The following is a 103,119-nucleotide window of genomic DNA, read 5'->3' on the forward strand; positions in this document are numbered from 1 at the left end:
CGTGAGGGGGATATCGCCAATATGGGCTTTGCCGAGGCAGTGGACTGCCCGGTGGTGCTGGTGGCGGATATCGAGCGCGGCGGCGTGTTCGCCCATCTGGTGGGTACGCTCGAATTGCTGTCCGACAGCGAACGCGCGCGGGTGGTGGGGTTGGTGATCAACCGCTTCCGTGGCGACCCGGCGTTATTGCAGTCCGGCGTGGAATGGGTGGAACAGCGTACCGGCAAGCCGGTGCTGGGCGTGCTGCCTTATCTCAATGGCCTGCATATCGAGGCGGAAGACAGCCTGGCGCTGAACCGTCCGCAAGGCGAACATGCCCCGCAGCAAACGCTGCGCGTGGTGGTGCCGGTGCTGCCGCGCATCAGCAACCATACCGATTTCGACCCGCTGCGCCTGCATCCACAGGTGGAGCTGCTGCTGGTCAAACCCGGCCAGCCCTTGCCGCCGGCTGACCTCATCATCCTGCCTGGCAGCAAGAGCGTGCGGGCCGATCTGGCCACGCTGCGCACTGCCGGCTGGGAGGCTGCCATTGCCCGTCACCTGCGTTATGGCGGCAAGCTGATCGGCATTTGTGGCGGCCTGCAGATGCTGGGCCAGCAGCTGCACGACCCGCTGGGACTGGAAGGCGAGGCGGGCAGCAGTGCGGGCCTGGGCTGGCTGGAGATGGAAACCACACTGGCCACGCACAAGCAGCTGACGCGGGTGAACGGCCAGCTGACGCTGGGTGCGGCGGCGGTGAGCGGCTATGAAATCCACATGGGGGTGAGCACTGGTGCGGCACTGGCGCAGCCTGCAGTACGATTGGAAGATGGCCGCTGTGACGGAGCCATCAGCGCCGATGGCCAGATTCTGGCTACCTATCTGCATGGGGTGTTCGATCAGCCGGAAAGTCTGGCGGCCCTGCTGGCATGGGCCGGTCTGGCTAAGCCAGAGCCGCTGGACTATCCGGCCATCCGCGAGGCGCATATCGAGCGGCTGGCCGACATGCTGCAGCAGCATCTGGACCTGACGCCGCTGGCGCCCTGGCTCCCCTGATCAGCCCGCCCTGATCAACTAGTCGTTGCGTCCTGCGGCGGCAGGTGCGGGTGGATTTCCACCAGCAGGGCCTGATGGCAGTCCAGCAACTGGGGCAGAAGTTGCTCCAGTTCGGCTGCGGATTGCTGCTGGGCAGCGGATTCAATGCGGTAACACAAGGCGGCAAACGGTGTCGCGCCAATCGACAGGGCCGCCCCGCGCAGGGCATGGGAGAACATGGCGATGTCGGTCATGCGCTGCTGGCTGATGGCTTGCTGCAGTTTTTCCAGCCGCAACTGGGCATCACGCACAAAGGTTTGCAGCAAAGTGAGCAGGAATTCCTGGTCGCCATCACAGTTTTCCAGGGTTTTCTGGTAGTCCAGCTGGCAGTCGGCAGCCAGCTCGTTCTGGGGGGGCGCATGCTGGGGCAGGCTGCCCTTGCCACTCAGTACCCGTTCGATTTCTTCAAACAGCCGCTGGGCATCCACCGGCTTGCTGACATAGCCATCCATACCGGCTGCCAGGCAGCGTTCCCGGTCGCCGGTCATGGCATTGGCGGTCATGGCGATCACCGGCAGGCGTGGCAGTTGCTGCGCGGCTTCCCGCTGGCGTAGCGCGCGGGTAGCTTCCAGGCCGTCCATCACCGGCATCTGCATGTCCATCAACACCAGGTCGAAGTGGTGGTCTTGCAGCTGCTCCAGTGCCTCGGCACCGTGGCTCGCCACGCTGGCGGTACAGCCGCGACGGTTGAGAATGGCCAGTGCCAGTTTCTGGTTGACTTCGTTGTCTTCCACCAGCAGCACATGCAGCTGCTGTTTGACATCCCGCACGCTGTAGCGGGTGACCAGCCGGGCATTGTTGTCGCCTGGTTCGCCGCGCAACTGGCAGATGGTGGCCAGCAGTTCTTCCTGCGGCACCGGCTTGGTCAGGTAGCCGCCAATGCCCAGTTCCTGGCAGCGGCGGCCATCGCCGCGCTCGCCGGAAGAGGTGAGCATGATGATGTCGGCCGGGCAGCCTTGTTGTTGCAGCTGGCGTGCCACATCGAAGCCGGACATGCCCGGCATGTGGCCATCCAGCAGGATCAGGTCGAAGGACTGTTCTTGCACGATGGCAAGCGCAGCAAAGCCGTCTTCGGCCAGCGTGGCCTGCATGTCCCAGTTTTTCAGCAAGGCGGCCAGCCAACTGCGGTTGGTGGGGTTGTCATCACAAACCAGCACGCGCAAGCCTGCCAGCTTGGCAGGGTTGCTGGCCGCAGCTTGCTCTTCTGCCAGCTCCAGCGGAATGCTGAAGACAAATTCCGAGCCTTGCTCCGGCACGCTGGACACATGGATTTCGCCCCCCAGCAGCCCCACCAGTTTCTGGGTGATGGACAGGCCCAGCCCGGTGCCGCCATAGCGCCGGGTGGTGCTGTTGTCGGCCTGGGCGAAGGCATCAAAGATGACGCGCTGTTTTTCCGGCGCAATGCCAATGCCGGTATCGCGCACTGAGAATGTCATCAGGTAGCGGTTGGCGGTTTCTTGCCGGCCGGTGACGCTGAGGACGATTTCGCCCTGCTTGGTGAACTTCACCGCATTGCCCAGCAGATTGTTCAGCACCTGACGCAGGCGGGACGGGTCGCTGATGACGCGATCGGGCAGGTCGGGGGCGATCTGGCAGATGACTTCCAGCTTGCGCTCTTCTGCTTTCAGGGCGAAGGGGTAGGTGGTCTGGCTGATCAGGCTGCGCAGCGAGAAGGGCAGCGATTCGAGCGCCATTTTGCCGGCATCAATCTTGGAGAAGTCCAGAATGTCGTTGATGATGGTGAGCAAGGCATCGGCCGAGGATTTCACCACTTCCAGATACTCGCGCTGTTCGGCATTCAGTTCGGTATCCAGGGTCAGCTCGGTCATGCCGATGATGCCGTTCATCGGGGTGCGGATTTCATGGCTCATATTGGCCAGAAAGGCCCCTTTGGCCACATTGGCCGCTTCTGCCAGTTCCAGTGCCCGGTCCAGCTTGCGGCTCAGCGCCTCGGCCTGTTCGCGGCGCCGTTCGCTGTGTCTGAGGTTGCGCCAGGCCAGCGCGGCAATCAGCACGGCCACCAGCATCAGCAGCGCAGCGGTAATCGCGACCGTGGTGTTGATGTCCTGCAGGCTCTGGTTGCTCAGGTTTGCCGCATCGGTCAGGCGGGTGTTGGCCCCCACTGTCAGCTCGCGCACATTGTCGGCCACACTCTCCAGCCGTTGCAGCAAGGCGATGGCCTGGGGGCGATCGAAATAGCCATCCCCGGCATTCAGCTGTTGGTCAGTCTGGGCAATCAGCCTGGCCAACGCGCCGATTTGCTGCTGATACCAGCTACTGTTGGGAAACAGCGCGGCGAAACGGTATTCGCGCAGCAGGTTGATGCGGGACACCAGGATGTTGTAGCGCAGTTGCAGCTCGTCCAGGTCGGCGGTCTTGCCGGTAGCCTCGGCCACTTTGGCCGCGCCCAGTGTGCGGTAGTAGTCGATGCCCAGCTGGGAATACACCCACACCACATTGTCCTGGCCTTGTTCGGCAAAGCGCTTCATTTCCGACTGCTGGCGCTGATACAGCATGCCAACCACCAGCAGGGCAGCCACCAGCAGGATGCCCAGCAGCCAGACCTGATTACGAACCGGCGTCTTGCGCGAAAACAAAGTCACAGGCGATGTCCGATACGGGATTTATTCAACGCGGATGCGGTTAACCTGCCACACACAGCGGGAATAGATTTCCTTGGTGCGCAGTTCCGGCTTCTTGTCGAAGGGATACATCACGAACAGCGGGCCCTTGTCGCGTACGGTCAGCACCTTGCCATTGACCTTGCGTGCCAGGATCACGTCGTATTTTTCCAGATCCGCCAGCGGAATTTCAGCAGCGTAATCATTCAGCGCCACTACATACAGCTTGCTGCCCTTGCTGCCCGCTGCCTTGAGCACATCGCGGAACAGCGGCCCTTCAAAAGTCTGTTCTTCTTTATACCACGGTGTGGGCACTGTCATTTTTACCTGTGGCAGCTTGTCCAGCATGGCTGCATCAAATTGCGCATCCGCACCGCTGTTCTTTTCCGAGATCAGGCCGGTAATGGTGACGATGGGATGACCGGCGGTCTTGTCCAGCGCCAAGGCGTGGGTGGATTGCAGCGCCAGCAGGGCGGCCAGCATCAGTACGTAGCGGGTCTTTGCCATGGACATCTTCCTTGGAGTTTAAACAGCTTTAATGAAAAATCACGGGAAAAGGCTGCTTTGATGTTACGCATTCTACAAGCTGCCAATGAAAAATCCATCTTTAATGCCAGGGACATCACATGTCGGGACCGCTGCCCGGTAAAGCACCTTTTCCTTCAATTACTTAGTTCAGGTCTGGTTTGGTGCGGCCTTTCTTGCGTCAAGGTGTCGGACAGGATTTTGCATAAGAAAAAACAATTTAGATTAAAAAATAAACATATTTTCGGTATTTACCGGCCTTCCCTAGACTGCAGTGGTCAGCCAGCGCAGCCCAGCCTTGCCACCGGCTGCCTGGCCTGCCGCATCACGTGGCCATGTAATGCGCCCACTGCGGCACTGCCTGAACAGGCAGGCCCCCAAGCCACCCTCGTTTGCGGTGTTCGGGGGCATTTCACAGGGAAGGGAAGTGACGATGGTGATGGAAAAGACCGATACGCTGGTAATTGGTGCAGGCCAGGCCGGCATCGCCCTGAGCGAACACCTGAGCAAGCTGGATGTGCCGCATCTGGTGCTGGAGCGCCAACGCATTGCCGAGCGCTGGCGCTCGGAACGCTGGGATTCGCTGGTATGTAACGGCCCGGCCTGGCACGACCGTTTTCCCGGCCTGGATTTTGATGATGTCGCGCCGGATGCCTTTGCCGGCAAGGAGCGGGTGGCGGACTATCTGGACGCCTATGCCCGCAAATTCCATGCGCCCATCCGCACCGGCGTGGAAGTACTCAAGGTGGTGCGCAATGACGGACGTCCGGGCTTTACCGTGGAGACTTCGGCCGGTGTCATTGAGGCCAACCGTGTGGTGGCCGCCACCGGCCCCTTCCAGCAGCCTCTGATTCCGCAACTCATCCCGGCTGACAGCCCGGTCAAGCAAATGCACTCAGCTGCATACCGTAACCCGCAGCAATTGCCGCCTGGTGCGGTACTGGTGGTCGGTTCGGGCTCATCCGGGGTGCAGATTGCTGACGAGCTGCAGCGCGCTGGCCGCCAGGTGTATCTGTCGGTCGGCCCGCACGACAGGCCGCCGCGCCGCTACCGCGAACGTGATTTCTGCTGGTGGCTGGGGGTGCTGGGTGAGTGGGATGCCCAGAAAGTAAAGCCGGGACGAGAACACGTCACCATTGCGGTGAGCGGCGCACGCGGCGGACATACCGTGGATTTTCGCCGGCTGGCCGAACAGGGCATCACCTTGCTGGGCATGACCCGCTCTTGCGAAAACGGCGTGATGCAGTTCCAGCCGGATCTGGCGGAAAACATAGCCCGCGGGGACGAAAACTATCTGGGGCTGCTGGATGCGGCCGATGCCTATATTGCGCAGAACGGGCTGGACCTGCCGCCAGAGCCGCAAGCGCGACAATTGCCGCCGGACCCGGCCTGCGTGCGCCAGCCCATCCTGTCGCTGGACCTGGCTGCCAGCGGAGTCAGCACCGTGATCTGGGCTACCGGCTTTGCCGTGGATTACCGCTGGCTGCAAGTGAATGCCTTTGACGAAAAGGGAAAGCCCAGCCATCAGCGTGGTATTTCCAGCGAGCCGGGCGTGTATTTCCTGGGGCTGCCCTGGCTGTCGCGGCGTGGCTCCAGCTTTATCTGGGGGGTATGGCATGACGCCAAGTTCATTGCCGACCACATTGCCACCCAGCGCAAATACCAGGCCTATCACGCCAGTACGCCAACCAGCGCCGTGCCGGTGCGTGAAACGGTCTGTCAGGCTGCTGACTGATTGATTCCGCAGCCTTGCCATCTGTTCCCAGTCCCCCCGCCCTTGCCCTGCCAATCGCAGAAGGGCGCCTCGCTTTCTCTTCAGCAAGCGAGAAGGGATTGTCAATAACCTGTGGTGGCGGCAAGACCGCCACCCCACACACAGCAATGAGGTGAAACATGGTTCACAAACGCATTCGTCCGTTCAACACCCGCGATACCTATCCGGAACAAAAGCTGGACAACGACCTGTGCCAAGCCGTGGTGGCTGGCAATATGGTGTTTTTGCGCGGCCAGATCGGTCAGGACCTGGATACCCGCGAATCGGTCGGTATTGGCGATGTCACCGCCCAGGCCGAGAAAGCGATGGCCAATGTCAAGATGCTACTGGAGGAATCCGGCAGCCATCTGGACCACGTGTGCAAGATCGTCATCTATCTGGTGGATACCCGCTATCGCGAGGCGGTGTACCAGGTGGTGGGACGCTGGCTCAAGGGCGTGTATCCGGTGTCCACCGGGCTGGTGATTTCTGCACTGGCACGGCCTGAATGGCTGGTGGAAATCGACATCACCGCGGTGATACCGGAAGGCTATCAGCCATGACCTTTTCCATTGCCGCACGGTGTCCGGACACCGGCATGCTGGGGGTGGCGGCTGCCTCATCCAGCATTGCCGTGGCCAGCCGCTGCTGTCATGTAGAAGCCGGAGTGGGCGCGGTGATGAGCCAGAATGTCACCAACCCGGCGCTGGGCCCGAAGGCGCTGGCCTTGATGGCAAGAGGGGAGCGTGGCCGGGCCCTGTGCCAGGCGCTGGCACTGGCGGATGGCAATCTGGCCTGGCGTCAGTTGTTGCTGGTACCCGCAGAAGGCGAAATTGCCACCTTCAGCGGCCAGCATGCGCTGGGCGTGTTTGCCACGGCGCAGGGCGAGCACTGCGCTGCCGGTGGCAATATTCTGGCCGATGCCGACTTGCCCGCCCGCATGGTGGCGGCCTTCGAACACAGCAGCGGGCATCTGGCTGACCGCCTGCTGGCGGCCATGCAGGCTGCAGTGATGGCTGGTGGCGAGGTGGGGCCCATCCATGCTGCCGGACTCAAGCTGGTGTCCAGCCAAAGCTGGCCGGTGGTGGACTTGCGGGTGGACTGGAGTTATGGCGAGCCGGTAGCCGAGTTGCAGCAGCTGTGGCAGCGTTATCAGCCGCAAATGCAGGACTACATCACCCGCGCCGAAGCGCCGGATCAGGCCCCCGGCTACGGCGTGCCGGGGGTGTAAGTCACCGCATGGAAGACGGCGCCGTCTTGCTTGTTGCGCAGACGGCGCGCGGTCTTATTTCACCGATACATCAATCCCTTCCCCCAGGAATTTGGCCGCCAGTGCCTTCACCTTGCCGCTGGCTTGCAGGCGGGCGATGGCGACGTCCAGCTTCTTGCGTAGTTCGACGTCCTCCTTGCGCAGACCAAAAGCAATGCCGCTGCCCAGAATCTTGTCGTCATGCACGGCACCGACAAACTGGAAGTCCTTGCCGTCCGGACGGGTGAGGAAGCCCTTCTGACCTGCCGGGGCCATCACCAGCGTGGCATCCAGACGGCCTGTTGCCATGTCGGCATAAACCTGGTTCTGGTCCTGATAGGACACCACGCGCACCCCGGCGGATTCCCAGTGGCTACGGGCATAGGTTTCCTGGATCGAGCCTTGCAACACCCCCATGCTCTTGCCTTGCAGCTTGTCTGCCGTCGGGGTGATGCCGCTGCCTTTACGGGCGATCACCATGCTGGGCACCCGGTAGATGATGCTGGTGAAGGCAATGCTTTTGCGGCGTTGCTCGGTGGCATTCATGGCGGAGTTGATGGCGTCGAATTTCTTGCCCTGCAGGGCCGGAATCAGCCCGTCAAAGGCATTTTCCACCCAACTGCATTTGAGGTGGGCTTCGGCGCAGACGGCCTGGCCCAGCTCCACATCCATGCCTTGCAGCTCGCCGCTGGCGGATTTGTATTCGAATGGCGGATATTGCGCCTCGATGCCATAACGCAGGGTGGTTTCCGCCATGGCCGGCAGGGCGAGGGTGCAGGCTGCCAGGGTGGCAGTCATCATCAGGGTGCTGTGTTTCATCTGTTTTCCTTTGTTTGTTGATTGCATGCAGTCTGTCACTCAGCCCTGTGTCGGGCTGTTGGCGTTGCTGATTGATCCATTCACATTCACAAGCGGCGGTGTTGCAGGGCAGGCAGGCGTGTTCGCCAGCTGTTTTGCTCGGACAGGTCAAGCCTGGCCAGTGCCATGCCTTCGCCTTCCGCGTGGCAGGCCAGCACCTGACCCCAGGGGTCGATAATCATGCTGTGCCCATAGGTTTCCTTGCCGCCGGGGTGGCGGCCGCACTGGGCCGGAGCAATGACGAAGGCCAGGTTCTCCACCGCCCGCGTACGCAGCAACAAGTCCCAGTGCGCCTGGCCGGTGCTACGGGTAAAGGCGGCCGGTGCGCTGATCAGGCCCGGTGCCGGTGGCTGGCGATACAGCTCCGGAAAGCGTAGGTCGTAGCACACCGACAGCCGCAGGCTGCCCCAGGGCGTGTCGGCGCTGACCGGGTGGTCTCCGGCCTGCATGGTGTCGGCTTCGGCGTAGCATTCATCACCATGCCGGAAGCCGAACAGGTGCATCTTGTCATAGCGCGCCACGCAGTGCCCGTCGGGTGAAAACAGCAGGCTGCTGTTGTGGAAATGGACAGCATCGCCACTTTGCAGTGGCAGCGTGCCGGCCAGCAGCCAGATGCCATGCTGCTGCGCCAGTTTGGCCATCTGCGTTTGCAGCGGGCCGTTACCGAAGGCTTCGGCCAGCGGTAGTCGTGCCCGTTCGTCGGCTGGCATCAGATAAAAGTATTCGGGCAGGGCCACCAAGCGGGCTCCGGCTTTGGCGGCATCAGCCACCAGCTGTGCTGCTCGGGCCAGATTGTGTTCCAAATCGTCACCCGAGCACATCTGGATAGCCGCAGCCAACAGGGTGTTTGCCATCATGCTGCTCCGATAGCACACAAGCGGGCTGCACCGGCCAGCAGGGTGTCGTCGTCCTTGGCAAACGACAGCCGGATGACGCGCTGGTCGGTGCCATCACCGTAGAACGCCGACACCGGAATGGTGGCCACGCCGTGGCGGGTGATCAGCCGCTGGACGAAGGCGCTGTCGCTTTCGTCTGACAGGTGGGCAAAGCTCGCCAGCATGAAAAAGCTGCCCTGGCTGGGGAGTAGTTGCAAGGGGCTGTCGGCCAGCGCGGCGCGGAGCAAATCACGCTTGCGCTGGTAAAAGGCGGATAGGCCCAGATAGTGTTCCGGCTCGGCCAGGATGCGGGCCAGCGCGTGCTGCATCGGCGTGTCGGCGGCAAACATCGCGAACTGGTGTACCTTGCGGATTTCTTCCATTAGCGCCTGTGGTGCCAGGCAGCAGCCCACCCGCCAGCCGGTGACGTGGAAGGTCTTGCCGAAGGAGGTGACCACCACAGCGCGGGCAGCCAGCGCCGGATAGCGGCTCATGCTGTGGTGCTGTGCGCCGTCAAATACCACGTGCTCGTATACCTCGTCCGACAGGATGACGATATTGCTGCCCTCGGTCAGTGCTTGCAGCCGTGCGGCATCCGCGGCGGACAGTGTGGTGCCGGTGGGGTTGTGCGGGGTGTTCACGATCAGCATGCGGGTACGCGGGCTGATGCGTGCGGCAAGCTCGTCCCAGGGAATGGCGAAGTGGGGTGCGGCCAGCTTGATCACCACCGGTGTGGCACCTTGCAGCTCTATCATCGGGATATAGCTGTCGAAGGCCGGTTCGAAAACAATCACTTCATCCCCGGCATGCACCAGCGCATTGACAGCGCAAAACAAAGCCTCGCTGGCACTGGCCATGATGGTGACTTCGTGCTCGCTGTCATAACGACAGCCGTACAGGGCTTCGGTCTTGGCGCTGATGGCTGCGCACAAGTCGGGTAGACCGGTCATTGGTGCGTACTGGTTATGCCCGGCCTGCATGGCTTCGCTGGCGTAACGCAGCAATGCCTCGCTGCAAGGGAAGTTGGGAGCGCCCTGTGACAGATTGATGGCCTGATGCTGTGCGGCAAGCTGGCCGATCACGCTGAAAATGGTGGTGCCGACATGCGGCAGGCGCGAGCGCGGGCTGACGGGGGAATGCAGCATGGGGTTTGGCCCTTGATAATGGGAATGACTGTATTCAACGGTTTTGCAGGCCATGACACAAACGATAAATCGGCATGTTATAAATGAGAAAAACTCAGTCATGGAAACCCCGTATGTCCCGAAAGTCCCTGCCACTGTATGCCTTGTCGGTGTTTGAGGTGGCGGCACGCCACCAAAGCTTCACCCGTGCCGCCAATGAGCTGTTCATTACCCAGGGTGCGGTCAGCAAGCAGATTGGCCAACTGGAGGACAGCCTGGGGTATCCCTTGTTTCACCGCTATGCGCGCAGCTTGCGCCTGACGGCCCAGGGCAGCTTGCTGCTGGGCTATGTGCAACGTGGTTTCAAGGTGATTTCCCAGGGGGTGGATGCCGCAGCCAGCCTGGCCGTCCCCTTGTGCATCAAGGCACCCAGCTGTGTGGTGCGCTGGCTGCTGCCGGTGTTGCAGCAGTTTTTCCGTCAGGCACCGGAATGGCCGGTGCAACTGGCTGGTGTGCACGAGCATGCGGTCAGCTTTGCCCGCGAGGATGTTGACCTGGCCATTGTCTACAAACCGCAGAAAGCGATTGCGGGGAACGAGACGCTGCTGCTGGTCGAGCAGCTTACCCCGGTGATTGCCCCGCAATTGCTGGCAAAGACCGGCCAGCCGCTGCAGCAGGTGGCCGACTTGCAGCACTACCCCTTGCTGCACCCCTCGCACGACCGGCGTGACTGGCGGCAGTGGCTGGCCTGCCGTGGTGGCGGAGCGGTGGAGTACCGTGGTGGAACCGTATTCGACACGCTGGATCAGGCGATGAATGCAGCCTTGCAAGGCTGTGGCGTCACCTTGGGTGATGTGAACTTGCTACGGCAGGAACTTGCAGAGGGGCTGCTGCTGGCACCGTACATGCCGCCATGGTTGAGTGGGTATGCCTATGCATTGGCACTGCGGCCGGATGAAAAGCGACCCGGTGTGTTGGCGCTGAACGCTTTCTTGCTGGATCAGATGAGTGCGGGAACCAGAACGGGTGGAATGGCGGATGATCACGGGCAGTAAAAATGCCAGCCCGAAGAATGACTGCCTCTCTTAACAAGATAGATTTACTTTGTTCTTAAAGTGGCTACTCAATACCTGGGCATAGGGTGAATGGTAAATATTTTATGTTTGTTCAATATGCAGTGCTAAAGAAAAAGCACGAAGCGGATGTAAAGCTTCGTGCTTTTATTAGTTATTAATAATAACTCAGTTTACTTCCCTTTGCTCTGGTGTGTATCAGGGATTGGCTGTTCCAGAAATTGAACTGCTATCAACGGTTCCCAGATTCAAACCAATCAGGCCACGAGTGGCTTGGGAGCTGGAACTTGGGTTTTTGACTACCCCGGTAAATTTGGAGTTGGAAATGCTACCACCCTTATCGTTAATCCCAACCAGCCCACCAACCTTGCTGTTAAAGCCAGACGATACGGTAGACTTGGACAGGGAGCTGTCAATAATTCCCTGATTCTTGCCAACCAGACCACCCGCGTTGCTGGAATTGCCACCAAAAACACTAGTATCTGCGGTTACACGTGTCAGCGTTCCACGGTTTGTGCCGATTGCACCGCCAATATTGACATTGTTGTTGGCCATGACTGCAGATTCTCCGTATTGAGGAACGAACCTGGATACTGAGGAATCCTGAATGGTTCCGCCAGCATAGTTATAGCCTACCAAGCCCCCGACACTAGTATTCGAGTTTGCATTAATAATGGTTGCAGCATTTGAATTTTTAATGGTTCCCCAGTTGCTGCCGACCAATCCACCTGTTTCAATACCCGTCGAATTGAGAACCAAACCGGTGGCATTTGCGTTAGAGATCATTCCTAGTTCATTGGACCCAACAAGGCCACCTGCTCTAGTAAGTCTGGTGCCAACAACCATAACATCAGCACTAGAGTTTTCTACGGTGCCATAGGTCATCGTGCCAACCAGGCCTCCTACATTCGTGTATCGATACTGATCATTTCCAACAGCGATCCTGCCACTGCTTGATGAGTTACTTATCTTACCCTCAATGCTTTGGCCAACCAGACCGCCGGTCTGTTGTGATTTGAAAACACTAACGGTTGCCTTTGAGTGAGAATTATCTATGGTCCCGTTCATGTTAACGCCTACTAAACCACCAGCGCCGCTGTCCATATATAGAGCATCTACCATGCTGCCGGTTACTGTAGCCGCATTGCTTGAGTTGGTAATGGTCCCTCCGAGATTAGTACCAGCAACGCCACCAATAGCATGGGAGTTATCATAGCTAGCGATGATGCCGGTATTGTGACTGCGATCAATGACGCCAGTATTGGTCCCTACCAGTCCTCCCATGCTGTTAGTAAATACGCTGGATTTTATTTTGGGGCTCAGCAAAAGCAATTCGCTGCTGTTGCTGCTATTGATCAGCTTGCCACTGTTGTAACCAATAAGGCCGCCGATGGTTGCATCGAATTGTGCTGCCCCCGGTGTCACAGTGCTAGAAGCCAGATTGACATTGCGTATTTCTCCGCTATTTGATGCAAATAGTCCGGCATTTGGGCCAGTCGCCTGGATTTTGACCTTGCTAATGGTATGCCCGAACCCGTCGAATATGCCATTGAATGTCTTGTTGGGGGCAGTTCCATCTGCTATGGACTGGAATTTTCTATTTGCACCGTCAATATCATTGCCCAGTACGTAACGGCCATTCAGATTCGTATTTACCCGTTGAAGTTGATCCAGGTTCTGAATGACTTTGTAAGCGTTACCATTAAGCGAGAAGCTAGCATCATTTCCAGATAAGGTAATTGCCGTCTGATCATGCAGGTAGTAACTACCAGATCCGGTATTGAACGCAAGAGATGCTTTGTCTCCAGCTGCCCATATATCACTCATTACTAGAAGGTTATTTCTTGCATTGAGTTCCAGCTTGTTTGAGCTCGACCATGATGTCGCAGCGTCAAATGTTAAATCACCATTTGTGCTAGTGAGAGATACGTTAGAGTTGTTGAGCGCGTTAGATAATGCTTCAGCTGAAATTGCATTATCTGACATATTTTTATTATAATAGTTTACTGCCAAATCTTCAGCCTTTACGCTAAACTGACCAGTGGCACCATTGTCTGCAGTCGTATCAACTAGAGTGTTTGCATTGATGCGAACATGGTTGCCGCGGATGTCAATCAAACCACCATTGCCTTTGTTATTTCCTTGGGCACTGGAAGTCAATACGCCGCTTACGTCAATATTATCTTTCTCTCCTGCGTCAAGGACAATTTTCCCTTCGCGGAGGTTAAGGGTATTGGCCTCAATGATGCCGGAATTGTTAATAACGGTTTTCATTAAATTGCTGCTATCTTTAGCTGCAAGATAAACTTGGCCACCATTTGCGCTGAGTGTGTTGGTGTTATTCACCAGAGCATCAACAGCGCCAGCGTCAATTTTTACACTGACCAGACCGGCACCATCAGGATTGACAGTGAATGAACTGCCGGCTCCCAGTACGATACTTCCATTTGGCGTGCTGATGGTTCCATTGTTAATGACTTTGTTAGCCAGAAGCACAACATCACCATGCTGGCTGCTAATTGCTCCATCGTTCACCACCCTTGCGGTGGAAGTTCCAGAGAAGCGATTGTTCCCATTGTTGAAGTCATCATTGGATATGTTTTGTGTTGATGCAGTCAAACTGCCAACGTTAACTTTTGATCCTGCTCCAAATACAACTCCATTAGGGTTGATAATAAATACCTTCCCGTTGGAGCTTAGTTGACCGAGAATGACACTGCCGTCATTTCCCAAAATACGGTTTAATGCAGAAGAGCTGCTACTAGGCTGATTGAAGCTCACCTTTTCATCAGCCTTAATGCCAAAGCTATCCCAGTTGACAATCAACTTGTCAGTATTCTGTTTAACGGTGACATGTTTGCCATTGTCAATGGTTTCGATCGTGCCTTCACCTCCTACGATAGCCCCTCCGCTTGGCAGCGCAAATGCTGTAGGTACTGAAATTAAGCTAATTGCAGTAAGCATTCGCAGATTAGAGCGGCTGATGCTGCCTGTTTTTCTGCAAGCTTTTGCTTTTTCACTGCAGGCAACCCAGCAATTTTTTTGTGCATTCCAGATGCGGCTGAAAATGACGTTCATTTTTATTCCTTAACGAGGTGAAAGTTTGTCTGTTATTTCTAATTTTTAAAAATTAAATATGTTTATATTCATCCTCCTTTCACTTGCTTGGTGTATTGTTGGTTGAGTGGTGGTTTTTGATTAATATTAGTTAATTGTGCAGTTTAATATCAATGATGCAAATTGTCTGATTGCTGTCGCAGGCGAATGGGAGCGTGACTTGTGTTACATAAATTATTCTGCTCTATCTGATTGGCTTGCCTGATCCAGGTTGAAGATTTCCTTAAAATGAATAGCTGGTTTGAATCCATACGGAGGGTGCCTTTTTTGCTAATGTCGATCTCCCAGGAGAAATAGGTAATGCTGAAATCAGCTTGATGGAACCATGTTTGCTTGACCATTCCAAAGCTGCACCCATCGCTGCGCGTTGAATAAATGGATTTCCGCCTCCCCAGCCATTTTTATTTAATCGAATTTTCCCATAGTCATAAAATGCCGATATCTGCGTTTGGGGCATCATTGCATGACGTAATTCTATGTTGGTAATGAAGCCGATATCGCCAGAGTCGTCACTGGCGGAGTAAGCCCTTACGCCATATGGGCCACCCAGACCAATTTTCTCTGAAGAATCTAAATTCTTATCTGCCCATTGAGCGTATACCTGTCCAAATATACTTAGCTTGTTAGTAAACCATTTTGTCTGGTTTGCGTTGATAACTAATTTACTGAACACACCCTGGAATCTTCTTGATGTTTGATAAAATGCGTCCCAATCTGGGTTGTGTACCGCAGCGCGTCCAGTACTATAGGTGGCAGAGAAGTTGCTAACCGACCTGTCTGACATAATACCGACTCCACCTCCCGAAAATGTCATTGATAGGACATTGATTTGTTTTTTAATTGTGCTTCCGTAGTAGTCGCCTTTGTCTTTTATTACTCTATCTTCATATTGAATTTGAAGATCTGCATATTTATCTACCTGTGAAATGATAGGCTGCTGTAAAAAAATACTTTGCGAATTAACGTTGCCACTTAAATTCAGATCCTTTGACGCACCACCAACTTTGTATTGTATTGATGAATAAGAGAAGCCAATTTTAGAATCGCCAATATTTGTTGGTAGTTGATAAGCAATACGTTGATATTGATTCTCCAGATTGCTTGCCATGGCTCTCAGATTCAATTGATCACCGATTCCTGATGGATTTCTGAGTACTACACTGCCGGCAACTTTGTAAGTGCCTGTGTCCTTGTTGCCAAAGTTGTCAATGCTTAAATCACCATTTATGGCATTTTCATCTTTTATATCTATAATCAAGTCTGCTTGGCCATTTTCTGCGCCTGGTTGTAGAGTTGATTTGGCATCAATTCCAGGTATTTGATTTAGCCTGATTAGTGTGCTTTCTAGTTTTTTTGACTCAATTATTTCGTTGCTCTTTATTGATCTTATTGAATTCTCTATTACGCTATTCTTCAGTTTTGATTTGTTATTGATGGTGATTTCACCATATTTCCCTTCTGAAATTTCTATTGTCAATGTGCCGTTGTCGATTTCTTGCGGTGGAATGAATGCGTGGACATGTGTGTAATTATTTTTTTGATAAAACTGCTCAATTTTTGATGTAATTTTCTGGAGATCATTCAGTGTGTACTCGTTCTTTATGTCATTCTTGATGACGGAGTTTAGTGTTGCGTCATCAATTGATTTATTTCCTTTGAAAATAAATTTACTAATAGGTATCTTGATATTGTTGATGTCCGACTCTGTTTCCTTCTTTTTTTTCTATTGATATCCAGTTGCAATGGTTGCTGCTGGATGAGGACATCCATTTTCTGTTGTTGTTCAATTTCTCGTATTAATTGCCCACCGCTTGGTGCTGACAGTGTCTTTTCGGAAATTAAGTAAATGCCAATGCAAGCCAATATGGTTAGGTGTGATCTGTTTGTCGTTTTTTTGCATTTATTCTTTGTATATATTGCTTTGTGCATATTGAAATGAATTCTCTTGCGATTGTCCGAAATTATTGTCTGAGTGACTTTGGATATAATAGGAAAATCAGAATTCTTTCAAATAAGAAAAGTCTGGTATGTTGGATGATTTTTCTTCAAGGATTAATTAAATTTAAAATGACCGCTTTTGTCGGTTCTTTGGTTTGTTAAATTTATTGGTCTGATTGATTTAATTAATTAAAGGGGTTAAGATGTTGCGTTGTTTACCCGTATTGCATGGCGTCGGATGCAGGTTTTAATGCTTTTTGGCAAGGTGGATATGTCATCAAGCCGTATTGATTGATGAATTAATTATCAATACGGTTTGCGCAAGAATCTGTACGGTGATGTGCTAGCAGTGTGATTTGCGTAGGCAATGACTTGCTGTCTTGGCTGGGGCCAGCTACAAATCTGTTTGCATATCAAGCGGAGCCAGGTTTTGAAAAGCGTATGCGGTTGCATTGAACACAGGTGGTGGGGGTATTGTGTGTTCGCGCGTTTGCTTAGCGAGTATTGATGAGTATATGAAGCATTTGACGTACTGCGCCGTGGCAGACTGAATTTGAAAGGCTGGGGCAGAATAGCTGTACCACTTCCAATATGTCCTTGCGCATCAACAGTATGAATCGGTATCGATTTGCCAGGATGGTGCTGAAGGTGTGGCCAATGGTACGGGAGGGGGCAAACGGCAGAGCGATGCACTATCCTTGCAAATCAACTTTGTGACCCGAGAATCACGCTCACCGGATATGCTCATGACAGACAATGTAGTCGTAAGGTTGTTGAGTGGTTCTAACTAGCGTTGGTGATGTTGCTCAGGTCTTGCCATGCTGGAGCGTATAGGGGCTTCTAGTCCTGGTGTCCAGTTTGCAAAGCGATGTCAGGTGGTATTAATTGGGGTGGATTAAGTAGCAGCTTGACAGCCGGATACGCAAGAAAAAAGCCAAGTTAGTTTAGTAACTTGGCTTTTTGCATGGGCAACATTTCTTTAGTCAGGACTTAAAATGGGATGTCATCATCCATGTCGTCCAGCTTCGGTGCCGGCTTGGCTTCCATGCGGCGCGGGGCGGCCGGAGCGGCTGCCGGGCGGGATTGGGCTGCCGGTTCGCCGTAAGCATAGTTGTCGTCCATGGACGAGCCGCCTTCACGCTTGCCGCCTTGCAGGCTCAGCTCGTTCACGCGGACATCCGGCGACAGTTGTTTCTGGCCTTCCTTGTTCTGCCATTCGCGCAGGGTGAGCTGGCCGTACACGGTGACTTGCTGGCCCTTGCTCAGGAAGTTTTTCAGCGATTCGCCGCGCTTGCCCCATACCTGGCAGCTGAACCAGTTGGTGGTCTTGCGTTCGCCAAAGCCTATGTCACTGGCCACGCGGAAGCTCAGCACCGGTTCGCCGCTCGGGGTGTAGCGCAGTTCGGCGTCTGCCGCCAGGCGTCCGTCAAAAGTGATGCTGTTCATGTGGATCTCCGATTCGATTCGATAATGCTGCGCCGGTCTTGGCCGACGCATGATTGCAGGGTGAGGTGCGTGCTGGCAAGTGCCGCACCGTCAGGAATAAGTGTTGGCGATCAGCTGCTTGACGGCATCCTCGTCCCAGCCTTGCTGGGCTACCTTGAGGTAGGCCACCCGGTCTTCCAGCACCACCACAGCCTCACTAACGCCGGTGAGGGCAGAAAGCTGCTGTGACAATTGCTGCGGGTTGCCTTGCCAGTCCTCGCCGATGTGGAACATCACCGAGCGCACGGCCTGTGGTGCCTGCATGCTGAACGATGCCAGCAGCCAGCTGGCCATCAGCACGCTGGTAAAGCCGAACACACCAGCCGGACCGTAATGGGTGTACAGCCAGCCACCGGCCGCGGCACCCATGAACAGGCCGAAAGACTGGGCCGTATTATACACACCGATGGCCGTCCCTTTGGCATCGGCCGGGGCAATTTTTGAAATCAGTGAGGGCAGGGTGGCTTCCAGAATATTGAAGGCAATGAAATACAGGCCCAGCCACATCACGATTTGCCAGAAGCTGTCCAGCGCCAGTGCCATGCCCAGCTGGGCGGCGGTCATGATGGCAATGGCGCCGATGAATACTTGCTTCAGCTTGGCCTTTTTTTCGCCATAGATAATGGCAGGCACCATCAGGATGAAGCCGATCACCGTGACCGGCAGGTACACCTCCCAGTGGTGTGCCTTGTCCAGGCCTGCGGTCTTGATCAGGGCAAACGGGATGGTGACAAACATGGCCATCTGCGCGGCATGCAGGGCAAAGATGCCGTAGTTCAGCCGCAGCAGCTGCGGGTTTTTCAGTACTGCTGGCAGGCGCTTGGTATTGGCTTCGGTATCCGAATGAAAGCGCGAGATGGCCGGGTCGGGGATGATCAGCCACACGCCTACCAGCGCGGCCAGTGACAGCGCGCCGGTCAGGGCAAAAATGCCGTTGACGCCAATGTACTGCGCCAGCACCGGTCCCAGCACCAGGCTGACGGCAAAAGTGGTACCTATGCTCATGCCTATCATGGCCATGGCGCGGGTGCGGTTCTCTTCACGGGTGAGGTCGGCCAAGAGGGCGGTGATGGCGGCGGAGATGGCACCGGAGCCCTGAATCACGCGGCCGATGGTGAGGGTGACAATGTCGTGCGCACCTGCGGCCACGAAGCTGCCGATGGCAAACAGCAGCAGCCCGCCGTAAATCACCTTCTTGCGGCCGATGCGGTCGGACAGCATGCCCAGCGGCAGTTGCAGCAGGGCCTGGGTAAGGCCGTAGCTGCCCAGTGCCAGGCCAATCAGGGTGTGGTTGTCGGCTCCGTGCAGGGTTTGCGCGTAAATGGCAAACACCGGCAGGATCAGGAACATGCCCAGCATGCGCAGGGCGTAAATACCGGCCAGCCCCAGGCTGGCGCGCAATTCAAGCGAATTCATGTGCGTTGTCGTTATCGATTCAGGAGTCAGGCTATCAACGTCGCCGACGGCCAGCGGTTTACCTTGCGGGCCATTGTCCTGCGCCACCTTTTTTGCTGCAGCGCATACTTTGGTGGAGCGGCGGTCGCCAAGTCGGGTATATTATCAGGTTCCCCGACCGACTGAGTAACGCTCTCACACATGGACACCATCCGCATTCGTGGCGCTCGGACGCACAATCTGAAAAACGTCAATCTGGATTTGCCGCGCAACCAGTTGATCGTCATCACCGGCCTGTCCGGTTCCGGCAAGTCCTCGCTGGCTTTTGACACCCTGTATGCCGAGGGCCAGCGCCGCTATGTAGAGAGCCTGTCGGCCTATGCGCGGCAGTTTCTGCAATTGATGGAAAAGCCGGATGTCGACCTGATCGAAGGCCTGTCGCCGGCCATTTCCATCGAACAAAAAGCCACCAGCCATAACCCGCGCTCCACCGTGGGCACGGTCACGGAAATCCACGACTACCTGCGTCTGTTGTTTGCCCGCGTAGGCGAGCCGCATTGCCCGGAACACGGCGTGCCGCTGGCTTCACAAACCGTCAGCCAGATGGTGGACCATGTGCTGGCGCTGCCGGAAGAAACCCGGGTGATGATCCTGGCCCCGGTGATTGTGGGCCGCAAGGGTGAAAACCTCGACCTGTTCGACGACTTGCGCGCCCAGGGCTTCATTCGCGTGCGGGTGGATGGCGAGGTGTACGAAATCGACAGCCTGCCCAAGCTGGACAAAAACAAGAAGCATACTATCGAGGTGGTGATCGACCGCCTGAAAGTGCGCGAGGACATGAAGCAGCGGCTGGCGGAAAGCTTTGAAACCGCCTTGCGCCATGCCGAAGGCCGCGCCATTGCGGTGGAGATGGATAGCGGCCAGGAACACTGGTTCTCGGCCAAGTTTGCCTGCCCGGTGTGCAGCTACAGCCTGCCGGAGCTGGAGCCGCGCCTGTTCTCCTTCAACAACCCCATGGGTGCCTGCCCCAAGTGTGACGGTCTGGGTGAAATCACCTTTTTCGACCCCAAACGCGTGGTGGCCCACCCGGAACTGACGCTGGCGGCCGGTGCCATCAAGGGCTGGGACAAGCGCAACCAGTTTTACTTCCAGATGCTGCTGGCACTGGGCGAGCATTACGGCTTTTCGCCCACCGAGCTGGCGTTTGAAGACCTGCCGGAAAAAGTGCGCCATGTGGTGCTGCATGGTTCCGGCCGCGACAGCATCGAATTTGTCTACATGTCGGAGAAGGGCACCCGCTTTACCCGCGCCCATCCGTTTGAAGGCATCATCCCCAATCTGGAACGCCGCTACCGCGAAACCGACTCCAGCGCAGTGCGCGAGGAGCTGGCCAAGTACCAGAACAACCAGCCCTGCCCGCATTGCTCCGGTTCGCGCCTGCGGCTGGAGGCGCGCCATGTGTTCATTGGCGGCCAGACCTTGCATCAACTCAACCAGCTGCCGCTGAAAGAAACCGCAGCCTTCTTTGCCCAGCTGGAATTCACCGGCCAGAAGCAGGCGGTGGCGGAGAAGATCGTCAAGGAAATCAGCGAGCGGGTGTCCTTCCTCAATAATGTGGGTCTGGACTACCTCAACCTGTCACGTTCCGCCGATACCCTGTCTGGTGGCGAGGCACAGCGTATCCGCCTGGCCAGCCAGATCGGCTCCGGCCTGACCGGGGTGATGTATGTGCTGGACGAGCCGTCCATCGGTTTGCACCAGCGCGATAACGACCGACTGCTGGCCACGCTGATGCGCCTGCGCGACATCGGCAACAGCGTGATTGTGGTGGAGCACGACGAAGACGCCATCCGCGCCGCCGATTACCTGGTAGACATGGGCCCCGGTGCCGGTGAACACGGTGGTGAAGTGCTGGTGGCCGGTACGCCGGCTGATGTGGCAGCGAATGAAAATTCGGTGACCGGGGCCTTCCTGTCCGGCCGCCGCCGCATCAATTGGCCGGGCGAGCGCCGCGCGGTCAACCCGGAACGGGTGCTGAAGCTGCATGGTGCCACCGGCAATAATCTGAAGAATGTGTCGCTGGAACTGCCGCTGGGCATGCTGGCCTGCATTACAGGCGTGTCCGGCTCCGGCAAGTCCACCTTGATCAACGACACCCTGTACAAAATTGCCGCGCGCGATCTGAACGGTGCCAGCGAAGAACCGGCACCGTACGACAGCATCGAAGGGCTGGAGTTGCTGGACAAGGTGATCAACGTCGACCAGAGCCCGATCGGCCGCACGCCGCGTTCCAATCCGGCCACCTATACCGGCCTGTTCACCCCCATCCGTGAACTGTTTGCCGGCGTGCCGCTGTCGCGTGAACGCGGCTACGGGCCGGGTCGCTTCAGCTTCAATGTCAAGGGCGGCCGCTGCGAAGCCTGCCAGGGTGACGGGGTGATCAAGGTGGAAATGCACTTCCTGCCGGACATCTACGTGCCCTGCGACGTGTGCCACGGCAAACGCTACAACCGCGAAACGCTGGAAGTGCAGTACAAGGGCAAGAACGTTTACGAAGTGCTGGACATGACGGTGGAGCAGGCGCTGGAATTCTTCAGCGTGGTACCGGCAGTGGCCCGCAAGCTGAAAACATTGATGGACGTGGGCCTGGGTTATATCCGCCTTGGACAGAGCGCTACCACGCTGTCCGGTGGCGAAGCACAACGGGTGAAACTGGGGCTGGAACTGTCCAAGCGTGACACTGGCCGTACTTTGTATATTCTGGATGAACCCACCACCGGCCTGCATTTCCACGATATCGACCTGCTGCTGCAAGTACTGCATCGTCTGCGTGAAAACGGCAATACCGTCGTGGTGATCGAACACAATCTGGATGTGATCAAGACGGCCGACTGGCTGATCGACCTTGGCCCGGAAGGCGGTGCGGGTGGTGGCCAGATCATTGCCACCGGCACGCCGGAACAGGTGGCGGCCAATCCGGTCAGCCATACCGGACGTTATCTCAAGCCGCTGCTGACGCCGCGAGACTAAGACCATAGAATGGGCGCGCGCCACGCCGTGGCCGCGCCACCCACACCCGATGAGGATGCAATGCTATCGCTTGGCAAGATTGACCATATCCATATCCGTGTCACCGATCTGGCAAAGGCGCAGGGCTGGTATCAGCGTGTGCTGAACCTGGTCCCCGACACGCGTTACAAGCACATGCAAAGCGGCCCGCATGGCGTCGTGATGCTGATGAACAGCAATGGCTCGGTGCGACTGGCATTGGCCCAGGAGGACAAGCCGGTATGCGAACCCGGTTCGGTGGCCTTCCTGGTAAGTGGGCAGGATTTCCTGGAGTGGATAGACCAGCTGGCTGGCGAGCGGGTGATTGACCGCTCCGGACAGGCCGTGGCGCGCGACTCGGTGGTGGATCACCAGTTTTTCTGTTCTATCAGCTTTGTCGACCCGTTCGGCAACCCGTTCGAGATTGTCAGCTACGACCACACCTGGCTGGTGGGCAAGCTCAAGCTGGGCAACAAGCCGGCCTGATTGCCTCAACTGACATCACCAACCCGCTACGGCGGGTTTTTTTATGGCGGCTGTGCTTGAAAAACTTGTCAAATCAAGAGGGTAGCTCAGGTGATATCTGGGTGTCGTCAATCAACGACTCAAAAAGTGCTGTCATTTCAACGGCTTGAGTCGATGCTTGCAATATTAGTCGCTCATTGCCGACAACTGGCATGGTCTGGCTTGGTATTTTTCAATGCAAAGCATTGATTTTAAATAACAATGTGTGGCTGGCATAGTGTTTGCAAAAACAGGCTTGTCTTCCAACCACATTGAAAGAAGCTCATGCATAAGAAATTGCTTGTTGTTGCCATGCTTTCCCTGCCCCCGGCCAGCCTGGGATTGATCAATCTGGTCTTTGCCGCCACGCCCGCGCCGCAAACACAGTCTGAGCAGCCGCAGGCTTCGGCACCACAAGGCAATCTGCCTGATGCAGCACCTGAGCAGGGCAGCAGCATGCCGCAGCCCGCCGGACAACAGCAGTAAAGCTGCCACGCCGGGTTTGACCCAGTGACGTAACAAGGCCCGCCAATGGCGGGCCTTGGTCGTTTCAGCCAGGTAGATCAACGCTGCGGCGGCAGGGCTTACGGGCTGTGCAGCGCTGCCAACTCATCCAGCAACTGGCGCTGCAATTGCAGCATGGCTGCGCAGGGTTGTTGCTGGCGGATGAAGTCCGATAGCAGGTCTGCCACTTCTCGGTGCAGTCTGAGGTGGCCTCGGCGCACTTTGCTCCTGGCGTTCCTGCCAAGCAAAAGGCCCGCAAAATTGCGGGCCTGCGGTGAACAGGCTCAGCCTGTTTCAGATGGCAAAACCATGCCCATTAGCGCGTAGGGCGTTGTAATGGAATGGACATTTCATGTCGGAACAGATTGTGTGGGTCTACCTTGTTTTTAAGGTCGATCAACTGATCAATCAATGTGTCATCCTGATAGTAAAGATGCAGCCAGTTGGGATCAATCTGGCTTGAGCCATCCTGGACATATTTCATGTCCACATCAGGATAATTGATATAGCAACCTTGGTATGCAGGCAGTAGCGGGCGATTACCCGTCGAGGCATGCACAGCATTGTAAATGCGGCGAATCCAGGCTACTTGCACGTCATCCTCTTTCGGGTCAGTCCAGTAGGTCTGATACTGTGCCTTGAGGATGGATTGACGCTGCGGTACGGCAGTATGTCCAGTGCCATTGGCATTGATCTTGCCGCCATAAGAGTCAATCTGCACCAAGGATTGCGTCATTGCCGTGTCGTTAAGGTTGGTCAGGTTTTCAAACAGTGCTTTGCATACCTCATCGCTGAAGTTTTCAATCTGATATTCAGATTTGTATTTGCCACGCTGATTATTGCCAGAGCCATTGATGCTTTGGGTAACATAAATCCAGTCCATTGCCATGAGCGGGTCTGCCTGACTGAGCGTCATGCCGGCATCACGGCGTCCCAACGGGTTGATATTGGGAAGCAGGAAGGCATCATGAACCACACCGGGCTTGCCTGCTGCATCATTCATCTTTTGGATGAAGTCATTCAGTGGCTTGTCGCGGTCGCCGCCAACCAGACCGTCAATGCCAGTGTACTGGATGGCAAGGACAATATTGTCATCGCTCTTGATATGATTCAGTTTGAACAGCGTAAACAAGCCACCATTGCCAATTGCCGGGTCCGGGTTATTGGAATTGGCATCATTGTCATGAAACCATTGCCAATAAGCCTGCAGCAGTTTGGTGAAATTTTCCGGGTGCGCCTGGAACCATTTCCAGTCATATTTAAGCGGATACCAGTAAGCTTGTTGTGGAGCATCAGGCAGTTCGGCATAGTAATAATTGATGATGATGCCAAAGTTGTTGCCACCGGCACCGCAGCAGGCAGTAAACAGCATGCGCTCGGTTTCGTCAGCGCTATCGGGGCGTACGTGCTTGAATTGCAAGCTTTTACCATCAGCTGCTGCAACCAGAATATCTACACCGCTCACCCAGTCTACGGTCAAGCCATGCAGGCGGGATAGCAGGCCGTAACCACCACCACTGACGTGGCCACCCACGCCAACCGAATAGCAAGAACCACCGGGAATGGTTTTTCCTGCTTGTCTGTATAGTGAAATGTATCCATCCCAGTTTTGATTGCCGGTCGCAATACGGAACTGATAGCCGTGACCACCCTTGTCATAAGGTGACTTGACTTTGCCTGCGGCATCATGATCCATGCCTTTCATTTCGCCAACGTCAATGATGGCAAGTTTTTCTGCAGTATCCAGACGGTTGGAAACAAAACCTTCATAGCAATGGCCGCCACTGCGTACAGTAATGCGGAAACCTTCACTCAGGGCTTCATTGGCAGCAGTCTGCACTTCATCTGGCGTACTGCAGATATAAATGCGCTGGGCACCATCTTTGCTGGTAATTGGCCAGCGCAAATTGAAACCCTTTTGAAGGGCTACGTATGTTTTATTGTTGCTTTCAATCTTGTTCATGATGAATCCAATCAGTTGTTGATCAAACAGCAAGGCGGCTCATTGCTGAGAATTTTCTTGCCCTGCGGTATGAATTGTTGAGTCATTGCTCTGAATTGGCAATGAGTTATATTGGATTTTTCTTATTAACTGTACTTTAGTTCAGTACTTGTGGTGTATGTCATGTAAATGAGCGTTTCTATATAAGAGGCCGAAATTGCCGGTAAATAAGTTCGGCAGAGACTGATATTCAATATGTAATGACATGTGAAAATGAATTGAATGGTATCGGCGGAGTTGTGAAAATTATACTCAATGGAACGTATTGCACTAGGTATTCTCTATCGGAATACACACTTGTATTATTTAATATGTTTAGGGAGTATTTCGTGAGATTAAAAGACTTTGCATCAATTGTTGTGATTGCCTCGATGCTGGCTGGCTGTGCCAGTACCAATCTGACTGGCTTTCTGGATGCGTTTCGTCATTCCGGAAGTGGTCAATATACGGATACCGATCAGGCAATTCCGTTTATTTCAATGCTGTTTGATAATGGTGGTGTGGTAAATATTGATGTGGGTGAACTGCCATTTGTTTATGCCAAGCTCAATGAGGATGGGCAACTGGAGTCGGTTCGTCCACTTGAGGGCGGGGTCAGGCTGGATGATGGCCAGCTGTTACAGGGCTACCATTCTGACTCCTATGTCATTCGGCGCAGCTACAGTAAAAAAGGTAGTTCGGGAGCGGTAGTGATGCCGGACAAACCCGATGCCCTGGACGCTTGGTTAAGTCCCGACATGCCTCCAGCCATTCTGTTTCTGTATCAGCAAGATCAGTCTGGTGGCATCAAGCTGGATAATGCAGCGCAGTTTCTGAGTGGGGGAGTCAATATGGCCAGCCACCACAGACAGGCACTCTTGGCCGTGGATCCGTCCATTTATGAACTGGTACCGGGCAGTGACTATCGTCGTTTCTTGCAGCAGATGGCGACGCGTAGCAAGCGTTGCGACAACAAGGGCGACGAACGCAGCCTGGCAACGGTGCCCTGCCTGCCCAATCACCAATTGCCGGTGATTTTTGCCATCAAGGCCAAGCGGGTGATTCACTTGAGTCAGGAAATGCTCAATCATGCCTTCGGTGGCAAGGCTGATTTGCCCCTCATCCCTATAGATGAGAGCAAGACGAGTCTGGAAATTGATGCCAACAGGCAGCGCATTACTGCCTTGTTCACGCATTATGAGGATGCACATGAGCAGGACCTCCCCTTGCAGTGGCGCTGCGATCAGGAGCATCACTGCTATCCAAGCGGAATCGCAGCCGACAACGATGAAACATTGGTGTATGCCGTGTTTGCCACCAGCGCCATGCGTTTTGCCGGTTATCTGGATGCCAAAGTGCCTTTCACGCTGAATAGTAGTCCTGCCTTGCTGACCTCGTCTGTCCCGGCAGCGCTTGCAGCCCAGCAGCGCGGTGACAAGACCCATTCCAATGCTTGAGCCGGTGCTGGGAAATGGGCAGTCCATGATGAGCCATGCCGCAGTACAACGGATACGTCCTTTTCCTGTTGTGCTCCTGGATTGCTGCTGATTTAGTCATGTAGGGCGTCATCCATCGCCATGCACAAGGCCCGCCATTGGCGGGCCTTGTGCATGGTCACTTCCGCCTAAAGCCCGTGCAGGCTGGCCATCTCATCCAGCAACTGGCGCTGTAGCTCCAGCATGACCGCGCAGGGCTGCTGCTGCTTGATGAAGTCCAGCAGCGGGTCGACTACTTCGCTGCTAAGGCCGGATAGTGCTTCGATGGTGGCGAGGCCGCAGAATGGTACATAGGCTTCGGAGTAGCCGCCTTCATGCATCAGCACCAGCTTGCCTGCACAGTGCTGCCCGGCAAAGCTGCGCAGCAGGCTGGTCATCTGGCGGAAGGTGTCGCTGCTAGCCTGCATGCGCGCCAGCGGGTCTACCGCATTGGCGTCATAGCCGCAGGCGACGATGATCAGTTGTGGCTGGTAGCGCTCCAGTGCCGGCAATACCATGCGCTGCATGGCGTACAGATAGGCATCATGGCCGCTGCCGGGCAGTAAGGGGATATTGATATTGGCCCCCAGTCCGGCCCCTTCACCCCGGTCCTCGCTGCCGTTGTAGCCCGGTGGGAAGCAGCCATCCTGATGGATGGAAATGGTCAGTACGTCAGGGCGCTGGTAGTAGATGGCCTGGGTGCCGTTGCCGTGGTGGACGTCCCAGTCCAGTACCGCCACCCGTTCGATACCGTATTTCGCCTTGGCCGCTTCGATGGCGACGGCGATATTGGACAGAAAGCAAAAGCCCATGGCGGCATCCGGCAAGCAGTGGTGGCCCGGCGGGCGGGTCAGTACATAGGCATTGCTCACTTCGCCGCGCCATACCGCATCGACAGCGGCGATGGCAAGGCCGGCAGACAGGCAGGCTATGTCGTAGCTGCCAGGACCGATAGGGGCGTGCGGGCCGAGCTCGCCGCCACCGGCATCGCTGAGGCGTTTGAATTCATCCAGATAGGCTGAGCCATGTACCCGCAGCAGCTCGTCACGGCTGGCCGGTTCGGCCGAGCGTTGCAGCAGCTGGCGGCTGATGCCGGCCACATCCAGCAGGTTTTTCAGGCGACGCTTGGTTTCCGGCGATTCGGCATGACCAGCCGCGGCGGGGGGTTGCACCCACCCACCCACTGGCAGTGTCAGTGCATGCATGCCGGCACTGTGCCACATGCAGAGTTCATCAAAATAAAAGGCGGTACGGGAAGTCATGGCTTCTCCTTGTGTTCAGGCGTGGGCAGGGGTGGTGGGGCGCTGTTGCAAGAGCAGCAACAAGGCCAGCGAGATAGCTGCGACCAGCGTGGCCAGCAATAGCAGGACATGCAGGCTGCCGTGATTGGCGGCGATCAGCTGGCCGGCCAGCGCCGGGCCGATGGCCAGGCCGCCACCGATGACCAGATTGGTGGCATTCATCAGCTTGCCGCTGTGATCGATGTCGGCCAGCGTGGCCAGGATGAAGGGCAGGATGAAGGTCCAGCTGAACTTGAACAGCAGTGCGGCGGTGGCAAAGCGTGCCAGGGCCGGGGCATTCAGCAATAGCAGCATGGCCGCCATCATCATGGTGAAACCGGCCAGCAGCAGCCGGGAGCGTGGCAGGCGGCGGCCGATCAGCGAGGCGCTACCAGCCCCAGCCACGCCCAGTAGGGTGGCGATGGCGAAGATGTTGCCGCTTTGCTGTGGATCGATGCCTGCCTGCTGGGCGATCTGGCCGACAAAGGTCCATACCCCGCTCAGGCTGATATAAAACGCCAGCGTGGCAAGGATGCCCAGCGCGGCATGGCCGCGGCGTCTGCCCGGGGCAGATTGGACGGCTTGTTGAGCTGTTGCTTGCTGGCCCATGGGAAAGCAGCGCACCAGTGGCGTACACAGCGCCATCAGCAAGGCCAGGCCGACATAGCAGGCGGCAATCCCGAAGCGGGCGAATAGCGACGGCATGGCCACCAGCCCCACAGCACCGAGCGCCAGCTGACCCATCACCCACAAGCCATAGGCCCGGTCAGGGTTGGGCAGGGTGGCTGCTGCTGACAGGCACAGAATCATCAGCGATCCCCCGGCCAGCGCACTGACAAAGCGCAGGCCCAGCAACAGCGGGTAGCTGACGGTGGTGGCAGACAGCAGGTTGGCCGCGATGAATACTGCTACCGCCAGCCAGGCGGCGCTGCGCCAGTTGACGCGGGGCAGCCAGAAAAATGCCGGCAGAGTGGCCAGACTCATGGCGCCCAGTTCGGCGGAAAACAGCTTGCCGATATCCACCGGCCCCAGTTGCAGCTGACTGGCCAACTGGCTGGCGACGGCAGGGGCCATCATCAGTACGGCAGGGGCGATGGCGGCGAAACCGACAATGGCGGCCATGGCCGGGCGCGCATGGTGTGTTGGCGCGGCGGGCGTGGTGCTGCTTAGCGTGTTCATGGTTTTTCCTCTGTAGCGGGGGATCCGTCGGGCGGATGTTCTGGTCGGCTTGGTCAGCTCAGAAAACATGTACCAGACGCAGCATGGCCTGGCTGCTGTCAAAGCTGTTGGTGGTGTGGACATTGCGCGCCAGCATCAGCATCAGCTGGTCTTGCTTGCTGAGCCAGTGGCCCAGTTCTACGCCCAGTTGGGTACTGTTCTGCCGCGTGTCGGACAGCTCCTGTCCGTTCAGGCGCAAGGCACCGCCACGGGTGTGGTACAGCCGTAGCGCACCATAGCTATCCGATGTGAAGTCATAGGAGGCAAAGGCCTGTAGGCGGTACAAGGGCTGCTGTTTCAGGCTGCTGCCCAGATAGTTGTCGTTGTTGCCGTAGAACTGGGCTTCCAGTGAGGCCTCCAGCACCCAGTTTTTGCCCACGCCACGGGTGTAGTTGTACAGAAAGGTGGCTCCCCAGCGGTTTGCGCCGCTGGAGACGTCCGGGTGCCGGGCATCGTAGCTGCCTACTGGCAGGGTGATCAGGGTTAGCAGGCCGCTGTACTCGCGCTGGTCCGGCCGGTTGATGAAGAACAGCGTGCCGCCCACTTGCGGGTCGCCAATACCGCGGTCCTGCTGGCTGGTCTGGCTGCCGGGCAGGGTGGCCTTGATGTTGGCGGCAGGGATGATGAACTGTGGTGTGCACAGCGTGCCGCAGACATCGGAAAACCATAGCTGGCGCCAGGCCAGGGCTTCCACGTTCAGCCGGGCATGGTTGTCCTTGCTGCTGGCAGAGTGGAAACTGTCAGCCCAGGTGGCGGGCAGGTACAGCACGCCCAGCGAGGTGCCGACCGGCGCGGTGAAAAAGTCGCGGGCATTGGTGTCGGCAGCATGGCCGGGCAGGCTGGTGAGTAGCAGACTAGCCGCCAGAGCGGTCAAAACAGGGCGAAACGGTGACATGGCATGCTCCTTTGGGTGGGTGGGGCGAAAAATCCTGGACGCAGCTGTCCCTGCCAACCATGGCGGTCCATGGCAGCTTCAGAGACGTAGGGGTGGAATCAGCAGGCTGGAAAGATCAGCCGAATGGCGCTTGCTGGTGCAAGAGATGGGCGATGCCCGCCTTGCCCTTGATGCCCAGCTTGGCGTAGATGGTGCGGATGTGATGGCGCACGGTATGTGGTGACAGGCCCAGCTTGCGCGCGATGTCCTTGTAGGTCAGCCCTTCGCCAAACAGGCGGGCGACATCGGTTTCGCGGCTGGAAAGCTGCTCCATGGCGCAGCGGTAGCGCGCAGTCAGCAGGTAGAGGTCGCTGATGCGCCGTGCTTCGATATTGAGCAGGGCACCGTCATGCCCTTGCGGTGACAGTCCATCAGGCAAGGACGGGCCAGTCCAGTGCGGCCACTCGGTCAGCAGCAGGTCGACAAAGCCGGGTTCGGCGCAATGCAGGGTGCCGTGCTGGTCGCACACTGCCATGGCCAGCCGTGGTCCGCTGATGGTTTCGCGCAGCGCCTGCAAGGTGCGGATCTGGTTGACGGCCACACAGGAGGCCAGGTGCGGCATCAGGCAGGACAGCAGCAGGCAGTCGGCGGTAGTAAAACGTGGTGCGCCGGGGCGACGGTATAGCGCCAGATGGTCGCTCAGCTGGGTGACCGAGTCGATGTGGATCACGCACAGCAATTCGCCAATGTTGTGGCGCTGGCCCAGCCATTGCAATTGCAGCGGGGCATTATCCGCCTGCATATCCACCACCACGGCCTGGCCGGGCAAGGCATGCACGCGCTTCACGGTAACATCGTGCTGGCGGATGGATTTCCAGTCGTCGATGTAGTGGTCCGGCAGGCCAAACAGAAAGGAGCTGTGTTCGTGCGGGCCATCCACCGCCTGGGCGGCGCGGCCCCACCAGGCTTTGTCGAAGGCCAGTTGTGGGCGCAGGCACTCCAGGACGGTGTGATGGAAGCGCTCAAGCGACTCCTCGCGGGCCAGGCGATAGATTTCCAACAGGATGGCGCTGAACACGGCCAGGTCCGGCTGTCGGTCTGATGGCTGCTGCAAGTTGTTCTCCTCTGTATGGGGTGCGGTGGCTGCGTGGCCTGCCGTCTGTCCTTTTATTGTGGAGCCAGTGTCATGCAGTAATTCACGGCTGACCATCCTGCAAATGAGGGATGGGCTGGTGTCCGCGAGAATTCCAGGTCGCCGCCATGAAAAATCGGCCGTTTTTGCCAATTTTGGATAGACAAAATGCAACAGCCTGCCTGCGGGAGGTCAACTGGCCGGGATTTCGTCCCACAAGTGGGTAATGAAACCACCCACCAGCGGCGAGCTGTCGCCCTCACGGGTGGCAATGCCCATGGCCAGATAGGCACCCTCATCAGTCAGCGGGATATAGCGCACTCCCGGCAGCTGCACGCAGTTCAGTGGTGAGGGCAGGATGGCGATGCCAAGGCCTGCTGCCACCAGCCCCACCTGGGTGGTGGCTTCGCCCGCTTCCTGGGTGATGCGCGGCTCGAAGCCCTTGGCCTCGCACAGTTGACGTATCACCGTATGCAGCCCGGTGCCAGCGCTGCGCGGATAGCTGATCATGCCTTCGTCACGCAATTGGGCCAGCGACAGGCTGGCTTCCCCGGCCAGCGGATGGTTGCTGTTGATCACCACCAGCAGCGGGTCGCGCCGCAGCTCCTGCACCACTATCCGGTCTGCCGGGGATAGGCCGTTGAAACGCACGAAGCCGACATCGATATCCTGCTGCTGCAGGCTGGCAAACTGGTCGGTGGTGAACATTTCCCGCAAGGTCAGCCGTACTGCCGGGTAGTGCTGGCGATAAGCATGCAGAGCGGCGGGCAGGATGGGGGTGAGTGGCAGCGAGGAGGTAAAGCCGATGCGCAGCTCGCCCACTTCGCCACGGGCGGCACGTCTGGCCTGTTCGGCGGCCTCTTCGGTATCGGCCAGAATGCGCCTGGCGCGTTGCAGAAATTGCTGGCCGGCAGCGGTCAGTTCCACCTTGCGCTTTTCCCGCAGAAACAAGGTCACGCCCAGCTCGGCTTCCAGTGACTGGATTTGCTGGGACAAGGGCGGTTGGGCGATGTGCAGGCGCTCGGCGGCTCGGGTGAAGTGCAATTCCTCGGCCACAGTGACGAAATAGCGCAGGTGGCGCAGTTCCATATCGATACTTTTAAAGTATTAATAATTGAATAAAGATATATTGGACTACTGTTTTGTCAAGGACTAAGCTCGAATCCTGTATTACTGCTACTGGTTTGAACATGCCTCCCGATTCCGCTTCCTGTGCTGCTACGCTACATGCAGGCCCTGTTGCCGCACAGGAGAACACTATTTCCTCCAGCACCCGCCTGCAAGCCGGTTCCCCGGCTTTCCGTGCTACCGCACGCGCCATGTTTGTCGGCGGCTTCTGCACTTTTTCCATGCTGTACAGCATGCAGCCGCTGATGCCGATGTTTGCGCAAGACTTTGCCCTGAGCCCGGCTGCCGCCAGCAGCGTGCTGTCGGTGCCCACCACCGGCCTCGCGCTGGCGCTGATTCCGGCCAGTTTTCTGGCGGACAAGGTGGGGCGCAAACCGGTGATGAACATCGCGCTGAGCCTGGCGGCGCTGCTGATGCTGCTGGCGGCCTTTGCACCCGGCTTTCAGCAGTTTCTTTATCTGCGTGCCATCTTCGGCGTGGTGCTGGCCGGCCTGCCAGCCGTGGCCATGGCCTATCTGAGCGAAGAAGTGGAACCCTTGTCGCTGGGCCATTCCATCGGCCTGTATATCGCCGGTAATGCGCTGGGCGGCATGAGCGGGCGCTTTCTGGCTGCAGTGATTGCCGACCACTTTGGCTGGCGTGCGGCGGTACTGGCACTGGCGGTGCTGGGTATTGCCGGTGCCATCGAATTCTGGCGCAGCCTGCCGGATTCACGCCACTTCAAACCGGTGCCGCTGAATCTGGCCGAGCTGCGGCGTGATGTGGGCAGTCACTTTGCCGACGGTGGCCTGCCCTGGTTATTCCTGTCCGCCTTCCTGTTCATGGGCTGCTTTGTCAGCCTGTACAACTACCTGGGCTTCCGCCTGCTGGCCGCGCCGTTCAACCTCAGCCATAGCGTGCTGGGCTTTGTGTTCTCGCTGTATATGGTGGGTATCTGGGCCTCGGCCTGGGTGGGACGTATGGCCGACCGCTTTGGCCGCCGCAATATGTTGTGGCTGATGGTGGTGCTGATGGCCGTTGGGCTGCTGTGCACACTGGCGGATTCGCTGTGGCTGATGGTGCCGGGTATTGCCTTGTTCACCTTTGGCTTCTTTGGTGGCCACTCGGTGGCCAGCAGCTGGATAGGCCGCCGTGCGCAACGCGGCAAGGCATTGGCCTCGGCCTTTTACCTGACGGCCTATTATCTGGGTTCCAGCGTGGTGGGTTCCTTCTCTGGCCTGCTGTGGGGCATGGGCAAATGGAATGGCGTGGCGGCGATGATTGCACTGGGCTTGCTGGCGCTGCTGCTGATTGCCCTGCGGCTGCGCAAACTGGAGCCGCTGGCGCTGTAAGTTGTCTGGCTATTAAAAATGAAAACGCCGTGGGCGATGTCCACGGCGTTTTGTGTTTTGTCCCGCAAGTCAAAGGGCTGGTATCAGCACTCCACCACGTTCACCGGCACTTCGATGACATTGATGGCCAGGCCACCACGCGCGGTTTCCTTGTACTTGGTGCTCATGTCACGACCAGTGTCGCGCATGGTTTTGATGACGCGGTCCAGCGACACGCAGTGCTGGCCATCACCACGCAAAGCCATGCGGGCGGCGTTGATGGCCTTGACCGATGCCATGGCGTTGCGCTCGATGCATGGCACTTGCACCAGGCCGCCGACCGGGTCGCAGGTCAGGCCCAGATTGTGTTCCATGCCGATTTCTGCGGCGTTTTCCACTTGTTCCGGCGTGCCGCCCATCACCTCGGCCAGCGCACCGGCCGCCATGGAGCAGGCCGAGCCCACTTCGCCCTGGCAGCCCACTTCGGCACCGGAGATAGAGGCATTGAGCTTGAACAGGATGCCGATGGCACCGGCGGTCAGCAGGTAGCGCACGATGCCGTCTTCGCTGGCACCCGGCACAAAGCGGGCGTAGTAGTGCATTACCGCCGGGATGATGCCGGCTGCACCATTGGTGGGGGCGGTTACCACGCGGCCACCGGCAGCGTTTTCTTCGTTCACGGCAAGTGCGTACAGATTGACCCAGTCCATCACTGTCAGCGGGTCGCGCAGCGCGGCTTCCGGCGCAGCCAGCAGCTTCTGGTACATGTCGGCGGCGCGGCGTTTTACCTTCATGCCACCGGGCAGGGTGCCTTCGCGCTGACAGCCGCGTTTGACGCAGGCTTGCATCACGCCCCAGATGGTGAGCAGGTCGCGGCGCACTTCTTCCTCGCTGCGCCAGGCCAGTTCGTTTTCCAGCATGATCTGGCTGATGCTCTTGCCCTGTTCCTTGCACAGTGCCAGCAGCTCGGCGGCGGTATTGAACTGGTGCTTGAGCTCGGTGACGCCCGGCGGAGCAAAACCGGCCTCGATGGCGGCTTCATCCACTACAAAGCCACCGCCCACCGAATAGTAGGCGCGCTTGGACAGGCTGTTGCCGTCTGCGTCGAAGGCTTCAAAAATCATGCCGTTGGGGTGGTAGGGCAGGGTTTTGCGCTTGTGCAGGATCAGGTCGTCCGGCTCGTTGAAGGCAATGGCGTGCTCGCCCAGCAGCTTCAATTGTTTTTCCCGGCGGATGGTGGCCAGGATGTCCGGCACGGCGTCGGTGTCCACCATGTCCGGCAGTTCGCCCGCCAGGCCCAGCAATACCGCAGTATCCGAGCCGTGGCCCTTGCCGGTGGCACCCAGCGAGCCATACATTTCACTGCGAACGCGACGGGTGGCTGTCAGCAGGCCGTCTTTTTCCAGCCGGGCGACAAACTGGCGCGCGGCACGCATCGGGCCAACCGTGTGGGAGCTGGACGGGCCGATACCAATCTTGAACAGGTCAAAAACACTGATTGCCATGATGCTCTCTTGTCTGATGCAGGCAGCCCGCCGTGCAGGCTGCCGGTGTTGCGGGTGGGGGACTGCCTGGTTGCGTATGCAGGCCCGTGTGTCGTGTGTCAGCGTGTCATGCTTTGTGCAGGCTGACTGTTCTGCTTCCGGCCATCAGGCGTCGTGAAGCGTCAAGTCCGGTAACCGGGTGGGGGGGGCGAGCGGGCGCGGGTCTGTGTATGCCCGGCGGGCACGGCACAGTCTTGGCCCCCTCTGTCCTTTTGCCTGAGAGATTGTGGTCGGCGCGCGACCTTCCTTCGGCGAGGCCGCTGGGCTAAAAAAGCCAGGGCCTTCTCTCCAGAGAGCCAGACGATGGTGCAGTTCTTTTGCCTGAGAGTTTCTGGGGCGATACCCCTTCGGCGTCACCTCCGGGGTGATCTCTCCTGCGCCATCCAGTACGGCTGGCTGGCACTGTAGATAAGCCGGGAATGGCTGTCAACGCCAATATTGGTGCGAGTTTTGATGTGCGGTTGCAGCATGCGCGGGCCAATGAAAAAAGCCGCCTGCAGGAGCAAGGCGGCCAAGGCGGGTAAGGCTGAAAATCAGTGTGCGACGGTAAAGCGCTGGCGGCTATGGCGTGGTGTTTCCACCTCGTCGGCAATGGCGACGGCAAGGTCGGCCACGCTGATGCCGGCGGGCTGCTCGCCATCCATCAGCAGCGCGTCACCTCCCAGACGGTACTGACCGCTGCGCTCGCCCGGAGCCAGCAGGGCCGGTGGGGACAGGAACACCCAGTCCAGCTCGCTTTCCTGTTGCAGGTTTGCCAGTGCCTGGCGGGCACCCTCGGCCCCTTCCTTGTATTCAGCGGGGAAATGCGGGGTGTCGATCAGTTGTACGCCCGGTGCCACGTACAGGCTGCCGGCACCGCCCACTTCCAGAAAACGTTTCACCCCTGCCTGTTTCACCCCGGCAACAATGGCGGCATGGCCCTTGAGGAAGAGGGTGCGGATATCAGCCTTGTCCCAGCCTGGGTTGAAGGTGCTGATCACCACATCGTGGCCGGCAACGGCCTGGGCAATCGCCGCGGCATCATAGGCATCGGCCTTGACGGCTGTCAGTTGCGGGTGCTCGTGCAGACGTTCCGGGCGGCTGACAATGGCGGAAACCTGATGCTGGCGTGCCAGCAGTTCTTGCAGTACGGCAGAGCCGACAAAGCCGGTGGCACCAATCAGCGCGATTTTCATTTTGCATTCCTTTGGGTGGATAGTGAATGAATCGCAGTGTAATGACTTGCCGTCTTGCTGATAATCAGCTGATACTGGTATTGATAACTTAGCTAGACTTAATAATATGGATATCTTGCGCCGTATGGCAGTGTTTGCCACCGTGGTGGAGCAGGGCTCGATGGTGGCGGCGGCACGCACGCTGGGCATGACGCCATCTGCCGTCAGTCAGCATATCAGCAAGCTGGAGTCGGAGCATGGCGTGTCCTTGCTGCATCGAACCACGCGCAGCCTGACCCTGACCGAGGCCGGCAGCCTGTTTTACCAGGGCTGTGCCGACATGCTGGCCGCCGCCCGCCTCGCCGAGCAGCGCTTGAATGAAATGCGTGACGCCCCGGTAGGCGAACTGCGCCTGTCCGCCCCCACCGGTTTTGCCGGGCCCATGCTGACCGAGGCGCTGGCTCCCTTGCTGGCTGCCCATCCGCGCCTGAGCCTGAAGTTGTTTTTTCATGACGAAATGATTGATCTGGTACAGCACCGTATTGATCTGGCCTTGCGTGCTGGCGAACTGAAAGACTCCTCGCTGGTGGCGCGGCATCTGGCGGACTGGGAAAGTGTGCTGTGTGCGGCACCGTCTTATCTGGCGCGCCATCCGGCCATCACCACGCCAGCGCAACTGGAGCAGCACCAATGGGTGATGCTGGACCATGAGCGCAGTCAAACCTGGCTGACCATGGAAAATGCAGCGGGCGAGGTAGAGCGACCAATGGTAGAGCGGCGGGTGAGCAGCAATAACATTCTGGCGGCGCGGCAGTTTGTGCTGGCCGGCATGGGCCTGTCGATTCAACCGGAGCCGGAAGTGCGGCAGGAGCTGGCCGACGGGAGCTTGCTGCGGGTGCTGCCGCAATGGCGCTTGCCCGCCTTGGGGATTTTTGTAGTCACGCCACGGCGTGACGCCCAGCCGGCAAAGGTGCGCTATGCCATCGAGGCCTTGCGCCAGCGCATGCAGCAAAAACCGGGGAGTGCGGCATGAGTGATGCTGCCCTCAAGGTATTGCAGGACAGGCTGGCGCAAAACAATTGCCTGCTGCTGGATGGCGCGCTGGCTACCGAGCTGGAGAATCGCGGTTTTGATCTGGCCGACCCGCTGTGGTCGGCGCGTGTATTGCTGGAAGCACCGCAGGCAATCTACCGGCTGCATCTGGACTATCTGCTGGCTGGGGCTGACATCATCACTACCTCCAGTTATCAGGCCAGTTTTGCGGGATTTGCCCGCAAGGGGCTGGACCAGCAACAAGCTACCGGGCTGATGCAGCGGTCGGTCGAGCTGGCCTTGCAGGCCAAGGATGTTTTTCTGGCAGGCAGGAAGGGCTGGGGGATGCCACCCTTGGTGGCAGCCTCGGTCGGCCCGTATGGTGCCATGCTGGCAGATGGCTCGGAATACCGGGGGGATTATGGCCTGAGCGTGGCGCAGCTGATGGACTTTCACCGTCCACGGCTGGCGGTGCTGGCCGCCAGTGGTGCCGACTTGTTGGCCTGCGAAACCATTCCCTGTCCGCAGGAGGCCGAAGCGCTGGCGCGCTTGCTGCAGCAGGAATTTCCCGCCACGCCAGCCTGGATCAGCTTTAGTTGCCGCGATGCAGAACATGTATGGCAGGGCGAGCGGCTGGCCGACTGCATGGCCATGCTGGACGCCGTACCGCAAGTGGTGGCACTTGGGGTGAACTGTACCGATCCATTGCTGCTGGAGGCACTGTTGGCGCAAGCGGCCAGCGTTACTTCCAAGCCCTTGCTGGCCTATCCCAACTCGGGCGAGCACTGGGATGCGCACCAGCGTTGCTGGCGGGGCAGGGCCAGTGTGGAGGGCTTTGTTGCGTTGGCGCAGCGCTGGCGTGCCGCCGGTGCGCGGCTGATTGGTGGCTGCTGCCGAACCGGCCCGGCGCATATTGCCGCCTTGCGTACCTGCTTGACGGTCCATGTCCGTTAAACAAAAAGCCGGTCATGGACCGGCTTCAGGCTGCTGAAAGGTGCTTCAGATCTTGCGGGTGCAGGGCTGGTTCTCCATGTCGGTCAGAATGTCCATCACCTGGCTGGATGCGTCTTCCATGCGGCGCAGGGCCTGTTGTGCCTTGGCAAATTCGTGGGCGTGGAAGGCGTTGAGCGCTTCCTTGCCGAAGTTGTGCACATTGGCGTGCGGCGCTTCCAGCTGGGTGTAGTTGCTGTTGCCCTTGCATTCCTGTGCGCCACGGCCTTCGTAATACCACTTGCCCAGACGGCAATGCTGGTGGGACGACACCTTGTCGGCATGCAGGTCGTGGTAGCCGATGAAGGCCTTGTAGATGTCCAGCTTGAATACGATGTGGTCCAGCTTCACCACTTCCATGAAGCTGGTGTTTGTGCCCTGGGCAATCACCCGCGCCATCTGTTCGCTGACATCCACCATGCTGCGGATGGCATTGGCGGTTTCAATCCCGGTTTCGCGGTAACCGGCTACCTGGCTGGCCGCTTCGGTCACTTGTTCCTTGGTGCTGTGCGAGGCATGTTCCACATCGCCCACCAGGCTGGAGATTTCATTGGTGGCATTGGCCGTGCGTTCCGCCAGTTTGCGTACTTCGTCGGCCACCACGGCAAAGCCACGGCCTTGTTCGCCAGCGCGGGCGGCTTCGATGGCGGCGTTCAATGCCAGCAGATTGGTTTGGTCGGCCACATCCTTGATCAGCTGCACGAACTGGCGGATCTGGCCGGTCTTGCTATTGAGCGAATCCATGGATGCGGCGGTTTTCTGCTGCGCCTGGGCAATTTCATCAAAGCTGTGCGCCAGTGTGTCCACCGCGCCGCGGGTGCCGTGCAGCGTGGTGACGGCATCGGCTGCGGCGCCGAAGTTGTTTTCCATCAGCGTGGCCAGGTCGGCAAACGAGGTGCGGATGCTGGCCAGGCTGCTGCAAAAATCACCAAAGGGTTCGATATAGCTTTCATTGCGCTGGCTGGCCAGTTGCAATTTGGACAACTGCTGCTCGGCTTGTTGGCGGGCTTGTTCGCTTTCCTGCAGGCGGGTTTGATTGAGGCGTAGGTCCTGTTCCAGCTGTGCGACTTGTTGCTCTAGTTCCTGAATACGTCTGTTCTTTGCTGCACCAAACATTAAAGTCTCCGGCTACCGTTGGGTTGTTCTCTTTGATTGAAGCTGTTGTTTTGATTTTTAATGACTTTACTGCGCTTCAGCCTGTCGTGGTGAAGTATTTGCACCGACAAGGCTTGGACGTCGCGAATTGAAAAGCGATCTTTTAACTGTATGGTATTTTCTCGGCGCTCTGGTTTAAATAGCCGTGCGGCAAACTTTGCCCCCGTTTGCTCCATATCAAGTCGACTGTGCAGTTTTGGCTGGCTTGCTGGTTTTTCAGCTGTTTCGGTGCTTGCTGTCATGGTTTGCCTATTGCATTTTTTTGCTAAGTAAAACGTTTTTTCTTGCTTAGTTTTCCCTTGGTGGCTTGCTAGATTGGTGTCCAGCAAACAAAACAACCATCACGGAAAACACCATGACTCAAGCCAAGACCAAGAAGGTTCGCCTCTCCCTGATTGCCGCGTCACTCGCCCTGTTCGGCAGCCTTGCCCATGCTGGTGATGCGGTGACCATTGCCTACCAGACCGGCATCGACCCCACCAAGATTCCGCAAGCCGATGGTGCCTATGAAAAGGCCACCGGCACCCAGATCAACTGGCGCAAGTTTGAAAGTGGCTCGGAAGTGATTGCTGCCGTGGCCTCGGGCGACGTGGTGATTGGCAACCTGGGTTCCAGCCCGCTGGCTGCTGCCGCCAGCCGTGGTCTGCCCATTGTCACTTTCCTGGTGGCGGACGAAATCGGTGATGCCGAGGCACTGGTAGTGCGCAATGGCAGCAAGATCAGCAAGCCGCAGGATCTGATCGGCAAGAAAGTGGCCGTGCCCTATGTGTCCACCACTCATTACAGCCTGCTGGCTTCGCTCAAGCACTGGAATGTGGATGCCAGCAAGGTGAATGTACTGAACCTGCGCCCCAGCGAAATCACCGCTGCCTGGCAGCGTGGCGATATCGACGCCGCCTATGTATGGGACCCGGCACTGGGCAAGATCAAGGCTAATGGCAAGGTGCTGACCAGCTCGGCACAGGTCTCCAAGTGGGGCGCGCCGACTTACGACATCTGGATTGTGCGCAAGGACTTTGCCGATGCCCATCCGGAATTCGTCAACAAGTTTGCCAAGGTATCGCTGGATGCCATCGCCGGCTATGTGGCCAACCCCAAGGCCTTTATTGCCAACAAGGACAATATCGACAAGATCAGCCGTCTGACCGGTGCGGCTCCGGCCGACGTGGTGCTGGGCTTGCAGGGTAACCGCTTCCTCACCCAGAAAGACCAGATCGCCCTGCTGCAAAAGCCTTTTGTGCAAGCCGTGGCCAATACCGCAGCTTTCCTGAAGTCGCAGGGCAAGGTGGACAGCCTGCAGTCTGATTACAGCCCCTATGTGAGCAACCAGTTTGTGAAGGCAGCGAAATAATCATGGCCATCCTCTCCGCCAACAAAGTGAGCGTGCGCTATCCCGGTCAGGACCGGCCCGCCTTGTCCGAAGTGTCGCTGGACATTGGCCCGGATGACCTGACCGTGGCGCTGGGGCCGTCCGGCTGCGGCAAGACCACCTTGCTGAACCTGTTTGCCGGATTTGTCCAGCCGGATGGCGGCGAGGTGCGCTTTGGTGATGACCGGGTGACCGGACCGGGGGCCGACCGTGCCGTGGTATTTCAGCATGATGCGCTGTTGCCCTGGCTTTCGGTGCGTGACAACGTGGCATTTGGCTTGCGCCTGCAAGGCGTGGCCAAGGCCGAACGGCTGGCGCGGGCCGAGGAGGTGTTGCGCCTGGTCGACCTGCCGGAAGCTGGCAATCGTTATAGCTGGCAGCTGTCCGGCGGCCAGCGTCAACGCGTGGGCATTGCCCGCGCCCTGGCCAGTCATTCACAGGTATTGCTGATGGATGAGCCCTTTGGCGCATTGGATGCCTTTACCCGCGAGCAAATGCAGGAACTGCTGCTCAAGGTGTGGCAGCAGGCGCGGCGGCGTATTTTCCTGATTACCCACGATATTGAAGAAGCGCTGTTTCTGGCGACCGAACTGGTGCTGATGTCGCCGGGGCCGGGGCGGATTGTCGAAACCCTGCGCCTGGGTTTCAGCCAGCGCTATCGGGCGGGTGAATCGGCGCGGGCCATCAAGTCCGACCCGGCCTTCATCGCACTGCGCGAACAATTACTGGCCACCCTGTTCGACCATCGCCGTCAGGCAGAGGAGATTGCCGCATGAATGCACTGGAACACACGCTGGAACAAAAACTGGCCGATGTCGCCGTCGGCAAAGCGGTGCCGGATGAACTGCCGGCAGCGCCTCTTGCAGCGCGCACCGCATGGTGGCAGCAATACCGTCGTGGCTGGCTCAGCCTGATCAGCCTGCTGGCGGTATTGGGTGGCTGGTGGGGCCTGTCGCACAGCGGCATGGTGCCGCCGCTGTTTCTGCCTGCGCCCGAAGCCGTGCTGGCCAAGCTGATTACCGTCAGCACCCAGGGCTTTATGGATGCCACCTTGTGGCAGCACCTGGCGGCCAGCCTGCAACGTATCGTGCTGGCCTTGCTGGCGGCGGTACTGCTGGGCATCCCGCTGGGGGTGCTGATGGGCGTCAGCCCGGTGGCACGTGGCCTGCTGGACCCGCTGATTGAAGCCTATCGCCCGGTGCCGCCGCTGGCTTATCTGCCGCTGATTGTCATCTGGTTCGGCATTGGCGAACTGTCCAAGGTGCTGCTGATTTTCCTGGCGGTCCTGGCCCCGGTCATCATCGCCACCAGTCATGGCGTGGCACAGGTCAGCCGTAACCGTTTGCGTGCCGCCCAGACGCTGGGGGCCAGCCGCAGCCAGTTGCTGTGGTTTGTCATCCTGCCCGAGGCCTTGCCGGAAATCCTCACCGGCATTCGTATCGGCCTGGGTACTGGCTGGTCCACCCTGGTGGCAGCCGAGCTGGTGGCGGCCACCCGCGGTCTGGGTTTCATGGTGCAGTCGGCGGCGCAGTTTCTGGTGACTGATGTGGTGATTCTGGGCATCGCGGTGATTGCGGTGATTGCCTTTGCGCTGGAGCTGGGCTTGCGCCTGTTGCAGCGACGCCTCGCCCCCTGGCATGGCCAGCTGGATTAAAGAGACTTCATGGCCGCTGCCTGTGATGGCGGTCAGAACTGAATGATGCAAGGAATAAGAAGATGAGTCTGACGCTTACCCGTTTGTCCCCGGCACTGGGGGCCATTGTTGAAGGCGTGGATCTGGCGCAGCCGCTGACTGACAGCCTGCAACAGGAGATACAGCAGGCGCTGCTGCAGCATCAGGTGCTGTTCTTCCGTAATCAGGACATCAGTCCGCGCCAGCAGCGCGATTTTGCCGCCCGCTTTGGCGATTTGCACACCCACCCCATCTACCCGCAGCACCCGGATGCACCGCAGGTGATGATTCTGGATACCGACGCTTTCGACCTGAAGGACAACGCCCTCTGGCATACCGATGTCACCTTCATCGAAACCCCGCCGGCCGCTGCGGTACTGGCGGCACGCCACTTGCCGGAGTTTGGCGGTGACACGCTGTGGGCCAGCAGCTTTGCTGCCTGGGATGCGCTGTCCGATCGCCTGAAAACCTTACTGGAAGGGCTGACTGCCACTCATGACTTCACCAAGACCTTCCCGCTCAAGCGCTTTGGCCTGACGCCGGCCGATCGGGAAAAATGGGAACAGACCCGGCGCGACAATCCGCCACTGAGCCATCCGGTGGTGCGCACCCATCCGGTCAGCGGGCGCAAGGGCCTGTTCGTCAATGGCGGTTTCACTACCGAAATCAACGAGTTGCCGGAAGAAGAGGGCGCTGCCTTGCTGGCCTTCCTGCTCGCCCATCAGGCACGGCCTGAGTTCACCATCCGCTGGCGCTGGCAGGCTGGCGATGTGGCCTTCTGGGACAACCGCTCCACCAGTCATTATGCGGTGGACGATTATCGTCCCAACCGTCGCATCATGCACCGCGCCACCATTCTGGGTGACAAACCCTTCTGAACAGACTCAGAACAGACTCTGAGCAGCTTCTGGCTCTCTGTCGGAAAACAAAAAAGCCACCCCGCAGGGTGGCTTTTGCATGGTGCGTCGCGCAAGGCTTATTCGACAAAGCGCATCTTGAACAGACGGCCCTTGATCTTGCTGACCGACAGGCGTTCAAAAGCTTGCTGGGCGATATCACGCTGCAGAGCGACAAAGCTGGCGCCTTCCAGCACATTGATCTTGCCCACATGGCTGCCGGCAATGCCGCCGTCGCCAGTCAGTGCGCCCAGAATGTCGCCGGGGCGCAGCTTGTCACGTTTGCCGCCGGCAATTTCCAACGTCACCATGGCCGGAATCAGCTGGCCGCCCGGTGCCGGTGTCAGCTCGTCCACTTCGGCCCAGGTGAGCGGGGCTTTCTGGTAGTCCTCGATCTGCACCAGGCGGCGCGCGTCGTTTTCGCAGGTCAGGGTCATGGCCAGGCCATGCAACTCGCCGCGACCGGTACGGCCTATGCGGTGGATGTGCACTTCCGGGTCGTGGCTCACGTCCACATTGATCACCAGGTCCAGTTCCTTGATGTCCAGCCCGCGTGCCGCCACGTCGGTGGCCACCAGCACGGTGGTGCTCTTGTTGGCAAAGCGCAGCAGGATCTGGTCGCGGTCGCGCTGTTCCAGATCGCCATACAGCGCCAGCGCGGAGAAGCCACGGGCTTGCAAATCTTTCACCAGCTCCTTGCAGCGTTCCTTGGTGTTGCAGAAGGCCAGCGCGGAGGCCGGGCGCACATGCTGCAGGATGCGGGTGACGGTTTCCAGCCGGGTTTCCGGCTTTATCTTGTAGAACCATTGTTCGATGTGGTCGCCGCTGTGCAGCGCTTCGACTTTCACTTCCACCGGCTGACGCAGGAACTGCGCGCTGGCCTTGCGGATGGTGTCCGGATAGGTGGCGGAGAACAGCAGGGTCTGACGCTGGCGCGGGCAGGCGCGCACGATGCCGACGATTTCCTCGATGAAGCCCATGTCAATCATGCGGTCGGCTTCATCCAGTACCAGGGTTTTCACTCCGGCCAGGTTGAGCGATTCGCGGAACAAGTGGTCCTGCAAACGACCGGGCGTGCCCACCACAATGTGCGCACCATGCTCCAGTGAGGCGCGCTGCGGCCCCATGGGCGAGCCGCCAGTCAGGGTGACGACCTTGATATTGTCGATGCTGCGTGCCAGCCGGCGGATTTCCTGCGCCACCTGGTCGGCCAGTTCGCGCGTGGGGCACAGCACCAGTGCCTGTACGGCAAACCAGCGCGGGTTGATGTTGGCCAGTATGCCAAGACCGAAGGCAGCGGTTTTGCCGCTACCGGTTTTGGCCTGGGCGATCAGGTCGCGCCCGTCCAGAATCACCGGCAGGCTTTCGGCCTGGATGGGGGTCATGCTGTGGTAACCGAGGCTGTCCAGGTTGGAGAGCAGGGTTTCAGGCAGCGCGGTGAGGCTGGAAAAGGCGATTTTTTTCACGGACTTGGCGATATCACGACAGAAACGGGCTGGCAGTGTAACAGCTGACGGCGTATTGGCCAAACCGGCTGTTGCGGATGTGGCTGCGGCGGGCTGGCAGGCAGAAAAAACGCCAGTGGGCATGGGCGCACTGGCGTGGTCGGTCATGTTGCTCTGTTATACCTTGAAGCGGGCCACCGAGTCGTTCAGTCCGCCAGCCAGTTGTTCCAGCTCCTCGGCAGAGCGCACGGTGTGCTGGATGGCGGCATCGTTGGTATTGGCCAGTTCGGCAATGCTGTCGATATTACGTGTCACGCGTTCGCTGGCCTCGCGCTGCTGTTCGGTCACCTGCACGATTTGCTGCAGACCATTACGGACCGCCACCGCCGAGTCATTGGCCGCCTCCAGCACGCTGGCCACCTGGGCCGCCGACTGATTGCTGGCCTGCAGCGAGGACAGGCTGGCCGCTACCGCATCGCGTACTGCACCGGTTTTATGATTCAGCGCATCGGTGACACTGTCGATTTCGCGGGCGGACAGGGCGGATTTTTCCGCCAGCTTGCGCACTTCGTCCGCCACCACGGCAAAGCCACGTCCGGCTTCACCTGCACGCGCGGCTTCGATGGCGGCATTCAGGGCCAGCAGATTGGTTTGTTCGGCAATGTCGCGCACCTGCTGCGTCATGCCGGTGATGGCGGCGGTGGATTGCACCAGCTCGGTTTCCGCTTCGGACATCATGCTGACGGCTTGCTGAATCTCGCCGACCTGCTGTTGCAAGCGGCTCAGGTTCTGCCGTCCCTGTTGTGAGCGTTGCAGGCTCTCGTCCGACTGCTGCAGTACCTGTTCGGCATGGCGGGCAATATCGCCAATATGCTGGGCCAGTTGCTCGACCGCCTGCGCTGCATCCTGCGATTGGCGATTCTGGGCTTGCGAACCCTCGGCCAGTCGTTCCGCGCCCTGACTCAGCTGGCCGGAGGAGGAAGCCACGCTGCGCGCTGCTGTGCCGACTTGGCGTACCAGATCGGCAATGGAGCCCAGCATCTGGTTGAACAGGCTGGCAGTCTTGCCGATTTCATCCTGATGTCGTACTTCCAGCCGGCGCGTCAGGTCGCCTTCGCCCTTGGCCAGTTCAGCCAGGCCACCTGCCATGGCATTCAGCGGCCGGGTGACAAAGCGGCGGATGAACAGGAACACCACCAGCATCAGCGGCAGCGAGGCGATGACGGCAAACAGGATGCTCTGGTTACGGAATTGCGCTACCGATGCATAGGGTTTTTCCAGTGAAATACGCATGCTGACCGCGCCCAGCGGGGTGCCTTCGCTTACCTGGTGACAGCTCATGCAGTTCTTGCCCAGATAATTGCTGGCCGCGCGCGCCGGGTATACTACATGCAGGTGCTCACCCAGTTGCGGGCTGGATTCAATAGCCACATAAGGCTGGCCGCTGGCAAGGGCAGTCTTTTCCGCTTCGTCCGCGGCATGCGCCTTGTCACCGGCATTGCCGGGGCCAAACTGTTTGTTGACCGCGTCGCCACGTACCACGCGCAGTTCGCGTACGGCGGACAGTTCCTTGATCTGGTCCAGAAACACGTCACGCTGGCCTACCGTGCCGGTCATCATCATGCCAGTGAGGCCCGCCAGGGTCATTTCGTTCATGCTGCTGGCCAAATCCTTGGCCTGCGATACCGCAATATCACGGCTGACCGTGGTTTCCCAGGCAATCAGCCCGCTCCATGCCACCACCAGACAGCACCAGATGGCGCTGGTGAGTCTTAGCCAGATCGGCCATTCGGAAAATTTTTTCATTATATGTACGGGAGCCCCGCCTCCTTTTGTTGTTGCTTATGTTTTTATCCAGGCCAGCTTGACCTGCTACAGCGGCCAGCGTAACGCACGTCATATTAACTGTGCTTGGTTTAAAACAAAATTTTTTCCCCTTGTGTCCGTATGGGTACGATGTTGCTTGGGTGTACGCGGGTTTTCTGCAACAATCCGCCCTCTGTTGGCCGGCCCGCCGGCTTTGCCTTGTTCTTGCTGCAGGAGTTGTCATGTCGTCGTCCTCATCTTGTTCCCGTGTTGCCATTATTGGCGGCGGTCCGTCCGGCCTGATGGCAGCCGAGGTGCTGTCCCGGTCGGGTGTGACTGTGACGGTGTATGACGCCATGCCATCGGTCGGGCGCAAATTCCTGTTGGCCGGGGTGGGAGGCATGAACATCACCCATTCCGAAGCCAAGGCGGACTTTCTCGGTCGCTATCGCGAACGGGAAAACGAGGTTGCCGCCTGGCTGCAGGACTTCGATGCCGACAAACTGCGCGAATGGGTGCATGGTTTGGGTGTGGAAACCTTTGTCGGCAGCTCCGGCAAGGTATTCCCGCGCGAGATGAAGGCAGCGCCCTTGCTGCGCGCCTGGCTGACGCGCTTGCGCGAGGCCGGGGTGCAATTCCGGGTGCGACACCGCTGGCTGGGTTGGAGCGCACAGGGCGCATTGCGCTTTGCCACGCCCGATGGCGAGCTGGAAGCCGGTCATGATGCAGTGCTGCTGGCCTTGGGCGGCGGTAGCTGGAAGAAGCTGGGCTCGGATGGCAGCTGGCTGCCGTTGCTGGCCGAGCGTGGTGTGGCCGTGCGTGATTTGCTGCCGGCCAATTGCGGTTTTGACTGCAACTGGAGCAGCCACTTTGCCGACAAGTTTGCCGGCCAGCCGCTCAAGTCGGTGCTGCTGGAGTTTACCGATCTGGCTGGTCATACCGTGCGCAAGACCGGTGAGTGCGTGGTCACCCGCCATGGGGTGGAAGGGAATCTGATCTATGCCTTCAGTGCACCCATCCGCGATAGCTTGCTGGCCAATGGCAGTGCCACGGTGTATCTGGATTTGCTGCCACAAAAGAGTGCCGAGCAGGTGGCGGCGGAAGTAAAACATCCACGTGGTTCCCGTTCGCTATCCAGTCACCTGCAAAGCCGCCTGAACCTGAAAGGGGTGAGGGCAGGCCTGCTGCGCGAGTGTCTGAGCAAAGAGGCATTCAACGACATGCAGCAGTTGGCGGCGGGTATCAAGCGTTTGCCGCTGACCATGTACGCTACGCGGCCCATCGACGAAGCCATCAGCACCGCAGGCGGGGTCCGACTGGAGGCGCTGGACCCCGGGCTGATGCTCAAAGACATGCCCGGCGTGTTCTGCGCTGGCGAAATGCTGGACTGGGAAGCCCCTACCGGCGGCTATCTGCTGACCGCGTGCCTCGCCAGTGGCCGCGCCGCCGGGCAAGGCATGCTGGACTGGCTAGCCGCAAGGGGCCGCTGAGCCAGCCTGGTCTTTCTTCCCGCTTGCAAAACTGTCCGTGCATTTTTTTTGCAAGCATCTATGCTGAATTTACCGGCCCCGGTAAGCGGTTTAACCGGGGTTGCCAGTGTCTGCTGCACTGGCTGGAGCATCATTTCCCCACCCTATGATGTCGGAGATCAGCGCCATGAAACTCGACGATTTCAACCAGGTAGCCGACTTGATCGGTCTGAAAAAACGCTCGCGTGAAGCCGTCTGGCTGATGGAAGTAGAAGGCATGACCGGCTACTTTGCCGCCCAGCAGATGGATATCAGCGAATCCACCGTATCCCGCGCCCACACCCGTTTCCGTCAGGCACTGCGCAAGCTCAATGCCCTGTCCACGCATTTGCCTTTGTGATTTCTCCTGTGTTGTTGACTTGTCGCCCGGCCTTGCTGCCGGGCTTTTTCTATATTGCGTGGTGATTGCCACCAGCCTGCTCGCGTAGCCAGGCCAGCAAATCCTGCAAGCCCGGATGCTCGGCATAGCTCTCCGGGTAGACCAGCCAGTAACCGGAACCGGTATGCAACTGGCTGTCGAATGGGCAGACCAGCCGGCCTTGTTCCAGCTCGTCCTGCAGCAAGGCCATGTCACCGATCGCCACACCCAGCCCGCTGGCGGCTGCCGTCCATGCCAGGTGGTGCAAGTCCACCACTTGATGCTTGTAGGCGCTAAGCGTGTGTATGCCCTGGGTATCCAGCCAGGCAACCCATTCCTCATAGTCGCGAGTGGTGTGAAACAGGGTGTGGCCTGCCAGGCTGTCCACACCGGACAGTTCAGTCCGCATGGCAGGGGAGCACACCGGGCTGAGCACCTCGGGTAACAGCAGCTCGGCCTGCATGTTCGGCCATTGTCCGCGCCCGAACAGGATATAGGCCTGATGGCTGTCCGGGTCCAGCACCTCCGGTTCGTACACCATGCTGTCGATGCGCAGCTGGGTAAGCGGGTGCTGCTGGTAAAAGCTGCCCAGCCGCGGCATCAGCCAGCGCACGGCAAAGCTCACATACACCTGCAGGCTGAGGATGTCGCTGCGGGTTTTGATCTGCCTGTCCACTTCCTTCAGTTTTTGCACCACCTCACGCGCCACCGGCAGCAGGGTCTGACCTGCCGGTGTCGGGCGTATCTGCCGGTGCTGCCTTTGCAATAGCGCAGTGGCGTAGTGCTGCTCCAGCAGGCTGATCTGCTTGCTGATGGCGCCCTGGGTCAGAAACAGGCGGCGTGCAGCTTCGGTAAAGCTGCCGGTGTCGATGACGGTGACAAAGGCGCGCAAGGCGGTGAGCGAGGGCAGGTGATGGGTTTCATTCATGACGGAATGGAATGGTTCGATGCCAATTATTCGTTCGTGAAAACTAGGCGATTTCCGTATGTTTGGCAACAAACAACACAACATGACGGAGCGCACATGCATCACGATTTCGATTCCCAACGGCAATATACCCTGCAACACGACCGCCGTCTGTCTGCTGCTGATGGACAGTTGCAGATGGAGGGGGTGGGGCTGGCCGCGCTGGCCGCAGAATTCGGCGCACCGCTATTCGTGTATTCCGCGCCGGAAATCCGCCGCAATGTCGACGAAATCAAGCAGGCCTTTGCCAGCCATGCCAATACCCGTATCTGCTATGCCTCCAAGGCCTGCTCCTTGCTGGCGGTATTGCAGGTGGTGCGCGAATCCGGCATCAGCATCGAGGCCAATTCGGCCAATGAAATCCGCCGCTGTCTGGCCGCAGGTTTTGCCGGCAGCCAGATTGTCTACAACGGCGTGGTGAAGCGTGATGAAGAGCTGGAATTCGCCATCCGCCAGCAGCTGCATGCCATCAATGTGGATAGCGAGCACGAATTGCTGACCATCGACCGCATCAGCCGTCAGCTGCAAATTCCGGTACGCATCTGCCTGCGGGTGGAGCCCAACGTCAAGGCCGCCACCCATGAGGGCCTGATGACGGCATTCCGCGCCAAATCCGGGGTGGATCTGGCTGATGCCGAGCGTATTTGCCGTCTGGCACTGGATATGCCCTATGTAAAGCTGTGCGGCCTGCACATGCATGTGGGTGACCAGGTGCCGGATGCCGAGCCGTTTGGCGCGGCCACCCGTGTGCTGGTGGATTGTGCCCGCCAGCTGGAAACCGTACTGGGTGTGCGTTTTGACATGATCAATGTCGGCGGTGGCATTCCGGCACCGTACCGCTACGCCACTGACCGAGGCCTGGGCGGGCCGGACAATATGCAGCCGCAGATCGGTGCCAATGAATTTGCCGCTGCCGTCATCCGCGAAGTACACGCCTGGCGTGAGGATATCGAAATCTGCATCGAGCCGGGCCGTAAGGTGGTGAGCAGTGCCGGGGTATTGCTCACACGCATGGTGACTGCCAAGCGCAAAACCTTGTTGCGCGAGGATGGCAGCGTGGAGGGCCAGGTGCAGTGGTGCATGCTGGATGCCGGTTTCAATGCCATTCCGGATTACAAGGACTGGTATTTCTATGTCTACAACGCCAGCCGCATGACGGACAGCCACAATCAGCCCGTCAAGCTGGGCGGCCCTTTGTGTGACGGTGGCGATTACTTCCGCCATGGCCCGCTGGGCGAGCAATTCCTGCTGCCCGAGGACAGTGTGCCGGGCGATGTGCTGGCCTTCCTGGATGTGGGTGCCTACCAGCTGGAAAACCAGACTGTCTACAACGCTCAGCCGCGTTCCGCTGCCGTATTGATTGACGGGCCGGGCCATTACCGCCTGATCCGCCGTCAGGAACGCTTCGACGACATGTTGCTGCTGGAGCGCGATCTGTCCTGATTGCGATAGCTGTCTTGTCGTACCGCCACACCCCTTGACGGGTGTGGCGTGATAACACCAAGCCGTCCCTTGTCGTGCGTTTGTCACCTCACCCAGTCCGGAGGAATCAAGATGAAGCTGCAATCCTGGTGTGCCGTGTTGTTGTCCGCAGTCGCCCTGCAAGCGGGAGCGACGGACCTGAACAATCTGCGTATCGGCATGGATGCCACCTATCCGCCGTTCGAGTCACTGAACCCGGCCGGGCAGATTGTCGGGTTCGAGGCGGACCTGGCCGCTGCCTTGTGCAAGGAAATGAAAGCCCGCTGCAGCCTGATCAATCAGGACTGGGATGGCATCATTCCGGGGCTGATGGCCAAGAAGTACGACGTGATCATGTCGTCGATGACCATTACCGCCGAGCGGGCCAAGACAGTCAGTTTCACCGAGCGCTATTTCCGTACGCCGCAGCGGCTGATTGCTGCCAAGGGCAGCCCGCTCAAGTTCACGGTGGATGGCATGAAAGGCAAGCGGGTAGGGGTGCAGCGCGGCACTACCGCCGACATGTACCTGAGCAAGTTCTGGGGGCCGCGCGGCATGGATGTGGTGCGCTATGAAGATCAGGACAAAGCCTATGCCGATCTGGTGAATGGTAGGCTGGATGCCAGCTTCCAGGATGAGCTGCAAGTGGAGGCGGGTTTTCTCAAGAGCGAGCCGGGCAAGGGTTTTGCCTTTGTCGGCCCGTCCATCAATGGTGACAATGCCGCCGAACGCGAGGTATTGGGTTCCGGTGCCGGTATGGCGGTGCGGAAGGAAGACAAAGCTTTGCTGGACAAGCTGAACAAGGCCATCAGCGCCGTGCGCGCCAATGGTACTTTCAAGAAGCTGAGTGTGCAGTACTTCGGCCGCGATATTTACTGATGCGGCTGGTGTTCCCGCAGTCCGGTCATGCCGGGCTGCGGACATGCTTCAACTGTTGCTGCCCGTTGTGTTCTGGCTGTTGTCCTGCTGTAAATCCGGGCGGATCAGCGTGTAGTCGTTATTGCTGGGCAGGCCGTTTTTCTGCCAGTCGTCCAGCGTGGCCATGATGGCATCCCGCGTCTGGTTGCTAATGTCCGGCAGGCTGCCACCAAAGGCCTTTTTGGCCTCATCAAACCCTTGTTGCACGGCATCGCGGATGCTGTCTATCTTGCCGGGGTCGTTGCCTATGCCCAGCCGGGCAAAGTCCAGAATGCGCCGCGCAGTGTTCTTGATGCCCAGCTCGCCATCTTCCGACACTGCCTGGGTGGCTTCTGCCTTGGTTTGCGGGTCAACCGTCAGTTTTTGTTCGCCGCTGACCACCTTGTTCCATTGCAGCCCTTGTTGCTGCACCAGATTACCCAGCAGCTTGAGGAAGTCCGACACCTGCTGGTTGGATTTGGCCAGCAATGCCGATACATCCACCGGGGCTGCGCTCGTATTGCCTGCTGACGGCTTGCCATAGGTGAGGGCGCTGTTGTCCTCACTGTTTTGCCCCAACGTGACCACTTCGTCCACGGTGAGGGTGCTGCTGCTGATGGTGTTGCCGGTTTTGCTGTCGGTAATGGTGCTGCTGCTGTAACTGGCATTCAGCAACAGGCTGCTGTTGACGCTGTTGACGGTCATGGGAGGCTCCTGCTGAAAACGGAGAAGGACGCCAGCCTGTGCATGGCGCCGGGTCTGCGTGCCGTATGGCCTGCGGCAGATGTCTGTATATCGGCAGGATGGAAGTAAAATTGAGTAAAAACAAGATAATGCGCTGTTCCGCCGCCAGGTGTGGAACAGCGCGGGGCCTGCTGCCTGGTGATCAGGCTTTCAACTGGGCGGCCCAGGCTTGCAATGCTTCCAGCTGCACCACCACCAGGCCTTGCAGGCGTTCGTCGGTAAGGTTGCCCTCTGCATCAAAGCCGCCGGCAAAGGCATTGGCAAATACTTCCGGCTTGTTCAGCGGGTGCAGGTCCAGGTACACACAGGTCTGGCGCAAATGGTATTGCGCGCGCGAAGTACCCATGCCGCCGCCAGCACCCACAATGGCCACAGCCTTGCCTGCCAGCAGTTTGTTGTCCGGTTCGCGTGAAGCCCAGTCCAGCGCGTTTTTCAGTGCCGGGGCCATGGAGTAATTGTATTCCGGGCAGCCCAGCAGCAAGGCGTCAGCCTGTGCCAGTTGTGCCAGCAGTTGTTGCACGGCGGCAGGTTTTTCGGTGATGTCGGCGTTGTAAAACGGGACCTGACTGATGTCGGCAATTTCGATCTGGATGCCGGCTGGCGCATGTGCCTTGGCGTAGCGCAGCAGACCCATATTGGTAGAGGCACGGCGCAGGCTGCCGCAAATGGCCAGAACGTTAAGTGTGCTCATCGTGGTTCCTTGTGTGGGGAAATGGGGCAGAAGAAGTGAAGCCCGTCCGCATTCTAGTTAGCGCATTCATAGCTTGCCAGTGCTGATGGTCAGTGACCGGCTGTGCAGGCAAATGCAGATCACCGTTTCGCATTCACTGGCAGTCCGGCTTATAATGTGCGGCTGTCCGCATTCAAGGTTTTACATCGTGTCCGAACGCTTTGCCGTATGGCTGCAATATCTTCTGCCCAAGCAGGCTTTAACCATTCTGGCCGGCAAGCTGGCAAGTGCCGAAGCCGGCAGCCTGACCACGGCGGTCATCCGCTGGTTTGTCGGACGCTATCAGGTGAACATGGCCGAAGCCGCCAATCCGGATATCAGCAGCTATCCCAGCTTCAACCAGTTTTTTACCCGGCCATTGCGCGACGGGTCACGGCCATTGGCGGCTAGCGCACTGATCTGCCCGGTGGATGGTGCCATCAGCCAGTTTGGTGCCATTCGTGCTGATCAGATTTTCCAGGCCAAGGGCCATGCTTATTCCACTACCGCGCTGGTGGGCGGTGATGCCGAGATGGCGGCACGCTATCAGGATGGCCAGTTCGCCACCATTTATCTGAGCCCGCGTGATTACCACCGCATTCACATGCCTTGCGACGGGCGTCTGCTCAGCATGACTTATGTGCCCGGTGCCCTGTTTTCGGTGAACCCGGCGACAGCACGTGGTGTGCCCGGCCTGTTTGCCCGTAACGAACGGGTGGTATGCGAGTTTGAAGGTCCGCATGGCCGCTTTGTGCTGACCCTGGTGGGTGCCACCATCGTTGGCAGCATGGGCACGGTCTGGCATGGCATTGTCAATCCGCCGCGTCCGGGCCGCATTCAGCATTGGGATTATCAGGACCAGCACATCATGCTGCGCAAGGGCGAGGAGATGGGCCGTTTCCAGCTGGGTTCTACGGTTGTGTTGCTGTTCCCGGCCACGGCTGGCCTGCATTTTGAACAGGACTGGCAGCCTGCGCGTCCGGTGCGTCTGGGTGAAAGTATGGCGGATACGGTCTGAATGCCATCCGGTACGGTCTGGGTATTGCCTGGTGCCGTTATCGTATTTCATGCACGAACCCGGCTTGGCCGGGTTTTTTGGTATTTGGGGTCGGCCGGAAATCGGCTAGCTAGTGCCAAGCACAGGCAGGGGCTTCCCTGTCGTGCAGTCAACATGCAACACCTGGTCATGCAATATCTCTGTTCTGCCGGGCTGAGCAGGCTTAGCGCTGGCTTAAGGCAGATTATCCATGCTGCCGAGGTGTGAATTATGCTAATGTCACTGCCGCAGCAGTATATGCTGCCATCAAAGAGAGCAGGCTGCGCCAGCCAGCTTAGGTTGGCTTGGCTAAATCTTGCTTCAAAACCTGTTGTGAGCCTTACTTCATCATGAATACCGACGCTGCTGGCTCCTCTTCTCCAACGCTGTCCCTTCCTGCGGCCTTTGCTGGTGCGCGTGCGTCCTTTGTCAGCCCCTGGCGTTTGTGGCAACAGCTGTCGCCGCGCGAGCGCTGGCTGTTGTTTGGCGCATGGCTGGGAAGTCTGCTGGTTTCGCTGGGGCTGGGGGTGTTGTCTGTGGTGGACGAGTGGTCTGGCATGCCACTGCAGTTTGGCGGGGTGACGATTTACATCACCGTGTACCCGGCCTTGCTCATCAGCTTGTGGTGGAGCTTGTGCATTGGCTGGTGGTGGGGGGCGATTCCGGCCTATCTCACTACCCTGGCGCTGGCCTTGTATGCCGGCATGGCCTGGCAATGGGCGGTGTTGTTCGCTTTTGCCGACCCGCTGGGTGTGGCGGTGATTGCCTTGGGCTTTCGCGCCTTGCCCATGTTGCGGGGTTTACGCAGCCTGGAGTCGCTGTTGTATTTTGTCCAGCTTTCCTTTGCCGGCAGCATTTTCAGTTCCAGTGGCGCGCTGATCTGGACCTACAGCAATCATCAGCCTTTGTCGGAATTACTGCCCATCTGGCAGGGCTGGTGGTTGGGGTTTTTTCTGCAGAACCTGCTGTTGGTCGGGCCGGTTCTGTTTGCGTCCTGGCTCCGGACCGAGCGTTGGTTGTACACACGTTTGCAGCAGGTACAGGGTAGTGATGGTGAATCACGCCATCTGGTGGTGCTGTTGCTGGTGTTGGTCAGTGTAGGCGTGCTGGTGTTTGGCTATTTGTCGCTGAGCCTGGGCAGCAGCTTGTTGCTGGGGCAGTTGCAACATGGACTGGCACCGGAAGTGCGTCAGGCGGCGCTGGTCATGACCCAGACCGGCTGGGTGTTCTTCTGGGTATTCGTGCTGATCGTGCTGTTCAACGCCTTTTTTGCCTATCGTCTGTTCCTGCACTGGCAAGGGCGTAACCAGCAATTGCTGGATGCGCTGAAGCAGAGCAATACCTATCTGGCTCAGCTGGTGCGGCTGGACGGGCTGACCGGTCTGCTTAATCGCCGTTCCGGAGACGAGGTTCTGCAACAGGAATGGGTGCGCTGCCAGCACTCTGGCCAGCAAGCGGTGTTGATCATGCTGGATATCGACCACTTCAAGCAGGTAAATGATGAATATGGCCACGATGTGGGGGATCAGGTGATTGTGCAAGTGGCCATGCTGTTGCAGGAGCATATGCGCTTGCATGACACGGCTATTCGTTATGGTGGCGAAGAATTCCTGCTGGTGTTGCCGGAAATTTCGCTGGAGCAAGCGGTGACGCTGGCTGAATCACTGCGTCAGAACATGGCCGCCCGGCCTGTTTATGCTAATCAGGTGGATATCAAGGTGACCTTGAGCCTGGGTGTGGCCAGCAGCAGCTTGCGGATGGCGGACAAGGCAGCCTGGGTGAAGCAGGCGGACATGGCTTTGTATCAGGCCAAGCGCGCCGGGCGTAATCGGGTGGTGGTGGCAGGCTGAAGCCTGTCCTTGCCCGGAAGACAAAGCAAAATGGCCACCGTGTAGGTGGCCATTTGCATGAACAGAACAGCTTGGCGGATTCAGAAACTGTCGCCGGGAATGCGCACCCAGCCTTCCATCAGTACGCGGGCGCTGCGGCTCATGATGGCTTTGCTGACCTGCCACTGACCGTCCACCAGTTTGGCCTCCGCGCCCACACGCAGAGTGCCGGAGGGGTGGCCAAAGCGCACGGCCTGACGTTCCCCGCCGCCGGCGGCCAGATTCACCAGCGTACCGGGAATGGCGGCTGCCGTGCCGATGGCCACCGCAGCGGTGCCCATCATGGCATGGTGCAGCTTGCCCATGGACATGGCGCGCACGCGCAGGTCGATGTCAGTGGCTGCAATCTGTTTGCCGCTGGAGGCGGTATAGCCATCCGGCGGGGCGACAAAGGCAATCTTGGGCGTGTGCTGGCGGGTGGCGGCTTCGGCAAGGTCCTTGATCAGCCCCATGCGGATGGCGCCGTGGGCGCGGATGGTTTCAAAGCGGGCCAGCGCTGCCGCGTCGCCATTGATGGCGTCTTGCAGCTCGCTGCCGCTATAACCCAGTTCGGCCGCATTAAGGAAGATGGTGGGAATGCCTGCGTTGATCATGGTGGCCTGGAAACTGCCCACGCCGGGAACATCCAGCGTGTCTACCACATTGCCGGTGGGGAACATCGCACCGCCGCCATCGCCTTCACCCTCGTCGGCCGGATCAAGGAATTCCAGCTGTACTTCGGCCGCCGGGAAGGTGACGCCGTCCAGCTCGAAATCGCCGGTCTCCTGTACTTCACCATTGGTGATGGGTACATGGGCGATGATGGTCTTGCTGATATTGGCCTGCCAGATGCGTACCGTGGCCACGCCATTGGCCGGAATGCGGCTGGCATCCACCAGCCCGCTCATGATGGCAAAGGAGCCGACAGCGGCAGACAGATTGCCGCAGTTGCCGCTCCAGTCGACAAAGGCCTTGTCGATAGCCACTTGGCCGAACAGGTAATCCACGTCGTGATCGGGACGGCTGCTCTTGGCCAGAATCACCGTCTTGCTGGTGCTGGAGCTGGCACCGCCCATGCCGTCAATCTGCTTGCCGTAGGGGTCGGGGCTGCCGATCACCCGCGTCAGGATGGCGTCGCGCACCGGGCCGGGCTGTTGCGCGGCGGCAGGCAGGTCTTGCAGACGGAAGAACACGCCTTTGCTGGTGCCGCCACGGATATAGGTGGCAGGAATGCGGATTTGCGGTGCATGGGCCATGCAAACTCTCCTGTGTTGCTGTGGGCAAAACCATCAACAGGCATTGCCGGAATAGGGTGGCAAGCAACAGGGCGGCGACGAAACTGACGTTCGCGCCGCCCCTGCATCATAAGAATCTGTTCAGAGTCTTGCGAGCTAGAGCGAGACAAGGCGAAAGCGGCTGAGGAAGCGGAGTTGACATGGAGTCAATGAGCATTCCGAAGACGTTTTTAACGCGGTATCGCCCCCATTCTCAACTAACGCAGCTGGCTATGAACTGGTTCTGAGGGGGCTGCCCTGAATCCGGTCTACTGGCAGGGACATACCTGCAGGCCGGGGGCAGCAAAACTCAAGCAGTGGTGGACTCCAGGAAGTCCTGGGCGAAGCGCTGCAGCACGCCGCCGGCCTGATACACCCGCACTTCGGCCGCGGTATCCAGACGGCAGGTGACCGGTACTTCCAGCGTTTCGCCGTTGCGACGGTGAATCACCAGCGTCAGCGTGCAGCGCGGCGAGATGTCACCCTTGACGTCGTAGCTTTCCGTGCCGTCAATGGCCAGCGTCTTGCGGTTGGTGCCGGCCTTGAATTCCAGCGGCAACACGCCCATGCCCACCAGGTTGGTGCGGTGGATACGCTCGAAACCTTCGGCCACAATGGCTTCCACCCCCGCCAGACGTACGCCCTTGGCGGCCCAGTCACGCGAGCTGCCCTGGCCGTAGTCGGCACCGGCAATGATGATCAGCGGCTGCTTGCGGGCCATATAGGTTTCGATGGCTTCCCACATGCGGGTGACCTTGCCTTCCGGCTCGATACGCGCCAGCGACCCCTTCTTCACTGCGCCATCCACTACCGCCATTTCGTTCACCAGTTGCGGGTTGGCAAAGGTGGCGCGCTGGGCGGTCAGGTGGTCGCCACGGTGGGTGGCGTAGGAGTTGAAGTCCTCCTCCGGCAAGCCCATCTTGGCCAGGTATTCGCCAGCGGCCGAGCTGGCCAGGATGGCGTTGGACGGCGACAGGTGGTCGGTGGTGATGTTGTCCGGCAGCACCGCCAGCGGCAGCATGCCCTTGAGCGTGCGCTCCCCGGCCAGTGCGCCTTCCCAGTACGGCGGACGGCGGATGTAGGTGGACATCGGACGCCAGTCGTACAGCGGGCTCTTGGCTTCTTCCACCTGACCCAGGTCGAACATCGGGATATACACCTGCTTGAACTGTTCCGGCTTCACGCAGCGCGCCACGATGGCGTCGATTTCCTCATCAGACGGCCACAGGTCCTGCAGGCGGATTTCCTTGCCATTCACTACGCCCAGCACATCTTTTTCGATGTCGAAGCGCACCGTGCCGGCAATGGCGTAAGCCACCACCAGCGGCGGCGAGGCCAGGAAAGCCTGCTTGGCATACGGGTGGATGCGGCCATCGAAGTTGCGGTTGCCGGACAGCACGGCGGCGGTGTACAGGTCGCGGTCTATGATTTCCTGCTGGATGTTCGGGTCCAGCGCACCGGACATGCCGTTACAGGTGGTGCAGGCATAGGCGACGATGCCAAAGCCCAGCTTTTCCAGTTCCGGCAGCAGGCCGGCTTCTTCCAGATACAGCCTGGCCACCTTGGAGCCCGGCGCAAACGAGGACTTCACCCACGGCTTGCGCAGCAGGCCCAGTTCATTGGCTTTCTTGGCCAGCAGGCCGGCAGCCACCACATTGCGCGGGTTGCTGGTGTTGGTGCAGCTGGTGATGGCGGCAATGATGACCGCTCCATCCGGCAGCAGGCCTTCGGCTTCTTCGGCACGCGCCTTGTCCAGGTCAACCGCAATACCGCGCTCGGCCAGTGCCGAGGTGGGCAGGCGCTTGTGCGGGTTGGACGGGCCAGCCATATTGCGCACTACGCTGGACAGGTCGAATTCCAGCACGCGTTCGTATTGTGCCGTCGCCAGGCTGTCGGCCCACAAGCCGCTCACCTTGGCATAGTTTTCCACCAGCGCTACTTGTTCGGCTTCGCGGCCGGTCAGCTTGAGGTAGTCGATGGTTTGCTGGTCGATATAGAACATGGCAGCGGTGGCACCATATTCCGGGCACATATTGGAGATGGTGGCACGGTCGCCGATGGACAGGCTGGCCGCACCATCACCAAAGAATTCCACATAAGCACCGACCACGCGCTCCTTGCGCAGGAATTCGGTGAGCGCCAGCACGATGTCGGTGGCGGTAATGCCGGGCTGGCGCTGGCCGGTGAGCTTGACGCCAACGATGTCCGGCAGGCGCATCATGGACGGGTGGCCCAGCATCACGGTTTCTGCTTCCAGGCCGCCCACGCCGATGGCGATGACGCCCAGTGCATCCACGTGCGGGGTGTGGCTGTCGGTGCCGACACAGGTGTCGGGGAAGGCCACGCCGTCACGCACCTGAATCACCGGCGACATTTTTTCCAGGTTGATCTGGTGCATGATGCCGTTGCCGGCTGGAATCACATCCACATTCTTGAAGGCAGTCTTGGTCCACTCGATGAAGTGGAAGCGGTCTTCATTGCGACGGTCTTCAATGGCACGGTTTTTTTCGAAAGCCTGCGGGTCGAAACCACCGCATTCCACGGCCAGCGAGTGGTCGACAATCAACTGGGTCGGCACTACCGGATTGACCAGCGAAGGGTCACCGCCCTTGTCGGCAATGGCGTCACGCAGACCGGCCAGGTCGACCAGTGCGGTCTGGCCCAGGATGTCATGGCATACCACGCGCGCCGGATACCAGGGGAAGTCCAGGTCGCGCTTGCGTTCGATCAGTTGCTTGAGCGCGTCGGTCAGCAGTTCCGGTTCGCAACGGCGCACCAGTTGCTCGGCCAGTACGCGCGAGGTATAGGGCAGGGTGGCATAGGCGCCGGGCACAATGGCGTCAACGGCGGCGCGGGTGTCGTAGTAGTCCAGCTGGCTGCCGGGCAATTGGGTGCGGTAGTTTTTGTTCATGGCGTCGCTATAACTCTCAGGGTGGAGGCAAAGCGGGGAGCAAGCCTTGCGGCTTAGCTCCCCTGACCATCAGCGTTGTGCCAGCGGCACGAAAGCCTGATCGTCCGGGCCGGTGTAGTTGGCCGACGGACGGATGATCTTGCCGTCAATGCGTTGCTCGATCACGTGTGCGCTCCAGCCGCTGGTACGGGCAATCACGAACAGCGGGGTGAACATGGCAGTCGGTACGCCCATCATGTGGTAGGACACGGCGGAGAACCAGTCCAGGTTGGGGAACATCTTCTTGATGTCCCACATCACGCTTTCCAGACGCTCGGCAATGTCGAACATCTTGCTGTCGCCGGCTGCGGCGGACAGGTTGCGTGCCACTTCCTTGATCACCTTGTTGCGCGGGTCGGAGATGGTGTACACCGGGTGGCCAAAACCAATCACCACTTCCTTGCGTTCCACGCGGGCCTTGATGTCGGCTTCGGCTTCGTCCGGGTTGTCGTAACGTTTCTGGATTTCAAACGCCACTTCGTTGGCGCCGCCGTGTTTCGGGCCGCGCAGCGCGCCAATGGCACCGGTAATGCTGGAATACATGTCCGAACCGGTACCGGCAATCACGCGGCTGGTAAAGGTGGAGGCATTGAATTCGTGCTCGGCGTACAGGATCAGCGAGGTGTGCATCGCCTTCACCCACAGCTCGGACGGCTTTTCACCGTGCAGCAGGTGCAGGAAATGACCGCCGATGGAGTCGTCGTCGGTTTCCACGTCGATGCGCTTGCCGTTGTGGCTGAAGTGGTACCAGTACAGCAGCATGGAGCCGAAGGAAGCCATCAGGCGGTCGGCAATGTCACGCGCACCGGCAATATTGTGGTCGTCCTTTTCCGGCAGGGTGCAGCCCAAGGCAGACACGCCGCTGCGCATCACGTCCATCGGGTGAGCGGAGGCAGGCAGGGCTTCCAGCACGCTTTTCACCACTTGCGGCAGGCCACGCAGGGCTTTCAGCTTTTGCTTGTAGCCAGCCAGTTCGGCCTTGTTCGGCAGCTTGCCATGCACCAGCAGGTAGGCCACTTCTTCAAATTCGCACTGGTCGGCGATATCCAGAATGTCATAGCCGCGATAGCTCAGGTCGTTGCCGGTACGGCCAACCGTGCACAGGGCGGTATTGCCGGCGGCAACGCCGGACAGGGCGACCGATTTCTTCGGCTTGCCAGTCAGAACCACTTCAGTCATGCCATTTCTCCTTGGACAATTTCTTTGCTGTTACTGTTGTACGCATGGCTGGGTGGCTCATGGCCGCCCGGCCTGATTGGTTGTGCTGCCAGTTTTGCTGGTGGCAGGCAGTTATTTGTTTTTGCCTTCGGCGGGCAATTACTTGTTTTTGCCTTCGGCAAAGAGCCCATCCAGCTTTTGCTCGTAGCTGTGGTAGCCCAGGTGTTCGTACAGATCCATGCGGGTTTGCATCAGGTCCAGCACGTTTTTCTGGGTGCCATCGCGGCGCAGCGCGCCGTACACATTCAGTGCAGCCTGGCTCATGGCGCGGAAGGCGGATAGTGGGTAGAGCACCAGCGACACGCCGTTTTCACCCAGTTCCTGCGTGGTGTAGAGCGGGGTGGAGCCAAACTCGGTGATGTTGGCCAACACCGGCACACCCACGGCTTCGGCAAACTGCTTGTACATGGCCAGATCGGTCATTGCTTCCGGGAAAATCATGTCGGCACCGGCTTCCACGCAGGCGACTGCACGGTCGATGGCGGAGTTCAGCCCTTCCACCGCCAGTGCGTCAGTACGAGCCATGATGACGAAGCTGTCATCCTTGCGTGCATCGGTGGCGGCCTTGATGCGGTCTACCATTTCTTCCTGGCTGACAATGGCCTTGTTGGGGCGGTGGCCGCAGCGCTTTTGTTGCACCTGGTCTTCAATATGCACGGCGGCTGCACCGGCTTTTTCCAGGCTGCGGATGGCGCGGGCGATATTGAAAGCGCCACCCCAGCCGGTATCGATATCCACCAGTAGCGGCAGTTCGGTCACGTCGGTAATGCGGCGCACATCAATCAGCACGTCTTCCAGGGTGGTGATGCCCAGGTCCGGAATGCCGCAGGAGCAGGCAGCCACACCGCCGCCCGACAGATAAAGGGACTTGAAGCCTGAGTGTTCGGCCAAACGTGCTGCATAGGCGTTGACTGCACCTACAACCTGCAGCGGCTTTTCTTGTTCTACGGCGAGACGGAAGCGTTGGCCGGGTGTGCTCATGGCAGGGTCCTTATGTTGATCCGGGTAATGTTGCAGTCATTCTAGCAAGTGCTTGGTTGGAGTGCAAATGCTCTATCACCTCATGTATCAAGGAGGAAAGTTTCAGCTTTTGCGCAAGGTCTGCTATGTTTCCGGGCAGCAAAGCTCGGGGGAACTCATTGCACGAGCCACTGTCTAGCGTTGTGTTCACACAGCAGTACACACAACTAAACCAGTGGACAATTCAGGGAGCATTACAACGACATGAGTGATCGTGAGATCGATCAACAGTTGGTGGAGCGTGCCCAGCGAGGTGAAAAAAGAGCTTTCGACCTGCTTGTTGGAAAATATCAGCGTCGTCTGGCCAGACTTTTGTCACGTTTCATTCGCGACGGCGCCGACATCGAAGATGTGACGCAAGAAGCATTCGTCAAAGCGTATCGCGCCTTGCCATCTTTTCGTGGCGAGAGCGCGTTTTACACATGGCTGTACCGAATCGGCATCAATACTGCCAAGAATTTCCTCAGTTCAGCCGGGCGTCGTCCGGTGGTGAACAGCGAGTTTGAAGACGAAGATGGCGAGAGCTTCGACCTGGCGTCGCAAGTTCCCGACATGAATACGCCTGAAACCGAGCTGATGAACAAGGAAATCGTGACGACAGTGAACAGTGCCGTGCAGGCTTTGCCGGAGGAACTCAGAACGGCCATTACCCTCAGGGAAATGGACGGGCTGTCCTACGAAGAGATTGCACAGGTCATGAATTGTCCTATCGGCACCGTCCGCTCGCGTATTTTCCGTGCGCGGGAGGCTATTGCTGCCGAGTTGAGGCCATTGCTGGATACGGCAAAAAACAAAAGGTGGTAGGTATGAAAGAAAAATTATCTGCACTGATGGATGGCGAGCTGGACGGGCAGCTTGCGGACAGAACCATCAAAGCCATCACGGAAGAAGAGGAACTCAAGCAGGTGTGGGATGCCTATCACCTGATCGGGGATGCCATGCGTGACAACACCCATGTGAGCGTCAATGTGCGTCAGCGTGTTGCCGAGCGCCTGGTTGCCGAGCCCACGGTACTGGCACCGCGCCGCTGGTTTGCGCCCATCCGTTCACGCCGGGCAGGTGCGGTGGCGCTGGCTGCCAGTGTCAGCTTTGCCGCTGTTGTCGGTTGGCAGCAACTGTCGCATGGCAATGCTGACTCCGCCGTGGCGGATCGCGGTGTGCCGGTGGCTGCGGCACAGTCGGCCCAGGAGCACGACGATCTCTACCTGGCTGCTCATCAGGAAATGACCGCGGATCAGAGCGTTGTCAAGGTTGCTTACGGGAATGGAGTCCGCCACTGATGCGTCTGACACAGCTCTCCGGGGTTTGTCTGATGGGAGTGGCCGTACTGGCTCACGCGGACGATGATTGGCTGGTGGTAAAAAAGGCCGCAGCAGCGGCAAGGCAATTGCCACTGAGCGGCACCTACCTGCATCAGATGAATGCCTCTCTGGAAACCTACCGTATTGTGCGTGCCGGTTCTGGTGACAACATTCAGGAAAAACGCACCTCGCTGGACGGCCCGTCGCGCGAGATCATCCGCAAGGGTTTTGAGTTGGTCTGCTATGCGCCCGATGCCAAATCGCTGGGGGCGGCCAAGGTCAGTGCCATGCGCCTGTTCCCGGCCATCTTGCCCGACGACATCAGCAATATTGCCCAGTCCTACACGCTGAAGCATGGTGGCAAGGACAGGGTGGCGCAGCGTGATTGCAACTGGCTGGATCTCAAACCCAAGGACAGCAAGCGCTATGTCTTGCGCATGTGCGTCGATCCGGTCAGCAATTTGCCGCTGAAGGTGATCACGCAAAATGCCGCAGGGGAACCGGTAGAGCAGTTCACTTTTACCGAAGTCGAATTGCAAGGACCGAAAGACCGTGCAGCCTTCAAGCCGCAATACAAGCTGAGTTATGTATTGCGCAGTGCCAGTGCGCCACAAATGACACTGGATGCTGACGCGCCGTCCGAAGTTGTCGGCATGCCCGTCGGCTTCAAGTTGCTGCGTGCCGTGCAACGCAGCCTGCCCGGTCAGGCTGAGCGTACGGTGCGACACATGGTGTATAGCGATGGCTTGGTGATGTTGTCGCTGTTCATCGAGCCGCAGGGCGACAGCCGTGCCGAACGTGCGGTGAACCTGCATGGCGCAGTCAACATGGCCACGGCCCCGCAGGGGGATTATCTGGTCACCCTGGTGGGCGATCTGCCCGAACCGACCATGCTGGCGATGATCAAGAACCTCAAGATCACACTCAAGCCATGATGGTGCTGGCCGACCTTCCCGCCTTGCTCGGGGTGGTCGGCCGTTTTAACCTTCCGCTGTTTTCTGTGCAAACCACATCAAGATGGAGCGACCATGTCGATCAAAAAGCTGATCGTGGCTGCCATGCTGGCGGCTTCTGCATTCACTGTCCAACCTGCGGCTGCCCTGGCCGCTGATTTGCCTGACTTCACCCGTATTGTTGAAACGGAAGGGCGTGCTGTCGTCAACGTAAGCACCACATCCACCATCAAGCAGAATGTCAGTGCCATGCCCGAAGGCATGGAGGGTGATCCATTCTTCGAATTCTTCCGCCGTTTTGCACCGCAACAACAGCAAGAGCGGCAGGAGCGTTCGCTCGGTTCCGGCTTCATCATTTCGCCGGATGGCTACTTGCTGACCAATGCCCATGTAGTGGCGCGGGCGGACGAAATTACCGTCACCCTGACTGATAAGCGTGAATACAAGGCCAAGGTGATCGGTTCGGATGCGCGTACCGATGTGGCTTTGCTCAAGATTGAGGCCAAGAACCTGCCAGTGGTGCGGCTGGGAAACATGGCAGACGTGAAGGTGGGTGAGTGGGTATTGGCTATCGGCTCGCCTTTCGGCTTTGAAAACACGGTGACTTCCGGCATTGTCTCGGCCAAGAATCGCCTGCTGCCGGATGAAAACTTTGTGCCTTTCCTGCAAACCGATGCTGCAGTAAACCCAGGTAATTCCGGTGGCCCTCTGTTCAATCTCAAAGGCGAAGTGATTGGTATCAATTCCCAGATCTACAGCCGTTCCGGTGGCTTCATGGGTATTTCCTTCTCCATTCCGATTGATGTGGCCATGAATGTGGCCGATCAGCTCAAGGCCACCGGCAAGGTCAGTCGTGGTCGCATCGGCGTGGCCATTCAGGAGTTGAACAAGGATCTGGCCGCATCTTTTGGTCTGGCCAAGCCCGCCGGTGCCCTGATTAACGATGTAGAGAAAAAAAGTCCGGCTGATAAGGCGGGGTTGCGAACCGGTGATATCATCCTCTCCGTTGCCGGTCAGGCAGTGGAGTCTTCCTCAGACTTGCCACGCCTGATCGGTGCCATTCGTCCGGGCAAGCCCGTAGTGCTGGAAGTGTGGCGCAACCGTGCCATGCAGAAGCTGACCGTGGTGCCGGAAGAGCTGAAGACCGAAGACGCCCGTACCGCTCAGCGCGAGTACCGTTCGCCGCAAGCAGTACCCGATGCGCAGAACATGAAGCAGCTGGGCCTCGCCTTGCAAGAGCTAACCCCTGCGCAGCTGGCTAAAGTGGGTGCCAAGTACGGTTTGCAGGTGAAACGGGTGAGTGGCGCCGCGGCCCGTGCCGGCATTCAGCCCGGAGATGTGATTGTTGGCCTGGGTGGTGAAGCGCTAAGCAGTTTTGCCCAGTTCAAGGCGGCAGTATCGGCCGCTCCCAAGGGCAGCGCCTTGGCCTTGCAGCTCTGGCGTCAGGGCATCACCCTGTTTGTGCCTTTGAGTATTGGTGGAGAAGAATGAAGCTGACTTTGTATTTCCGGGAGTACTGCAGTTTGTGCCATCAGATGCTGGCAGAACTCAAGCCGTGGCAAGACCGGCACGGCTTTGAACTGGAAGTGCTGGATGTGGATGCAGACCCGGTGCTGGAAGCCAGATTCAACGAATTAGTGCCGGTTTTGATGGATGGTGAACAAGAGATTTGTCACTGGCATCTGGATATTCCTGCTTTGGCTGCACATTTGGGCGAAATCGGCTAAAATCCGCGCCAGTGTGAGTTGTTCGAGGGCACGCCAGCGTGCCCTTATCTTTTTGCTGGATACCGATGAAACATATCAGAAATTTCTCGATCATTGCCCATATCGACCATGGCAAATCGACCCTGGCCGACCGCTTCATCCAGTTTTGCGGTGGCCTCGAACTGCGTGAAATGAGTGCCCAGGTACTCGACTCGATGGATATCGAGAAAGAACGCGGCATTACCATCAAGGCCCAGACGGCAGCCTTGCAGTACAAGGCGCGCGACGGTCAGGTATACAACCTGAACCTGATCGACACCCCGGGGCATGTGGACTTCTCCTATGAGGTTTCCCGCTCGCTGTCTGCCTGCGAAGGCGCACTGCTGGTGGTGGATGCCTCGCAAGGGGTGGAGGCACAGACAGTAGCCAACTGCTACACCGCCATTGATCTGGGGGTGGAAGTGGTGCCGGTGCTCAACAAGATCGACCTGCCCGCGGCAGAACCCGAGCGTGTTTCGCAGGAAATCGAAGACATCATCGGCATTGAAGCCATTGATGCCGTGCGCGCCTCGGCCAAGTCCGGTATCGGTATTCAGGACATCCTGGAAACCGTGGTCAGCAAGATTCCGCCGCCGGAAGGCAATCCGGACGGCCCGCTCAAGGCGCTGATCATCGACTCCTGGTTCGACAACTATGTCGGCGTGGTGATGCTGGTGCGCGTCAAGGACGGTCAGGTTCGTCCCAAGGACAAGATCAAGTTCATGGCCACCGGTGCCGAGCATCTGGTGGAGCAGGTGGGTGTGTTCTCGCCAAAATCGGTACAGCGCGAAGTGCTGAATGCAGGTGAGGTGGGCTTCATCATTGCCGGCATCAAGGAACTGAAGTCGGCCAAGGTGGGCGATACCATCACCCTGATGAAAACCCCGGCCACCGAGCCGCTGCCGGGCTTCAAGGAAGTGCAGTCGCAAGTATTTGCCGGTCTGTACCCGGTGGAAAGCCACGATTACGAAGCACTGCGCGATGCACTGGAAAAACTGCAACTGAACGACGCATCGCTCAAGTTCGAGCCAGAAGTATCGCAGGCGCTGGGCTTTGGCTTCCGTTGCGGCTTCCTGGGCTTGTTGCACTTGGAAATCGTGCAGGAACGTCTGGAACGCGAGTTCGACATGGACCTGATCACCACGGCACCTACCGTGGTGTACGAGCTGGTGCTCAAGGATGGCAGCATCATCCAGGTGGAAAACCCGTCGCGTCTGCCGGACCCGGGCAAGATCGAGGAAATCCGCGAGCCCATCATTACTGCGCACATTCTGGTGCCGCAGGACTACGTGGGCGCAGTCATTACCCTGTGTACCCAGAAGCGCGGCGTACAGCGCAATATGCAGTATCTGGGTCGCCAGGTGATGCTGACCTACGATATGCCGATGAACGAAGTGGTGATGGACTTCTTCGACAAGCTCAAGTCCACCAGCCGTGGCTACGCCTCGCTGGATTACGAGTTCAAGGAATTCCAGTGCGCCGATCTGGTCAAGCTGGACGTGCTGGTCAACAGCGAGAAAGTGGATGCGCTCAGCCTCATTGTGCACCGCGCTTCCAGCGTGTATCGCGGTCGTGAACTGGTATCCAAGATGCGCGAGCTGATTCCGCGCCAGATGTTTGACATCGCTGTGCAGGCGGCTATCGGTGGGCATATCATTGCCCGTGAAACGGTGAAGGCTTTGCGCAAGAACGTGTTGGCCAAGTGCTATGGCGGCGATATCACCCGTAAGAAAAAGCTGCTGGAAAAACAAAAGGCCGGTAAAAAGCGGATGAAGCAGGTGGGTAATGTGGAAATTCCGCAAGAAGCTTTCCTGGCCATTCTTCAAGTAGGGGACAAATAAGTGGGCGAAAACCTGTTCTGGGTATTTATCGTTGCCGTGATTGTCGGTGGCATGCTGATTGCATTTGGTGGTCAGCGTGAAGTCGGGCAGAAAGATTGGCCGGTATCGGTGCAGTGGGGCTATCTGGCCCTGGTGATCGGTGGCTTTGGCCTGTTGTCCAATTACATGAGCTTCACGGCGGTGATGCTGGTGTTCGTGCTGGTGACCGGTGTGGTCTGGGCGCTGGACAAATATCTGCTGGCAAAGAAGCGCGCTGGTGAAGCCGGGCACTTTGTTGAATACTCGCGCGGGTTTTTCCCGGTCATCCTGGTGGTATTCCTGTTGCGTTCCTTCCTGGTGGAACCCTTCCAGATTCCCAGCAGCTCCATGCGTCCGGGGCTGGTGGTGGGTGACTTCATTCTGGTTAACAAGTTTGCCTACGGCATTCGCGTGCCGGTGCTCAACAACGTGATTGTGCCGGTCGGCAAGGTCAGCCGTGGGGACGTGGTGGTGTTCAACTATCCGCCCAACCCCAAGGTCAACTACATCAAGCGTGTGATTGGTCTGGCTGGCGATGTGGTGGAATACCGTAACAAGCGTCTCACCATCAATGGCAAGGCCGTGCCGGATGAAAAAGACGGTACTTATGACTATCTTGAACAAAGCCTGGGTACGATACACAACGACCAGTTCAAGGAAGTGATGGACGGCAAGGCATACAAGGTCCTGAACATTCCGGATGCGCCGGTGGTGGCACTGGGGCAGGTGTCAGAATTCCCTTATCGCGACCAATGCCAGTATGATGACAACGGCTTTGTCTGCAAAGTGCCGGCCGGTCATTACTTCATGCTGGGCGACAACCGGGACAACAGCCTGGATGGCCGCTACTGGGGCTTTGTTGACGACAAGCTGATGGTAGGCAAGGCTTTCCTGATCTGGATGAACTTCGGTGCCCTGTCTCGCATCGGCACCAGCATCCACTAATACCAAGTCATGGGGACTCACATGCAGCGTCAGCACGGTTTGTCAGTCATTTCTGTTCTGGTCATCATGTTGTTTGTCGGCTCAGGTTTCCTGCTGGCAGGCAAGGTGCTGCCGGTATACAAAGAGTATGCCGAAGTGCGCAAGGCAGTGACGGCCATGGCCGGGCAAACCGGCAAGAGCGAGTACGATTTGCGTCGTGAGTTCATGAACCATGCCATGGTGGGCGACATTTCCTCGATCAAGCCGGAAAACCTCACCATCATTACCACCAGCAACAGTGTGTTTGTTCGTGCCGCCTACCGGCGCGAAGTACCGCTGTTTGCCAATGTCAGCCTGGCCTTCGATTTTGATACCCAGGCTGGACAGACACCCCAGTAACTACCGTGAACCATGTTGATACCCGATTCCGGCGCCTGTCCGAGGCGCTGGATTATTCATTCCAGAAGCCCGATCTGCTGCGTCAGGCGCTGACGCATCGCAGTTTTGCTGCGTCCAATAATGAACGTTTCGAGTTCATTGGCGACAGCATTCTCAATTACACCGTGGCGCGCATGTTGTTCGACCAGTTCCCCCGCCTGAGCGAAGGCGAGCTGTCACGGCTGCGGGCCAATCTGGTCAACCAGAACACCCTGGCGGAAATCGCTCACGAACTGAAGCTGGGCGACTATCTGTATCTGGGCGAAGGCGAGCTGAAAAGCGGTGGCTTTAATCGGCCCTCCATTCTGGCCGATGCGCTGGAGGCTACGTTTGCGGCGGTCAGCTTTGATGCCGACTTTCAGCATGCCGAACAAGTGGTACGTCGCTTGTATGGCAGCCGCGTGGCTGCCATTGACCCCACCAAGCACGCCAAGGACGCCAAGACCCGCCTGCAGGAAGCCTTGCAGGCGCGCAAATGGCCCCTGCCCAAATACCGCATTCTTGGCCAGACCGGCGAAGCCCACGAACAATGGTTCAAGGTGATGTGCGATCTGGGCGAACTGATGATCGAATCGCAGGGCGAAGGCGGTAGCCGCCGCGCTGCAGAACAGCAGGCAGCGGAAGCCGCCTTGCTGCTCCTTGAACAAAAACTGGCCACAGGCAAGAAACACGCATGACAGAACACGCATATCACTGTGGCTTTGTAGCCATCGTGGGCCGCCCGAATGTGGGCAAGTCCACGCTGATGAATCACCTCATCGGTCAGAAAGTCAGCATCACCTCGAAAAAGGCGCAAACCACGCGTCACAGGGTTAACGGCATTCATACCGAAGACAATGCCCAGTTCATTTTTGTCGATACCCCAGGCTTCCAGACCTTCCACAAAGGTGCGCTCAACGAAACGCTCAACAAGAGCGTGAAGGATTCTCTGGGTAGCGTGGACTGCGTCCTGTTTATTCTGGAAGCCATGCGCATCAGCGCGGCCGACCGCGAAGTGATGGCACTGTTGCCCAAGCACACGCCGGTGATCCTGGTGATCAACAAGCTGGACAAGGTCAAGGACAAGCTGTTGCTGCAGGAATTCATCGACGGCGTGCGCGCGGAATTTCCGTTTACCGATTGCGAAGTGGTCAGTGCCAAGCACGGCCAGCGCCTGAGCGAACTCTTGGACAAGGTGCGTCCGCATCTGCCGGAATCCATGCCGCTGTATCCGGAAGACATGGTCACCGACAAGAGCGAGCGTTTCCTGTCGGCCGAAATCGTGCGCGAAAAGCTGTTTCGCTATCTGGGCGAAGAACTGCCTTACGAAATGAACGTGGAAGTGGAAATGTTCGAGATGGACGGTGCGTTGCGCCGCATCCACATTGCCGTTCTGGTGGACAAGGAAAACCAGAAGCCCATCGTGATTGGCAAGGGTGGCGAGAAGCTGAAGAAAATTTCCACCGAAGCCCGTCTGGACATGGAAAAGCTGTTTGACGGCAAGGTTTTCCTGCAAGTGTGGGTAAAGGTGAAATCCGGCTGGGCCGACGATGTGCGCTTCCTGCGGGAATTCGGCTTGAACTGATGTTGCACGCTTCTTCACAGCCGCCCTGTTGGGCGGTGATTTTTTCTGCACCCGCCAGCCCGGCGGACCTGACCGGACGCATGTTGCGCCTGGCCAGCCTGCAAGCGGGCTATCTGGGTGCTGACTCCGTACAGGATGACAGCGGCAGGGCCTTCACCCGTTGCTATTGGGACAATGTGGATGCCATCGCCGCCTGGCGCATGCATGCCGAGCAGTTGCTGTCCCGTGTTGGAAGCCGGGAAGACGCGCTGCAATTTGCCCTGCAGATCGACCGCATCAGCTCGCCTGCGGATGTTGGTTCCGGAATGAAGAAATGAGCCAGCAAGGCAGGGTGGACCGTCAGGCGGCGTATTTGCTGCATGCACAACCCTACCGGGAAACCAGCCTGCTGGTGGAAGTGCTGACACCACAGCATGGCCGCTTCACCATGGTGGCGCGCGGCGCACGCCGGCCACGTGCCGATGTGCGCGGCGTCTTGCTGCCGTTCCAGCCGCTTACCCTGTCCTGGTTCGGCAAGGGCGAGGTACGTACCCTGCACACGGCTGAATGGAATGGCGGGGTGCCACAACTGGCCGGCATGCGCCTGATCTGCGGCTTTTACCTGAACGAGCTGATGCTCAAGCTCACTGCCCGTGACGATGCCGAGCCGCGCGCCTTCGCCGTCTACGACCAGGCGGTCAGGGCGCTGGCGCTGGCCGACTCCCTGTCAGCCACCTTGCGACGTTACGAATTGCGGCTATTGCAGGCGCTGGGCTATGCTGGCAGCTTCGCCTGCGACCAGCACGGCGCTGCCATCGACGCCGCAGCCCTCTACCTGTGCCGTGGTGGTGCCTTGCCCGAGCGCGATGCCGGATTCGACCCGACAGGGCCCTTTCTGCGCCTGCCAGGCAGTGAACTGCTGGCCATCGAGGCAGACAACTACACTGCCATCAGCACCCGCCGTGCAGCGCGCAGCCTGCTGCGGCTGCTATTGACCGATTTGCTGGGCGAGGAGCCATTTGCCTCGCGTGAACTCTTGCAGGCCGTCAACGCCATTGCCGACTGAGGCCTGCCCACAGGAGCTGAACATGATTTTGCTTGGTGTGAATATCGACCACGTTGCCACCCTGCGCCAGGCGCGCGGCACCCGCTACCCCAGTCCGATCGAAGCGGCGCTGGTGGCGGAAACCGCCGGTGCCGACCTGATTACCCTGCATCTGCGCGAAGACCGCCGTCACATCCAGGATGCCGACGTGGTGGCCATGCGTCAGGTCATCAAGACCCGCATGAACCTGGAAATGGCGATGACACCGGAAATGCTGGCCAATGCGCTGGCCGTGGCACCGGAAGACGTATGCCTGGTACCGGAAAAGCGTGAAGAAGTCACCACCGAAGGCGGCCTGGATGTGCTTGGTCACTATGCAGATGTCTGTCATTACACCGAAACCCTGCAACAGGCCGGTATCCGGGTGTCCATCTTCATCGACCCGGATCGCGCGCAGATCAGCAAGGCTTTCGAAGCCGGTGCCCGCGTGATCGAACTGCACACCGGCGCCTACGCCGACGCCGTGCATGCCGCGGAACGCGAAGCGGAACTGGCACGCATCCGCGGTGCGGCCGCCTTTGCCGCCGAACTGGGCATGGTGGTGAATGCCGGTCACGGACTGAATTATCACAACGTCAAGCCGATTGCCGCCATCCCGCAAATCACCGAGCTGAACATCGGTCACGCCATCATCGGTCAGGCGGTGTTCGTCGGCCTGGATCGCGCCGTGCGTGACATGAAAGCCCTGATGCAGGAAGCCCGCCGGGGCTGAAGCAGGGCAGGAGCGGGCAGATGATCTACGGCATTGGCACGGACATGGTGGAAATCGCCCGCATGCAGGGCCTGCTGCAACGCTGGGGTGACAAGGCCGGGCGGCGGATTCTGGCCGAGTCCGAAATGGCGGGTTTTCTGCAATCCCGCGATCAGGCCCGTTACCTGGCCAAGCGCTTTGCCGTGAAAGAAGCGCTGTCAAAGGCGGTTGGCACCGGTGTGGTGGACCCGGTGCTGTTGACTGCCATTGCGGTCAGCCATGACGAACTGGGCAAGCCGCAACTGGTCTTTTCTGCTGGCTTGCAGGCCTTTCTCAGCCAGCGCGGCATTGTGCGTAGCCATGTTTCCATTACCGACGAGCGGGAACATGCGCTGGCTTTCGTCGTGCTGGAGCAAGCCTAGCGCCGCCGGGCCCGGCCCGGTGCCATCATCAATTGAATCGCGGAGGCGTGCCTTCGCACAGTCTTGGAGAATCAGCCATGCAAGTAGCGAATCTGCCGCGTGGACCGGTCATGGTGGATGTACATGGCTTTGGCCTGACCGAGCAGGAAAGGCAGCGTCTGTCCCACCCGCTGGTGGGCGGCGTCATCCTGTTCCGCCGCAATTTCCAGAACATCGACCAGCTCAAGGCGCTGACGGCGGAAATCCGCGCACTGCGCACACCGGAGCTGCTGATTGCCGTGGACCATGAAGGTGGCCGCGTGCAGCGTTTTCTCGATGGCTTCACCCGTCTGCCGCCCATGAATGTACTGGGCGAGCTGTGGCAGCAGGACGAAACCGCCGCCCGAGCCGCTGCCGAGAATGTCGGCGTGGTGCTGGCGGGTGAGTTGCGTGCCTGCGGCATCGACCTGTCCTTTACCCCGGTGCTGGACCTGGACTGGGGCCGCTGTGCCGTTATCGGCAACCGGGCTTTTCATCGCGACCCGCACATTGTCAGCGAACTGGCCCTGGCCTTGCAGCGTGGCCTGCAGCAAGGTGGCATGTCCACTTGCGGCAAGCACTTCCCCGGTCACGGTTTTGTCGCGGGTGACAGCCATTTCGTGATGCCGCAGGACGACCGCACGCTGGCCGAGCTGGAAGCGGACGATCTGGTTCCGTTTGCCCGCCTGGCTGAGGCTGGCATGGGGTCGGTGATGCCGGCGCATGTGGTGTACCCGGCAGTGGACAGCCGTCCGGCGGGCTTCTCCCCGGTATGGTTGCAAGACATTCTGCGCGGCAAGCTGGCTTTTGATGGCGTCATCTTTTCGGACGACCTGGGCATGGAAGGTGCTGCCGGAGCCGGCAGCTTTGTCGAGCGTGCCGAAGCCGCCTTGGCGGCAGGCTGCGATATGGTGCTGGTGTGCAATCAGCCGGAACGCGCAGATGAAGTGCTTGCCGGCCTGCAACCGCCAGCCCAGCCGCGTCTGGCCGAGCGTTTGCAGCGCATGGCCGGGACCGGAGATATCATCGGCTGGCAGCAGGCCATCCTCAGTCCGGCTTTTGCCGCACGCCAGGCGCAAGTCAAAGCCCTGACCATTCCGCAAAACGTGCTGCAAGGCCCTGCGGTGGGTGAGGCCAGCTAAGTGGGTTGATCTCATCAGAAAAGCCGGCATCAAGCCGGCTTTTTTCTATCTGGCAACTGAAGTGTCAGCTAGCCTGGGTACGCCACAGGCGTGCCAGATGCGAAGGCCGCACGCCTGCCAGCGTAGCCGGGCAGGGCGCAACCACCTTGTGTGCCGGCTGGCTGGTGTCCCGGATCAGGGCGTCAATATACGCCGGGCCGTCGCTGCGGCGAATGGCAGCTACTTGCGGTTCGCTGGCTTTTTCGCGGCGGGCCAGCACCACGCCGATTTCATCATTGGCCAGTTTGACAAAGCTGCCGGGCGGATAGATGCCCAGTTCCTTGATCAGCAAGGTAGTGTAGGCCGGGTCGAATTCGTGATCCTTGCGCTGGAAGATATGTCCCAGTGCGGCAGCGGGCACCATGCCGGCACGGTAGCTGCGCGGGGTCAGCTTGGCGCAGGTGATGTCGGCCATGTGCAGCATGTGGGCCAGCGATTCGATTTCGCCGCGGGCCAAGCCGTAAGGGTAGCCATTACCCAGCCACGATTCGTGGTGGGTCTGAACCAGCCAATGCCACAGCTCATCAGTCACTCCGGCTTCTCGCAGGATGGCGGAACTCATCAGCGGGTGGCTGGCGATTTCGTCCTCCTGCTGCGGGCTCAGTGCTTCCTGCTGATGGTAGAGCGCGTTTTGCAGCGCGCAGATGGACATGTTCATGGTGAGCGCGGCAGACAGCATGGAAGTGCGCTGCTCTGTGGATAAATCCGGAATGCGGCGACTGAGCAAGGCCAGGAGGGCGGTGGTGTGCAGCGCGTGGGCCGGGCCGTATTCATTGAATGGCACCAGTAGCAGGCTGGCAATCACCCCGTCCGGGTGTTGCTCGGTCAGGCGCACAATGTCGCGTACTACCAAGGAAACCTTGCGCGGGAAATCGTCCAGCTGCATGGCATAGCTCAGCAGGGTGCGGGTGCGCTGTTGCAGGAAGGCCATTTCATGCAGCACGCTTTCGCGCACCATCATGGTGTCCGGTTGTTCCGGCAGGCTGATGGCATCCAGCCGGTTGCCATCTACCGAGTAGCCCATTTCCAGCAGCTTTTCGCGCTGACGGTCGCTCAGTACGAAATGCCCCTTGCGCAGCAGCAACAGGCCGTTCTTGGCATAGACATCCAGCGGTAGTTTCTTGCCCATGTGAATCTGGTCAGGCGCTACCTTGTCCTGTAATTGGATCTTGAAACGGGTGTTCATGCTGAGCGTGTCGTCGGCTGGGTTTGCAAGTGGCTACTAAACTAAAGGCCAGCTGCGATTATAGGCCGATGCGCCAGCCCTTGCATGGCTTTTACGTTGCCGCTTTTCCTTGTCAGTAAAGGGGTTTCAGTATTTCCACAGGCCGGCCAGGAAGGAAATGCGCACACCGGACATATGGGCCGGACAAGGCGAGATGATCTTGTAAGCCGCATGGCTGGTTTCGCGCAGCAATACCTCGGCATAGGCCGGGCCATCGGCTTTGCGCAGCGCAGCCACTTGCGGCTCGCTGGGCTTCTGTCGACGTGCCAGCACCACGGCAATTTCGTCATTGGCCAGTCTGACAAAGCTGCCGGGCGGGTAAATGCCCAGCTCGCGGATCAGCATGGTGGTGAAGGCGGCATCGAAATCCACATCCTTGCGCTGGAACAGCTGTCCCAGTGCCGTGGCCGGAAGTTGCGGCGGCCGGTAGCTGCGTGGTGCCAGCTTGGCGCAGGTGATGTCTGCCAGGTGCAGCAGATGAGCCGGTGGCAGGATTTGCTTGCGATTCAGACCGAAGGGGTAGCCCTTGCCATGCCAGTTTTCGTGGTGAGTCTGGATCAGCGCATGCCATAAATCGTTTTCGATACCAGCTTCGCGCAAGATGGCCGAGCTGAGCAAGGGGTGTTCGTGAATGGCCGCATATTGCTCTGGCGCCAGTGCGCCCTGGTGGCGGAACAGTTCGTTTTGCAACTCCACCTGCGCAATATTCATGGTGAGTGCAGCACACAGCAGGATTTCCCGGTGATCGGCCGGCACCTTCATTTGCCGGGTAATCAGTGCCAGCAGCGCGGTGGTATGCAGGGCGTGGGCCGCCGCGTAATCCTGGAAGGGCAGGAGCAGCATCGCAGCAATCAGGCCGTCCGGATGCCGTTCGCACAGTGTCATTACCGTCTGGGCAATGCTGCGCACGCGTCCTTCCAGGCCTGGGCGGCCTAGCGCGTGCAATAGCATGCTGCGCACACGTTGCTGCAAAAAAGCGATTTCCTCAAACAGCAGCTGGTTCTTGTAACCCTCAGCGTCGGTCTTGTCTGCTGGCTTGGGCTCTTCGGCCTGTTCGGCAAAGCCCAGTTGAATCAGCCGGTGCTTCATGTCCGGCGTCAGTACGTAATGGCCGCGCTTAAGCAGCAGAATGCCGTTCTTGGCGTAGACATCCATCGGTAATTCCTTGCCGATGGAAATGGCGCTGGACTTCAGTTTGTCAGACAAGGAGCGATCTGGCATGGCACACCATTTGGGTTGAATGGCCAAATTATATAGATAAGCCAACATTTCCACCGGCTAATACCTGGTGGAAATGTTGATAATCATCATTGTTTAGGTAGATCCTGCCAGATTTTCTGCAGCCGTTTCACCGACACTGGGTAAGGCGTTTTCAGCTCCTGGGCAAACAGGCTGACACGTAATTCTTCCAGCTGCCAGCGGAAATCCAGCAAGGCGGCGGATGGCTCGCCACGTTCCTGCTCATCAGCCAGCCGGGCTTCCCACTTGTTCCACAGCTCGCGAATTTCTGCCGTCCGCTGACCATCGCGCTGTGGATTGGCAGGCTGTTTGTCCATGCGCAGGCTCATGGCACGCATATAGCGGGTGATATGCGACAGTTGCGCCCATGGTGTGGCTTGCAGGAAACCGGCATAAACCAGCTTGCCCAATTGTTGTTGTAGCTCACTCCCCAGCCGGTGCTTCTGCATTTTTGTATGCAGCACCATGTATTCGCTGCCGATCTGGCTCAAGTACTGCGTCACCGCCTGAATCACCGCCGGCAGGCGGGTGCGGGCGCGGTTCTTTTGCTCGTTGAAGGCCTTCTCACTGCGCGGCAGGGCGTCCTCGCCGATAAAGGCACGGTCGCAGATGCAGGCAATGGCATCGGCCAGCAGCACTTCCACATTGGCTACACTGCGCAGGTTGAGGCCAATCTGGGTCATGCCGGACAGGCCTTTGCCCAGTTGCTTCATCTGTTCTTTCAATTGCAGTTGCAACAGGCGGATCACCCCGGCGCGGTGGTGGCGTTCGGCCTCCGGCTGGGTATCGAACAGACGGATGGCCACCTTGTCCTGCTCCAGCGTCAGCGCCGGATAGCCGGTAAGCTGTTGGCGGCCACGAGCAAACTGAATGCTTTCCGGCAGCTCGCCAAAGTCCCAGCTGCTGACCTCGTCCCGTTCGAAATCGGCGCTGCTGTCGCGGAAAGTCAGCTGGGCGGCCTGGCCAAACTGCTTTTGCAGGGCAATCAGGTCGCGGCCCAGGCCGATTTCCTGTTTGCCGTCGTCGATGATGCGGAAGTTGAACAGCAGGTGTTCCGGCAGTTCCTGCTGGTTGAATGCGTCGATGTCTACCTTGACGCCGCCGGTTTCACGCAAGATAAAGCGTGCCAGCTGCGGGGCGATGGGCTGCTGCAGGTCAGGGTTGCTGCTGAGAAAACGGGTGACGAAGTCCGGCACCGGCACGCAACAGCGGCGTATCTGCTTGGGCAGGCCCTTGATCAACTGTTGCAGCTTGTCGCGAATCATCCCCGGCACCAGCCATTCAAACGGAGCGGGCTGCAGCCGGTTCAGGATGGCCAGTGGCACATCCATGGTGACGCCATCCAGCGGGTGTTTGGGTTCAAAGCGGTATTTCAGCCGCAGCTTGCCGTCTTCCAGCTCCAGCCATTCCGGAAACTGGTTTTCCGTGACGTGCTGGGCGGCATGGCGCATCAGTTCGTCACGGGTCAGGTGCAGCAGCTTGGGTTCGGTTTTTTCCGCTTCCTTGCGCCAAGCTTCAAAGCTGGCGGCATCCACTACCGTGGCCGGAATGCGTTCGTGATAGAAGGCATACAGCGCTTCTTCATCCACCAGCACGTCCTGACGGCGCGCCTTGTGTTCTAGCTGCTCCACTTCGCGGATCAGCTGCTGGTTGCGCTGGAAGAACGGTGCATTGCTGACGTAGTCCATGTTGACCAGCGCACCGCGGATGAACAGCTCACGGGCTTCTTCCGGCGCAATGCGGCCATAGCTCACCGCCCGGCGCGGAATCAGCGTCAGGCCGTACAGGGTGACGCGTTCGCTGGCCACCACTTCGCCGCGGCTCTTTTCCCAGTGCGGTTCGAAGTAGTGATACTTCACCAGATGGGGGGCCAGTTTTTCCACCCATTCCGGTTCGATCTTGGCCACGCAACGGGCGTACAGACGGGTGGTTTCCACCAGTTCGGCTGCCACCAGCCACTTGGGCTTGCTCTTTTTCAGGCCGGAACCGGGGAAAACATGGAAGCTGACACCACGTGCGCCCTGATAGTCGTCGCCTTCCAGGTTCTTCATGCCGATATTACCCACCAGGCCGGTCAGCAGCGCCTTGTGCAGGTGCTCGTAGGCCACGGCGTCCAGCTGCTGGCGCTTTTTCTGCGACATCTGGGCATCGGGCTGCTCGGCATCGGCGTGCGCTTGTTCACGTTTGATCAGCCCCAGCTCGCTGGCAATTTCCGCCAGCTGGCCGTGCAGCTCACGCCATTCGCGCAGACGCAGATAAGACAGGAAGTGCTCGTGGCAGGTATTCACCAGCAGGCGGTTGGACTTCTTGTGCTTGAGTGCCTCGCTGAAGAATTCCCACAGATGCAGATAGGACAGGAAGTCGGATTTTTCATCATTGAAGCGTGCCTGGGCGCGCTCGGCGGCTTCGCGTGCTTCGAAAGGGCGCTCGCGCGGGTCCTGGATGGATAGCGCCGAGGCGATGATCAACACCTCGCGCATGCAGCCGAAGTCGCGGCCAGCCAGCAGCAGGCGGCCCACCTTCGGGTCCACCGGAATGCGCGCCAGCTCTTTGCCGATGGGGGTCAGTTCATTGCTGTCGGTGACTGCGCCCAGTTCGGTCAGCACCTGGTAGCCGTCGGCAATCAGGCGGCTGCTGGGAGCTTCCAGAAAGGGGAAGGCATCCACTCGGCCCAGACGCAGTGCGGCCATGCGCAGAATCACCGCCGCCAAGTTGGAGCGGACGATTTCCGGGTCGGTAAAGGCCGGGCGGGCGTTGAAGTCTTCTTCGCTGTACAGGCGCACGCAGATACCGGCTTCCACCCGACCGCAACGACCGGCACGCTGGCGCGCCGCCGCCTGGGAAATCTTTTCTACTTGTAGCTGCTCCACCTTGGCGCGCGGGCTGTAGCGGTTGATGCGGGCCAGGCCGGTGTCGATCACATACTTGATGCCCGGTACGGTCAGCGAGGTTTCCGCCACATTGGTGGCCAGCACAATGCGCCGTCCGCCGGATGGCTTGAAGATTTTCTGCTGGTCCTCGTTGGACAGGCGGGCAAACAAGGGCAGGATTTCATAACCGCGAATACCGGATTTGCGCAGCTTTTCCGCCGTTTCGCGGATTTCGCGCTCGCCCGGCAAAAACACCAACATGTCCCCCGCGCCCTGGCGTGACAGCTCGTCGGCGGCATCGACAATGGCGTCTTCCATTTCCATTTCGCGCTCGTCTTCATCGCGCTGCTTGAGCGGGCGGTAACGCACTTCCACCGGAAAGGTGCGGCCGGAGACTTCAATCACCGGTGCGCCATCAAAATGGCGGGCAAAGCGGTCGGCATCGATGGTGGCCGAGGTAATGATGATTTTCAGATCCGGGCGGCGCGGCAGCAGCTGCTTGAGAAAACCCAGCAGAAAGTCGATGTTGAGGCTGCGTTCGTGCGCCTCGTCGATGATGATGGTGTCGTAAGCTTCCAGATAACGGTCGGTCTGGGTTTCTGCCAGCATGATGCCGTCGGTCATCAGCTTGATGACGGATTTCTCCGACAACTTGTCGGTAAAGCGCACCTTGAAACCGACATGTTCGCCCAGTTGCGAGCCCAGTTCCTGCGCAATGCGGGTGGCCACCGAGCGCGCGGCCAGACGGCGGGGCTGGGTGTGGCCGATCAGCCCGTACACCCCACGGCCCAGCTCCAGGCAGATCTTGGGAATCTGCGTGGTTTTACCCGAGCCGGTTTCGCCGCAGATAATCACCACCTGATTGCCGGCAATGGCGGCCTTGATGTCATCCAGCTTCTGGTTGACCGGCAGGGCCTGGTCAAACTGCGGCCGTGGCAGGTGCTGACGGCGGGCATCGGCGCGGGCGGCCGAACGTTCCAGCAGGCTGCGAATATCATCCAGCAGCTTGTCGGCCGGCTGGTTTTTTTTCAGCCGTTCAGCCACATCATTCAGCTTGCGTCGCAGGCCGTGGCGGTCGCGCAGCAGGCAATGGGCAAGGCGGGATTTCAGTTGGGACAGTTGCTGGGCAGGGGTGGTCATCGGGCAAAGAGCACTGGTTTACACAAGCCTGCCAGTATAACAGAGGCCGGGCAGGCGTCTGAAAGCAAAAGACCGCCAAACGGCGGTCTGCGGTTGAAGTATGAGTATGGCGATTAGGCCGTTACTGCTTGTTGCGCGTGGGAGGAGCGGCCCAGCTCATCCAGCAACTGGTCCAGCCGCTTGATGGCATCGGCAATGGAGCGGGTTTCGGTGGATAAGGAGCGGGTGGACTCACCTACGGCGGTAATGTCACCGGCAAACTGGGCAAAGCCCTGGTTCTGGCTGCTTTCGGCGCGGGAGACTTCCTCCAGCAGGCTGGCCAGCTGGCGGGTTTCCTGAATGATGCCTTGCAGGTTCTGCTGTGCCTCCTGCGCATTGCTGCGCCCGGCCTGCATCTGGCTGTTACCGTCGCGCATGGCGATGATGGCCTGATTGGTGCCATCCACAATCAGCTTGATCTTGGTTTCGATATCCAGCGTGGCGTTCTGCGTGCGTTCGGCCAGCTTGCGCACCTCGTCTGCCACCACGGCAAAGCCACGTCCCATTTCGCCAGCGCGCGCGGCTTCGATGGCGGCATTGAGCGCCAGCAGATTGGTTTGGTCGGCAATGTCACGGATCAGCTGCACGATGCCGTTGACCTCGGTGCTGCGCTGGCCCAGGTCTTCCAGCTTGCTGGCGGCATGGGAGATGACTTCCCCGGCCCGGCCCAGCTGCAATACCGCCTGATCCATCACCTGTCCGCCGCTGCTGGCGGCATTGCCCGCGGTTTGTGCCAGCCGGGTGGCGCTGTCGGACTGGGCGGCATTCTGGCTGGTGACGACCGCCATCTGCTGTGCCACCACCATCATGTCTTCGGCGCGGCTGCGCTGCTCGGCCATGGTTTGCGCCATCAGCCCGGTGCTGTCGGCAATGTCACGGCTGGCACTGGAGGCGGCACGGATAGAACGCGCCACCTGTTCCATCATTGCGCGCATGGCGCGGCTGGCCTGCTCGGAGTCGGCGCGTGCCTGTTCCAGCTTTTCCAGGCTTTTCACCTTGGCCTTGTCAAAGGCCATGGCCAGCGACAACACCACGATGGTGAGGCCGATCAGCGACTTGGCTTGCAGTTTGGGGATTTCGGCATGGTCAATCGGCACCGGTGGCAGCGTGCCGGGGTCTGCCGACAGTAAAAAGAATAAGCCAATGGCGAGAATGGTCAACACCATCCACACCATGCCGGAGCGGCGGGTGGATACGAAAATGGCGGTAAACGGAATGGACGCAAACCACACCACGCTGGTGGACATGATGCCGCCGTTGACATACACCATCCAGCACACCATCACGAACATGCAGCTGGTAATCAGCTCGGCACAAAAACGCAGCGCGCCGGTCAGTTTCAGCAAAAGTGGCGCCAGCAACAAGCCCAGTCCGCCCAGTGCAATGCCGGTGCCCATGGCCGGGTGATTCAACATGAAATACTCGATGGAAAACAGCGGGGCAATACAACCGGCCAGCAGGCCAACGCCAACAGTCGTGCGGGCGCCAATGGCTTGGGCGGGGGATTGGCGAATGGTTTCCGGTATGAACCAGTCGGTAACGGACTTGGCAGTCATGTGGTGAGTTCTCCCTCGTTGAGTCTTGATTTGTAAGTATTGTTTTGATTTCTACGCCCTATTTCAGGCGATTGGCTAATGTAAAACAAGTGTTTGAAATCGGCAATGGCGCTATTGGCTGAGTACGTTCCAGCTGAGCGGTCAGTCGGTGGCACTGTGTATTTTTTGCTTTGCAGGGCGCTGGCAGTGTGAGTCTTATGGCCCAGTCATCACGACTGACGAAAGAGTTTCTTGCTTTTTTTTGCAGCCAGGAAAGCAGTCAACTACAGCGGCGCATGCATTAGCTACTGCGCATGCTTCGAGATGCAGGAATGTGCCCAGCCAATGTTCGGCAGTGGCAAGGCGATGGGACGGTCAGATTTGGCTTGATACCCTGCTTATTTCGACACTAACAACAGACTGGCTTAGCGATCAGCCAGCCGGGGTGATGAGCATGGCAGTGGCCAGTTGGCTTAAGCCTGCGCTTGCTGCTGTTGCAGACACTGCAAGTCCGGCATCAGGTGAGGGCTGCAGGCATCAGAGGGATGCAGGGTAGGACAGGCCAGTGCTGTTGCTGCGGCGGTACATTCGCCGGTCCACATGGCTGGCACATACCTTATCTGCTTTCTTTAATTACTTGAGTCTTTTGCAATTCTGCAGGTGAGTGCAAGCCCGCCTGAATAACGGCCCGGCACCCTATGATGTTCGGCCAAGTTGCGCCGGGCGTTTTTTACCACTGCTTCAGCTTACGGTTGTCCATTGGCCGTATCTGGCGATTTGCTTTTCATCAAAGCCAAAGCCCAGTCCGGGGCTTTGGTGCAGCAGGACCCGGCCTGCCTTGTGTTCCAGTTGGCGGTCCAGCAGGCGGCGGAAGTTGAGCACCTGATCGTCCCAGAAAAATTCCACATAGCGCGCATTCGGTGTGGCGGCCACCAGCGCGGCGTGCACATCGTGGAACCAGTGTGGGCACATTTGTACGCCGTATGCGGCAGCCATGGCGGCGATGCGTTTCCATTCGGTGATGCCGCCGCACACCGCTGCATCAGTTTGCAAAATGGCGGCACCGCCCATGTCCAGCAGCTGTTTGTGATACCAGCGGCCGTAGCCGATTTCGGCAGTGGCAACGGGAATACGGATGAGCTTGGCCAGGCGGGCATGGCTTTCGATGTCATCCGGGCTGAAGGGTTCTTCGATGAAATACGGATGGTATTCTTCCATCCGGCACAGGTATTCCATGGCCTGTACGGTATCTGTCCAGCCATTGTTACAGTCCAGCATCAGTTCGACGTCCGGCCCGATGGCGTCACGAGCGGCCTTGACACGTAATGCCTCTGCCTGAGGAGTTTCGCGGCCGGTTTTCATTTTTACTGCCTTGAAGCCCAGAGCGACATAGCTGGCCATTTCCTCGCCCAGGTGTCCTGCGGTTTTGCCTTCCACGTAGTAACCGCCGCTGGCGTAGGCTGGTACGCTGTGCAGTTCAACCGCGCCCAGGTATTGATGCAGTGGCAAACTGGCTGTACGGGCGTTCAGATCCCACAAGGCGATGTCCAGTGCACTGAGTGCGCGCATGACCGTACCCATGCGGCCTTGCAGCAGTGCTTCCTGGTACATCCCTTGCCATAAGCCTTCCACCGCCAGCGACTCCTTGCCGATCAGCACCGGTGCCAGCAATTGTTCGATCGCCACCCGGAACAGCTCGCCAGCCGCATTGCCAACGTAGCAAAAGCCAATGCCTTCTGCGCCATCGCTGCTGCGTACCCTGACCAAGCCATAGTGACGATCAACCACGGTGCGATTGGATAAGTAAGTGACGTTGTCCAGTGGTACGCGTGCCACGCAAACCTGGATGGATTGGATGATGGGCACAGGCTTCTCCTCTGATGGTTAGATGGGGTGGGATGACTATGCCCCGGCTACGAGGGCCGAAAAAGGCGCGCTATTTTGTTTCAGACAACGTTAAATACGGGCTTTGTCAGGGCTTTGGGTCTGGCGGAGTAACAGCACAATCAAGGCGCCGGCCAAGGCCACGGCGGCTAGTCCGAAGAAGGCGGTTTCCGCCCGGCCATTGGCGGCATCGCGGATGGCAGCAATCAGCATCGGGCCGAAGGTGCCGCCCAGATTGCCCAGCGAGTTGACCCAGGCAATGCCGGCTGCGGCAGCGGTGCCAGCCAGGAAGGCGGTGGGGAGCGTCCAGAAGGTGACCATGCAGGCGGCCCAGCCAATGGTGATGAGCGTCAGCCCCAGCATGGACAGCACCGGTGCTTGTGCCGCCAGGCCCAGGACGACCAGCCCTGTAAGTTGCAGCAGAAACCCGGTGGCACAGTGCCAGCGCCGCTCGCCTGTACGGTCGGAGCGGGCTCCCCAGTACACCATGGTGATGATGCTGGCTCCCCAGGGAATCATGCTGACCAGGCCTACTTGCAGCAGTTCTTTTTTGTCAAAGCCCAGCTCCTGAATGATGGTGGGCATCCAGAAGCCAACGGCGTAAAAGCAGGTTTGCAAGGCAAGATAGGCCAGCGCCAGCGCCCAGACGCGGCCATCCTTGAATGCGTCGGCAATACGGTGCTTGCTCGCCAGCCCACTCTTGGCTGCATTGTCCTTGGCGATGCGCTCGCTCAGCAGTTGGCCTTCTTCTGTGGTAAGCCACTTGGCTGACTGTGGCCCATTGGGCAGCACGGCCAGAACCATGAAGCCGATCAGTACAGAGGGCATGCCTTCCAGCAAAAACAGCCACTGCCAGCCACGCCAGCCGGCATTGCCATCCATGTACTGCATGATGGCGCCCGATAGGGGTGAGCCCACCAGTTGCGACACGCCAACGGCAGTCATGAACAGGCCCAGCATCTTGGCTCTGCGCTGCCCCGGAAACCAATACGTCAGATAAAGGATGATGCCGGGGAAGAAACCCGCTTCGGCCGCGCCCAGCAAGAAGCGCAGTAAATAAAAGGTGAATTCGGCATCTGATAGCTGTAAGAGGGTGGCCAATGGGCCCCATTTGATGTCGCCGGTGAACATGAAGGCCGATGAAATCAGCCCCCAGGTCACCATGATGCGTGCAATCCACACTTTGGCACCGTGGCGCTCCAGCATCAGATTGCTGGGTACTTCAAAGAAGAAATAACCCCAGAAAAACACGCCTGCCCCTGCGGCGTAGACGGCATCGCTGAATTGCAGGTCACCGGCCATTTGCAGTTTGGCAAAACCGATATTGGCCCGGTCCAGAAAGGCCACGATGTAACACAGGAACAAAAGTGGAATGAGTTTGCGCGCGGCCTTGCGGTAGGCGCGTTCTTCCATTCCTTCTATTACCGCGATGTCAGCTGCAGCCAGTCCGGTCATGCGTGTTCTCCTCATTTGTTGTGCTTGTGGATTGCTGTGTCTGGCAAGCCTGTCATCTGCCACCTTGTGTTGCCGTTTGCGCATGGCGCGTTTCGACGCATGCGTGGCTGATCCGCTCAGCACACTGTGCTCTGGGTGTGGTTCTGGTGGGCTTGCCAGGGGATTGGCAGAACTTGCCTGCACTACTGTTGATCAATCTGAAAGACAAACAAAGGATGTTTATGTGTATTCAGAAAACGTAAAGTAAGCGCTTATGGATACGCGTTTCTTGCAAGGTTTTGTAGCGGTGGTGGAGTGTGGTTCTATCGCCGAAGCCGCCCGCCATCTGGATTTGGCACCCACCACCCTGGCGCAGCAGCTACGGGCGCTGGAGGCTGATTTGGGTTCAACCCTGCTGACCCGTAGCGGGCGCGTGGTTAGGCCAACCGAGTCTGGCTGGCGCATTTTCAACCGGGCGCGGGAGATATTGCGCGAGGTGCGCGACTTGCGATCCGAGGCATCCGACACCTGTCTTCCAGCAGGGCCGTTGCGGCTGGGGGCTACCCCTACGGCACTTACCGGCCTGCTGCCACCGCAACTGCGCATGTGGCGGGATGGCTATGCGCACATTCCCATTTACATCGAGCCCGGCACATCGGTCAGGTTGCTGGCACAGGTCCAATCCGGCGAGCTGGATGCCGCTGTATTGGTACACCCTGCATTTCCATTACCCAAAACCTGTGCTTGGCGCCTGCTACGTACCGAGCCGCTGGTGCTTTTGACGCCGCGTTCGGTCATTGTCAACGACCCCTTGCTTACCCTGACGCAGTATCCCTACATCCGCTACGACCGGCGCGTGGTGGCCGGCAAGATGGCGGATGACTACCTGCGTAACTGCGGCGTGCGGGTGCATGCCCAGTTTGAACTGGATGGCATCGAGCTGATCGCCCAGCTGGTGGGAGAGGGCTTTGGTGTGTCTGTCCTGCCGGATTGGCCGGTAATGGGGGAGGCAGACGGGCGATTGGCACGCTGGCCCTTGCCAGAGCCCTGTCCTGCAAGGCAGGTGGGCATAGTCTGGCTGCGCAACTCGGTACGCAGCCGCTTGGTGGAGGAGTTTGTGTCCTTGTTTCCTGGCGGTGCAGCTGGCAGCACACGGCGTCTGCCTGTCGGGTGAGCCGTGTTCAGGTCATGGGTCACCCATGGTCAATTGAAGCTATCCGTCGTGAAAGTGCCCGGTGTGGTGTTCAGTCGATTTGCAGAACCACGCGTCCCACAGGCAGGGTTCCGGCTTTCAGTTGATCCAGCGTGCGGCTGACATCATGCAGTGGACGCCGCTGCAGCGGCAAGGGCTGCAACTTGCCCGATTGCGCCAGCGCCACCAGCTCGCGCAGCTCAGCTGGTGTGCCGACATTCGAACCCAGAATGGTCAGTGCACGTTGCACCATCACCACCGTCGACATGGGAATCTCCCCGCCAAACAAGCCCAGCAGCACCAGCTTTCCCCCCTTGCGCAGCAGGCTGAGGGCCAGGCTGGCCGTATCCGCACTGCCTACCAGGTCGATGACACCAAACAACAACCCACCGGCATGCCGGATGACGTGTTCCACCGCATCCGCCGCCTGGCTATCCACCACCGCCAGTGCACCGGCAGCCTTGGCCGCGTCCAGTTTGCCCGGGTCGATATCCAGCACGATGATGCGTTCATGGCCCAGCGCACGCAGCGCGGTGATGGTTGCCAACCCCAGGCCGCCAGCGCCAATTACCGCCACGGTTTCTGCAGGTGGAATGGCCCCCAGTTGCTTGACTGCCGAATACGTGGTCAAGCCCGAACATGACAAGGTTGCCGCCCAGGCCGGGTCGATGCCGCTGGCATCAATCAGATAGCGCGGATGGGGAATCAGTACATGGTCGGCATACGCGCCGGGCGAGTGAATGCCGACATAACGCGGCTGCATGCAATGGTTGTCCTGCCCTTGCTGGCAGCGTGCACAAGTACCGCAGCCAGTCCAGGGGAAAACCAGCCTGTCCTGCCCCAAGGGCACCGTACCGGCATCCGGTCCGGCCGCCAGCACAGTGCCAAATGGTTCATGGCCTAGCGTGACCGGCGGCTGCATGCCTCGTTCGCTCATGTGAAATTTCTTCCCGCCTCCCAAATCGAAATACCCGTCACGAATATGCACATCGCTGTGACACACGCCGCAAAACTTGAGCCTGAGCAATACCTGTGTCCCGGTCGGCACCGGGGTGGCATGCTCGCGTCGTTGTAGCGGCTGGCCCCATTCGACAACATCGTAGCTATACATGGCAAAACTCCTTGAAATGGCTGCGGTTCGGCAAGCGCGACATCCCTGGTGCCCGCAGCCCAGTGGCAGCAGCAAAGCGCTGACTGGCTACCAGTGTGGCTGGGCCAATCAGCAGCAGGAACAGGCTGGCGCGGTGAAGCAAGGATTTCAGTGATTTCGCCGCATTATTCGGTGTGTAGAGCGGCAGAAGAATGATCTGTCTATGTCTTTTGAAAACGTAAATTAGGTGTTCAGCAGCGTTAACAGAAAACGGTGGCAGCGTTGCGCCACCCTGCCATTCTTCAGGAGCGTTATCGAGCTGCTTTCAGCGAGCCATGTTGTATTGCAACAGGGTGGGCGGGCTGCATCTTGGCTTGCCGCAAGGTCTGGTGTTGAAATGGCAGGGGCTGGAGGGTTGGCCGGCCTGCTATTGGGCATGAACGCGCGTGGGTTCACATGCCTTGCTCGATGCTGAAAATGCAGCCGGCCACGAAGCTTGACAACTGCGCCTGGGCTGGTCAGTTTTTGCGCGGCTTGAGCTTAATCTTGCTGAAACAGCAATTGAATATTTTTATTTCGAAGTAGTACCTGGATTTCTTATGTTGTCAGCCAAAATCCACCATCAAAACATGGCACTGCTTCAGAATCCGTATAAGTACGAACTGGACGCTGCTTCCATGAATATGGTAAAAGGACCAGTTGAAATGATCTTGGCAAGTATCTTGCTTATATAAAACGATCAATAGTTATTCATGCATTGAATTTCTAATTAATGATTGGCGTATTGATAACATTTTCATAGGTATTGCACAGCTTGGTCATTTTCGGTTTCTCTCTATTTTCTTCAAAGCTACCTATTTAAATCTATGAAAATCACAGTTATTGGTACGGGTTATGTCGGTCTGGTAACCGGCACTTGTCTGGCTGAAATGGGGAATGATGTACTTTGTCTGGATCTGGATGTTTCCAAGATCAAGATTTTGCATGAAGGTGGTATCCCCATTCACGAAGCCGGCTTGCTGGAGATGGTGCGTCACAATGTAGAGGCCGGCCGTTTGCGTTTTACCAGTGATATTCAGCAAAGCGTGGCCTTTGGTGATTTGCAATTCATCGCGGTGGGTACCCCGCCGGATGAGGATGGCTCGGCTGACCTGAAATATGTGCTGGCGGCTGCGCGCAACATTGCCTTGCATATGAACGATTACAAGGTGGTGATTGATAAATCCACCGTGCCAGTGGGTACGGCGGACAAGGTGAAGGCAGTCATTACCGAAACCTTGCAGCAACGTGGTGTGGATGTCGGTTTTGCCGTGGTGTCCAATCCGGAATTCCTGAAAGAGGGCGCCGCCGTTGAAGACTTCATGCGTCCGGATCGCATTATCGTTGGTGCTGACGACGAGCGTGCCATCAAGCTGATGCGTGAATTGTATGCGCCGTTTACCCGTAATCATGACCGCATGATCGTCATGGATGTGCGCTCGGCCGAGCTGAGCAAATACGCTGCCAATGCCATGTTGGCCACCCGTATTTCATTCATGAACGAGTTGGCCAATCTGGCAGAAAAACTGGGTGCGGATATCGAGCAAGTGCGTATCGGTATTGGTTCCGATCCGCGCATCGGTTTCCACTTCCTGTATGCCGGTTGCGGTTATGGCGGTTCTTGCTTCCCCAAGGATGTGCAGGCATTGATTCGTGCGGCTGAAGAAACCGCATTGCCGCTGAAGGTGTTACAGGCAGTCGAAGAGGCCAATGATGCCCAGAAAAACGTCCTGCTCAACAAAATCAAGCATCGCTTTGGTGCAGACCTCTCCGGCAAGACTTTTGCCGTATGGGGCCTGGCATTCAAGCCAAACACCGACGATATGCGTGTGGCTCCCAGCATTGTGCTGATTGAAGGCTTGCTGGCCATGGGGGCAGAAGTCGTGGCGTATGACCCGGTGGCCATGACCGAAGCGCGTCGTGTCTTTGGCGAGCGAGCCGGTCTGCGTTATGCCGCATCGCCGTTGGCGGCTGCACAGGATAGCGATGCCCTGGCCATTGTCACCGAATGGAAGGAATTCCGCGCTCCCAATTTTGATGCGTTGAAATCCGCGCTGAAAAATCCGGTGGTTTTTGATGGGCGCAATATGTATGTACCCGAGCAAATGCGCCAGCGTGGTTTCGAATACGACACTATTGGTCGTCAATAAATAAGCAAATACAAATACTAATCAGCTCAAAGAAAGTCAGCATATGAAGGCCATGATTTTAGCTGCGGGCAAGGGAACCCGCGTACGCCCCCTGACCTATGATTTGCCCAAGCCGATGATCCCGATTCTGGGTAAACCGGTCATGGAGTATCTGGTAGAGCATCTGGTGCGCTATGGCGTGCAGGACATTATGGTGAATGTCAGCTATCTGCATGAAAAGATCGAGCAGTACTTTGGCGACGGCCAGCGTCTGGGGGCGCATATCGGTTATTCCTTTGAGGGCTATGTCGATGATGCCGGTGAAGTGAATCCGCATCCGGTCGGTTCCGCCGGTGGTATGCGCAAGATTCAGGATTTTGGTGGTTTCTTTGATGAAACCACGTTGGTGATTTGCGGCGACGCGCTGATTGACCTGGATATTCGTTCGGCCTTGTTCGAGCACAAGCGCAAAGGTGCCTTGGTGAGTGTGATCACCAAGGAAGTGCCACTGGAGCAAGTGTCCAGTTATGGCATTGTGGTGACCGAGGACGATGGCCGTGTGCGCTCATTCCAGGAAAAGCCGACACAGGAAGAAGCGCTGTCGCGCCTGGCCAGTACCGGTATCTATATCATGGAACCGGAAGTGCTCGATCTGATTCCCAGCGATACTTTTTTTGATATTGGTAGCGACCTGTTTCCCCTCATTGTCGAAAAAGGTCTACCTTTCTATGCCCAAAAGCGTCATTTCAACTGGATTGATATCGGCAATGTAAAAGACTTCCTCACTGTGCAGCTGGATATTCTGAGCGGTCGCGTGGCGCAAATGTATGTGCCGGGTGTGGAAGTGGCAGAGCGGGTATGGGTGGGGCTGAATACCCGTATCGACTGGGATAATGTTGAAATCCAGGGGCCGGTTTTCTTTGGTTCCGGTTGCCATGTGGAAGCCGGTGCCAAAATCGTCGGCCCGGCCTGGATTGGCCATGGCAGCCATATTTGCAAGAATACGCTGGTCGAGCGTAGCGTGCTGTTTGAATACACCCGTATTGCTGAAGGCTCCAAGGTGCAGGATGCCGTGGTGTATGGCGATTACACTGTCAGCCATTCCGGTGAAATTAGCCATATCAGCGAGTTCAAGGATAATCTGTGGAATGACGCGCGCGATCGGCGCCTCAAGCCGCGGGTCAACACTGACAAGACCGAATAATCATCTGGCAGGGGGCCATCATGTGCTTGGCTCCCCGCACATTTTGTTAAAGAAGACCTGATGAAAATCACCCCCGTTATTTTGTGTGGCGGCAGTGGTACTCGTTTGTGGCCATTGTCACGCAGCAGCTTTCCCAAGCAATTTCTGGAGCTTGCCGATGGCGAATCCCTGCTGCAAGCCACCTTGCGTCGTTTGCCTGCTGGTGCCAGTGAAGCGCTGATCATCTCCAATGCCGAGCATCGTTTCCTGGTGGCCGAGCAGTGCAAGTCACAGCCGGATGCCACGGTAGTGTTGGAGCCGGTGGCGCGTAACACTGCGCCGGCCATTGCTGCCGCTGCCTTTATCGCCCACCAGCGCGACCCGGACGCCGTGATGCTGGTATTACCCAGCGACCACCTGATTCGGGATACGGCAGCCTTCCATGCTGCAGTTGAGGCTGCTTATCCGTCAGCCCTGGCTGGCAAGATCGTCACTTTCGGCATCGTTCCGGATCAGCCCAATACCGGCTACGGTTACATTCAGCGTGGTGCTGCGCTGGCTGGCGATGTGTATGCGGTACAGCGTTTTGTGGAAAAACCGGATCACGACAATGCAGTGCGCATGATTGATTCTGGTGATTACTACTGGAACAGCGGCATGTTCCTGCTCAAGGCCAGTACCTATCTGGATGAACTGGCACGGTTCCAGCCGCAAATGCATGCGCAGGCTGAACAATCGGTGTTGCAGGCTAGTCGGGATCTGGATTTTTTACGTTTGGACCCGACCGCTTTTGCCGCTTGCCCCAGCGATTCCATCGACTATGCCGTGATGGAGCGTACTGCCAGTGCGGCGGTGGTGGCTTCTGATTTTGGCTGGAGCGATATCGGCTCGTGGACTTCCCTGGCTGAATCGCTGCCGAGCGATGCACAAGGCAATGTCTTGCGTGGCGATGTGGTGCTGGATGACAGCCGTAATTGCCTGGTGATGGGCAATCATCGTCTGGTGACGGCCACGGGTGTGGAAGATCTCATCATCATCGAGACTTCCGACGCGGTACTGGTGGCGCACAAGGACAAGTCGCAATCGGTGAAGAAAATCGTGGAGCAGCTGCAAAAGCAGCAGCGTGCAGAAGCGCATCTGCACCGTCAGGTGTATCGCCCCTGGGGTACTTACCAAGGCGTGGATGATGGCGACCGCTACCAGGTGAAGCGCATTACCGTGAAGCCGGGTGCATCGTTGTCGCTGCAAATGCACCATCACCGTGCCGAGCACTGGATTGTGGTGAAGGGAACCGCCCGCGTCACCTGCGGCGACAAGGTCAGCCTGCTGACGGAAAACCAGTCTACTTATATCCCGCTGGGTGAGGTGCATCGTCTGGAAAACCCCGGCAAGGTGATGCTGGAGCTGATTGAAGTACAGTCCGGTTCCTATCTGGGCGAAGACGATATCGTACGCTTTGAGGATACCTACGGGCGTCACTGATGTAGTGGGCCGATCATTAACGGACCGGACAAAAGAAAACCCTGCAATCGTGAGATTGCAGGGTTTTTCGTCACAGCAAGCCGTGCTTAACGTTTGTCCGCCTGAATGGCCGTCAGGGCGATGGTGTAGACAATGTCGTCCACCAGCGCGCCGCGCGACAGGTCGTTCACCGGCTTGCGCAGGCCTTGCAGCATGGGGCCGACGCTGACTACGCCAGCCGAGCGCTGTACCGCCTTGTAGGTGGTGTTGCCGGTGTTGAGGTCCGGGAACACAAACACGGTGGCACGACCGGCTACGGTGCTGTCCGGGGCTTTTTGGCGACCGACGGATTCCACGCTGGCGGCGTCGTATTGCATCGGGCCGTCGATTTCCAGATCCGGGCGCTTCTCCTTGGCAATACGGGTGGCTTCGCGGACCTTTTCGACGTCCGAACCGCTGCCGGAGCTACCGGTGGAATAGGAAATCATCGCTACGCGCGGCGGAATGCCAAAGGCGGCGGCGGAGTCGGCTGACTGGATGGCAATGTCGGCCAAGTCTTCGGCGGTCGGGTCCGGGTTGACCGCACAGTCCCCATAAACCAGCACCTGTTCCGGCATCAGCATGAAGAACACGCTGGAAACCAGCTTGGCTTCCGGTGCGGTCTTGATCAGCTGCAGGGCAGGGCGGATGGTGTTGGCGGTGGTGTGTACCGCGCCGGATACCAGACCGTCCACTTCGCCCAAGGCTAGCATCATGGTGCCCAGCACCACATTGTCTTCCAGCTGCTGTTCGGCCATCGGCGCGTTCAGGCCCTTGCCCTTGCGCAGTTCCACCATGGGCTGGATGTAGTTGCCGCGAACTTCATTGGGATCGAGGATTTCAATCGAAGCGGGCAGGGTGACGCCCTGGGCTTCGGCAATCTGTTCGATCTCGGCGCGGTTGCCAATCAGCACGCAATGGGCAATGCCCTTTTCCTGGCAGATGGCGGCAGCCTTGACGGTGCGCGGCTCGTTGCCTTCCGGCAGGACGATGCGCTTGCCGGCGCGGCGTGCTTTTTCCATCAGCTGGTAGCGGAAGGCCGGTGGCGGCATGCGGTGTTCGCGCGGCGCGCCCACATTGCGCTTGAGCTTGTCGGCGTCCAGATGCTCGGCCACGAAGTCGATCACCCGTTCCATGCGCTCCAGGTCGTCCGCCGGCACCTGACGGCTCATATTGCTGAGGAAGCTGGCGGTTTCGAAGGTGTTATGCGTGGTGGACATCACTGGCAGGCCGCTGGTGAAGGCCTGATGGCACAGTTGCTGGATGCGCGGATCTGGCAGTGAGTCGCAGGTCAGCAGCAGGCCGGCCAGCGGTACGCCGTTCATGGCGGCCATGGAAGTGCCCAGTACGATGTCTTCGCGATCGCCGGCGGTGACAATCAGCGCACCGGGCTTGAGCAGATGCACCACATTGGGCACGGTGCGGGCGGTGACCGCCATGCTGCGCACGCGGCGACGGCTGATCTGCCCGGCATGCAGCACGCGCGCTTGCAAGTAGTGGGCCACATCCAGCGTGCGCGGGGCCAGCAGCTCCGGCTCGCTGGGGATGGCGCCAATCATCGGCAAACGGTTTTTGTGCAGCAGGTTGCCGGCTTCCTGTATTTCCATCGCCAGTTGCTGGGCGTCCTGCTCTTTGGACAGGCGGTTCAGAATATAACCCGCCACATGGCCGGGCTGGGCGCCAAAGGCTTGTACGCTCAGCTCCAGTTGCTCGGCAATTTCATGGCTGGCCAGCTTGTCGGCCGCGGTCACCAGAATGGTTTGCGCTTGCAGGTTACGGGCAATCTTGGTGTTGAGGAAGGTGGAGAACACCTGCTTCTGGTCGGGCACCAGGCCTTCCACAATCATCAGGTCCACATTGTGCGAGGCTTGCTGGTACAGCGAGACCACCTCTTCCATCAACTGGTCGATTTCACCTTGCGACAGCAGGTGTTCCACCCGTTCCATCGCCAGCGGTTCCGGCGGGTTCAGATGGCAGATGGCGCGGGCAAAGTGGGTGGAACGCTCTGGCGAGCTGTCCGCCCCTTGGGCGATGGGTTTGACAAAACCCACGCGCAGGCCGGATTGCTCCAGCGCGCGGATCATGCCCAGCGCTACCGAGGTGAGTCCGGCATCAAAGCCGGTCGGTGCCAGGAAAAAAGTATGCATGCTTCGGACTCTTTCTTGGGCTGCCTCAGACAGACAAGCCCGCCAGCTGGGCGGTGTCCAGGGCAATCATCAGTTCTTCATCGGTGTTGATAACCAGGGCAGGCACGGAGTCGGCAGTGGTGATGCGGCCAGCCTTGCCGCGAATGCATTGTTCATTGGCTGCTTCATCCAGCTGCAAGCCCAGGAAGCCCAGCTGTTTGATGACACGGGCGCGCAGGTAGGACGAATTTTCGCCAATGCCGCCGGTAAACAGTACGCCGTCCAGACGGCCCAGTGCCACAGTGAGGGCGGCAATGTGCTTGGCCAGGCGGTAGCTGAAAATATCCAGTGCCAGGATGGCTTCGGGCTTGCCAGCCATGGCGGCGTCTTCCAGCTCGCGGCAGTCGCTGGATTGTTCGGACAAGCCCAGCAGGCCGGACTTCTTGTTCAGTAGGTCGGTCACGCCATTTACATCCAGGCCCAGTTCGGAGGCCAGGTAGCCAAAGATGCCCGGGTCGATGTCGCCGGAACGGGTGCCCATCACCAGGCCTTCCAGCGGCGTCAGGCCCATGGTGGTGTCCACGCTCTTGCCGCCCTTGATGGCCGCAGCGGATGCACCATTGCCCAGGTGGGCGCAGACAAAGGCGGTGTCTTCCAGCGGCTTGTTCAGCAGACGTGCCGCTTCGCCTGTGACAAAGCGGTAGCTGGTGCCGTGGAAGCCATAGCGGCGCACGCCATGCTCGCGGTACAGCTGCATGGGAACGGCATACAGATAGGCCTGTTCCGGCATGCTTTGATGGAAAGCAGTGTCAAATACGGCAACCTGCGGCAGGCCAGGGAATTGCTGCATGGCGGTGCGAATGCCCAGCAAGTGAGCCGGGTTGTGCAGCGGGGCCAGTTTGGCGCATTTCTCGATTTCGGCGATCACGGTGTCGTCGATGACTGCGGAGGCCTTGAAGTGCTCACCACCATGTACCACGCGGTGGCCAACGGCCTTCACGCTGTCCAGCAAATCCAGCGCGCGCAGGCGCGCAATGATGGCGTGCATGGCAGCAGCATGGTTAGCTTCGCTCAAGGCCTGGCTATCTTTCTGGCCAGCGTGCTTGAAGCTGATCTGGCCTTGCTCCAGGCCCAGTTTTTCAGCCAGGCCGGTCAGGATGGCTTGGTGAGAGGCGGTGTCGATCAGGGCAAATTTCAGCGAGGAACTGCCGCAGTTGATAACGAGAATGCTAGATTTCATAGGCACTGGGGTCGTAAATGACAAAAAAAGGGGTCCGTGGGGAAAATCACTGCATCAATCTGGTGGATCGGCCATATTAAAGGTTATGACTGTGTCGGCCTGATGACTGATTGCGCAGTTGACGGGCTCCTCTTGATTTTCCTTTGGTCGGCATGAACCGGGCGGCGATTATCCGGTGCGCCCTGGCGCTCGGCAATAAGGGATTTACCTTGCTGTCGCGCCTTGCTGCAACATGATCTGGCCTGTCAAACCGGTACTGATTTCAGCCTCGGTCTGCTGGCTGCGGGTGTTGGTAAAAGCATCGAATGGCACCTGCTGTCACGTTTCAGCTTGGTCCTGGCACTTAGGCCGGTTCAACCGTGCGGCGAGTATAGCATACCCATCATCACGTGCTGATGTTGCTTTGCACAATTTGAGCTAAAGCAATGATTTACAACATGGCTGTCGGGGTAAAAGTGCCAACGCTTGTGAAAATGCCGAATATTTTGTCGATGTGGCCTTTCTTCCTGCTAAAAATAGCTTGCCCCCCCCCTTCGTGGCGGGGCATAATCCCGGCCTCGAAAAGCAGGGGCTTTGCCTTTGTTTTCATTATTGTTTTGATGGTTCCGTAAACTCGTTTAGCGAGATTCGGCTGGTCTTATATCTTCTTCCACGGAGGTGTGGGAATAATGTCTGATCTGGCTTCTTCGCAGATGCTGCAAGCATCTGCTGCTCAGCTGCCTATCTATACCTACTTTGACCCGGCTCATTACGAGCTGGAGCAAAAACAACTGTTTGCCACTGCTCCGCAGTACTACGGCCACGCGCTGATGGTGCCCAATGAGGGCGACTATCACACGCTGGAATGGCTGGGCCACGGCAAGATGCTCAAGAATGTGGGCGGTGAAATCAAGCTGATTTCCAACGTCTGCCGCCATCGTCAGGCACTGATTTATCAGGGTCGCGGCAATGGCAACCACATGGTGTGCAATCTGCATGGCTGGACTTACGACGCCGAAGGCAAGCTGCTGGGCGCGCCGCATTTCCCGCAAACGCCTTGCTTGAACCTGAATCAGACGCAACTGACCAACTGGAACGGTTTGCTGTTTGATGCCGGTCGCGATATCGCGGCCGATCTGGCGCAGCTTGGTGTGGCCAAGCACCTGGATTTCTCCGAGTTTGCCTTCCATTCGACGCATACCACCGAGTATGACTTCAACTGGAAGACGTTCATCGAAGTCTATTCCGAGGACTACCACGTCGATCCCTTCCATCCGGGTCTGGGCAATTTTGTCGATTGCGCAGAACTCAAGTGGGAGTGGGGTGCGCAATATCACGTGCAGACCGTGGGGGTGAAAAACCAACTGGCCCGTTCCGGCTCTCGCGTCTATGGCAAGTGGCATGAAGAAGTTCGCCGCCGCTTTGTCGACCGTCAGCCCGAGTTCGGTGCCATCTGGCTCACCTACTACCCCAACATCATGGTGGAGTGGTATCCGCATGTGCTGGTGGTCAGCGTGGTGATTCCGCGTGGCCCGGAAAAGTGCACTGTCATCACCGAGTTCTACTACCCGGAAGAGGTGGTGTACTTCGAACCGGAATTCGTCGAGGCAGAGCAGGCCGCCTACTTCGAAACTGCCAAGGAAGACGACGAAATCTGCTATCGCATGCACCAGGGCCGTCGTGCGCTGTGGCTGCGTGGCGAGAGCGAAGTGGGGCCGTATCAATACCCCACCGAGGAAGGCATGCAACACTTCCACGAGTTCTATCGTCGCCTGATGGGCGATGCCATGACTGGCTAAGCCGGATGTTTCAGTGCAGAATGGCAAAGGCGCGGGTTTCCGCGCCTTTTTCTTTGTCTTGATGACAATGCACTGGCAAAAACATTTACTCATTCTTAGCCTTGGCCTGTTGAGCGCTCAGGCGCTGGCCAGCGGTTATACCGATCCGGCCAGCAAGATTAACTTCGCCTTGCCGCCCGGCTGGAAAGTCCGCAGCGTGGTGCAGGAGGGCGTGCGCGTCATCAAGGTGATTCCGCCCAAGGCCGACCAGCGCGAGCGCGCTGCCATTGAAGTCACCCTGCAAGAATACAAGGCTACCCGCGCGGACAGTCCGGAACGTCTGCAGCGTCGTTACCGGCAGGCCGATGGTGATCGCGAGGCTGCCGTCTATGCGCGGCTCAATGCCCATACCGGGCGGCTGGTAACCGAATATCGTGAGGGTCGCTTCGTTTCCGGGCGTTTGTGGATCGTGCGGCACAATCTGCATGTTTTTCTGCCTACGCCGGGCAAGCACCTCTTGGAGGCGCGTTGCGCGGCCAATGCTTCTGAATTCAAGACCTACCGTCATCAGATGGAGTTGATCTGCCTTTCCGCCAACAGTACCCGCAAGCCATGATTTCTGTGCCTCATCTTCCGTATCGGACCCAGCCGTGAGCGCGGCGCTGATCCTGCGTTTGCGTCGCGGGGAGCTGGGCGCGGGCTGGATGGTGGTGGCTGCCGCTTTTTTTGCCTGGATGGGTGTATTCGTCAAGGCGGGCGCACAGCATTTCAACTCCATCGAGCTGCTGTTCTGGCGCACGCTGATTGGCACCGTCATTCTGGGTATCGGCATTCGCTGGCGCGGCTTGTCCTTGTCTACGCCGCACTGGCTGGGCCACATCAAGCGCAGCTTTGTCGGCTATCTGTCCATGTCTGCGCTGTTTTATGCGCTGACACACTTGTCGCTTTCTACTGCGGTGACGCTTAACTACACCTCCTCGCTGTTTTTCTCGCTGATTTGCGTGGTCAAGCTCAAGGACAAGCTGTCACGGGCCGCTGCTTTGGCGCTGGGTTTAGGCTTTATGGGCATCGTCCTGCTGCTGCGGCCTACTTTCAGTTCGGATCAATGGCTGGCCGGGGTGGTGGGCCTGCTGTCTGGCGTTTCGGCCGGCTTTGCGGTGTTCCAGGTGCGGGAGCTGGGGCAGATGGGCGAGCCTTCCTGGCGGGTGGTATTCTGGTTTTTTGCCATCGCCAGCCTGTTCGGGGCGATATGGCTGCTGCTTGGGCCCGGTTTTTCGCCAGTGCACGCCGGAAATATATCTGCCTTGCTGGGTGTGGGGGTCTGCGGCATGCTGGGACAACTGGCCATGACCATGGCTTACAAGGAAGGCCGTAAATACCTGGTGGCCAGTTTTGCCTACCTCACCGTGGTGTTCTCGGCCTTGCTGGGTGTCTGGCTATGGGGCGATGCGCTCGGGCCGGATGCCTTGTTGGGCATGGGCTTGATCGTCGGCGCAGGCATGTTGGCCGCATTGCGCTGAATCATGCCAAAAACATGCCACACCTTGACGGTTGTCAGCAGAAACTTCCCCGCGGCGCACTAGAATGCAATCATGATCACGCAATTGAAGCTGGCGTGGTTTCATCAACAATAACAGGCAAGACTCACACTTTAGGAGATGCAGCATGATTTCTATCCGCGAACAGGATTATGGTCTGGATGTGGCGCTGTTCAATGAATTCTCGCTGGCAGATTTCAAGCTGTTTGAAGATGCGCTGGTCAAGCGTGTTGCCGAACAAGGCAAGCCGGACGTGCTGCTGGATCTGACCGAGCTGGTGGATTTCACCCTGGATATGGCGGTGGAAGAGGTCAAGTTTGTGCGTGCGCATGAGCAGGACTTCGGCCGTATCGCGCTGGTGGTGAGCGATGTGTGGATCAAGCTGGCCGCGCATATTGCGGGCCTGCTGTCACACAACCATCTGGAGTACTTTGACACGGTGGAAGAGGCGCAAGCCTGGCTGGCCCGGCCGGTTGCTGCTTGATTTTGCACTCAATGGCGGTACAGTAGCGGTTTTTGTTCAGCGCGAAAGAATAAAAACCGATGTTGAAAAGCATTGCCAGCCGTCTTGCTACTGAATTGGCCGTTCGCGAAAACCAGGTGGCGGCCACCATCGAACTGATCGACGGTGGTGCCACCGTTCCCTTCATTGCCCGCTACCGCAAGGAAGTGACCGGCGGGCTGGATGACACCCAATTACGTACCCTGGCCGAGCGGCTGGTGTACCTGCGAGAACTGGACGAGCGCCGCGACAGCATCCTCGCCAGTATCCGCGAGCAGGACAAACTCACCCCCGAGCTGACTGCCGCGCTTTACGCTGCCGACAACAAGACGGCACTCGAAGACCTTTACCTTCCTTACAAGCCCAAACGCCGCACCAAGGCACAAATCGCCCGCGAAGCCGGTTTGCAGCCGCTGGCGGACAGCCTGCTGGCCGACCCGACACAACAACCCGAAGCATTGGCCGCGCTTTATCTCAATGCCGAGGCTGGCGTAGCCGATACCAAGGCTGCACTCGATGGTGCGCGTGCCATCCTGATCGAACAGTTTGCTGAAGATGCCGAACTGTTGGGCCGTCTGCGTGAAAAGCTGTGGAACGAAGGCGAGCTGGCTGCCAGTGTGGTGGCAGGCAAGGAGCAGGAGGGGGCCAAGTTTGCCGACTACTTCGACCATCGCGAAGCCATACGTTCGACTCCATCGCATCGCGCGCTGGCTTTGTTGCGCGGTCGCAATGAAGGCGTACTTAACCTGGCATTGAAATATCAGCCGGATGAAACCCCGATTACCGAGCGTTCGGCTTACGAATTGATGATTGCCCAGCGCTTTGGCGTGCAAGACAAGGGCCGCGCGGCGGATAAGTGGCTGCTGGATGGTGTGCGCCTGTGCTGGCGTGCCAAGATCTTCCTGTCTCTGGAGCTGGAATTGATGGGCAAGCTGAAAGAGGCTGCCGATAGCGAAGCCATCAAGGTGTTTGCCGATAATCTGCACGATTTGCTGCTGGCTGCACCTGCCGGCCAGCGCGCCACCCTGGGCCTGGACCCCGGTTTGCGTACCGGCGTGAAAGTAGCCGTGGTGGATGGTACCGGCAAGGTGCTCGACACCACTGCCATTTATCCGCACGAACCGCGCCGCGAATGGGACAAGTCCATCGCCATTCTGGGGGCGCTGTGTACCCGTCACAATGTCGACCTGATTTCCATTGGCAATGGCACGGCCAGCCGGGAAACCGATAAGCTGGCGCAAGACCTGATCAAGGCTTATCCGCAATTGGGCATGACCAAGATCGTGGTGTCCGAAGCGGGTGCGTCGGTGTATTCGGCTTCCGAGCTGGCAGCCAAGGAATTTCCCGATATGGACGTCAGCTTGCGTGGTGCGGTCTCCATTGCCCGCCGCCTGCAAGACCCACTGGCCGAACTGGTGAAAATCGACCCGAAATCCATCGGCGTTGGTCAGTATCAGCACGACGTTAACCAAAGTCAGTTGGCACGTGCACTGGACGCGGTAGTGGAAGATTGCGTGAATGCCGTGGGTGTAGACGTGAATACCGCCTCTGTCCCGTTGCTGACCCGCATTTCCGGCCTGAATGCTACCTTGGCCGCCAATATCGTGGCCTATCGCGACCAGAACGGCGCGTTCAAGAACCGCAAGCAACTGTTGAAAGTGCCGCGCCTGGGCGACAAGACATTCGAACAGGCGGCCGGCTTCCTGCGCATCAGTGGTGGTGACAATCCGCTGGATGCCTCGTCGGTCCACCCGGAAGCCTACCCGGTGGTGGAAAAAATCGTTGCCAAGCTGGGGCGAGAAGTCAAATCACTGTTGGGTGATTCGGTGACGCTCAAGTCAGTCAGGGCGACTGACTACACTGACGAGCGCTTCGGTCTGCCCACCGTGATGGACATCCTGAAAGAGCTGGACAAGCCGGGTCGAGACCCGCGGCCGGAGTTCAAGACTGCCACTTTCCAGGACGGTGTCGAGGACATCAAGCATTTGCAGCCCGGTATGGTGCTGGAAGGTGTGGTCACCAATGTGGCCAACTTTGGTGCTTTTGTGGATATCGGTGTGCATCAGGATGGGCTAGTCCATATCTCCGCACTGTCCAGCAAATTCATCGATGACCCGCGCAAGGTGGTCAAGGCTGGTGATGTGGTCAAGGTAAAGGTGCTGGAAGTCGATGTGGCGCGCAAACGTATTGCCCTTACCATGCGACTGAGTGACGAAGTGGGCACGGCTAATCGTGGAACCAGGCCAGAAGCTGGGCGTGGCAACGATCAGCGTAACCGCCAGCCTCAAGGGCGGTCGCAGCCTCCGGCGGGTGAGTCAGCCATGGCCGCTGCGTTTGCCAAGCTCAAGCAACGTTGAGCAGTCTTCCTGCCTATATATGTAATCGAAGCAATCAAGAGCCCGGCGGTAACCGGGCTTTTTGCTGTCTGCGTCTGTGCCGAAGCCAGCTTTTGCGTGAGTTTTACCCTTTGTTTTGGTGGTGGCGTAGGGGGTGGCTGGGTGTGAACTGCGCACTTGCAGTAAAACAGTCATAAAACCCTCATTGCATAAGCCTTTTTCTCTCAGTCACTTAGCGTAATGGCGGCCAGAATTTCGGCAGGATGTGAAGATTTTCTCGCGCAAAGTGTTGACGAGGGTGGGGTG

At 58.5% G+C, this 103,119-nt stretch carries 84 protein-coding genes, 1 pseudogene and 1 riboswitch (1 of these 86 only partly in view); of the genes and pseudogenes, 47 read left to right on the forward strand and 38 right to left on the reverse strand.

Annotated elements, in window-relative coordinates:
• Positions 1-1,035 carry the 3' portion of a cobyric acid synthase gene (locus HWX34_RS15495; protein WP_178973079.1) on the forward strand. The gene continues 429 nt to the left of window position 1, outside the view, so only the last 1,035 of its 1,464 coding nucleotides appear in the window; the start codon falls outside the window, past its left edge; the stop codon is at positions 1,033-1,035.
• Between the two features lie 14 nt (positions 1,036-1,049).
• On the opposite strand, the gene HWX34_RS15500 is transcribed toward HWX34_RS15495, so the two are convergent.
• Positions 1,050-3,677, reverse strand: coding sequence for a response regulator (locus tag HWX34_RS15500; protein WP_178973080.1), 2,628 nt, complete (start codon positions 3,675-3,677; stop codon positions 1,050-1,052).
• A 21-nt stretch (positions 3,678-3,698) separates the two neighbouring features.
• On the reverse strand, positions 3,699-4,202 hold the full coding sequence (locus tag HWX34_RS15505; protein ID WP_218645205.1) for a molybdopterin-dependent oxidoreductase: 504 nt from the start codon (positions 4,200-4,202) through the stop codon (positions 3,699-3,701).
• Positions 4,203-4,659: 457 nt separating this feature from the next.
• Between HWX34_RS15505 and HWX34_RS15510 the strand changes: the two genes are divergently transcribed.
• The 3 genes from HWX34_RS15510 to HWX34_RS15520 all read left to right on the forward strand — a co-directional run bounded on the left by HWX34_RS15510 (position 4,660) and on the right by HWX34_RS15520 (position 7,204).
• A complete protein-coding gene (locus tag HWX34_RS15510) occupies positions 4,660-5,955 on the forward strand; it encodes an NAD(P)/FAD-dependent oxidoreductase (RefSeq protein WP_255497070.1) in 1,296 nt (431 codons plus the stop codon).
• Between the two features lie 158 nt (positions 5,956-6,113).
• On the forward strand, positions 6,114-6,536 hold the full coding sequence (locus HWX34_RS15515; protein ID WP_045848302.1) for a RidA family protein: 423 nt from the start codon (positions 6,114-6,116) through the stop codon (positions 6,534-6,536).
• The gene (locus tag HWX34_RS15520; RefSeq protein WP_178973082.1) at positions 6,533-7,204 is read left to right on the forward strand and encodes a DUF1028 domain-containing protein; all 672 of its coding nucleotides are present in this window, start codon (positions 6,533-6,535) and stop codon (positions 7,202-7,204) included. Before HWX34_RS15515 ends, HWX34_RS15520 begins: the two co-directional genes overlap by 4 nt.
• 54 nt (positions 7,205-7,258) lie before the next feature.
• On the opposite strand, the gene HWX34_RS15525 is transcribed toward HWX34_RS15520, so the two are convergent.
• From HWX34_RS15525 to HWX34_RS15535, 3 genes are all read right to left on the reverse strand, one after another.
• Positions 7,259-8,041, reverse strand: coding sequence for a transporter substrate-binding domain-containing protein (locus HWX34_RS15525; protein ID WP_178973083.1), 783 nt, complete (start codon positions 8,039-8,041; stop codon positions 7,259-7,261).
• 86 nt (positions 8,042-8,127) lie between these two features.
• Positions 8,128-8,937: a carbon-nitrogen hydrolase family protein gene (locus HWX34_RS15530; RefSeq protein ID WP_370459763.1), complete on the reverse strand. Its 810-nt coding sequence runs from the start codon at positions 8,935-8,937 to the stop codon at positions 8,128-8,130.
• Entirely contained in the window at positions 8,934-10,100 is a 1,167-nt protein-coding gene (locus HWX34_RS15535; protein WP_178973084.1) for a methionine aminotransferase, read from the reverse strand. Before HWX34_RS15535 ends, HWX34_RS15530 begins: the two co-directional genes overlap by 4 nt.
• Before the next feature lie 113 nt (positions 10,101-10,213).
• Here HWX34_RS15535 and HWX34_RS15540 point away from each other — a divergent pair, with 113 nt between their 5' ends.
• Positions 10,214-11,134 (forward strand): LysR substrate-binding domain-containing protein, encoded by a 921-nt coding sequence (locus tag HWX34_RS15540; RefSeq protein ID WP_178973085.1) that lies wholly within the window; start codon positions 10,214-10,216, stop codon positions 11,132-11,134.
• A 216-nt stretch (positions 11,135-11,350) separates the two neighbouring features.
• Here HWX34_RS15540 and HWX34_RS15545 read toward each other — a convergent pair whose 3' ends face one another.
• The 4 genes from HWX34_RS15545 to HWX34_RS15565 form a co-directional block, all read right to left on the reverse strand.
• The gene (locus HWX34_RS15545) at positions 11,351-14,230 is read right to left on the reverse strand and encodes a GLUG motif-containing protein (RefSeq protein WP_178973086.1); all 2,880 of its coding nucleotides are present in this window, start codon (positions 14,228-14,230) and stop codon (positions 11,351-11,353) included.
• 262 nt (positions 14,231-14,492) lie between these two features.
• Positions 14,493-15,965: a ShlB/FhaC/HecB family hemolysin secretion/activation protein gene (locus HWX34_RS15550; RefSeq protein WP_370459766.1), complete on the reverse strand. Its 1,473-nt coding sequence runs from the start codon at positions 15,963-15,965 to the stop codon at positions 14,493-14,495.
• A gap of 1,232 nt (positions 15,966-17,197) precedes the next feature.
• Entirely contained in the window at positions 17,198-17,653 is a 456-nt protein-coding gene (locus tag HWX34_RS15560) for a single-stranded DNA-binding protein (RefSeq protein WP_045848297.1), read from the reverse strand.
• 90 nt (positions 17,654-17,743) lie between these two features.
• Positions 17,744-19,108 carry an MFS transporter gene (locus HWX34_RS15565; protein WP_178973088.1) on the reverse strand — a complete coding sequence of 455 codons (1,365 nt, stop codon included), beginning with the start codon at positions 19,106-19,108 and terminating at the stop codon, positions 17,744-17,746.
• A 180-nt stretch (positions 19,109-19,288) separates the two neighbouring features.
• Between HWX34_RS15565 and uvrA the strand changes: the two genes are divergently transcribed.
• From uvrA to HWX34_RS15580, 3 genes are all read left to right on the forward strand, one after another.
• Complete coding sequence (uvrA, locus tag HWX34_RS15570; protein ID WP_178973089.1) at positions 19,289-22,117, forward strand: excinuclease ABC subunit UvrA; 2,829 nt, start codon at positions 19,289-19,291, stop codon at positions 22,115-22,117.
• Between the two features lie 9 nt (positions 22,118-22,126).
• A complete protein-coding gene (locus tag HWX34_RS15575; protein ID WP_255497093.1) occupies positions 22,127-22,621 on the forward strand; it encodes a VOC family protein in 495 nt (164 codons plus the stop codon).
• Between the two features lie 303 nt (positions 22,622-22,924).
• Positions 22,925-23,125, forward strand: coding sequence for a hypothetical protein (locus tag HWX34_RS15580; protein ID WP_178973090.1), 201 nt, complete (start codon positions 22,925-22,927; stop codon positions 23,123-23,125).
• Between the two features lie 334 nt (positions 23,126-23,459).
• Here the strand turns inward: HWX34_RS15580 and HWX34_RS15585 are convergent, their stop codons facing one another.
• Positions 23,460-25,106, reverse strand: a complete 1,647-nt coding sequence (locus HWX34_RS15585) for a BBE domain-containing protein (protein WP_178973091.1) — start codon at positions 25,104-25,106, stop codon at positions 23,460-23,462.
• A 257-nt stretch (positions 25,107-25,363) separates the two neighbouring features.
• Between HWX34_RS15585 and HWX34_RS15590 the strand changes: the two genes are divergently transcribed.
• Complete coding sequence (locus tag HWX34_RS15590) at positions 25,364-26,581, forward strand: hypothetical protein (protein WP_178973092.1); 1,218 nt, start codon at positions 25,364-25,366, stop codon at positions 26,579-26,581.
• Positions 26,582-26,748: 167 nt separating this feature from the next.
• Here the strand turns inward: HWX34_RS15590 and HWX34_RS15595 are convergent, their stop codons facing one another.
• From HWX34_RS15595 to HWX34_RS15615, 5 genes are all read right to left on the reverse strand, one after another.
• Entirely contained in the window at positions 26,749-27,861 is a 1,113-nt protein-coding gene (locus HWX34_RS15595) for a class II histone deacetylase (RefSeq protein WP_178973093.1), read from the reverse strand.
• A gap of 15 nt (positions 27,862-27,876) precedes the next feature.
• Positions 27,877-29,058: an MFS transporter gene (locus tag HWX34_RS15600; RefSeq protein ID WP_178973094.1), complete on the reverse strand. Its 1,182-nt coding sequence runs from the start codon at positions 29,056-29,058 to the stop codon at positions 27,877-27,879.
• Between the two features lie 58 nt (positions 29,059-29,116).
• A complete protein-coding gene (locus HWX34_RS15605; protein WP_178973095.1) occupies positions 29,117-29,992 on the reverse strand; it encodes a transporter in 876 nt (291 codons plus the stop codon).
• Positions 29,993-30,107: 115 nt separating this feature from the next.
• Entirely contained in the window at positions 30,108-31,085 is a 978-nt protein-coding gene (locus HWX34_RS15610; RefSeq protein ID WP_255497095.1) for a helix-turn-helix transcriptional regulator, read from the reverse strand.
• Positions 31,086-31,295: 210 nt separating this feature from the next.
• Positions 31,296-32,192: a LysR family transcriptional regulator gene (locus HWX34_RS15615; protein ID WP_178973097.1), complete on the reverse strand. Its 897-nt coding sequence runs from the start codon at positions 32,190-32,192 to the stop codon at positions 31,296-31,298.
• Between the two features lie 101 nt (positions 32,193-32,293).
• Between HWX34_RS15615 and HWX34_RS15620 the strand changes: the two genes are divergently transcribed.
• Complete coding sequence (locus tag HWX34_RS15620) at positions 32,294-33,562, forward strand: MFS transporter (RefSeq protein WP_178973098.1); 1,269 nt, start codon at positions 32,294-32,296, stop codon at positions 33,560-33,562.
• Positions 33,563-33,645: 83 nt separating this feature from the next.
• On the opposite strand, the gene HWX34_RS15625 is transcribed toward HWX34_RS15620, so the two are convergent.
• Positions 33,646-35,046, reverse strand: coding sequence for an L-serine ammonia-lyase (locus HWX34_RS15625; RefSeq protein WP_045848286.1), 1,401 nt, complete (start codon positions 35,044-35,046; stop codon positions 33,646-33,648).
• Between the two features lie 338 nt (positions 35,047-35,384).
• Positions 35,385-35,472: riboswitch (glycine riboswitch) on the reverse strand.
• Between the two features lie 146 nt (positions 35,473-35,618).
• The gene (locus tag HWX34_RS15630; RefSeq protein ID WP_178973099.1) at positions 35,619-36,260 is read right to left on the reverse strand and encodes an NAD(P)-dependent oxidoreductase; all 642 of its coding nucleotides are present in this window, start codon (positions 36,258-36,260) and stop codon (positions 35,619-35,621) included.
• 106 nt (positions 36,261-36,366) lie between these two features.
• On the opposite strand from HWX34_RS15630, the gene HWX34_RS15635 reads away from it, so the two are divergent.
• Positions 36,367-37,272, forward strand: a complete 906-nt coding sequence (locus HWX34_RS15635) for a LysR family transcriptional regulator (RefSeq protein WP_178973100.1) — start codon at positions 36,367-36,369, stop codon at positions 37,270-37,272.
• Positions 37,269-38,225 carry a homocysteine S-methyltransferase gene (gene mmuM / locus HWX34_RS15640; protein WP_178973101.1) on the forward strand — a complete coding sequence of 319 codons (957 nt, stop codon included), beginning with the start codon at positions 37,269-37,271 and terminating at the stop codon, positions 38,223-38,225. The genes HWX34_RS15635 and mmuM overlap by 4 nt, the downstream gene beginning before the upstream one ends.
• A 45-nt stretch (positions 38,226-38,270) precedes the next feature.
• Here the strand turns inward: mmuM and HWX34_RS21610 are convergent, their stop codons facing one another.
• The 3 genes and pseudogenes from HWX34_RS21610 to HWX34_RS15650 all read right to left on the reverse strand — a co-directional run bounded on the left by HWX34_RS21610 (position 38,271) and on the right by HWX34_RS15650 (position 39,745).
• Positions 38,271-38,681: a CZB domain-containing protein gene (locus HWX34_RS21610; RefSeq protein ID WP_370459767.1), complete on the reverse strand. Its 411-nt coding sequence runs from the start codon at positions 38,679-38,681 to the stop codon at positions 38,271-38,273.
• An 18-nt stretch (positions 38,682-38,699) separates the two neighbouring features.
• Positions 38,700-38,963: pseudogene (locus tag HWX34_RS21615) on the reverse strand (methyl-accepting chemotaxis protein); the annotation flags it as partial.
• 413 nt (positions 38,964-39,376) lie between these two features.
• Complete coding sequence (locus tag HWX34_RS15650; protein ID WP_178973103.1) at positions 39,377-39,745, reverse strand: hypothetical protein; 369 nt, start codon at positions 39,743-39,745, stop codon at positions 39,377-39,379.
• Positions 39,746-39,771: 26 nt separating this feature from the next.
• Here HWX34_RS15650 and tauA point away from each other — a divergent pair, with 26 nt between their 5' ends.
• From tauA to tauD, 4 genes are all read left to right on the forward strand, one after another.
• The gene (tauA, locus tag HWX34_RS15655; RefSeq protein WP_178973104.1) at positions 39,772-40,767 is read left to right on the forward strand and encodes a taurine ABC transporter substrate-binding protein; all 996 of its coding nucleotides are present in this window, start codon (positions 39,772-39,774) and stop codon (positions 40,765-40,767) included.
• A gap of 2 nt (positions 40,768-40,769) precedes the next feature.
• Positions 40,770-41,561, forward strand: coding sequence for a taurine ABC transporter ATP-binding subunit (gene tauB, locus HWX34_RS15660; protein ID WP_178973105.1), 792 nt, complete (start codon positions 40,770-40,772; stop codon positions 41,559-41,561).
• On the forward strand, positions 41,558-42,439 hold the full coding sequence (tauC, locus tag HWX34_RS15665; RefSeq protein WP_178973106.1) for a taurine ABC transporter permease TauC: 882 nt from the start codon (positions 41,558-41,560) through the stop codon (positions 42,437-42,439). Before tauB ends, tauC begins: the two co-directional genes overlap by 4 nt.
• A 62-nt stretch (positions 42,440-42,501) precedes the next feature.
• Entirely contained in the window at positions 42,502-43,335 is an 834-nt protein-coding gene (gene tauD, locus HWX34_RS15670; RefSeq protein ID WP_178973107.1) for a taurine dioxygenase, read from the forward strand.
• Between the two features lie 98 nt (positions 43,336-43,433).
• Here tauD and dbpA read toward each other — a convergent pair whose 3' ends face one another.
• Both dbpA and HWX34_RS15680 read right to left on the reverse strand, forming a co-directional pair.
• Positions 43,434-44,966 (reverse strand): ATP-dependent RNA helicase DbpA, encoded by a 1,533-nt coding sequence (gene dbpA, locus HWX34_RS15675; RefSeq protein WP_255497096.1) that lies wholly within the window; start codon positions 44,964-44,966, stop codon positions 43,434-43,436.
• A 9-nt stretch (positions 44,967-44,975) separates the two neighbouring features.
• Positions 44,976-46,604: a methyl-accepting chemotaxis protein gene (locus HWX34_RS15680; protein WP_178973108.1), complete on the reverse strand. Its 1,629-nt coding sequence runs from the start codon at positions 46,602-46,604 to the stop codon at positions 44,976-44,978.
• Between the two features lie 242 nt (positions 46,605-46,846).
• Between HWX34_RS15680 and HWX34_RS15685 the strand changes: the two genes are divergently transcribed.
• Together HWX34_RS15685 and HWX34_RS15690 are read left to right on the forward strand one after the other, a co-directional pair.
• Positions 46,847-48,094 (forward strand): TIGR03862 family flavoprotein, encoded by a 1,248-nt coding sequence (locus HWX34_RS15685; protein ID WP_178973109.1) that lies wholly within the window; start codon positions 46,847-46,849, stop codon positions 48,092-48,094.
• Between the two features lie 166 nt (positions 48,095-48,260).
• A complete protein-coding gene (locus HWX34_RS15690; protein WP_045847980.1) occupies positions 48,261-48,473 on the forward strand; it encodes a sigma factor-like helix-turn-helix DNA-binding protein in 213 nt (70 codons plus the stop codon).
• A gap of 49 nt (positions 48,474-48,522) precedes the next feature.
• On the opposite strand, the gene HWX34_RS15695 is transcribed toward HWX34_RS15690, so the two are convergent.
• A complete protein-coding gene (locus HWX34_RS15695) occupies positions 48,523-49,419 on the reverse strand; it encodes a LysR substrate-binding domain-containing protein (protein ID WP_178973110.1) in 897 nt (298 codons plus the stop codon).
• 96 nt (positions 49,420-49,515) lie between these two features.
• On the opposite strand from HWX34_RS15695, the gene lysA reads away from it, so the two are divergent.
• Both lysA and HWX34_RS15705 read left to right on the forward strand, forming a co-directional pair.
• Positions 49,516-50,901, forward strand: a complete 1,386-nt coding sequence (gene lysA, locus HWX34_RS15700; protein ID WP_178973111.1) for a diaminopimelate decarboxylase — start codon at positions 49,516-49,518, stop codon at positions 50,899-50,901.
• A gap of 111 nt (positions 50,902-51,012) precedes the next feature.
• On the forward strand, positions 51,013-51,798 hold the full coding sequence (locus HWX34_RS15705) for an ABC transporter substrate-binding protein (protein WP_178973112.1): 786 nt from the start codon (positions 51,013-51,015) through the stop codon (positions 51,796-51,798).
• Positions 51,799-51,846: 48 nt separating this feature from the next.
• On the opposite strand, the gene HWX34_RS15710 is transcribed toward HWX34_RS15705, so the two are convergent.
• Both HWX34_RS15710 and HWX34_RS15715 read right to left on the reverse strand, forming a co-directional pair.
• On the reverse strand, positions 51,847-52,521 hold the full coding sequence (locus HWX34_RS15710) for a hypothetical protein (RefSeq protein ID WP_178973113.1): 675 nt from the start codon (positions 52,519-52,521) through the stop codon (positions 51,847-51,849).
• A 181-nt stretch (positions 52,522-52,702) separates the two neighbouring features.
• Positions 52,703-53,251 carry an NADPH-dependent FMN reductase gene (locus HWX34_RS15715; RefSeq protein ID WP_178973114.1) on the reverse strand — a complete coding sequence of 183 codons (549 nt, stop codon included), beginning with the start codon at positions 53,249-53,251 and terminating at the stop codon, positions 52,703-52,705.
• Positions 53,252-53,438: 187 nt separating this feature from the next.
• Between HWX34_RS15715 and asd the strand changes: the two genes are divergently transcribed.
• Positions 53,439-54,287 carry an archaetidylserine decarboxylase gene (asd, locus tag HWX34_RS15720; RefSeq protein WP_178973115.1) on the forward strand — a complete coding sequence of 283 codons (849 nt, stop codon included), beginning with the start codon at positions 53,439-53,441 and terminating at the stop codon, positions 54,285-54,287.
• A 368-nt stretch (positions 54,288-54,655) separates the two neighbouring features.
• Positions 54,656-56,155: a GGDEF domain-containing protein gene (locus HWX34_RS15725; RefSeq protein WP_178973116.1), complete on the forward strand. Its 1,500-nt coding sequence runs from the start codon at positions 54,656-54,658 to the stop codon at positions 56,153-56,155.
• Between the two features lie 80 nt (positions 56,156-56,235).
• Here the strand turns inward: HWX34_RS15725 and prpF are convergent, their stop codons facing one another.
• The 4 genes from prpF to prpB all read right to left on the reverse strand — a co-directional run bounded on the left by prpF (position 56,236) and on the right by prpB (position 62,596).
• Positions 56,236-57,429 carry a 2-methylaconitate cis-trans isomerase PrpF gene (gene prpF / locus HWX34_RS15730; protein WP_178973117.1) on the reverse strand — a complete coding sequence of 398 codons (1,194 nt, stop codon included), beginning with the start codon at positions 57,427-57,429 and terminating at the stop codon, positions 56,236-56,238.
• A gap of 328 nt (positions 57,430-57,757) precedes the next feature.
• Complete coding sequence (gene acnD, locus HWX34_RS15735) at positions 57,758-60,358, reverse strand: Fe/S-dependent 2-methylisocitrate dehydratase AcnD (RefSeq protein WP_178973118.1); 2,601 nt, start codon at positions 60,356-60,358, stop codon at positions 57,758-57,760.
• A gap of 69 nt (positions 60,359-60,427) precedes the next feature.
• Positions 60,428-61,576 carry a 2-methylcitrate synthase gene (prpC, locus tag HWX34_RS15740; protein ID WP_059287001.1) on the reverse strand — a complete coding sequence of 383 codons (1,149 nt, stop codon included), beginning with the start codon at positions 61,574-61,576 and terminating at the stop codon, positions 60,428-60,430.
• A gap of 138 nt (positions 61,577-61,714) precedes the next feature.
• Positions 61,715-62,596 (reverse strand): methylisocitrate lyase, encoded by an 882-nt coding sequence (prpB, locus tag HWX34_RS15745; RefSeq protein WP_178973119.1) that lies wholly within the window; start codon positions 62,594-62,596, stop codon positions 61,715-61,717.
• Positions 62,597-62,839: 243 nt separating this feature from the next.
• Here prpB and rpoE point away from each other — a divergent pair, with 243 nt between their 5' ends.
• The 15 genes from rpoE (at position 62,840) to nagZ (ending at position 74,776) form a co-directional block, all read left to right on the forward strand.
• Positions 62,840-63,439: an RNA polymerase sigma factor RpoE gene (gene rpoE, locus HWX34_RS15750; RefSeq protein WP_045847946.1), complete on the forward strand. Its 600-nt coding sequence runs from the start codon at positions 62,840-62,842 to the stop codon at positions 63,437-63,439.
• 2 nt (positions 63,440-63,441) lie between these two features.
• The gene (locus tag HWX34_RS15755; protein WP_178973120.1) at positions 63,442-63,915 is read left to right on the forward strand and encodes a sigma-E factor negative regulatory protein; all 474 of its coding nucleotides are present in this window, start codon (positions 63,442-63,444) and stop codon (positions 63,913-63,915) included.
• Positions 63,915-64,871, forward strand: coding sequence for a MucB/RseB C-terminal domain-containing protein (locus HWX34_RS15760; protein ID WP_178973121.1), 957 nt, complete (start codon positions 63,915-63,917; stop codon positions 64,869-64,871). The genes HWX34_RS15755 and HWX34_RS15760 overlap by 1 nt, the downstream gene beginning before the upstream one ends.
• 93 nt (positions 64,872-64,964) lie before the next feature.
• On the forward strand, positions 64,965-66,380 hold the full coding sequence (locus HWX34_RS15765; RefSeq protein ID WP_178973122.1) for a DegQ family serine endoprotease: 1,416 nt from the start codon (positions 64,965-64,967) through the stop codon (positions 66,378-66,380).
• Positions 66,377-66,616, forward strand: coding sequence for a glutaredoxin family protein (locus HWX34_RS15770; RefSeq protein ID WP_178973123.1), 240 nt, complete (start codon positions 66,377-66,379; stop codon positions 66,614-66,616). The genes HWX34_RS15765 and HWX34_RS15770 overlap by 4 nt, the downstream gene beginning before the upstream one ends.
• 65 nt (positions 66,617-66,681) lie before the next feature.
• Positions 66,682-68,475 carry a translation elongation factor 4 gene (gene lepA, locus HWX34_RS15775; protein ID WP_178973124.1) on the forward strand — a complete coding sequence of 598 codons (1,794 nt, stop codon included), beginning with the start codon at positions 66,682-66,684 and terminating at the stop codon, positions 68,473-68,475.
• Positions 68,476-69,438 (forward strand): signal peptidase I, encoded by a 963-nt coding sequence (lepB, locus tag HWX34_RS15780; protein ID WP_178973125.1) that lies wholly within the window; start codon positions 68,476-68,478, stop codon positions 69,436-69,438.
• Between the two features lie 21 nt (positions 69,439-69,459).
• On the forward strand, positions 69,460-69,816 hold the full coding sequence (locus tag HWX34_RS15785; protein ID WP_178973126.1) for a DUF4845 domain-containing protein: 357 nt from the start codon (positions 69,460-69,462) through the stop codon (positions 69,814-69,816).
• Positions 69,817-69,821: 5 nt separating this feature from the next.
• Positions 69,822-70,532, forward strand: coding sequence for a ribonuclease III (gene rnc, locus HWX34_RS15790; protein ID WP_178973127.1), 711 nt, complete (start codon positions 69,822-69,824; stop codon positions 70,530-70,532).
• A complete protein-coding gene (era, locus tag HWX34_RS15795; RefSeq protein ID WP_178973128.1) occupies positions 70,529-71,419 on the forward strand; it encodes a GTPase Era in 891 nt (296 codons plus the stop codon). Before rnc ends, era begins: the two co-directional genes overlap by 4 nt.
• Positions 71,419-71,736 carry an antibiotic biosynthesis monooxygenase gene (locus HWX34_RS15800; protein ID WP_178973129.1) on the forward strand — a complete coding sequence of 106 codons (318 nt, stop codon included), beginning with the start codon at positions 71,419-71,421 and terminating at the stop codon, positions 71,734-71,736. Before era ends, HWX34_RS15800 begins: the two co-directional genes overlap by 1 nt.
• Complete coding sequence (gene recO / locus HWX34_RS15805) at positions 71,733-72,464, forward strand: DNA repair protein RecO (protein WP_045847956.1); 732 nt, start codon at positions 71,733-71,735, stop codon at positions 72,462-72,464. The genes HWX34_RS15800 and recO overlap by 4 nt, the downstream gene beginning before the upstream one ends.
• 22 nt (positions 72,465-72,486) lie before the next feature.
• Complete coding sequence (gene pdxJ / locus HWX34_RS15810; RefSeq protein WP_178973130.1) at positions 72,487-73,215, forward strand: pyridoxine 5'-phosphate synthase; 729 nt, start codon at positions 72,487-72,489, stop codon at positions 73,213-73,215.
• 20 nt (positions 73,216-73,235) lie between these two features.
• The gene (gene acpS, locus HWX34_RS15815; RefSeq protein WP_178973131.1) at positions 73,236-73,616 is read left to right on the forward strand and encodes a holo-ACP synthase; all 381 of its coding nucleotides are present in this window, start codon (positions 73,236-73,238) and stop codon (positions 73,614-73,616) included.
• Positions 73,617-73,693: 77 nt separating this feature from the next.
• Positions 73,694-74,776: a beta-N-acetylhexosaminidase gene (nagZ, locus tag HWX34_RS15820; protein WP_178973132.1), complete on the forward strand. Its 1,083-nt coding sequence runs from the start codon at positions 73,694-73,696 to the stop codon at positions 74,774-74,776.
• A gap of 64 nt (positions 74,777-74,840) precedes the next feature.
• Here nagZ and HWX34_RS15825 read toward each other — a convergent pair whose 3' ends face one another.
• The 6 genes from HWX34_RS15825 to HWX34_RS15850 all read right to left on the reverse strand — a co-directional run bounded on the left by HWX34_RS15825 (position 74,841) and on the right by HWX34_RS15850 (position 86,202).
• Positions 74,841-76,001 (reverse strand): HD-GYP domain-containing protein, encoded by a 1,161-nt coding sequence (locus HWX34_RS15825; protein WP_178973133.1) that lies wholly within the window; start codon positions 75,999-76,001, stop codon positions 74,841-74,843.
• Positions 76,002-76,127: 126 nt separating this feature from the next.
• Positions 76,128-77,261, reverse strand: coding sequence for an HD-GYP domain-containing protein (locus HWX34_RS15830; RefSeq protein ID WP_178973134.1), 1,134 nt, complete (start codon positions 77,259-77,261; stop codon positions 76,128-76,130).
• A gap of 86 nt (positions 77,262-77,347) precedes the next feature.
• Positions 77,348-81,289, reverse strand: a complete 3,942-nt coding sequence (gene hrpA / locus HWX34_RS15835) for an ATP-dependent RNA helicase HrpA (RefSeq protein WP_178973135.1) — start codon at positions 81,287-81,289, stop codon at positions 77,348-77,350.
• 113 nt (positions 81,290-81,402) lie between these two features.
• A complete protein-coding gene (locus tag HWX34_RS15840; protein ID WP_178973136.1) occupies positions 81,403-82,884 on the reverse strand; it encodes a methyl-accepting chemotaxis protein in 1,482 nt (493 codons plus the stop codon).
• Between the two features lie 720 nt (positions 82,885-83,604).
• Positions 83,605-84,729, reverse strand: a complete 1,125-nt coding sequence (locus tag HWX34_RS15845; RefSeq protein ID WP_178973137.1) for a mandelate racemase/muconate lactonizing enzyme family protein — start codon at positions 84,727-84,729, stop codon at positions 83,605-83,607.
• A 90-nt stretch (positions 84,730-84,819) separates the two neighbouring features.
• The gene (locus HWX34_RS15850) at positions 84,820-86,202 is read right to left on the reverse strand and encodes an MFS transporter (protein WP_218645206.1); all 1,383 of its coding nucleotides are present in this window, start codon (positions 86,200-86,202) and stop codon (positions 84,820-84,822) included.
• 253 nt (positions 86,203-86,455) lie between these two features.
• Between HWX34_RS15850 and HWX34_RS15855 the strand changes: the two genes are divergently transcribed.
• Entirely contained in the window at positions 86,456-87,355 is a 900-nt protein-coding gene (locus HWX34_RS15855; RefSeq protein WP_178973138.1) for a LysR family transcriptional regulator, read from the forward strand.
• A 70-nt stretch (positions 87,356-87,425) separates the two neighbouring features.
• Here the strand turns inward: HWX34_RS15855 and HWX34_RS15860 are convergent, their stop codons facing one another.
• The gene (locus HWX34_RS15860; protein WP_178973139.1) at positions 87,426-88,484 is read right to left on the reverse strand and encodes an alcohol dehydrogenase; all 1,059 of its coding nucleotides are present in this window, start codon (positions 88,482-88,484) and stop codon (positions 87,426-87,428) included.
• Here HWX34_RS15860 and HWX34_RS15865 point away from each other — a divergent pair.
• The 4 genes from HWX34_RS15865 to HWX34_RS15880 all read left to right on the forward strand — a co-directional run bounded on the left by HWX34_RS15865 (position 88,483) and on the right by HWX34_RS15880 (position 93,296).
• Positions 88,483-88,638 (forward strand): hypothetical protein, encoded by a 156-nt coding sequence (locus HWX34_RS15865; protein WP_178973140.1) that lies wholly within the window; start codon positions 88,483-88,485, stop codon positions 88,636-88,638. The genes HWX34_RS15860 and HWX34_RS15865 overlap by 2 nt on opposite strands.
• A gap of 691 nt (positions 88,639-89,329) precedes the next feature.
• Positions 89,330-90,652: a UDP-glucose/GDP-mannose dehydrogenase family protein gene (locus tag HWX34_RS15870; RefSeq protein WP_178973141.1), complete on the forward strand. Its 1,323-nt coding sequence runs from the start codon at positions 89,330-89,332 to the stop codon at positions 90,650-90,652.
• A gap of 52 nt (positions 90,653-90,704) precedes the next feature.
• Positions 90,705-91,835 carry a sugar phosphate nucleotidyltransferase gene (locus HWX34_RS15875; RefSeq protein ID WP_178973142.1) on the forward strand — a complete coding sequence of 377 codons (1,131 nt, stop codon included), beginning with the start codon at positions 90,705-90,707 and terminating at the stop codon, positions 91,833-91,835.
• Positions 91,836-91,895: 60 nt separating this feature from the next.
• The gene (locus HWX34_RS15880; RefSeq protein ID WP_178973143.1) at positions 91,896-93,296 is read left to right on the forward strand and encodes a mannose-1-phosphate guanylyltransferase/mannose-6-phosphate isomerase; all 1,401 of its coding nucleotides are present in this window, start codon (positions 91,896-91,898) and stop codon (positions 93,294-93,296) included.
• Positions 93,297-93,382: 86 nt separating this feature from the next.
• Here HWX34_RS15880 and pta read toward each other — a convergent pair whose 3' ends face one another.
• Both pta and HWX34_RS15890 read right to left on the reverse strand, forming a co-directional pair.
• A complete protein-coding gene (pta, locus tag HWX34_RS15885) occupies positions 93,383-95,461 on the reverse strand; it encodes a phosphate acetyltransferase (RefSeq protein ID WP_178973144.1) in 2,079 nt (692 codons plus the stop codon).
• A 25-nt stretch (positions 95,462-95,486) separates the two neighbouring features.
• Entirely contained in the window at positions 95,487-96,680 is a 1,194-nt protein-coding gene (locus HWX34_RS15890; RefSeq protein WP_178973145.1) for an acetate kinase, read from the reverse strand.
• Between the two features lie 668 nt (positions 96,681-97,348).
• Between HWX34_RS15890 and HWX34_RS15895 the strand changes: the two genes are divergently transcribed.
• The 5 genes from HWX34_RS15895 to HWX34_RS15915 all read left to right on the forward strand — a co-directional run bounded on the left by HWX34_RS15895 (position 97,349) and on the right by HWX34_RS15915 (position 102,834).
• Positions 97,349-98,458 (forward strand): aromatic ring-hydroxylating dioxygenase subunit alpha, encoded by a 1,110-nt coding sequence (locus HWX34_RS15895; protein WP_178973146.1) that lies wholly within the window; start codon positions 97,349-97,351, stop codon positions 98,456-98,458.
• A gap of 109 nt (positions 98,459-98,567) precedes the next feature.
• Positions 98,568-99,053 (forward strand): hypothetical protein, encoded by a 486-nt coding sequence (locus tag HWX34_RS15900; RefSeq protein ID WP_255497156.1) that lies wholly within the window; start codon positions 98,568-98,570, stop codon positions 99,051-99,053.
• Between the two features lie 34 nt (positions 99,054-99,087).
• Positions 99,088-99,957, forward strand: coding sequence for a DMT family transporter (locus HWX34_RS15905; RefSeq protein ID WP_370459765.1), 870 nt, complete (start codon positions 99,088-99,090; stop codon positions 99,955-99,957).
• A gap of 145 nt (positions 99,958-100,102) precedes the next feature.
• The gene (locus HWX34_RS15910) at positions 100,103-100,459 is read left to right on the forward strand and encodes an STAS/SEC14 domain-containing protein (protein ID WP_045847976.1); all 357 of its coding nucleotides are present in this window, start codon (positions 100,103-100,105) and stop codon (positions 100,457-100,459) included.
• A gap of 59 nt (positions 100,460-100,518) precedes the next feature.
• Entirely contained in the window at positions 100,519-102,834 is a 2,316-nt protein-coding gene (locus tag HWX34_RS15915) for a Tex family protein (protein WP_178973147.1), read from the forward strand.
• Positions 102,835-103,119: the final 285 nt, after the last annotated feature.

Origin of the sequence: Aquitalea sp. LB_tupeE (assembly GCF_013391415.1) — a bacterium.
Taxonomy (GTDB): domain Bacteria; phylum Pseudomonadota; class Gammaproteobacteria; order Burkholderiales; family Chromobacteriaceae; genus Aquitalea.

Bases quoted from the DNA above. Each gene is read 5' to 3' on its own strand.
- HWX34_RS15605 (WP_178973095.1), bottom strand. From the start codon at position 29,992: ATGTCACCGTTTCGCCCTGTTTTGACCGCTCTGGCGGCTAGTCTGCTA.
- HWX34_RS15510 (WP_255497070.1), top strand. From the start codon at position 4,660: ATGGAAAAGACCGATACGCTGGTAATTGGTGCAGGCCAGGCCGGCATC.
- HWX34_RS15870 (WP_178973141.1), top strand. From the start codon at position 89,330: ATGAAAATCACAGTTATTGGTACGGGTTATGTCGGTCTGGTAACCGGC.
- mmuM (WP_178973101.1), top strand. From the start codon at position 37,269: ATGAGTGATGCTGCCCTCAAGGTATTGCAGGACAGGCTGGCGCAAAAC.
- recO (WP_045847956.1), top strand. From the start codon at position 71,733: ATGAGCCAGCAAGGCAGGGTGGACCGTCAGGCGGCGTATTTGCTGCAT.
- pdxJ (WP_178973130.1), top strand. From the start codon at position 72,487: ATGATTTTGCTTGGTGTGAATATCGACCACGTTGCCACCCTGCGCCAG.
- HWX34_RS15890 (WP_178973145.1), bottom strand. From the start codon at position 96,680: ATGAAATCTAGCATTCTCGTTATCAACTGCGGCAGTTCCTCGCTGAAA.
- HWX34_RS15825 (WP_178973133.1), bottom strand. From the start codon at position 76,001: ATGAACACCCGTTTCAAGATCCAATTACAGGACAAGGTAGCGCCTGAC.
- HWX34_RS15635 (WP_178973100.1), top strand. From the start codon at position 36,367: ATGGATATCTTGCGCCGTATGGCAGTGTTTGCCACCGTGGTGGAGCAG.
- HWX34_RS15505 (WP_218645205.1), bottom strand. From the start codon at position 4,202: ATGGCAAAGACCCGCTACGTACTGATGCTGGCCGCCCTGCTGGCGCTG.
- tauD (WP_178973107.1), top strand. From the start codon at position 42,502: ATGAGTCTGACGCTTACCCGTTTGTCCCCGGCACTGGGGGCCATTGTT.
- HWX34_RS15865 (WP_178973140.1), top strand. From the start codon at position 88,483: ATGGCAAAACTCCTTGAAATGGCTGCGGTTCGGCAAGCGCGACATCCC.
- hrpA (WP_178973135.1), bottom strand. From the start codon at position 81,289: ATGACCACCCCTGCCCAGCAACTGTCCCAACTGAAATCCCGCCTTGCC.
- HWX34_RS15840 (WP_178973136.1), bottom strand. From the start codon at position 82,884: ATGACTGCCAAGTCCGTTACCGACTGGTTCATACCGGAAACCATTCGC.
- tauB (WP_178973105.1), top strand. From the start codon at position 40,770: ATGGCCATCCTCTCCGCCAACAAAGTGAGCGTGCGCTATCCCGGTCAG.
- HWX34_RS15690 (WP_045847980.1), top strand. From the start codon at position 48,261: ATGAAACTCGACGATTTCAACCAGGTAGCCGACTTGATCGGTCTGAAA.
- HWX34_RS15580 (WP_178973090.1), top strand. From the start codon at position 22,925: ATGCATAAGAAATTGCTTGTTGTTGCCATGCTTTCCCTGCCCCCGGCC.
- HWX34_RS15875 (WP_178973142.1), top strand. From the start codon at position 90,705: ATGATTTTAGCTGCGGGCAAGGGAACCCGCGTACGCCCCCTGACCTAT.
- prpB (WP_178973119.1), bottom strand. From the start codon at position 62,596: ATGAGCACACCCGGCCAACGCTTCCGTCTCGCCGTAGAACAAGAAAAG.
- HWX34_RS15695 (WP_178973110.1), bottom strand. From the start codon at position 49,419: ATGAATGAAACCCATCACCTGCCCTCGCTCACCGCCTTGCGCGCCTTT.
- HWX34_RS15625 (WP_045848286.1), bottom strand. From the start codon at position 35,046: ATGGCAATCAGTGTTTTTGACCTGTTCAAGATTGGTATCGGCCCGTCC.
- HWX34_RS15530 (WP_370459763.1), bottom strand. From the start codon at position 8,937: ATGATGGCAAACACCCTGTTGGCTGCGGCTATCCAGATGTGCTCGGGT.
- HWX34_RS15545 (WP_178973086.1), bottom strand. From the start codon at position 14,230: ATGAACGTCATTTTCAGCCGCATCTGGAATGCACAAAAAAATTGCTGG.
- HWX34_RS15560 (WP_045848297.1), bottom strand. From the start codon at position 17,653: ATGAACAGCATCACTTTTGACGGACGCCTGGCGGCAGACGCCGAACTG.
- HWX34_RS15575 (WP_255497093.1), top strand. From the start codon at position 22,127: ATGGGCGCGCGCCACGCCGTGGCCGCGCCACCCACACCCGATGAGGAT.
- acnD (WP_178973118.1), bottom strand. From the start codon at position 60,358: ATGAACAAAAACTACCGCACCCAATTGCCCGGCAGCCAGCTGGACTAC.
- HWX34_RS15705 (WP_178973112.1), top strand. From the start codon at position 51,013: ATGAAGCTGCAATCCTGGTGTGCCGTGTTGTTGTCCGCAGTCGCCCTG.
- rpoE (WP_045847946.1), top strand. From the start codon at position 62,840: ATGAGTGATCGTGAGATCGATCAACAGTTGGTGGAGCGTGCCCAGCGA.
- pta (WP_178973144.1), bottom strand. From the start codon at position 95,461: ATGCATACTTTTTTCCTGGCACCGACCGGCTTTGATGCCGGACTCACC.
- HWX34_RS15765 (WP_178973122.1), top strand. From the start codon at position 64,965: ATGTCGATCAAAAAGCTGATCGTGGCTGCCATGCTGGCGGCTTCTGCA.
- HWX34_RS15540 (WP_178973085.1), top strand. From the start codon at position 10,214: ATGTCCCGAAAGTCCCTGCCACTGTATGCCTTGTCGGTGTTTGAGGTG.
- HWX34_RS15715 (WP_178973114.1), bottom strand. From the start codon at position 53,251: ATGAGCACACTTAACGTTCTGGCCATTTGCGGCAGCCTGCGCCGTGCC.
- HWX34_RS15860 (WP_178973139.1), bottom strand. From the start codon at position 88,484: ATGTATAGCTACGATGTTGTCGAATGGGGCCAGCCGCTACAACGACGC.
- HWX34_RS15595 (WP_178973093.1), bottom strand. From the start codon at position 27,861: ATGACTTCCCGTACCGCCTTTTATTTTGATGAACTCTGCATGTGGCAC.
- HWX34_RS15585 (WP_178973091.1), bottom strand. From the start codon at position 25,106: ATGAACAAGATTGAAAGCAACAATAAAACATACGTAGCCCTTCAAAAG.
- tauC (WP_178973106.1), top strand. From the start codon at position 41,558: ATGAATGCACTGGAACACACGCTGGAACAAAAACTGGCCGATGTCGCC.
- HWX34_RS15615 (WP_178973097.1), bottom strand. From the start codon at position 32,192: ATGGAACTGCGCCACCTGCGCTATTTCGTCACTGTGGCCGAGGAATTG.
- prpC (WP_059287001.1), bottom strand. From the start codon at position 61,576: ATGACTGAAGTGGTTCTGACTGGCAAGCCGAAGAAATCGGTCGCCCTG.
- HWX34_RS15830 (WP_178973134.1), bottom strand. From the start codon at position 77,261: ATGCCAGATCGCTCCTTGTCTGACAAACTGAAGTCCAGCGCCATTTCC.
- lysA (WP_178973111.1), top strand. From the start codon at position 49,516: ATGCATCACGATTTCGATTCCCAACGGCAATATACCCTGCAACACGAC.
- HWX34_RS15755 (WP_178973120.1), top strand. From the start codon at position 63,442: ATGAAAGAAAAATTATCTGCACTGATGGATGGCGAGCTGGACGGGCAG.
- HWX34_RS15535 (WP_178973084.1), bottom strand. From the start codon at position 10,100: ATGCTGCATTCCCCCGTCAGCCCGCGCTCGCGCCTGCCGCATGTCGGC.
- uvrA (WP_178973089.1), top strand. From the start codon at position 19,289: ATGGACACCATCCGCATTCGTGGCGCTCGGACGCACAATCTGAAAAAC.
- HWX34_RS15680 (WP_178973108.1), bottom strand. From the start codon at position 46,604: ATGAAAAAATTTTCCGAATGGCCGATCTGGCTAAGACTCACCAGCGCC.
- HWX34_RS15600 (WP_178973094.1), bottom strand. From the start codon at position 29,058: ATGAACACGCTAAGCAGCACCACGCCCGCCGCGCCAACACACCATGCG.
- HWX34_RS15525 (WP_178973083.1), bottom strand. From the start codon at position 8,041: ATGAAACACAGCACCCTGATGATGACTGCCACCCTGGCAGCCTGCACC.
- HWX34_RS15520 (WP_178973082.1), top strand. From the start codon at position 6,533: ATGACCTTTTCCATTGCCGCACGGTGTCCGGACACCGGCATGCTGGGG.
- HWX34_RS21610 (WP_370459767.1), bottom strand. From the start codon at position 38,681: ATGGTGGATGTCAGCGAACAGATGGCGCGGGTGATTGCCCAGGGCACA.
- HWX34_RS15770 (WP_178973123.1), top strand. From the start codon at position 66,377: ATGAAGCTGACTTTGTATTTCCGGGAGTACTGCAGTTTGTGCCATCAG.
- prpF (WP_178973117.1), bottom strand. From the start codon at position 57,429: ATGGCCCATGCACCGCAAATCCGCATTCCTGCCACCTATATCCGTGGC.
- HWX34_RS15760 (WP_178973121.1), top strand. From the start codon at position 63,915: ATGCGTCTGACACAGCTCTCCGGGGTTTGTCTGATGGGAGTGGCCGTA.
- HWX34_RS15725 (WP_178973116.1), top strand. From the start codon at position 54,656: ATGAATACCGACGCTGCTGGCTCCTCTTCTCCAACGCTGTCCCTTCCT.
- HWX34_RS15515 (WP_045848302.1), top strand. From the start codon at position 6,114: ATGGTTCACAAACGCATTCGTCCGTTCAACACCCGCGATACCTATCCG.
- HWX34_RS15915 (WP_178973147.1), top strand. From the start codon at position 100,519: ATGTTGAAAAGCATTGCCAGCCGTCTTGCTACTGAATTGGCCGTTCGC.
- HWX34_RS15710 (WP_178973113.1), bottom strand. From the start codon at position 52,521: ATGACCGTCAACAGCGTCAACAGCAGCCTGTTGCTGAATGCCAGTTAC.
- HWX34_RS15630 (WP_178973099.1), bottom strand. From the start codon at position 36,260: ATGAAAATCGCGCTGATTGGTGCCACCGGCTTTGTCGGCTCTGCCGTA.
- HWX34_RS15565 (WP_178973088.1), bottom strand. From the start codon at position 19,108: ATGAATTCGCTTGAATTGCGCGCCAGCCTGGGGCTGGCCGGTATTTAC.
- HWX34_RS15855 (WP_178973138.1), top strand. From the start codon at position 86,456: ATGGATACGCGTTTCTTGCAAGGTTTTGTAGCGGTGGTGGAGTGTGGT.
- HWX34_RS15850 (WP_218645206.1), bottom strand. From the start codon at position 86,202: ATGACCGGACTGGCTGCAGCTGACATCGCGGTAATAGAAGGAATGGAA.
- HWX34_RS15785 (WP_178973126.1), top strand. From the start codon at position 69,460: ATGCAGCGTCAGCACGGTTTGTCAGTCATTTCTGTTCTGGTCATCATG.
- nagZ (WP_178973132.1), top strand. From the start codon at position 73,694: ATGCAAGTAGCGAATCTGCCGCGTGGACCGGTCATGGTGGATGTACAT.
- HWX34_RS15800 (WP_178973129.1), top strand. From the start codon at position 71,419: ATGTTGCACGCTTCTTCACAGCCGCCCTGTTGGGCGGTGATTTTTTCT.
- era (WP_178973128.1), top strand. From the start codon at position 70,529: ATGACAGAACACGCATATCACTGTGGCTTTGTAGCCATCGTGGGCCGC.
- lepA (WP_178973124.1), top strand. From the start codon at position 66,682: ATGAAACATATCAGAAATTTCTCGATCATTGCCCATATCGACCATGGC.
- acpS (WP_178973131.1), top strand. From the start codon at position 73,236: ATGATCTACGGCATTGGCACGGACATGGTGGAAATCGCCCGCATGCAG.
- HWX34_RS15620 (WP_178973098.1), top strand. From the start codon at position 32,294: ATGCCTCCCGATTCCGCTTCCTGTGCTGCTACGCTACATGCAGGCCCT.
- HWX34_RS15880 (WP_178973143.1), top strand. From the start codon at position 91,896: ATGAAAATCACCCCCGTTATTTTGTGTGGCGGCAGTGGTACTCGTTTG.
- HWX34_RS15895 (WP_178973146.1), top strand. From the start codon at position 97,349: ATGTCTGATCTGGCTTCTTCGCAGATGCTGCAAGCATCTGCTGCTCAG.
- HWX34_RS15685 (WP_178973109.1), top strand. From the start codon at position 46,847: ATGTCGTCGTCCTCATCTTGTTCCCGTGTTGCCATTATTGGCGGCGGT.
- HWX34_RS15910 (WP_045847976.1), top strand. From the start codon at position 100,103: ATGATTTCTATCCGCGAACAGGATTATGGTCTGGATGTGGCGCTGTTC.
- tauA (WP_178973104.1), top strand. From the start codon at position 39,772: ATGACTCAAGCCAAGACCAAGAAGGTTCGCCTCTCCCTGATTGCCGCG.
- dbpA (WP_255497096.1), bottom strand. From the start codon at position 44,966: ATGACCGACCACGCCAGTGCGCCCATGCCCACTGGCGTTTTTTCTGCC.